Origin of the sequence: Albidovulum litorale (assembly GCF_025751495.1) — a bacterium.
GTDB classification, from domain to species: domain Bacteria; phylum Pseudomonadota; class Alphaproteobacteria; order Rhodobacterales; family Rhodobacteraceae; genus Albidovulum; species Albidovulum litorale.
Genome location: NZ_JAOWKZ010000004.1, coordinates 56,273 through 170,023, shown reverse-complemented (window position 1 = coordinate 170,023; position 113,751 = coordinate 56,273). Strand labels below are relative to the sequence as shown.

The 113,751-nt window shown below is 61.2% G+C and carries 108 protein-coding genes and 1 pseudogene (1 of these 109 running past the window's edge); 43 read left to right on the top strand and 66 right to left on the bottom strand.

The annotated features are described in order from the left end of the window. Positions 1-92: 92 nt before the first annotated feature. A complete protein-coding gene (gene ggt, locus OEZ71_RS16050; protein WP_263741038.1) occupies positions 93-1,673 on the top strand; it encodes a gamma-glutamyltransferase in 1,581 nt (526 codons plus the stop codon). A gap of 4 nt (positions 1,674-1,677) precedes the next feature. Here ggt and hspQ read toward each other — a convergent pair whose 3' ends face one another. Continuing rightward, positions 1,678-2,004 carry a heat shock protein HspQ gene (hspQ, locus tag OEZ71_RS16045; protein ID WP_263741037.1) on the bottom strand — a complete coding sequence of 109 codons (327 nt, stop codon included), beginning with the start codon at positions 2,002-2,004 and terminating at the stop codon, positions 1,678-1,680. Positions 2,005-2,184: 180 nt separating this feature from the next. Here hspQ and OEZ71_RS16040 point away from each other — a divergent pair, with 180 nt between their 5' ends. Continuing rightward, complete coding sequence (locus OEZ71_RS16040; protein WP_263741036.1) at positions 2,185-2,766, top strand: transglycosylase SLT domain-containing protein; 582 nt, start codon at positions 2,185-2,187, stop codon at positions 2,764-2,766. An 89-nt stretch (positions 2,767-2,855) separates the two neighbouring features. On the opposite strand, the gene OEZ71_RS16035 is transcribed toward OEZ71_RS16040, so the two are convergent. The 7 genes from OEZ71_RS16035 to dapD all read right to left on the bottom strand — a co-directional run bounded on the left by OEZ71_RS16035 (position 2,856) and on the right by dapD (position 7,894). Then, positions 2,856-3,467, bottom strand: coding sequence for a LolA family protein (locus OEZ71_RS16035; protein ID WP_263741035.1), 612 nt, complete (start codon positions 3,465-3,467; stop codon positions 2,856-2,858). Positions 3,468-3,580: 113 nt separating this feature from the next. Beyond that, on the bottom strand, positions 3,581-4,807 hold the full coding sequence (locus OEZ71_RS16030) for an FAD-dependent monooxygenase (protein ID WP_263741034.1): 1,227 nt from the start codon (positions 4,805-4,807) through the stop codon (positions 3,581-3,583). Between the two features lie 93 nt (positions 4,808-4,900). Further along, complete coding sequence (locus OEZ71_RS16025; protein ID WP_263741033.1) at positions 4,901-5,086, bottom strand: Trm112 family protein; 186 nt, start codon at positions 5,084-5,086, stop codon at positions 4,901-4,903. Continuing rightward, on the bottom strand, positions 5,083-5,721 hold the full coding sequence (locus tag OEZ71_RS16020; protein WP_263741031.1) for an LON peptidase substrate-binding domain-containing protein: 639 nt from the start codon (positions 5,719-5,721) through the stop codon (positions 5,083-5,085). Before OEZ71_RS16020 ends, OEZ71_RS16025 begins: the two co-directional genes overlap by 4 nt. Before the next feature lie 26 nt (positions 5,722-5,747). Continuing rightward, a complete protein-coding gene (gene trxA / locus OEZ71_RS16015; RefSeq protein ID WP_263741030.1) occupies positions 5,748-6,656 on the bottom strand; it encodes a thioredoxin in 909 nt (302 codons plus the stop codon). A 70-nt stretch (positions 6,657-6,726) separates the two neighbouring features. Then, positions 6,727-7,074, bottom strand: a complete 348-nt coding sequence (locus OEZ71_RS16010) for a hypothetical protein (RefSeq protein ID WP_263741029.1) — start codon at positions 7,072-7,074, stop codon at positions 6,727-6,729. Further along, the gene (gene dapD, locus OEZ71_RS16005) at positions 7,067-7,894 is read right to left on the bottom strand and encodes a 2,3,4,5-tetrahydropyridine-2,6-dicarboxylate N-succinyltransferase (RefSeq protein ID WP_263741028.1); all 828 of its coding nucleotides are present in this window, start codon (positions 7,892-7,894) and stop codon (positions 7,067-7,069) included. The genes OEZ71_RS16010 and dapD overlap by 8 nt, the downstream gene beginning before the upstream one ends. 168 nt (positions 7,895-8,062) lie before the next feature. On the opposite strand from dapD, the gene OEZ71_RS16000 reads away from it, so the two are divergent. Further along, a complete protein-coding gene (locus OEZ71_RS16000) occupies positions 8,063-8,884 on the top strand; it encodes an LOG family protein (RefSeq protein WP_263741027.1) in 822 nt (273 codons plus the stop codon). A 62-nt stretch (positions 8,885-8,946) separates the two neighbouring features. On the opposite strand, the gene OEZ71_RS15995 is transcribed toward OEZ71_RS16000, so the two are convergent. The 8 genes from OEZ71_RS15995 to pncA all read right to left on the bottom strand — a co-directional run bounded on the left by OEZ71_RS15995 (position 8,947) and on the right by pncA (position 17,989). Next, positions 8,947-10,527: a 5-guanidino-2-oxopentanoate decarboxylase gene (locus OEZ71_RS15995; protein WP_263741026.1), complete on the bottom strand. Its 1,581-nt coding sequence runs from the start codon at positions 10,525-10,527 to the stop codon at positions 8,947-8,949. Then, positions 10,524-11,708 (bottom strand): pyridoxal phosphate-dependent aminotransferase, encoded by a 1,185-nt coding sequence (locus OEZ71_RS15990; protein ID WP_263741025.1) that lies wholly within the window; start codon positions 11,706-11,708, stop codon positions 10,524-10,526. The genes OEZ71_RS15995 and OEZ71_RS15990 overlap by 4 nt, the downstream gene beginning before the upstream one ends. Next, positions 11,705-12,343: a TetR/AcrR family transcriptional regulator gene (locus tag OEZ71_RS15985; protein WP_263741024.1), complete on the bottom strand. Its 639-nt coding sequence runs from the start codon at positions 12,341-12,343 to the stop codon at positions 11,705-11,707. The genes OEZ71_RS15990 and OEZ71_RS15985 overlap by 4 nt, the downstream gene beginning before the upstream one ends. Before the next feature lie 114 nt (positions 12,344-12,457). Next, positions 12,458-13,672: a glycosyltransferase family 4 protein gene (locus OEZ71_RS15980; protein WP_263741023.1), complete on the bottom strand. Its 1,215-nt coding sequence runs from the start codon at positions 13,670-13,672 to the stop codon at positions 12,458-12,460. Then, positions 13,656-14,969, bottom strand: coding sequence for a nucleotide sugar dehydrogenase (locus OEZ71_RS15975; protein ID WP_263741022.1), 1,314 nt, complete (start codon positions 14,967-14,969; stop codon positions 13,656-13,658). The genes OEZ71_RS15980 and OEZ71_RS15975 overlap by 17 nt, the downstream gene beginning before the upstream one ends. A 190-nt stretch (positions 14,970-15,159) precedes the next feature. Further along, a complete protein-coding gene (locus OEZ71_RS15970) occupies positions 15,160-15,993 on the bottom strand; it encodes an esterase-like activity of phytase family protein (RefSeq protein WP_263741021.1) in 834 nt (277 codons plus the stop codon). 94 nt (positions 15,994-16,087) lie between these two features. Further along, the gene (gene pncB / locus OEZ71_RS15965; RefSeq protein ID WP_263741020.1) at positions 16,088-17,380 is read right to left on the bottom strand and encodes a nicotinate phosphoribosyltransferase; all 1,293 of its coding nucleotides are present in this window, start codon (positions 17,378-17,380) and stop codon (positions 16,088-16,090) included. Then, complete coding sequence (gene pncA / locus OEZ71_RS15960) at positions 17,381-17,989, bottom strand: bifunctional nicotinamidase/pyrazinamidase (RefSeq protein ID WP_263741019.1); 609 nt, start codon at positions 17,987-17,989, stop codon at positions 17,381-17,383. It abuts the gene before it with no gap. Between the two features lie 98 nt (positions 17,990-18,087). On the opposite strand from pncA, the gene OEZ71_RS15955 reads away from it, so the two are divergent. The 3 genes from OEZ71_RS15955 to trhO are packed head-to-tail and all read left to right on the top strand — an operon-like array spanning position 18,088 to position 19,697. After that, positions 18,088-18,336 (top strand): hypothetical protein, encoded by a 249-nt coding sequence (locus OEZ71_RS15955; RefSeq protein ID WP_263741018.1) that lies wholly within the window; start codon positions 18,088-18,090, stop codon positions 18,334-18,336. After that, on the top strand, positions 18,333-18,743 hold the full coding sequence (locus OEZ71_RS15950; protein ID WP_263741017.1) for a hypothetical protein: 411 nt from the start codon (positions 18,333-18,335) through the stop codon (positions 18,741-18,743). The genes OEZ71_RS15955 and OEZ71_RS15950 overlap by 4 nt, the downstream gene beginning before the upstream one ends. Before the next feature lie 36 nt (positions 18,744-18,779). Beyond that, positions 18,780-19,697, top strand: a complete 918-nt coding sequence (trhO, locus tag OEZ71_RS15945) for an oxygen-dependent tRNA uridine(34) hydroxylase TrhO (RefSeq protein WP_263741016.1) — start codon at positions 18,780-18,782, stop codon at positions 19,695-19,697. Between the two features lie 15 nt (positions 19,698-19,712). On the opposite strand, the gene OEZ71_RS15940 is transcribed toward trhO, so the two are convergent. The 3 genes from OEZ71_RS15940 to OEZ71_RS15930 all read right to left on the bottom strand — a co-directional run bounded on the left by OEZ71_RS15940 (position 19,713) and on the right by OEZ71_RS15930 (position 23,663). Further along, positions 19,713-20,831 (bottom strand): glycosyltransferase family 4 protein, encoded by a 1,119-nt coding sequence (locus tag OEZ71_RS15940; protein WP_263741015.1) that lies wholly within the window; start codon positions 20,829-20,831, stop codon positions 19,713-19,715. Between the two features lie 233 nt (positions 20,832-21,064). Next, positions 21,065-22,546, bottom strand: coding sequence for an O-antigen ligase family protein (locus tag OEZ71_RS15935; protein ID WP_263741014.1), 1,482 nt, complete (start codon positions 22,544-22,546; stop codon positions 21,065-21,067). Positions 22,547-22,667: 121 nt separating this feature from the next. After that, positions 22,668-23,663, bottom strand: coding sequence for a glycosyltransferase family 2 protein (locus OEZ71_RS15930; protein ID WP_263741013.1), 996 nt, complete (start codon positions 23,661-23,663; stop codon positions 22,668-22,670). Between the two features lie 159 nt (positions 23,664-23,822). On the opposite strand from OEZ71_RS15930, the gene OEZ71_RS20250 reads away from it, so the two are divergent. From OEZ71_RS20250 to OEZ71_RS15915, 3 genes are all read left to right on the top strand, one after another. Beyond that, positions 23,823-24,407: an acyltransferase gene (locus tag OEZ71_RS20250; protein ID WP_318527853.1), complete on the top strand. Its 585-nt coding sequence runs from the start codon at positions 23,823-23,825 to the stop codon at positions 24,405-24,407. Positions 24,408-24,446: 39 nt separating this feature from the next. Next, positions 24,447-25,115, top strand: coding sequence for an SGNH/GDSL hydrolase family protein (locus tag OEZ71_RS15920; RefSeq protein WP_263741012.1), 669 nt, complete (start codon positions 24,447-24,449; stop codon positions 25,113-25,115). 225 nt (positions 25,116-25,340) lie between these two features. Beyond that, positions 25,341-27,581 (top strand): LamG-like jellyroll fold domain-containing protein, encoded by a 2,241-nt coding sequence (locus OEZ71_RS15915; RefSeq protein WP_263741011.1) that lies wholly within the window; start codon positions 25,341-25,343, stop codon positions 27,579-27,581. Positions 27,582-27,684: 103 nt separating this feature from the next. Here the strand turns inward: OEZ71_RS15915 and OEZ71_RS15910 are convergent, their stop codons facing one another. Beyond that, complete coding sequence (locus tag OEZ71_RS15910) at positions 27,685-27,945, bottom strand: spike base protein, RCAP_Rcc01079 family (RefSeq protein WP_263741010.1); 261 nt, start codon at positions 27,943-27,945, stop codon at positions 27,685-27,687. Positions 27,946-28,336: 391 nt separating this feature from the next. On the opposite strand from OEZ71_RS15910, the gene OEZ71_RS15905 reads away from it, so the two are divergent. After that, the gene (locus OEZ71_RS15905; protein ID WP_263741009.1) at positions 28,337-30,274 is read left to right on the top strand and encodes a right-handed parallel beta-helix repeat-containing protein; all 1,938 of its coding nucleotides are present in this window, start codon (positions 28,337-28,339) and stop codon (positions 30,272-30,274) included. A 53-nt stretch (positions 30,275-30,327) separates the two neighbouring features. Here OEZ71_RS15905 and OEZ71_RS15900 read toward each other — a convergent pair whose 3' ends face one another. After that, on the bottom strand, positions 30,328-31,221 hold the full coding sequence (locus OEZ71_RS15900; RefSeq protein WP_412175642.1) for a glycosyltransferase family 2 protein: 894 nt from the start codon (positions 31,219-31,221) through the stop codon (positions 30,328-30,330). A gap of 401 nt (positions 31,222-31,622) precedes the next feature. On the opposite strand from OEZ71_RS15900, the gene OEZ71_RS15895 reads away from it, so the two are divergent. Beyond that, positions 31,623-32,243, top strand: a complete 621-nt coding sequence (locus OEZ71_RS15895; protein WP_263741008.1) for a VPLPA-CTERM sorting domain-containing protein — start codon at positions 31,623-31,625, stop codon at positions 32,241-32,243. Between the two features lie 92 nt (positions 32,244-32,335). On the opposite strand, the gene OEZ71_RS15890 is transcribed toward OEZ71_RS15895, so the two are convergent. Genes OEZ71_RS15890 through OEZ71_RS15880 form a run of 3 tightly spaced genes read right to left on the bottom strand, consistent with a single transcriptional unit; the run spans position 32,336 to position 35,601 of the window. Continuing rightward, positions 32,336-33,157 (bottom strand): tyrosine-protein kinase family protein, encoded by an 822-nt coding sequence (locus tag OEZ71_RS15890; protein ID WP_263741007.1) that lies wholly within the window; start codon positions 33,155-33,157, stop codon positions 32,336-32,338. Between the two features lie 30 nt (positions 33,158-33,187). Next, positions 33,188-34,720 carry a GumC family protein gene (locus OEZ71_RS15885; RefSeq protein ID WP_263741006.1) on the bottom strand — a complete coding sequence of 511 codons (1,533 nt, stop codon included), beginning with the start codon at positions 34,718-34,720 and terminating at the stop codon, positions 33,188-33,190. After that, a complete protein-coding gene (locus OEZ71_RS15880) occupies positions 34,717-35,601 on the bottom strand; it encodes an ExeA family protein (RefSeq protein WP_263741005.1) in 885 nt (294 codons plus the stop codon). Before OEZ71_RS15880 ends, OEZ71_RS15885 begins: the two co-directional genes overlap by 4 nt. 502 nt (positions 35,602-36,103) lie before the next feature. Between OEZ71_RS15880 and OEZ71_RS15875 the strand changes: the two genes are divergently transcribed. The 7 genes from OEZ71_RS15875 to OEZ71_RS15845 all read left to right on the top strand — a co-directional run bounded on the left by OEZ71_RS15875 (position 36,104) and on the right by OEZ71_RS15845 (position 44,557). Continuing rightward, the gene (locus OEZ71_RS15875; RefSeq protein ID WP_263741419.1) at positions 36,104-36,754 is read left to right on the top strand and encodes a sugar transferase; all 651 of its coding nucleotides are present in this window, start codon (positions 36,104-36,106) and stop codon (positions 36,752-36,754) included. Positions 36,755-36,813: 59 nt separating this feature from the next. Next, a complete protein-coding gene (locus OEZ71_RS15870) occupies positions 36,814-39,264 on the top strand; it encodes a tetratricopeptide repeat protein (protein ID WP_263741004.1) in 2,451 nt (816 codons plus the stop codon). 136 nt (positions 39,265-39,400) lie between these two features. Then, on the top strand, positions 39,401-40,036 hold the full coding sequence (locus OEZ71_RS15865) for a polysaccharide biosynthesis/export family protein (protein WP_263741003.1): 636 nt from the start codon (positions 39,401-39,403) through the stop codon (positions 40,034-40,036). A gap of 27 nt (positions 40,037-40,063) precedes the next feature. Next, positions 40,064-41,488 carry a hypothetical protein gene (locus OEZ71_RS15860; RefSeq protein WP_263741002.1) on the top strand — a complete coding sequence of 475 codons (1,425 nt, stop codon included), beginning with the start codon at positions 40,064-40,066 and terminating at the stop codon, positions 41,486-41,488. A 145-nt stretch (positions 41,489-41,633) separates the two neighbouring features. Next, positions 41,634-43,232, top strand: coding sequence for a VPLPA-CTERM-specific exosortase XrtD (gene xrtD / locus OEZ71_RS15855; RefSeq protein WP_263741001.1), 1,599 nt, complete (start codon positions 41,634-41,636; stop codon positions 43,230-43,232). Positions 43,233-43,273: 41 nt separating this feature from the next. Beyond that, a complete protein-coding gene (locus tag OEZ71_RS15850; RefSeq protein ID WP_263741000.1) occupies positions 43,274-43,915 on the top strand; it encodes a rhomboid family intramembrane serine protease in 642 nt (213 codons plus the stop codon). A gap of 60 nt (positions 43,916-43,975) precedes the next feature. Further along, positions 43,976-44,557: an acyltransferase gene (locus tag OEZ71_RS15845; RefSeq protein ID WP_263740999.1), complete on the top strand. Its 582-nt coding sequence runs from the start codon at positions 43,976-43,978 to the stop codon at positions 44,555-44,557. 18 nt (positions 44,558-44,575) lie between these two features. Here OEZ71_RS15845 and OEZ71_RS15840 read toward each other — a convergent pair whose 3' ends face one another. From OEZ71_RS15840 to OEZ71_RS15825, 4 genes are all read right to left on the bottom strand, one after another. Next, a complete protein-coding gene (locus OEZ71_RS15840; protein WP_263740998.1) occupies positions 44,576-45,994 on the bottom strand; it encodes an oligosaccharide flippase family protein in 1,419 nt (472 codons plus the stop codon). A 119-nt stretch (positions 45,995-46,113) separates the two neighbouring features. Further along, positions 46,114-46,533 (bottom strand): alternative ribosome rescue aminoacyl-tRNA hydrolase ArfB, encoded by a 420-nt coding sequence (gene arfB, locus OEZ71_RS15835; RefSeq protein ID WP_263740997.1) that lies wholly within the window; start codon positions 46,531-46,533, stop codon positions 46,114-46,116. A gap of 94 nt (positions 46,534-46,627) precedes the next feature. After that, positions 46,628-48,223, bottom strand: coding sequence for a phosphoglycerate dehydrogenase (gene serA / locus OEZ71_RS15830; protein ID WP_263740996.1), 1,596 nt, complete (start codon positions 48,221-48,223; stop codon positions 46,628-46,630). A 77-nt stretch (positions 48,224-48,300) separates the two neighbouring features. Next, positions 48,301-49,458, bottom strand: coding sequence for a phosphoserine transaminase (locus OEZ71_RS15825; protein ID WP_263740995.1), 1,158 nt, complete (start codon positions 49,456-49,458; stop codon positions 48,301-48,303). Between the two features lie 153 nt (positions 49,459-49,611). Between OEZ71_RS15825 and serB the strand changes: the two genes are divergently transcribed. Further along, the gene (gene serB, locus OEZ71_RS15820; protein WP_263740994.1) at positions 49,612-50,484 is read left to right on the top strand and encodes a phosphoserine phosphatase SerB; all 873 of its coding nucleotides are present in this window, start codon (positions 49,612-49,614) and stop codon (positions 50,482-50,484) included. 61 nt (positions 50,485-50,545) lie between these two features. On the opposite strand, the gene OEZ71_RS15815 is transcribed toward serB, so the two are convergent. Then, complete coding sequence (locus OEZ71_RS15815; protein WP_263740993.1) at positions 50,546-51,541, bottom strand: asparaginase; 996 nt, start codon at positions 51,539-51,541, stop codon at positions 50,546-50,548. Positions 51,542-51,701: 160 nt separating this feature from the next. Here OEZ71_RS15815 and OEZ71_RS15810 point away from each other — a divergent pair, with 160 nt between their 5' ends. After that, positions 51,702-52,235: an invasion associated locus B family protein gene (locus OEZ71_RS15810; RefSeq protein WP_412175641.1), complete on the top strand. Its 534-nt coding sequence runs from the start codon at positions 51,702-51,704 to the stop codon at positions 52,233-52,235. A 42-nt stretch (positions 52,236-52,277) separates the two neighbouring features. Here the strand turns inward: OEZ71_RS15810 and OEZ71_RS15805 are convergent, their stop codons facing one another. Further along, positions 52,278-53,651, bottom strand: coding sequence for an ArnT family glycosyltransferase (locus OEZ71_RS15805; RefSeq protein ID WP_263740992.1), 1,374 nt, complete (start codon positions 53,649-53,651; stop codon positions 52,278-52,280). A gap of 160 nt (positions 53,652-53,811) precedes the next feature. On the opposite strand from OEZ71_RS15805, the gene OEZ71_RS15800 reads away from it, so the two are divergent. Continuing rightward, complete coding sequence (locus OEZ71_RS15800) at positions 53,812-54,471, top strand: class II aldolase/adducin family protein (RefSeq protein ID WP_263740991.1); 660 nt, start codon at positions 53,812-53,814, stop codon at positions 54,469-54,471. Between the two features lie 11 nt (positions 54,472-54,482). Here the strand turns inward: OEZ71_RS15800 and OEZ71_RS15795 are convergent, their stop codons facing one another. From OEZ71_RS15795 to OEZ71_RS15785, 3 genes are all read right to left on the bottom strand, one after another. Further along, on the bottom strand, positions 54,483-55,136 hold the full coding sequence (locus OEZ71_RS15795; RefSeq protein WP_263740990.1) for a YggS family pyridoxal phosphate-dependent enzyme: 654 nt from the start codon (positions 55,134-55,136) through the stop codon (positions 54,483-54,485). Beyond that, positions 55,123-57,294, bottom strand: a complete 2,172-nt coding sequence (locus tag OEZ71_RS15790; protein ID WP_263740989.1) for a tetratricopeptide repeat-containing sulfotransferase family protein — start codon at positions 57,292-57,294, stop codon at positions 55,123-55,125. Before OEZ71_RS15790 ends, OEZ71_RS15795 begins: the two co-directional genes overlap by 14 nt. A gap of 132 nt (positions 57,295-57,426) precedes the next feature. Further along, positions 57,427-58,437, bottom strand: coding sequence for a porin (locus OEZ71_RS15785; RefSeq protein ID WP_263740988.1), 1,011 nt, complete (start codon positions 58,435-58,437; stop codon positions 57,427-57,429). Between the two features lie 256 nt (positions 58,438-58,693). On the opposite strand from OEZ71_RS15785, the gene OEZ71_RS15780 reads away from it, so the two are divergent. The 4 genes from OEZ71_RS15780 to holA all read left to right on the top strand — a co-directional run bounded on the left by OEZ71_RS15780 (position 58,694) and on the right by holA (position 63,439). Further along, positions 58,694-59,275: a DUF3576 domain-containing protein gene (locus OEZ71_RS15780; RefSeq protein WP_263740987.1), complete on the top strand. Its 582-nt coding sequence runs from the start codon at positions 58,694-58,696 to the stop codon at positions 59,273-59,275. 102 nt (positions 59,276-59,377) lie between these two features. Further along, entirely contained in the window at positions 59,378-61,936 is a 2,559-nt protein-coding gene (gene leuS, locus OEZ71_RS15775) for a leucine--tRNA ligase (protein ID WP_263740986.1), read from the top strand. Then, positions 61,923-62,420 carry an LPS assembly lipoprotein LptE gene (gene lptE / locus OEZ71_RS15770; protein ID WP_263740985.1) on the top strand — a complete coding sequence of 166 codons (498 nt, stop codon included), beginning with the start codon at positions 61,923-61,925 and terminating at the stop codon, positions 62,418-62,420. Before leuS ends, lptE begins: the two co-directional genes overlap by 14 nt. Beyond that, positions 62,417-63,439 (top strand): DNA polymerase III subunit delta, encoded by a 1,023-nt coding sequence (holA, locus tag OEZ71_RS15765; protein WP_263740984.1) that lies wholly within the window; start codon positions 62,417-62,419, stop codon positions 63,437-63,439. The genes lptE and holA overlap by 4 nt, the downstream gene beginning before the upstream one ends. Before the next feature lie 45 nt (positions 63,440-63,484). On the opposite strand, the gene OEZ71_RS15760 is transcribed toward holA, so the two are convergent. From OEZ71_RS15760 to mbfA, 6 genes are read right to left on the bottom strand one after another with little or no spacing between them, the layout of a single operon-like run. Then, positions 63,485-63,928 carry a YaiI/YqxD family protein gene (locus OEZ71_RS15760; protein WP_263740983.1) on the bottom strand — a complete coding sequence of 148 codons (444 nt, stop codon included), beginning with the start codon at positions 63,926-63,928 and terminating at the stop codon, positions 63,485-63,487. Further along, positions 63,925-65,349, bottom strand: coding sequence for a Si-specific NAD(P)(+) transhydrogenase (gene sthA / locus OEZ71_RS15755; protein ID WP_263740982.1), 1,425 nt, complete (start codon positions 65,347-65,349; stop codon positions 63,925-63,927). The genes OEZ71_RS15760 and sthA overlap by 4 nt, the downstream gene beginning before the upstream one ends. A 3-nt stretch (positions 65,350-65,352) precedes the next feature. Continuing rightward, a complete protein-coding gene (fghA, locus tag OEZ71_RS15750) occupies positions 65,353-66,186 on the bottom strand; it encodes an S-formylglutathione hydrolase (RefSeq protein WP_263740981.1) in 834 nt (277 codons plus the stop codon). A 14-nt stretch (positions 66,187-66,200) separates the two neighbouring features. Next, positions 66,201-67,130, bottom strand: coding sequence for an AEC family transporter (locus tag OEZ71_RS15745; protein WP_263740980.1), 930 nt, complete (start codon positions 67,128-67,130; stop codon positions 66,201-66,203). A 41-nt stretch (positions 67,131-67,171) separates the two neighbouring features. Then, positions 67,172-67,867 carry a nitroreductase family protein gene (locus OEZ71_RS15740; protein ID WP_263740979.1) on the bottom strand — a complete coding sequence of 232 codons (696 nt, stop codon included), beginning with the start codon at positions 67,865-67,867 and terminating at the stop codon, positions 67,172-67,174. A gap of 30 nt (positions 67,868-67,897) precedes the next feature. Beyond that, positions 67,898-68,875, bottom strand: a complete 978-nt coding sequence (gene mbfA, locus OEZ71_RS15735) for an iron exporter MbfA (protein WP_263740978.1) — start codon at positions 68,873-68,875, stop codon at positions 67,898-67,900. A 167-nt stretch (positions 68,876-69,042) separates the two neighbouring features. Between mbfA and OEZ71_RS15730 the strand changes: the two genes are divergently transcribed. Next, positions 69,043-69,219 carry a hypothetical protein gene (locus tag OEZ71_RS15730; RefSeq protein ID WP_263740977.1) on the top strand — a complete coding sequence of 59 codons (177 nt, stop codon included), beginning with the start codon at positions 69,043-69,045 and terminating at the stop codon, positions 69,217-69,219. 117 nt (positions 69,220-69,336) lie between these two features. Next, entirely contained in the window at positions 69,337-69,963 is a 627-nt protein-coding gene (locus OEZ71_RS15725; protein WP_263740976.1) for a TetR/AcrR family transcriptional regulator, read from the top strand. 69 nt (positions 69,964-70,032) lie between these two features. Here the strand turns inward: OEZ71_RS15725 and OEZ71_RS15720 are convergent, their stop codons facing one another. The 4 genes from OEZ71_RS15720 to OEZ71_RS15705 are packed head-to-tail and all read right to left on the bottom strand — an operon-like array spanning position 70,033 to position 72,421. After that, the gene (locus tag OEZ71_RS15720; RefSeq protein WP_263740975.1) at positions 70,033-70,746 is read right to left on the bottom strand and encodes an NYN domain-containing protein; all 714 of its coding nucleotides are present in this window, start codon (positions 70,744-70,746) and stop codon (positions 70,033-70,035) included. A 42-nt stretch (positions 70,747-70,788) separates the two neighbouring features. Next, a complete protein-coding gene (locus tag OEZ71_RS15715) occupies positions 70,789-71,271 on the bottom strand; it encodes a GNAT family N-acetyltransferase (RefSeq protein ID WP_263740974.1) in 483 nt (160 codons plus the stop codon). A 54-nt stretch (positions 71,272-71,325) separates the two neighbouring features. Next, on the bottom strand, positions 71,326-72,111 hold the full coding sequence (locus tag OEZ71_RS15710) for a formate/nitrite transporter family protein (protein WP_263740973.1): 786 nt from the start codon (positions 72,109-72,111) through the stop codon (positions 71,326-71,328). Positions 72,112-72,166: 55 nt separating this feature from the next. Further along, positions 72,167-72,421, bottom strand: coding sequence for a hypothetical protein (locus tag OEZ71_RS15705; protein WP_263740972.1), 255 nt, complete (start codon positions 72,419-72,421; stop codon positions 72,167-72,169). Positions 72,422-72,571: 150 nt separating this feature from the next. Here OEZ71_RS15705 and OEZ71_RS15700 point away from each other — a divergent pair, with 150 nt between their 5' ends. Next, entirely contained in the window at positions 72,572-72,961 is a 390-nt protein-coding gene (locus OEZ71_RS15700) for an excalibur calcium-binding domain-containing protein (protein ID WP_263740971.1), read from the top strand. A 106-nt stretch (positions 72,962-73,067) separates the two neighbouring features. Here OEZ71_RS15700 and OEZ71_RS15695 read toward each other — a convergent pair whose 3' ends face one another. The 9 genes from OEZ71_RS15695 to OEZ71_RS15655 all read right to left on the bottom strand — a co-directional run bounded on the left by OEZ71_RS15695 (position 73,068) and on the right by OEZ71_RS15655 (position 83,798). Continuing rightward, entirely contained in the window at positions 73,068-73,784 is a 717-nt protein-coding gene (locus OEZ71_RS15695) for a YjbF family lipoprotein (RefSeq protein WP_263740970.1), read from the bottom strand. Continuing rightward, the gene (locus tag OEZ71_RS15690; RefSeq protein WP_263740969.1) at positions 73,763-75,871 is read right to left on the bottom strand and encodes a YjbH domain-containing protein; all 2,109 of its coding nucleotides are present in this window, start codon (positions 75,869-75,871) and stop codon (positions 73,763-73,765) included. The genes OEZ71_RS15695 and OEZ71_RS15690 overlap by 22 nt, the downstream gene beginning before the upstream one ends. A gap of 204 nt (positions 75,872-76,075) precedes the next feature. Then, positions 76,076-77,224 carry an iron-containing alcohol dehydrogenase gene (locus OEZ71_RS15685; RefSeq protein WP_263740968.1) on the bottom strand — a complete coding sequence of 383 codons (1,149 nt, stop codon included), beginning with the start codon at positions 77,222-77,224 and terminating at the stop codon, positions 76,076-76,078. Next, the gene (locus OEZ71_RS15680; RefSeq protein WP_263740967.1) at positions 77,221-78,609 is read right to left on the bottom strand and encodes an aldehyde dehydrogenase family protein; all 1,389 of its coding nucleotides are present in this window, start codon (positions 78,607-78,609) and stop codon (positions 77,221-77,223) included. The genes OEZ71_RS15685 and OEZ71_RS15680 overlap by 4 nt, the downstream gene beginning before the upstream one ends. 37 nt (positions 78,610-78,646) lie before the next feature. Continuing rightward, positions 78,647-80,011 (bottom strand): glutamine synthetase family protein, encoded by a 1,365-nt coding sequence (locus OEZ71_RS15675; protein WP_263740966.1) that lies wholly within the window; start codon positions 80,009-80,011, stop codon positions 78,647-78,649. A gap of 150 nt (positions 80,012-80,161) precedes the next feature. Continuing rightward, positions 80,162-81,196, bottom strand: coding sequence for a TRAP transporter substrate-binding protein (locus tag OEZ71_RS15670; RefSeq protein WP_263740965.1), 1,035 nt, complete (start codon positions 81,194-81,196; stop codon positions 80,162-80,164). Between the two features lie 49 nt (positions 81,197-81,245). Further along, on the bottom strand, positions 81,246-82,574 hold the full coding sequence (locus tag OEZ71_RS15665; RefSeq protein WP_263740964.1) for a TRAP transporter large permease: 1,329 nt from the start codon (positions 82,572-82,574) through the stop codon (positions 81,246-81,248). Further along, positions 82,571-83,080 carry a TRAP transporter small permease subunit gene (locus OEZ71_RS15660; RefSeq protein ID WP_263740963.1) on the bottom strand — a complete coding sequence of 170 codons (510 nt, stop codon included), beginning with the start codon at positions 83,078-83,080 and terminating at the stop codon, positions 82,571-82,573. The genes OEZ71_RS15665 and OEZ71_RS15660 overlap by 4 nt, the downstream gene beginning before the upstream one ends. A gap of 19 nt (positions 83,081-83,099) precedes the next feature. Continuing rightward, positions 83,100-83,798 (bottom strand): N-formylglutamate amidohydrolase, encoded by a 699-nt coding sequence (locus OEZ71_RS15655; protein WP_263741417.1) that lies wholly within the window; start codon positions 83,796-83,798, stop codon positions 83,100-83,102. Between the two features lie 209 nt (positions 83,799-84,007). On the opposite strand from OEZ71_RS15655, the gene OEZ71_RS15650 reads away from it, so the two are divergent. Continuing rightward, positions 84,008-84,880 carry a MurR/RpiR family transcriptional regulator gene (locus OEZ71_RS15650; protein WP_263740962.1) on the top strand — a complete coding sequence of 291 codons (873 nt, stop codon included), beginning with the start codon at positions 84,008-84,010 and terminating at the stop codon, positions 84,878-84,880. A 41-nt stretch (positions 84,881-84,921) separates the two neighbouring features. Here the strand turns inward: OEZ71_RS15650 and OEZ71_RS15645 are convergent, their stop codons facing one another. The 4 genes from OEZ71_RS15645 to OEZ71_RS15630 form a co-directional block, all read right to left on the bottom strand. Next, on the bottom strand, positions 84,922-86,097 hold the full coding sequence (locus OEZ71_RS15645) for a M24 family metallopeptidase (protein ID WP_263740961.1): 1,176 nt from the start codon (positions 86,095-86,097) through the stop codon (positions 84,922-84,924). Then, positions 86,087-87,280 (bottom strand): diaminopropionate ammonia-lyase, encoded by a 1,194-nt coding sequence (locus OEZ71_RS15640; protein ID WP_263740960.1) that lies wholly within the window; start codon positions 87,278-87,280, stop codon positions 86,087-86,089. Before OEZ71_RS15640 ends, OEZ71_RS15645 begins: the two co-directional genes overlap by 11 nt. A gap of 3 nt (positions 87,281-87,283) precedes the next feature. After that, positions 87,284-88,429 carry an amidohydrolase gene (locus OEZ71_RS15635; protein WP_263740959.1) on the bottom strand — a complete coding sequence of 382 codons (1,146 nt, stop codon included), beginning with the start codon at positions 88,427-88,429 and terminating at the stop codon, positions 87,284-87,286. A gap of 388 nt (positions 88,430-88,817) precedes the next feature. Beyond that, positions 88,818-89,276: an Lrp/AsnC family transcriptional regulator gene (locus OEZ71_RS15630; protein ID WP_263740958.1), complete on the bottom strand. Its 459-nt coding sequence runs from the start codon at positions 89,274-89,276 to the stop codon at positions 88,818-88,820. 114 nt (positions 89,277-89,390) lie between these two features. On the opposite strand from OEZ71_RS15630, the gene OEZ71_RS15625 reads away from it, so the two are divergent. Together OEZ71_RS15625 and OEZ71_RS15620 are read left to right on the top strand one after the other, a co-directional pair. After that, positions 89,391-90,593, top strand: coding sequence for a methionine gamma-lyase (locus OEZ71_RS15625; protein ID WP_263740957.1), 1,203 nt, complete (start codon positions 89,391-89,393; stop codon positions 90,591-90,593). A gap of 10 nt (positions 90,594-90,603) precedes the next feature. After that, positions 90,604-93,000: a 1-deoxy-D-xylulose-5-phosphate synthase N-terminal domain-containing protein gene (locus tag OEZ71_RS15620; RefSeq protein ID WP_263740956.1), complete on the top strand. Its 2,397-nt coding sequence runs from the start codon at positions 90,604-90,606 to the stop codon at positions 92,998-93,000. A gap of 30 nt (positions 93,001-93,030) precedes the next feature. Here OEZ71_RS15620 and OEZ71_RS15615 read toward each other — a convergent pair whose 3' ends face one another. Then, positions 93,031-94,533 (bottom strand): hypothetical protein, encoded by a 1,503-nt coding sequence (locus OEZ71_RS15615; protein WP_263740955.1) that lies wholly within the window; start codon positions 94,531-94,533, stop codon positions 93,031-93,033. A 297-nt stretch (positions 94,534-94,830) separates the two neighbouring features. On the opposite strand from OEZ71_RS15615, the gene OEZ71_RS15610 reads away from it, so the two are divergent. Continuing rightward, positions 94,831-95,148 carry a hypothetical protein gene (locus tag OEZ71_RS15610; protein WP_263740954.1) on the top strand — a complete coding sequence of 106 codons (318 nt, stop codon included), beginning with the start codon at positions 94,831-94,833 and terminating at the stop codon, positions 95,146-95,148. Positions 95,149-95,213: 65 nt separating this feature from the next. Here the strand turns inward: OEZ71_RS15610 and OEZ71_RS15605 are convergent, their stop codons facing one another. Next, the gene (locus OEZ71_RS15605; protein WP_263740953.1) at positions 95,214-95,777 is read right to left on the bottom strand and encodes an HlyD family efflux transporter periplasmic adaptor subunit; all 564 of its coding nucleotides are present in this window, start codon (positions 95,775-95,777) and stop codon (positions 95,214-95,216) included. Between the two features lie 64 nt (positions 95,778-95,841). On the opposite strand from OEZ71_RS15605, the pseudogene OEZ71_RS15600 reads away from it, so the two are divergent. Then, a pseudogene (locus OEZ71_RS15600) lies at positions 95,842-97,193 on the top strand (IS3 family transposase). A gap of 176 nt (positions 97,194-97,369) precedes the next feature. Here OEZ71_RS15600 and OEZ71_RS15595 read toward each other — a convergent pair. From OEZ71_RS15595 to OEZ71_RS15575, 5 genes are all read right to left on the bottom strand, one after another. Then, positions 97,370-98,773 (bottom strand): phenylacetate--CoA ligase family protein, encoded by a 1,404-nt coding sequence (locus OEZ71_RS15595; RefSeq protein WP_263740952.1) that lies wholly within the window; start codon positions 98,771-98,773, stop codon positions 97,370-97,372. A gap of 23 nt (positions 98,774-98,796) precedes the next feature. Beyond that, entirely contained in the window at positions 98,797-99,666 is an 870-nt protein-coding gene (locus OEZ71_RS15590; protein WP_263740951.1) for a sulfurtransferase, read from the bottom strand. Between the two features lie 117 nt (positions 99,667-99,783). Then, positions 99,784-99,975 (bottom strand): hypothetical protein, encoded by a 192-nt coding sequence (locus tag OEZ71_RS15585; RefSeq protein WP_263740950.1) that lies wholly within the window; start codon positions 99,973-99,975, stop codon positions 99,784-99,786. Positions 99,976-99,993: 18 nt separating this feature from the next. Beyond that, on the bottom strand, positions 99,994-100,452 hold the full coding sequence (locus OEZ71_RS15580) for a hypothetical protein (protein WP_263740949.1): 459 nt from the start codon (positions 100,450-100,452) through the stop codon (positions 99,994-99,996). Beyond that, positions 100,449-100,907, bottom strand: a complete 459-nt coding sequence (locus OEZ71_RS15575) for a hypothetical protein (protein WP_263740948.1) — start codon at positions 100,905-100,907, stop codon at positions 100,449-100,451. Before OEZ71_RS15575 ends, OEZ71_RS15580 begins: the two co-directional genes overlap by 4 nt. A gap of 507 nt (positions 100,908-101,414) precedes the next feature. Here OEZ71_RS15575 and OEZ71_RS15570 point away from each other — a divergent pair. Further along, on the top strand, positions 101,415-102,596 hold the full coding sequence (locus OEZ71_RS15570; RefSeq protein WP_263740947.1) for a site-2 protease family protein: 1,182 nt from the start codon (positions 101,415-101,417) through the stop codon (positions 102,594-102,596). A gap of 57 nt (positions 102,597-102,653) precedes the next feature. Next, a complete protein-coding gene (locus tag OEZ71_RS15565; RefSeq protein ID WP_263740946.1) occupies positions 102,654-104,189 on the top strand; it encodes a PAS domain S-box protein in 1,536 nt (511 codons plus the stop codon). A gap of 85 nt (positions 104,190-104,274) precedes the next feature. On the opposite strand, the gene OEZ71_RS15560 is transcribed toward OEZ71_RS15565, so the two are convergent. Beyond that, positions 104,275-105,012 (bottom strand): response regulator, encoded by a 738-nt coding sequence (locus OEZ71_RS15560; RefSeq protein WP_263740945.1) that lies wholly within the window; start codon positions 105,010-105,012, stop codon positions 104,275-104,277. Positions 105,013-105,178: 166 nt separating this feature from the next. On the opposite strand from OEZ71_RS15560, the gene OEZ71_RS15555 reads away from it, so the two are divergent. Beyond that, the gene (locus OEZ71_RS15555; RefSeq protein ID WP_263740944.1) at positions 105,179-105,859 is read left to right on the top strand and encodes a helix-turn-helix domain-containing protein; all 681 of its coding nucleotides are present in this window, start codon (positions 105,179-105,181) and stop codon (positions 105,857-105,859) included. 322 nt (positions 105,860-106,181) lie between these two features. Here the strand turns inward: OEZ71_RS15555 and OEZ71_RS15550 are convergent, their stop codons facing one another. Next, complete coding sequence (locus tag OEZ71_RS15550; protein WP_263740943.1) at positions 106,182-107,378, bottom strand: DUF2807 domain-containing protein; 1,197 nt, start codon at positions 107,376-107,378, stop codon at positions 106,182-106,184. 147 nt (positions 107,379-107,525) lie between these two features. Between OEZ71_RS15550 and OEZ71_RS15545 the strand changes: the two genes are divergently transcribed. Beyond that, a complete protein-coding gene (locus OEZ71_RS15545; protein WP_263740942.1) occupies positions 107,526-108,011 on the top strand; it encodes an Hsp20/alpha crystallin family protein in 486 nt (161 codons plus the stop codon). Positions 108,012-108,398: 387 nt separating this feature from the next. On the opposite strand, the gene OEZ71_RS15540 is transcribed toward OEZ71_RS15545, so the two are convergent. Then, entirely contained in the window at positions 108,399-109,481 is a 1,083-nt protein-coding gene (locus tag OEZ71_RS15540) for a polyheme membrane-associated cytochrome C (RefSeq protein ID WP_263740941.1), read from the bottom strand. Between the two features lie 154 nt (positions 109,482-109,635). On the opposite strand from OEZ71_RS15540, the gene OEZ71_RS15535 reads away from it, so the two are divergent. The 6 genes in view from OEZ71_RS15535 to nqrF are tightly spaced (at most 1 nt apart) and all read left to right on the top strand, a layout consistent with a single transcriptional unit that may run on beyond the window. Next, the gene (locus tag OEZ71_RS15535) at positions 109,636-110,874 is read left to right on the top strand and encodes a hypothetical protein (RefSeq protein WP_263740940.1); all 1,239 of its coding nucleotides are present in this window, start codon (positions 109,636-109,638) and stop codon (positions 110,872-110,874) included. Further along, entirely contained in the window at positions 110,871-111,638 is a 768-nt protein-coding gene (locus OEZ71_RS15530) for an RnfABCDGE type electron transport complex subunit D (protein ID WP_263740939.1), read from the top strand. The genes OEZ71_RS15535 and OEZ71_RS15530 overlap by 4 nt, the downstream gene beginning before the upstream one ends. After that, positions 111,631-112,428, top strand: coding sequence for an NADH:ubiquinone reductase (Na(+)-transporting) subunit C (nqrC, locus tag OEZ71_RS15525; protein WP_263740938.1), 798 nt, complete (start codon positions 111,631-111,633; stop codon positions 112,426-112,428). The genes OEZ71_RS15530 and nqrC overlap by 8 nt, the downstream gene beginning before the upstream one ends. Position 112,429: 1 nt before the next feature. After that, a complete protein-coding gene (locus OEZ71_RS15520; RefSeq protein WP_263740937.1) occupies positions 112,430-113,080 on the top strand; it encodes an NADH:ubiquinone reductase (Na(+)-transporting) subunit D in 651 nt (216 codons plus the stop codon). Continuing rightward, on the top strand, positions 113,077-113,679 hold the full coding sequence (gene nqrE, locus OEZ71_RS15515; protein ID WP_263740936.1) for an NADH:ubiquinone reductase (Na(+)-transporting) subunit E: 603 nt from the start codon (positions 113,077-113,079) through the stop codon (positions 113,677-113,679). The genes OEZ71_RS15520 and nqrE overlap by 4 nt, the downstream gene beginning before the upstream one ends. Further along, a protein-coding gene (nqrF, locus tag OEZ71_RS15510) for an NADH:ubiquinone reductase (Na(+)-transporting) subunit F (RefSeq protein WP_263740935.1) crosses the window boundary here: on the top strand, positions 113,676-113,751 show its beginning. Its footprint extends 1,145 nt past the window's final position; only the first 76 of its 1,221 coding nucleotides appear in the window; its start codon is at positions 113,676-113,678; its stop codon lies beyond the right edge, outside the window. Before nqrE ends, nqrF begins: the two co-directional genes overlap by 4 nt.

Sequence of the window (113,751 nt, the reverse complement as noted above, 5' to 3'; positions counted from 1 at the left end):
CCGCGTTCAACAGCCCCCACCCATTGCGCGGCGTCGAGGTCTTTCCTTCCCTCCTGAAGCAACCTAGCCTGCCCCCGATTGCGGAGGTGCAGATGCGCGATTTTCAACTTCCCGGACGGTCCCCTGTCATGGCCACGAACGCGCTTTGCGCGACGTCCCATCCATTGGCCGCTAAAGTCGCGCTCGATATCCTTCAGGCAGGTGGCAACGCCGTTGATGCGGCTATCGCCGGGGCCGTTCTTCTTGGCATTGCCGAACCACAAAGCTGCGGCATCGGCGGCGATTGCTTCGTTCTGGTCAAACCTGCCGGCACTGACCGTATCCATGCCCTGAATGGGTCCGGCAGGTCGCCAACCGGCCTGACGGCCGACAGGCTCAGAACAGAAGGTTTGGCGCACGTTGGCACCGAGAGTGTGCATTCTGTTACGATCCCAGGCGCCATCGATGCCTTTTGCCGGTTGTCGGAGGAATGGGGGCGTCTTGGGCTGGCCGATCTGCTCGCTCCCGCGATCCGCTATGCTGAAGAAGGTATTCCAGTCGCGCCGCGCGTCGCTTTCGACTGGGCCGCGGAGGGCTCGCGTCTGGCCGGTGCCGCCCAAGGGTTCTACCTGAAAAACAGTCTTCCCCTGCGTACGGGTGACATCTTCCGCTCACCCGGGCAGGCAGAGGTTTTAAGACGCATCGCGAAGGCAGGACGTGCGGCGTTCTACGAAGGTGAGGTGGCAGACGACATGATTGCCGCACTTCAGGCGCTCGGCGGCACCCAACGGCATGAGGATTTTGCCGCGACCTCCTCTGTCTGGTCCGATCCGATCACCGGCCACTACCGGGGCCATGAATTGATCGAGCACGCGCCGAACGGACAGGGGGCAACGGCAATCTTGATGCTGAACATCCTGTCGCGGTTCGATCTGTCGGGCCTCGACCCAAATGGTGCGGAGCGGGCGCATCTTGAGGCCGAGGCGGCCAAGCTGGCCTATGATGCGCGCGACCGGTTCATTGCCGATCCGGATTTTGTCACGCGGCTTGACCATATGATGTCGGATGATACGGCCGCCCGTCTTGCACGATTGATCGATCCTGATCGCGCCATGGACACTCCGCCAAAAGCGGCCGAGACCGTCCACCGCGACACGGTCTATCTGACGGTCGTCGACCGCGACCGGATGGCGGTGTCGCTGATATATTCGACTTACTGGAGTTTCGGGTCGGGCATCGCCTCGCCGAAATTCGGCATTCTCTTTCACAACCGGGGAGCAGATTTCAACCTCAAAGCGGGGCACCCGAACGAGGTTGGTCCAGGCAAGAGACCGCTGCACACGATCATTCCGGCAATGCTGGCGCGTGAAGGCAAGGTGATCATGCCCTTCGGGGTGATGGGGGGCGCCTATCAACCGAGCGGCCATGCCCGCGTCGTGAGCAACCTTCTGGACTATGGAATGGATCTGCAGGAAACGCTGGATGCGCCGCGAAGCTTTGCAACGGAGGGGGTATTGCGGCTGGAACGCGGCTATTCCGACACGACCCTACGAGAACTTGAAACCAAGGGGCATCGGGTCGCAATTCGGGACAAACCGCTCGGCGGTGGTCAGGCGATCATGATTGACGCAGAACGCGGGATTCTGATCGGCGCCTCTGACCCGCGCAAGGACGGATGCGCGCTCGGCTACTGATGTCTCAGTTCAGGTTGAAGTGCAGCGGATAGCGGCCGTCTTCGAAATCACCGAAAAGATCATGCAGATCGGGATGGCCCACCGGTTCACCGGAATAGTCCGCAACAAGGTTCTGTTCCGAGACATAGGCGACGTAGTAGCTTTCGTCATTCTCGGCCAGAAGATGGTAGAAGGGCTGCTCTTTCGCGGGCCTGCTGTCCTCAGGGATCGCGGCGTACCACTCGTCGGTATTCGAGAACATTGCATCGACGTCAAAGACAACACCACGGAATGGGTGCTTGCGATGCCGCACCACTTGTCCCAGATGATATTTTGCACATGTCTTCAACATAACGCACTCGCCCCCGGTGATAAATTAACGCGTCCTGTGGAAAAGGTCCATGTTCTGCACTGCGAATCACGGAAACAGTCTGTGGACGCTGAGGGCACAGTGATTCTGATCGGCGCTTTGTGATTTCCATCGCCGCCAAATACTCGTAAACTTAATCAAAACAAGATCGAGCGAGGCGGTATGAGCAGATTTCTCCGGATGGGAGTCCTGTTGCTGTTGGTGTCCTGCGGCGGTGGTAACAATTCCGCGCCACGCAATCTGGACAACGCCTGCTCCATTCTCGACCAGCGTCCGCGATATCTTTCGGCGATGCAAAAGGCCGAGAGGCGGTGGGGCGTGCCGGTCCATGTGCAGATGGCCACGATCTATCAGGAAAGCAAATTCATCAGTAACGCCAAGACGCCGCATAAGTTCGCGCTTGGCGTCATCCCGATGGGGCGGCAAAGCTCGGCCTATGGCTATAGCCAAGCGCTTGATGGGACCTGGGAGGACTATCAGCGAGCAACACGCAGCCACAGCGCCCGGCGCAACAAGATCACCGACGCGACGGATTTCATGGGCTGGTACATGGATCAGTCTGAACAGAAGCTCGGCATTTCGAAATGGGACGCAACCAGCCAGTATCTGGCCTATCATGAAGGCCAGACCGGCTATGCAAGAGGCAGCCATATGCAGAAGGCCTGGCTCTTGCGCGTTGCGGCCGAAGTCGGGCAGCGGGCTGAGACGTATCAGCGCCAGCTGATCGCCTGCGGAAAGCTCTGATATCCGCACTTCCGACGGGAACGGGAACGCGATCCTCGCCGGTCACGTTCCTGTCGTGGGAAACCAACTGAGATCCAGATAACGCCTCGTCAGTTCCGGCGCGGTTTGTTCCGCTGGATTTCGGAATTGATGGAGAACAGCGACGACGGGTAACTTTCGCCGGTTTTCATGGCGCCAAGTTTCACCGTCGTCTGGCTTCCGGTCTCGTCGGTCACGATCCATTGCCGCAACGCCACGGGATTGGACGAGAACGCCATCTGGATCGTGCCGAGTTCGGGGTGTTCCGGGTCCTGCGCGGTAACGATCGTCAGGCCGTTCGCCTCGCCATGCCCCACCACCATCTTCGCCCGCGCCAGATCGACGCGCTGCTCAAGGATCAGGTTCAGCGGCGTTTTCTTCAGCGGATACTGTTCCGGCGGCTGGTTCGACTTCGTGTCGAAAATGGCCACTTGCCCCCCGGAAGCCAGAACCAGCGTCCGTTCGGGTGGACCGTATTCGAACCGCATCCGGCCGGGGCGGTAGATGATCAGGCGGCCCGCAGCAGTCGAGCCATCCGAATTGATTTGCTGGAAGTCGGTTTCAGCCGTCTTCAAGCCATTGAAATAGGCCGAAATCGCGCTGAGCGGGAGTTTTTCGGCAAGGGCCGGGCTGACACTCAGGACAAGCGCCAGCGGGGCGAGGATATGGCGAAGCTGTTTCATCATTCTGCCTATCTAGGGCCTTGCCGCTTGTTATGCCATAACGCCGAAACGCTGTCGTATACCGATGCGCATGAGTTCGCTGGGTGCAGGGTTCGGGACCATCCTTTTCCGTTCTAAAGCGTCTGTCCCCGCAAGAGTTTCGGTGGTTTTCCCGCTATCCCGGCGGCCTGCCGGATAAAGGCGCGGCGCAGGCCAGGCATGGCACCGACAACTCCCATTCCGATATCCCGCGCCGCCCGCAGAACCGGGTTGTCGTTGGAAAAGAGCCGGTTCACGCCATCCATGCCCAAGGCCAGCGTGGTCGAATCGAAGCGTCGCCATGTCTGGTATCGGTCCAATACATCGGACGCACCGATATCCTCGCCGCGTCTGTGGGCGTCGACCAGAACTTCCGCCAATGCTCCGACATCGCGGAAGCCGAGGTTCAAGCCCTGCCCTGCGATCGGATGCACCCCATGCGCCGCGTCCCCGACCAGCGCAACGCGGTCAGCTGTGTAGGAATTGGCGAGGGTCAAGTTCAGTGGATAGGTGAAACGCCCGCCCGCCAGTTCCACCTTGCCGAGGAAATCGCCGAACCGGGGGCGCAGCACTTCCAGAAATTCCTCGTCGCCCAGCGCGGCAATCGCCTGCGCCGTCGCTTCGGTCTCGCTCCAGACGATGGAGGAACGGTTGCCCTTGAGTGGCAGAATTGCCAGCGGCCCGGAGGGCATGAAAAACTGATGCGCGATCCCGTTATGCGGACGGTCATGCGCGACGGCGCAGACCAGCGCGGTCTGGCCATAGCCCCAACCGGTCCGCGTGATCCCAGCCCGCTCTGCGGTGCCCGAGCTTCGCCCGTCACAGCCCAGAAGAACGCGGCCGTTGAGGGTCCGCCCGTCTGACAAGGTCACGCTGATGCCCGCCGCTCCGGCTTCTTGCGCGACAACAGTGGTCGCGGACAGGTGGGTCAGGTTCGGCTCGGCCTCCATCGCGGCAAGAAAGGCCGCATAAAGGTGCCGGTCCTCGACCATGAAGCCCATCGGGCCGTCCTCGATCTCTCCCGCCTCAAAGTGCAGGAAGAACGGGGCCGGGCCTTCCCCCGGCCGCCCATCCGTCGTCTTGATTTGCAACATCGGCTGGGCATCGCCCGCAACGCGGTTCCAGACACCGATCGCGGTCAGGAGCCGTTTCGACGCAATGGCAAGCGCATAGGCCCGCCCGTCGAAATTCGCACTCGCCCGGGCACGGGCCGGCTGGGCGTCGATCACAGTGACGGAGAGCCCCGCCTGCGCCAGGGCGAGGCCCAAGGCAGGACCGTTCAGCCCGCCGCCGGTGATGATGATATCCGTGTCATAGGTCATGGCCCAACTATCCCCGGGGCTGCACGATTGTCCATGCGTGATGGAGTCGCTGCGGCGGGCAATGCCCAACTGGCGGCTGATGGGCCTATGCCGTCAGCCGTCAAGCTGGCGCGCCTCGCTGACCAGCATGATCGGAATACCGCCCCGGATCGGAAACGCGAGCCGGGCGGGTTTAGAGATCAGTTCCTGCGCCTCGGCGTCATAGCTCAGCGGTGATTGCGTCAGGGGGCACACCAATGCTTCCAGCATCCGCCGGTCGAACCTGTTTTCATCAGTCATTGCACGATCTCCTCGCCACCGCCCCGCAGGGCGTATTCCATCAACGTGACCAAGGTCTCTCTGCGGTCTCTGAGCGACGGGGCTTCAAGCAGCGCCTGCTTGTCCTCTGGTTCAAACGGGCACAGCATCGCGAGTGAGTTGATCAGAAGCTCATCCTCCGCCTCTTTCAGGCTATCCCAGTCGGTCGAAAGCTGCTCAGCCTCGAAGTAGCGCCGGAGAAGCGCCACGAAGGACGGTCGGGCAAAACCCGGATCGTGCTCGCTCGGCCCCTGATCGCGACTGAACTCATTCCACTCCACCTCGCCCGACAGAAACGGCGCGAAGCCTGAAATCTCGCGCTTCAGCCGATAGCGGGAGATGCCGGTCAGGGTAATCATGTAGCGGCCGTCGTCGGTCTCGGAAAATGCCGTCACCCGACCAGCGCAGCCAATCGCGGCAAGTCTCGGCTGGCCTTGCGGGCCGGGGCGCGGCTGGATCATACCGATAAGCCGATGCGAGGTTTTCAGCACCTCGTCGAGCATCGCCAGATAGCGGGGCTCGAATATCTGCAAAGGAAGGCGCGCGCGCGGCAAGAGAAGGGCCCCCGGAAGGGGGAAAAGCGGGATCTTATCCGGCAGGTCGCCGTGCAGCTTCATGGCCCGATCCTAACGGGTCACGGGCATTACGCAAAGATCATAGACGAGAGCTTGCGCCGCCCTTTGAGGACGATGGGATCGGTGGGCTTCAGCGCCTCGAAGATGGTGAAGAGCTGGGCCTTCGCCGCACCGTCGTTCCAGTCGCGGTCGCGGCGGAAGAGTTCCAGCAATTCCTCGACCGCGCCTTCGACCTTGCCCGCCGCATGCAGCGCCTGCGCGAGGTCGAACCGGGCCTGATGGTCGTCGGGATGCGACAGGACGCGGTCCAGAAGCTCGGCCACCGGCCCCGCATTCGCCGCCTGTTTCAGAAGCGCAAGCTGGGCGCGGCCCGCTTCCACTTCCGCAGATTGAGCAATAGGAGCGGGGGCTGAGTTGATCAGTCCGTCGGCTTGATCCTCGTTACCCATCGCCAGATGCGCCCGGATCAGGCCGCCATAAGCGGCGGCATTCTCGGGCTCTTCACCAAGAATGGCAGCAAAGGTTTCTGCGGCATCGACGGCGGCACCATCGGCCAACATCGCTTCGGCTGCCTCCAACGCCTCGCCCAGTCCGCCATCGCCGGCAAGACCGGCAAGCTTGTCGACAAAGGCCTTTATCTCGGACCCGGCCACTGCGCCCTGAAACCCATCCACGGGCTTGCCCTGCCAGAAGGCATAGACGGTCGGGATCGACTGGATGCGCAACTGCGCCGCGATCATCTGGTTTTCGTCCACATTGACCTTGGCCATGCGGACCTTGCCCTTGGCGGCCGTCACCGCCGCTTCCAGTGCGGGGCCAAGCGTCTTGCAGGGGCCGCACCAGGGTGCCCAGAAGTCGACGATGACGGGGACCTCAGCGCTCGCCTCGATCACCTCTTTCATAAATTCCGCTTCGGTAACGTCGCGGATCAGATCGCCCGCCGGTGCGGTATTCTGCTTCTGGCCGAATTCGAGCATGTCTGCCCCCGTTATTCCGTGTCGCCCCCTATATGAGCGCGTGACGCCAAAAGGCCAAGGGGGGGCGCACTCAGGCCTTGTCGAAAAACGGCGTTACCTGCGCGACGATCACCGAGTTTTCGGCCAAGGCACGGTCCATCAGTTCGCGTTCGTCATCCTCGATCTCATGGCCCTGTGCGACGCGTTCGTCGGCCGTGCCGTATCCGGTGACGTCGAGAGGCGCCATGTCGGCCTGTTTCAGGATCGCAACCGTCTCGCGCACAGCCTCATCCTCGTCTACACCACTGGCATAGATCATCAGCGCTGCCCCGGTCGCGCCCTTGGGCAGCCCGTCGCCGGTCTTGCGGCCAACCTCGACGACGAGCGTATAGACCTGCTGCGGGCGCTTGGATTTGGCCTGTTTGTCGGTATCAGTCACGCAACAACTCGTTGATCGAGGTCTTGGCGCGGGTTTTCGCATCGACCTTCTTCACGATCACCGCACAGTAGAGGCTGATGCCGCCTTTCGAGGGCATGGAGCCCGCAACCACGACCGAACCGGCCGGCACTTCGCCATACATCACGTCCCCGGTCTCGCGGTCGACGATCTTCGTCGACTGGCCGATAAAGACGCCCATGCCGAGGACCGAGCCCTCGCGCACGATGCAGCCTTCGACGACCTCGGAACGAGCGCCGATGAAGCAGTTGTCCTCGATAATCGTTGGTCCGGCCTGCATCGGTTCCAGCACGCCGCCGATGCCGACGCCGCCTGAGAGGTGCACGTTCTTGCCGATCTGCGCGCAGGAGCCGACCGTGGCCCAGCCATCGACCATGGAGCCCTCATCGACATAGGCGCCGATATTGACGAAGGAGGGCATCAGCACCACGCCCTTGCCGATGAAGGCCGAGCGGCGGACGATGGAGCCGGGTACGGCACGGAAGCCTGCCGCGCGCCACTGGTTCTCGCCCCAGCCCTGCCATTTGGAGGGGACCTTGTCCCACCAGTTCGACCCACCGTTGGAGCCGGAAATCTCATGCATGTCGGTCAGGCGGAAGGACAGGAGCACCGCCTTCTTGGCCCATTGGTTCACATGCCATTTGCCGTCCGCCTGCCGCTCGGCCACGCGAAGCTTGCCGCTGTCGAGTGCGGTCAGCGTATCCTCGATCGCCTCGCGGGTTTCGCCCTTCGTGGCTGGCGTGATCGTTTCGCGCGCCTCCCAGGCGGCTTCGATGGCGGTCTCAAGTGCGGCATTGGACATTGGCGTTCCCCCGGATTCTGGCGTCGCGTGACGATGCCCTATAGGGCGTGGGTGACGCATAGGCAATGCGACCATGCGCGTCACAGTTGCGCCATCCTGATCAGCCATGCTGGCAAGCCAAGGCCAAACCGGCTAGGTCTGGGCGGAACAGGACCCGAGAGGACGCGCATGAAAGACGACGGTCGCAACCATCCGTTCCGCGACAGCCAACAGGATGTCGCGGCAACTCACCGCATTCCCGACACACCGCAGACCCGCGCGCCTGCCTATCGGCTGGCTTTCACCGATGACGACTTCATGTGCCGCGAGGAACTGCGCCCCGTGAGGTTGCAGCTGGAGCTTCTGAAACCGCAGATGATCCTCGATGAACGTGGGATCGAGTCGACCATCGTGATGTTCGGCGGCTCGCGCATTCCCGAGCCTGCCAAGAAAGACACGGCGCGGACGAAGACGCTCGCCGAGCTTTCATCTTTCTACGATGAAGCGCGCAAGTTCGCCCGGCTGATGACCGAACGCAGCATGGAAAGCTACGGACGCGAGGATGTCATCGTCACCGGAGGCGGGCCGGGTGTCATGGAGGCGGGCAACCGGGGGGCGGCGGATGCCGGTGGCAGCTCCATCGGGCTGAATATCGTTCTGCCGCATGAGCAGGCACCCAACGAATATGTGACGCCCGACCTCTGCTTCAACTTCCACTATTTCGCGATCCGAAAGATGCATTTCCTGATGCGGGCCAAGGCGGTCTGCATCTTCCCGGGCGGGTTCGGCACGCTTGACGAGATGTTCGAAAGCCTGACCCTGATCCAGACCGGCCGCATGCGTCGCGTGCCGTTCCTGCTTTTCGGCCGGGCTTTCTGGGAAAAGATCATCAATTGGGAGGTGCTTGCCGAGGCTGGCACGATTTCGGCCGAGGATCTCGATCTCTTCCAGTATGTCGAAACCGCCGAGGAGGCGGTGAAGATCATCGGCGACTGGGATCATGGCTGTTGATTTGGGGCACGATTTTTCTTGAAGAAAAATCTGACGAATTTTGAAAATTCGTCGCCCTGTCGTCAGTTCGGCATGGTGATCTCAATCATCGCCGGTCCTGCTGCGGGTTGTAGGTCCAGCAAAGCGCCGACAACTGCCCCGGTTTTCATGGCAACCCTTCGGAACGGCATGCCGCAGGCGCGGGCGACGTGTTCGAAATCGGGCGGCGTTGGATGACAGCCCACAACCTCGACACCGGCCGCTTCCATAGAACTGGCGATTTCGCCATAGGCGCGGTTGTTCCAGACGAGGAAACGGATCGGCAGCTTTTCGTCGACCGCCGTCATCAGTTCGGGCAGGGTAAACTGCGCCCCGCCATCGCCGCAGAGACACAGAATGGCTACGTCAGGACAGGCGAAAGCCGCACCGATGGCTGCGGGGATGGAAAAGCCGAGCGCGCCGTAGCCGGTCGCGGCATTAAACCAGCCAGCTGGGCGGTCGTGATCGTAGTAAAGGTTCCCCGCATAGATGACTTGCGTCGAATCCCCGACCATGATCGCCCCGGGAACCGCATCGCGAAGCGCTTCGAGTATTTCCAGTTGGGCGGTCATCGCAGGATCGAGTTCGGCGCGGGCGGCCTTGCGCGTCGCCTCCGCCCGGGTCGCCCCGTTTTTTTGGACTTCTGCTGCGGGTAGCTGCGACAGCAACGCGTCCAGAACCGGTCCAGATCGGCCACGAAGTGGCAGGTCGACCGGGTGGCGCGCCATCTGTTCCGGGTCGACCTCGATCCGGATAAGGTGTTTCGGCCAGGGCGCCCCGCCCCTTCCGTACATGTCGTAGTCAGTCGGGCCGAATTCCGTGCCGACCGCCAGAACAACATCCGCCTGCTCGATCAGGCGGCGGACAGCCTCCAGGCTGGGGCTGGCGGGAACCGAAAGCGGATCGCCGTGCATCAGACCGCGCGCATTGACAGTCTGCACGACGGGCGCATCGATCCGGTTGGCCAGCGTCTTGAGCGCCGCATCGGCAAAGCGCGCGCCGCCGCCGGCAAGGATCAGTGGAGCGGTCGCGTCGGCGAGCGCCGCGGCGGCGCGGGCAATGTCAGCGGCCGGGGGAAGGACGGACTCGATAACTGGCGAGGATGTGATCGGCGACCCGTCAAGCGGCATCACGTCCAGCGGCACTTCGACCTGGCGCGGCCCGGGGCGTTCGGCAGCGAAGCCGCTCCAAACACGATCGAGGACCGGCGCAAGGTCTTCGGCCGTCATCACCCGCTCGGCCGACAACGCCACCAGCGAAGCAACGCCAAGCTGATCGGGCATTTCGTGAAGATGGCCCAGGCCTTTGCCTAGCGTGTCGCGCCGGTTCACGCCGGAGATGACGAGCATCGGAATGCTGTCGGCGCGGGCCTGCGCCATCGGCGTGATCGTGTTCATGAGCCCCGGCCCGGTAATGACGAAAGCTACGCCCGGGCGACCACTGACCCGCGCGTAACCATCAGCCATGAACCCCGCCCCCTGTTCATGACGCGGCGTCACATGGCGAATACCCGAGCCCGCAAGCCCCCGGTAAAGTTCAACCGTATGCACGCCCGGAATGCCAAAGACGGTATCAACACCCTGTGCTTCCAGCGCCTTGACGAGCGCCTCTCCGACGGTCGTCATGCCGATTTCCTTCCCTTGTGCGCCGCGTGATCGACGATCCTCTCCACCGCTCTTGCGAATGTTTCGTCATCGACCGTGAGCGCGAGCCGCACCCAGCCGGAAAGCGTCGGACCAAAGGCGGTGCCGGGCATCACTGCGACACCTGCGTCGAGCAGACTGTAGGCATAGTCGTTGTCGTTCATCCCGGTTGCACCGATCTCGATCAACGCGAACATGCCCGCCTCGGGCCGATGCACCCGCAGGCCGGTGTTACGCCCGAGTTGGTCGGCGAGGTAATTCGCCCGCCGTGCGAAGCGGGCGCGCATTCCCTTTGCGGTTTCGGACGGCGCTGAGACGGCCTGCGCGGTCATGTCGGCGATAAAGGGCTGGTTGCCGAAGAGCATCGTCTCGGAGAGCGGTAAAAGCCGGTTGCAAAACGCCTCGGACCCGATGCACCAACCCGAGCGGAAGCCCGGTGCGGCATGGGATTTTGAGATTGATGAGACGACGACCGTCCGGTCCGCCAGTTCGGCTTGATCGAAGGGCGAGAGAAAAGTGGCGCCGTCAAAGATCATCTCCTCATAGACCTCGTCCGAGACGATCCAGAGATCATGGGCCTTTGCGAGTTTCCCAATCGCGGCAATATCTTCGGCGCGCAGTACCGCGCCGGTCGGATTGTGCGGGGTGTTGAGAAGGATCACACGGGACCGGTCGGTGATGCGGGCGGCGATGTCGTCGACCGCGATGCGAAAGCCGTTCGCTGCGCGGAGCGGCACCGGCACGGCGGTGGCACCGCTGGCAGCAATGACGCCTTCATAGGTCGCGTACATCGGGTCGCCGACCAGCACTTCGGTACCCAGCCCGGCAAGCCCCATCATGACGGCATAAAGCGCGGTCTGCGTGCCCGGAAAGCACAGAACCTGATCAGGCGTCACCTTTCGTCCCGACCGCTCGGAATAGCGCCGGGCGAGCGCCTTGCGCAGTGTGTCTTCGCCGCGTCCGTTGGAATACTCCGTCCGCCCGGCCCGCATCGCTGCGGCGGCGGCTTCGATCAGATCGCTGGGGGTTGAAACATCGGGATTGCCGATTGTGAGATCGATTATGTCCTGCCCGGCGGATCGGCGGGCGCGGGCATTGAAATGCACCTCCCACTTCGCGCCACCGAGATTTGCCAGACGGTCAAGCACCGGGGAAAAGTTCATGTCGCCTCACATTCCAGAGTTAAGCCGAGGATCGCGCTGACAGAGGTCATCCCGATCTGCTCCAGTTCGCGCGGGGCAAACGCCTCGGGCAGCGCGCCGCCTTCCAGCCAGAGACCATCGAGCACCGCGTTACAGGCAATGGCGAGGCGCCGGGCCTCGACTTTGCTGACGGGCCGTCCGGAATCGGCACAGGCCGCAACGATCAGCGATTCCAGCAGGTCGCGAAAGCGCAGGTAGTTCCGTTCGTGCGTCGCCCGCATGGCCGGGTCGCGGCGGATCATGTGGATGAAGGCCGCCCAGAGCGAGAGCGTGCGCGGGTCAGAGACGGGCGGCGTCAGCGAAACCGTAATGATGCGGGCAAGGCGCGCCATTGCGGTGCCACATGCGGGTAGAGACGCGCGCGTCGCGGTTAGCTGCGCCTCCATATGCGCCTGATAGGCCGCGTTGATCAGTTCTTCCTTCGTCGAGAAGTAGTGCCGGATCATGCCTTGCGAAAGCCCTGCCGCATCGGCGATTGCCCGCACTGTCGCCGCCTGCGGACCATCTTCGGCCATGAGGTCAAGCACCGCCGCGATCAGCGCAGCGCGCCGTGTTTCGGGGTCGTCCCGCGTGAAGCTGCGGCGTGGCGCGGACATGGATGCTCCGAGAAACTATACAAGCGTATGATTAGCGGTTCGGCGATGCCGACGCAAGCGGAACATCACCCGATCCGCACTGTTTCTCATGTCCGTCAAAATGGGGCTTCCGGGCTAACGCCCCATCTTGGCAAAAGCCCGGTCATAGGCCGCTAAAAGGTGCGGCACCGAATGCGCCCAGCTGAGGTTGGCCTCGATCCGTTCGCGCCCGATCCGGCCCATGCGGTCGCGTGCTTCGGGGTCGTCCATCAGCTGGGTTATTTTTTCGGCAAAGTCCTTCGGATCGTTCGGCTTCGCATAAAGCGACGCCTCGGCGGCGGAGGCCCGTCCCTCCTTCAACTCAAACTGAACGATGGGTTTGCCGAGCGTCATGTATTCCATGATTTTGTTCATGGTGCTGAGGTCGTTCATCGGCGTCACCCGGTCGGGGTTCACGCAGATATCGGCGGTGTTGAGCATGTCGAGCAGCAGATCATCCGGCGCGCGGCCGGTGAAGGTGAAATAGCTTTCCAGCCCTTTCGCCCGCACATCCGCCTGCACCTCGTCGAGTGCGGGCCCGCCACCGACGATACCGAAATGCACGTCCGTGCGCCCCATCGGTCCGGTCAGGTGCTGCGCGGTCTCCACCAGCAGGTCCAACCCCTCCTGCTGGCCGATCACGCCGACATAGCCGATGAGAAAACGAGCACCCTTCTTCAGCTCCGCCTTGGGCGGGCGCACCTCCAGCTTTTCGATCTTGGGGCCGGAGCGGACGACGAACACATCCTCTGCCGCCATTCCGCCGCGCCGCCGGGCAATCTCGGCATAGCTTTCATTGGTGGCGATGGAGACGAGCGCGGTCTTGAAGGTCAGCCATTCAAAGAACACCATCGCGCGCCAGAGGATGCCGCGCTTGCCGAACTTCACCTCGTAAAGCTCCGGGCAGATGTCGTGGTGGTCGAAGAGGTACCGCACCCCGAAAAGTCGCATCACCCAGGCGACCAGGAAGATCAGGTCGGGCGGGTTACAGCCATGAAGGATGTCAACGCCCCGTTCGCGCTTCACCTTCAGCGCCAGCCGCAGTTCGTTCCAGAGGGCGGAGCCGTATTCGCGCAGGTAGCCGACAGCCGAATTGCCCTCGGGCGGCAGCTTGTGGCGATAGACATGGACGCCGTCGAGGAATTCGTATTCCGCCTCAAACCCCTTGCCGGTGGGCGAGATGACCGAGACGGTATAGCCAGCCGCAGCCAGCGTTGTCGCCTCGGCCCAGACCCGGCGGTCGAACGGGACGGGCAGGTTTTCAACGACGATGAGAACGCGGCGGCCCGCGCCCTTACCAGTTGATGCCACGATACCGCTCCCCCAGCTCCGGCCCAAGGCCCGGGATGCGCGCGAGGTCGAGCACCTTCTGATCTGCGCGCAGCTTCGCCCCGATGAACTTGAACTCGGGCGCCGGGTTGCCGACGATCACCAGATCGCCGTGGCCAAGGACCGCGTCGAGGTCATCCGACAGGATCTCGGCGATATGCGGGATCGCGCCTTCGATATAGGCGCGGTTGGCCCCCAGAAGCCGCGACAGATGCACGTTGCGGTCATAGATCTTCAGGTTGAAGCCCTTGCCGATCAGGCGTTCCACAAGCGTCACCAAGGGGCTTTCGCGCAGGTCATCCGTGCCTGCCTTGAAGCTGATCCCCATGAAGGAAATATTGCGCAACCCATAGTCGGCAACCATCTCGATCGCGCGCTCTACCTGTTCCGCATTGGTCGCCAGAACCGAATTCAGCAGCGGCAGGTCAAGGTCCAGATCGCGGCCCTTGAACGTCAGCGCCCGCACATCCTTGGGCAGGCACGACCCGCCAAAGGCAAAGCCCGGCCTCATGTAATAGGGCGAGATATTCAGCTTGGTGTCCTGGCAGAAGATGTCCATCACATCCCAGCTGTCGACGCCCACGGCCTGCGCGATGTTCCCGATCTCATTCGCGAAGGACACTTTGACCGCGTGCCAGGCGTTGTCGGCGTATTTCACCATCTCGCCGATTTCGAGTTTGGTCGCGATCTTCGGCCCCGGCAGGTCGGCGTAAAGCGACAGGACCGCGTCGGCCACGGCGGGATCGTCCGACCCGACGACCGTCTTCGGCGGGTTGTCGTAATCGTAGACAGCGGTCGATTCGCGCAGGAATTCGGGGTTGTTCGCGACCTTAAGGTGCTTTGCCCCCGCGCCCGCCGCCCGCGTCAGCGCCGGGATCACCACACCCCGCATCGTGCCGGGAAGGATGGTGGAGCGGATCACGACAAGGTGGTCGCGGCCCTTGGCCCCCACCGCCGCGCCGATCTCTTCGCAGACCCGCTCCACCGCGCCGGTTTCCAAGGAACCGTTCTTGCGGGACGGCGTACCAACGCAGACAAGGCTCAGATCGGCGAATTCAACTGCGTCTGCGGCCGACGTAGTGGCGCGCAGCGCGCCAGATTTCACCGCCTCGGAAACCAGTTCACCGACATTCTTCTCAATAATCGGCGGATGGCCGCCATTGACCAGATCGACCTTGGTTTGCTGGGGATCCACACCGACGACATGATGGCCATCCCGCGCCAAACACGCGGCCGAGACGATGCCCACGTAACCAAGTCCAAATACCGCAATCTTCACAAAGGGCCCCGCGCTCGCTTCGGCTGCACCCGCCGCCCCGGCAAATCGCCGCGCGGCGTTCAAATCATCTCGCCGAGCCCCTTTAGGGGCTCTCGAAATCATGGCCAGTTCTTAGCGGAGGTGTCCGGACTTGGCAAAAGCAAACTGGCCGGACCGCAATCCGCCATGCGCGAACCGGCGACAATGCTGCTCACTCAACAAGATCGTATTCGACAATGATCGTATTCTGGATCGGCAGGAAATTGTCGTCGGAAATCAGACTGATGACGGTTTCACCGGTGAGATCGGCCCAAATGCTGATCCCTTCCATGTTGTCAAGCTCGCCTCGTGCCGTCTGTAACAGAACCTCGCCCGGGCCGAACGCACCACTGGCGTAGGGAAACCGGCGGATGCGGGTTTCGTAACCGGTCAGGTAGCCAAAGCGGCGCTCAAGAAGATAGAGCCGCCCATCCGGACCAAAGGCTGCGTCAGAAGCGGAAAAGCCGTCGCTGTCAGGCAAAGATGGCCCGGGCCGCCAGTTTTTGCCTTTGCCAATGAGCGTCGGGAACCCAGCCCCCAGTCGGGCCGGTTGCTCCAGAACCGCGAGCAATCCGCCATCGGGCATGATCGCCAGCCCCTCAATCCCCGCGTTGCCCCAAAGGCCGCGAAAGCGGTCCCATTCGTGCATCGGTTTCGGCATCATGCCGGGCAGGTAAAAGGCCGATATGCGGGCATAGCCTTCGAAGCCGACAAAGACGGCACCTTCGCGCACCATGGCAAGCGCCTCGGCGTCAGAGGTAAAGCCCTCCACCGGCCTGCCTTTGTTATCGAGAAGCCGGTCATGCCAATCGCTCGCAATGTTGCTGATCTGCCCGCCCGCATCTCGAACTACCGAGGCATGCCAGAGTGTTCCCTTGTCGCTCACAGCCATGAACGCGCTGCCGTCGCGCATCATCGCGAGGCCGGAGAAGCCGCCGAAATCGGGTGATTCCTCGCTCCATTCGTAGCTGCCGCGCAGTGTGAGTTCGGCTGCTTGACCGGGCACAGCGGGTGAGACTGCGAAAAGTAAGATGGCGGCGCTCAGGCATGTTGCAAGCGACTTCGGCAACGCCACAACGCCGGGCGCCTTTCGTGCCTTGTCAGACAATGACGGCCATTTCCTTTTGCGTACCCACACCGAAGATCCGCTTGTAGCGCTCGATCTGATCGGCCGGGCCCATTGCCTTGTTTGGGTTATCGGAAAGCTTCACCGTTGGACGGCCATTCGCCGCCACTGCCTTGCAGACGAGACTGAACGGCGCGAGCGCGTCGTCCTTCACGAAACCCCGGAAATCGTTGGTCAGAAGAGTGCCCCAGCCGAAGGAGACCTTGACCCGGCTCGCAAACTGGCTGTGCAATTCGGCGATCTTGTCCACATCGAGCCCGTCGGAGAAGATGACGAGTTTCTGCGTCGGGTCCTCGCCCCTCTCCTTCCACCAGCGGATCGCGGTTTCCGCCCCGATCGCGGGGTCGCCCGAGTCGATGCGGATGCCAGTCCAGCCTGCCAGCCAGTCCGGCGCGCGTTTCAGGAAGCCTTGGGTGCCGTAGGTGTCGGGCAGGATGATGCGCAGGTTGCCCGAATGCTCCTCATGCCAGTCGGCGAGGACCTTGTAGGGTGCCTCGGCCAGTTCCGCGTCGGTTTCGGCCAAAGCGGAATAGACCATGGGCAGTTCATGGGCATTGGTGCCGATCGCCTCGATATCGCGGCGCATGGCGATGCGGCAGTTGGAGGTACCGACGAAAGCGTCGCCCAGCCCCTCGATCATCGCCTGCACACACCAGTCCTGCCACAGGAAGCTGTGACGCCTGCGGCTGCCAAAATCGGCGATCCTCAGCCCGTCGATCTGACGCAGGCTTTCGATCTTTTCCCAAAGCCGGGTCATGGCGCGGGCATAGAGGACCTGAAGCTCAAACTTGCCCATCGTGGCCAGCACCGCGCGGGAGCGAAGCTCCATCAGGATCGCAAGCGCGGGGATTTCCCAAAGCATTACTTCGGGCCATTTGCCTTCAAAGGTCAGTTCGTATTGGTCGCCCTTGCGTTCAAGTTCGTACGGCGGGAGGCGGAGGTTTTCGAACCATTCCATGAAGGAGGGCGAGAACATCTGCCGCTTGCCGTAGAAGGTATTGCCACGCAGCCAGGTGCTTTCACCGCGCGAGAGCGACAGCGAACGTACGTGGTCGAGCTGTTCGCGCAGCTCGCCTTCGTCGATGAGGTTGGCCAGCGGAATGCGGGTGGTGCGGTTGATCAACGAGAAGCGGACGATGGTGTCGGGTTTGTTGCGAAGCACCGACTGGCACATCAAGAGCTTGTAGAAATCGGTGTCGATCAGCGACCGGACGATCGGGTCGATCTTGAAATTGTGGTTGTAGACGCGCGTTGCGATATCCACCATTCATGCCTCCAGCCGCACGCCGGCGGCACGCATGTCGTCGCGCGCCTTGGCGAGCGAACCGTCAAGGTCGATGGCCCGGCAGGCGCCTTCAAGGACCGTAACGGCAAAGCCCAGCTTCGCCGCGTCGATGGCCGAATAGGCGACACAGAAATCGGTGGCGAGGCCGACAAGCGTCAGGTCAGTGACGCCGCGCGTCTTCAGATAGCCCTCAAGGCCCGTGGGCGTCTGGTGGTCGTTCTCGAAAAACGCCGAATAGCTGTCGATGGCGGCGCGGAAGCCCTTGCGGATGATCAGGTCGGCCGGATCGGTGCGAAGATCCTTGTGAAAGGCCGCGCCGTCGGTGCCCTGCACGCAATGCGTGGGCCAGAGGACCTGCGGCCCGTACGGCATCTCGGTCAGGCTGAAAGGTGCCGCGCCCTTATGGTTCGCCGCGAAAGAGGCGTGATCGGCCGGGTGCCAGTCCTGCGTCAGGACTTTCACCGCGAATTCGTCCATCAGCGCATTGATCCGAGGGATGATGGCATCGCCTTCGGTGACGGCAAGCGCGCCGCCCGGGCAGAAATCGTTCTGCACGTCGATGACGATCAGGGCATGGCTCGTGTCACGCATGGGGCCTCCGCTCTTGCCTGATCCGATGCGTAAGCAGCGGCGCGGGGCGCGTCAACCGGCGGGTTGACATTATGGTACCAAGGTACCAAAATGTGAGCATGAAGAAAGTTGAACGCGTTCAGACGGGCCTGAGACTGGAAAAGCGGCTTCTCAAGGTGATGAAGGGGCTGGCCGAGCATCTGGAGATGCCGGTGGCGGAACTGGTCGAGGGCATGACCCTGCATGCTTTCGAGGGCAAGGCGCCGTTTTCGGAGGAAACATTGCAGAAGATCGCTCGGCTGAAGGAGGTCTATGAGCTGGACCTGACGGCGGCCGACAGCCATCGTCTGACGGAGGATCCGGCATGAGCCCAGCCAAAACCCTTGCTGCCCTTGAGGCAGGGACACTGGATGCCGCGCGGTTCACGCATCGCGACCATGTCCTGACGGCCTGGGAAGTGCTGCGGCAGGATGAATTCTTTGCCGCCGCCCACCGTTATGCCTCGGCGATCCGGCGGCTTGCAGTCAGCGCCGGTGTGCCCGGGAAATTTTCCGCGACGGTCACATTCGCCTTTCTCAGCCTGATCGCAGAGCGCATGGCGACCTCCCCCGACAGCGCTAAAGAATTTCTGGCCGACAATCCCGACCTGCTCTGGCCAGATGTCCTGACGCAACTTTATTCCGCAGAGCGGCTGGAAACTGATCTGGGCAGGCGCGTGGCGCTATTGCCCGATCGCGCGAGCACGGGGACTGCACCTGCGGCCCATTCCAGCTGACTTGCCTGTTTCTTCGTGCCACCGTATCACGCGGCCATGTTTACCGTCGCCGCGCTCTACAAGTTCACGGTCTTCCCCGACCCCACCGCTTTGCGTGGGCCATTGCTGGCTGCGTGTGAGGCCAACGGAGTGCGCGGCACGCTGTTGCTGGCGCGCGAGGGCATTAACGGGACGATTGCGGGTGATCGGGCCGGAATAGACACTGTTCTTTCCCACATTCGTGGGCTTCCGGGATGTGCGGAGATCGAGTGGAAGGAAAGCGCGGCGGCCGAGATGCCGTTCGGACGCATGAAGGTGCGTCTGAAGCGCGAGATCGTGACGATGGGCGTACCCGATGTCGATCCCATGGTGGGGACCGGGCATTATGTCGAACCGTCGGAGTGGAACGATCTGATTTCGGCCCACGATGTCGTCGTGATCGACACGCGCAATGATTATGAAGTCGCCATCGGCACCTTCGACGGCGCCGTTGATCCGGGCACGAAGAGCTTTCGCGAGTTTCCGGCGTGGTGGCGAGAAAACGCCCAGCGCTTTGGCAACAAGCGCGTGGCAATGTTTTGCACCGGCGGCATTCGCTGCGAGAAGTCGACGAACTTCCTTCTGAACGAGGGCGTCAGCGAGGTCTACCACCTGAGGGGCGGCATCCTAAAATACCTAGAAGATGTGCCCGCCGCGCAGAGCCTGTGGAACGGTGAATGCTTTGTCTTCGACCAACGTGTCAGTGTCGGCCACGGCCTTCGACAAGGTCAGTATAGTCTCTGCCATGCCTGCCGCAGACCGCTCTCACCCACCGACCTATCCCATCCCGACTATGAGGACGGGGTTTGCTGTCCGGCATGTGTCGATGAATACTCCGATACCCAGCGCGAACGGTTCCGCGAGCGTCAACGTCAAGTCGATCTGGCCGAAAAACGGGGCGACCTGCACATCGGGGCCCGGCACGGCAGAAACTAGCCGCCTGCAGGCGCATCAGTCGCCGGCTTGCTGATCCAGAAAATCGTAGAGGCGCCGAATGTTGTTCGGCGCGACCGTGTTCCAGTCATAGGCAAGAGATGCATTGCGCGCGGCAGCGCCCCAGTTCTGACGCAGATCCCTGGAGGCGGCGAATTCTGAAATCCGGTCGCGAAGGCACTCAGCATCCAAGTGATCGACGATGTTGATGGCCCCGGTCTCTGACGCGATACGGCCGCCGCCGGCAGTGGAAGCGATGATCGGAACGCCATGCGCCGCAGCTTCATAGGTTGCGATCGGATCGCCTTCTTCGAGTGACGGAAGCACCGCGACATCCGCCCTCTCATATTCCAGCGCGACGTTGTGCATGAAACCGGCACAGGACACATTCGGCGCGTCGAGCACATCGGCGAAAAGCTTCCGCATCGCCGGTTCAATCTCTCCCACGATCCGCAGAACCGCACCTTTCGGCGCATTGCGCCAAGCCTCGAGCAGAAAATGCGCACCCTTGCGGACACAAAGACGACCCACAAAGAGAAAAACCACCGGTGCGCCACCGAAGCGCTCTGGCCGCGGCTTCAGGACTTTGGGCACCCAAGTTCCATAACTGGTCGGGACAATCCTCGGCGCATAGGCAGAGTCTACAAATGAACTCTCGACTGCCGGGCTAGGTGCAATAATCGCCGTAGACAATCCGTGCCGGGCGTTCTGTTCGTCGATCCTGGCAGCGGTGATGCCGTGCGCGGGCTCAAGACCAAGCCCTTCATATGCTGAATCCAACAAAGGCTTGGCGACAGCCATACGGGTATTGACCATCTCGGAGACGATAGTGACACCCCTTGCGGCAAGAGCCTCATAAACACTCAGCGCGGTCGATGGCCAGAGATAGGCAATCTCGTCGTCTCCGATTGCTTCCAGGAACTTCCGTCGCAACCGCGATGAGGTCAGGTGGCGAGAAATGCTGTACGGCAAGATCTTCAGAAAGTCCGGCAAAACAGAATGGATGTACAGACCGGCCGGTTTCTCTCCGTCGATATAAGAGGTGAAGAGATCGACCGGCGTCCCGGCATTCGCTGCCCCCAGCAACAGCGACCGGCAGGTCATCCCAACACCGACAAGGTTGCCGGGCATCTCCATCAAGGCCCTGATGGCCGGTCCTTGGGATAGGTCCACATGCATCCGGCGCGCGCCCGTCACAAAATCATCAACTCGATACACTGTATCACCACGGATAACTGCGTTTTGCGCAATCCGGTTGCTGGCTCAGATTTCCGGCGATGCGCATAGTAATATGGAAGGACGTCTATCGTAAGAACACCGGATGGTGAATACCGATCGGCCTCCATATCCGCCATCCGATCTCCGTTGCCTCAGTTACCGTCTTTTCGCCGCCTGTCAATTTCGGATTGAGCACCAGCAAACCGCGTATATCGCGCCAAACGCGTTTCGTCTTCCAACTTTTCGCGCTCAGTTTTTCTCGCGAATCCCACTTCATCCCGATCTCTACCACGCTCGGGATGAGATCTGGACCACGTAAGGTTGTCTCGCGTAATCGTGTTCGCAGTCGTCGCGCCGTCGGTGACCGCCACATCAGTGGCGCTGACTATCCACATGCCGGATCCCACTAGGAAAAACACGAACGAATGCAGCGGGCCCCAGATGTGAACCGTGGCCAATGCGAATGCCAAACCGATGCACATAAACATCCAGCCGAGACGCAGATTGGAAATGAATGATCCGGGCGTGAGCTTTCGACGTCCGACCCTGATCATCGCATCGAGATACCCACCGGCCACCATTGCAAAGCCCGGAATGCCAAATTTTACTGCCATAACAAGCCAGTAATTGTCGATGCTGCCCGAACGCATGAAACTTGGTCTGATCCAATTCCGCAATCCAAGCCCGAAAATTGGATTGTCCCAGACGTTCTTCAGGCCCCACTCAAAGATGATCCCACGCCAAAAGGCGTTATGGGCCGAGAAGGTCGCGTAACTCATAAAAACGCGGATCGGTGTCCTGTTCGATAGAAGGTCGACTAAAACATAACCAAACGCGAATATCCCGGCGAGCAACAGCCAGCGCCGGGACACTCTACGAAACACATAATTCCAGACAATCAATCCACCCTGCATGAGTGCGGCCAGCAATGCACCACTCGACAGGGACAAAAAAACAGCGGCGCCGACGGCAGCGACCGCAAGGTAGCGCAGGGTGTTGGTCAGGACACCCTTCATTCCAATCCATGTCAAAGCCAGGACTGCTGTGCAGAACAGACCGTAATGTATTGGATGCTGGAACGAGACTTGCGAACGGTGAAGCCCCAAACGCGGCGGCATGGAGAGCTGTTTCACCGTGTCTACACCCGGGATTTTTTCGATGAGGCTCAGCACGAGTGACTCATCCGTCAGGGATTCGAAGATTGCCAGCGGCAATGAAAGGACCGTGAACACGAGTACGGCACGGATCAATCTGTAGAATGCCTGTGGTGTTCGTATACAGGCCCGCGCGAGCACATAGGCGCCAAAAAACTCGATATTATAGATACCGGCGGCTTCGACAACGCGCACCGGATTGTTCAGGGCAATGCTCAGCAAAACCCAGAAACCGTGAAGGGCGAAGAGAATATCGACGAGATATATCCTGCCAAACCGACCAGTGAACAGGCCGATCGTCGTTGGTATGATCGTAATCAATAGTATCAGACGCGGAAGGGAAAGGGCCAACGTTCCGACCCGGAATTCAACCGGGATCACCAGCGCAATGACAAATAGGAAAACGACGATGGCGCCCCGCCCGTCATCCGGCGGAACGGCAATCGCGCCGTCAGACTGAGCGCTCTGCCTATGGATCACACGGGTGTAGATGTCGAACCTCTCCCAAGACTCGCCGGACGTATCGCGCGTGCGGCGGTTCTGCGTGGCTTTCGGCCACTATACCATTCCTGCCCGCCATTTCATCACGGACTCGCGAACATCAGTAGCCTTTCAACCAGTCATGACGCGCGTGCCAGGTTTCGGACCAGGCCGCAGCCTTCGCCCGAACCTTTTCCCCTCCTGCCAGCGCGAGGCATTGGAACGCCGCGGCGCGGATCGCTGCCCATGACCACATCATTGCCATGCCAAAGGGCACCCAGGCAGGTGCCCAATGGTCGCGGATCAGGGTCGAACGGGCCTTGGCGAGAAGGACAAGTTTTCTGCCCAGCGTTTTTGATGCTGCGCCGACGATGTGCATGATTTCGGCGTCCGGTGTGATCACCGGCCGGCAACCGATGCGTGCCGCCCGCAGGCACAGATCGCTTTCCTCGCCATACATGAAGTACCGCAGATCGAACCCGCCTAACCGGTTCCAGAGCTCACGGCGGATCAGGAATAGGCACCCGACGACGATGTCGACCTCGCGCACCGTATCCCGCTGCCAACCGCCCATCGCCTCGGGATTGAAGAATTCGGATCTGGGCGCCAACGCGGTCAACCCGAATGCCATGCAAAAGACGCTCCATGGTGTCATCCGCATCCAGCAGGAGGCAATGTTGAGTGAACCGTCCGGAAAGACCGTGCGACCGCCATAGATCCCGGCATCCGGATGGGCTCGGGCGAAGGCCATGAGCTTGTCGATGGCCCGATCGTGAACCTCGGTATCGGGGTTTAGGAGCAAAAGCCATTCGGTTTCGGCGGCGGCTGCCACGATATTGTTCGCGCGCGCGAAGCCGACATTCTCTTCGCTTCGGATAAGCTCGACCTCGGGAAAGTCTTCCGCGATGGCATCAGCTGAACCATCAGAAGAGGCATTGTCGAATACGACAACCTTGAACGGCGTGTCCTGCGTTTGCGCGAAAAGGGTGCGCAGGGCGGCGAGCGTCAGCGCACATGTATTGTAGCTGACGACAATCACAGTCAGGTCACTTTTCGCACTCGTCATTTCGTCCTGCATCACGCCCCGGATGTGCAACTTCTGAGCAAGGTCAAACATTTGACCACCCCTTACACCGAATGGGCACGCGATGCGATTCTGTTTCGGCAGCCGCTAGACCCCTCACCAACCGCATTTGCATTTCGTTAACTTTATTGACGTTTTCTAAACAGGACTTAGCTGGCCCGCCCCCGGCACCTTCCCAAAGAGGAGAATCCCATGCTTCTCGACCCCGCAACCGCCGTTCCGGCAACATTCGCACCCACGACTTCGTTTTGTCGCCCGTCTCGCGACACTGTCCTCACCAGTGCGACCAATCCCCAATTCAAAGCCCGTCGCCGCGGCCTGAACCGGCTTTCGGGCGTAAGAAACCTGCTGGTCAATCTGAAACGTATGATCCTGCGCAGGGTCTGGGGAATGGACATCCACCCCACTGCACAGTTTTCGCTTTCGACCAAATTCGATCGGACGTTCCCAATCGGCGTACATGTCGGGCCGCATTCCTATGTCGCATTCGAGGCCCGTATTCTGACCCACGACAGGACACGTGGTCTCTATCTTCACACCAGGATTGGCTCCAACTGTTTCATCGGCGGACGCAGCCTGATCCTGCCCGGGATCGAAATCGGCGACAATTGCGTCATCGGGGCCGGTTCGGTGGTCACCAAGTCGGTGCCTGCCGGATCGGTGGTTGCAGGAAATCCGGCCCGCGTCATCCGGACCGGGATTGACGTCGGGCATTACGGGCGCTTCGCTGCGGCCGACGCGACCGAAAGCGCGCTTGCCGAACGCGGGCTCGCCTAATCATTGGCAATCCGGTTCGCTCTCGCTGCGTGCCTGCTCGTGGCCAGCGCCGCGGCTATGCAGTTCGAACCGGCAAAGTCCGTCGAGCGCAATGACCGGATCATAGTTGTCGGCTTTCCTGCGCATGAGACTAGGTCTATCCGGATCGGCGCGCACGGAACCAGCCTGACCCGTCGCGCCCTCTGGACCACTCAGCTTGGCGACCGATTGACCGACTGTAGCCCTAACGGTGTCTCGGCAACTGTAACGGGTCTGACCGGAGCGAACTCGTCGCAAGGATTGCAGGCGATCACCGCAGCCCGAGTTAATGGTTTCGACGTTGTGCTGATCGAATACGCAATTAATGACGCAGACCTTCTGGACGGCATTGCCCTTTCTGAGAGCCTGACGAATCACCGCCATATGATCTCGTGGCTGCGCAAGGCGAATCCCGGCATCTCGATCATACTTCTCGCCACCAACCCGGTTCGCGGTATCCAAAAACTGAAGCGCCCCCAGTTGGAAACCTATTACACCGCGCTCGCTGACCTGGCCGACGAGGAAAGCGTGAGTTACTTCGACGGAACCTCAAGGTGGACTGGCCGCTATCTTACCAGCCAGAGCCTTCCCGACGGGCTTCATCCCGACCCCAAGGTTGAGGCTGAGTTATACAGTCGGCCGCTTGCACGGATGGTCGCAGGTTCTTTGGGCCTGTCTTGCCGGATCTGAACAAATAACCAATCCCTGCTGTGGCGAACGCCACGACAACCGGTCACGCAACGCCCGTATCCTAAATGTTATCCAGCGCGGCGATGCGTCGCCACCGGACCTGGCGATCCGCCGGGTACAGGGGCGGAGCGTTCCCGGTCGGTGACGACCAACCGGACGAGCGCCATCGATATCCGGGACCTCTCTGTCCGGCCGGTGCGCCGTCCCGCAAGACGGGAACTCAGAATGATATCACTTTCCTCGCTCTCTTTTCGTGGCAGCCGACCTGGCACATCCGGACCAGCCCCCCAACCGGTCAACGTCACGCTGGCCGCCTTCAGCCGGGACCGCACGATCTTCGACAGCGGCGCGGGTATTGGCCTCGCGGTCGCGGATGTACCGCTTTCGGGCACCGGCACGCCGGGCCAAACAGTCGAGGCGCGGGCAATATCACTTGACGACGGCGGTGCAGAAACAACGGCCTGGACCGACATGTCAGCTGTCGACGGGGCCGGTCACTGGAGCGGCCTGCTGGCGGTGCCGCGCGCGAACACCTGGTACCGGCCAGAGGTCAGATTGAAGGCACAGCCGGGCGTGACAGCGCAGGGCGCCATGCGGTTTGGCGTCGGTCATGTCATCGCAATCTGGGGGCAGTCGGAACCGGACCGTATCTTGTCCGCGTTTCACGACAACACCATGCCGCCCGCCGTTTCGGACCCCGACGCGGTCCAGATATTCCATGGCGCTTCGGACGGGCCCGTGCGCCATTTCATCACCGATTCCCAGCCCCTGACCGCAGGCGCGGCCGCCATGGCCGCAACGCTCATCGAAGCGCGGCCGGGCGAAAAATTCGCTGTGATCTTCCACACGGTTCCCAGTTCGGACCCGCGCGGGCTTGTCAACGATTCCGACCCGGGCCGCGAATGGGCAAACGACCGGGCCTTGCATGACTTTGCGACGGCCGACGGGCAGAAGGTCGGGCTGGCCGCCATGTCATGGTTCGCGGCCCCTGGCAGCCTGGGCTCAGACTACGGAGAGGCCCTGTTTCCGCTGTTTTCGGGCAGGCGGATGGATGGTTCGCCCGTCACCTTTCCGGCGACCATCACCCATGGCGCAAGCGGCAGCTATCATGCCGATCACTGGTTCGGGGAGCTCTACGACTATTCCCATACCCGCTGGGTTCCCTATGGTCCGCACCGTTTCGACATCGACGCCGACCTGCAGGACGCAACGCATTACTTAGGCGGTGGGCTGCAATTCAACCTTGTCAACAAGCAAGCCGCACGGGTCAGCTGGCGGGCCATGCTGGCCCTGCCAGATGCGACGATGTTCCTGCCTTTAGGACTGGAGCCTACTAACTACGTGAACGGCTTTAGCGACGGTGCGGGCGGATGGGCTGACTTCTCCCACCCGTCGGGCGATACGGCTGACGGCTTGCAGGCATGGGCACGGCTGACGGCGCTGGCAATCCTTCAGTCGGCAGGTCTGACCAACTGGCCGGTTCCGGAGTTTGATCAATGTCTCTGGGACCCTTCGGGGGCCTGGGTAGAGGTCTGGTCCTCTGCAGGCCCTATCACCACGACGCGCCGGGCACGGAATGAGCCTGCCCTCGGGACAACACAACCGCACTGGACCGAAGTCATGGGCTTCCAGATCAACGGAACGCCTGCAGCGACAACCCAGATCATCAATGGGAAGGTCCGTATCATGCCTAATAGCGGGCCCTTCACCTATGTCGATTCGATCCAATACGGCGAAGGCGGCGCCAGCGGCATGATCGCCTATCCGGACGATTATATCGCCGAGACCTGGAAGAACCTGCCAATCGTCAACATCGGGGGCACAGGTCTGAACGGCATACCCGTGCGTCCGCTTGCCGATCCCGGTGTTCTGGCGAACACGCTTCCCGTCGGTGCGCCGAGCTTCCTGACTTCTGCCACGGGTCCCTACTTTCTCGATCCCGCCAACGTTCCCGCCGGAACGAGTGCGATCACTCATGCGGCGCGAATTCGCTTTGACGCCCTGCCCGGTTCGACCGCCATCCTCTTCGCGCAGTCGAGTACCGGGTTCGATGTCGAATTGATGAATACCGGGGCGCTGAGGGTTACGGTTGAGGATGGTACCGGCCTGAGGACCCTGAATGCCGTGACGGTCCCGACGGCTCTTTCATCTGGTGTCTGGTATGACATCGTCTGTTCGGCCAATCAGGTGGAGAAAGCCTTTCGGGTGGCGATCGACGGACAACTGGTGGCGACCGTGCCGTTTACAGCGAGCGGTAATGGACTGTTCCAAAGTAACCGGTCGTTGAGCTATCTGGCGCGGAATTCTGGGGCCCCGCAATTCGTGGGCCAGATCGAGTATCTCAGGACCTGGTTCAGCACGATACCCAACGGGTTGGCCCCCGCCGGAACGCCGTACAAATCGATCACCGGCCCGGCAAGTTCGGCCAACGCGGACAGTTGGAAACTGGGCGCAAACGCCACCTGAAAGGGGATCATAAGAACTGAAAACGGCGCGCGGCCATTATGGCAAGCGCGCCGTTTTTATGCTTCGGACCTGCGCCCGGTGCAAACCGGACGATAGCATCAGCCTACCAAAGCGCCACGATCCCTGCGGCCGTGGTGCCCACCGCATTGATCCCGCTTGCACGCACCGGCAGCAGGGTCCCGGCCGGAACATTCTGGAACAGCACTGCCTGCCCTCCTGCAAGCCGGACGGAGAGATTTCCGGCCTGACCCACGTAAAGAGCGCGCGGCAGAATCGTCAGGTCGTTCACGTCGTCGGGTGTCACCGTCGCACCATCCCGCGCAGGGGCGGTGAGACTTGTGGGATAGTCTGAGAACTTGTCCATATCTTTCATCCTGTCGCCCGCTGCTTAAGAACCATCATGGCCTCTGTCCTACACAGAGTGTCGAGACCCGCGCCGGGCATGTTGCGTAAGCTTCTTCGAACGGGACCGCCGCAAAGCTGGACCCATACACGGTCTAATCCTGCCTTGGTTAAGAACGCGGCAAACGGGCGTTCGGGCCGACTGTTTCCAGATGAACCACCGCGAATGCGGTCAAATCGGCGGAAATACGCCCGTTTACTTAACGTATAGTGCACAATAAGCGCCGAATTCGCGATTGCGGTCACATCGAGACTACATTTGCGCCCAATCTTTGCCACGTTGCGACGCATTGTTCGTGCTGGGGATACACTCACGCTGGCGCGCGCCTCTCGCGCAACGAAGGGACAGAAAGATGAAACGTTTTTGCTCGCCGGTCATCATGGGGGTGACAGCAGCATTGTGGAGTTCCGCCGCATATTCGGCCGACTTTTACGTCCGGCCACTGGCAGCCGGACCCGTAACCGGCACGGCGCTTTCAGTTGTCACGCTTCAATCGCTCGAAACCACTGCACCTTCCGAAGAAGAGGAAGTTGCGCCGGGAACTTTTATTGGTGGATTCGAGACTGAAAAGCAGTCGGATGAAACCTCTGCAGACGACACTGCCGGTGGTAGCGACGCAACCGAGAGCAAGTTCCTTTCGACTGCTTCAACCGATGGTGCGACGATCACCAAAGGTGCCAAGTGGGTCAGCGCCCCCAAGGATATTAAGGGATCGAGAGGCAAAGGGAAAACGAGCGGTTCGACCCAGACCGACACTGCGGACACGGGCGGCAGTGAGGTATCCGACGGGGGGACGTCAGGCGGTTCCGGGTCGAGTGAAACCACCTCTTCTGGCAGCACCACAACCGAAGGCGGATCTGAGGGGACGTCATCGTCAGGCACGACTTCGACAGGCGGCGCATCTGAAGGAACGACGACGGCGGGAACCTCCGCGGACACCGAAGGTGGTTCGACCACAACCAGCGATTCGACGACTACAACTGGTTCGACGACCACCGGTGGCACTACAACAACTTCCGGCACGACCACAACGACAGGAGGAACCACAACCACTTCGGGCGGACCGACGACGACCACGAGCGGCACAACAAGCGGTGGAACAACTACGCCATCTCAGACTTGGGCGTCGGTTTCGGATGTTTTCTCGTCCGGCCAGTTGCAGGCGGGTGACCGGATTTTCCTGATGGCCGGCTATCACGGTCGCCTGTCGATCACCGGACAGAAGTTTACCAGCCCGGTCGTGATCGCACCCGCACCGGGAGAAGTCGCCCATGTCAGTTCGATCATGATCCGCGATTCAAGAAATTTCGTCATTCAGGGGCTCAAGGTCTGGGCAACATCGTCGAATGCCGGAACGGGTGCGATGATCAGAAGTTATTCCGACTCTTCAGACCTCGCCTTTATGGACCTCGATATCCGATCAGTGTCATCGGCCGGTAATTATCTGCAATGGACCGCGACCGATTGGGACAACAACAAACGCAACGGTATGCTGATTGCGGGTGATCGTGTCACGATTGCGCGCAACCGCGTGACAGGCATCTACCACGGGATCTTCGCTGGTGCGTCGAATTCACTGATGGAGCAAAATATAGTCGACGGATTCGCGGGCGATGGGATGCGGTCGAACGGCGACAACTCCATCGTGCGACGCAACAAGGTCCAGAACTGTGTCAAGATCGACGGCAACCACTCGGATGGCTTCCAGGCTTTTTCGATTGGTGCAAACGGCCCAGGAACAGGCACGATCAAGAACCTGACGATTGAGGACAACAAGATCTTCGAGTGGGTGTCCGCGGCAACGAGCCCGATCAGGTGCAAATTGCAAGGCATCGGTATGTTTGATGGGATGTATGATGGCACGGTCATCCGCAACAATGTTATCGCCGTGTCCAACTACCATGGCCTTACCGTTGCAGGAGCCGTGAACTCAGTGATTGCCAACAACACGGTCGTCCATCCCGACGGCATCGCCGGTAACCGCCCATGGATCAAAATCTCGAATCACAAAAACGGTACTCCCCCTAGCAATGTGACCATCGCCAACAACCTTGCAACCAACTATCACGTTTCGTCGGATCCCAGCCGTAACATCCTGGGTACAAACAATGTGGTCGTGAGCAATGCGACCAACGAATTCGTATCCTTTGCTACGCAGGATTTCACACTCAAATCGACGGCCCTAGGCGTCGATGCCGGTCTCTCCAGTTATGCCCCGGCAGATGATATCGTCGGAACGGCGCGCCCGAAAGGCAAAGCTCCCGACGCGGGTGCCTACGAAAACTTCTGAAGCGCGCACCCGAATTCATACTCCGCCCGGACGCAGCCGGGCGGAGGATGAATTCAGATCGTTCCGCCGAATGCCTGTCTCAGCATCCATACCGCCCTCTTCATTCGTAGTCGGATGAGCGTCATCGCGCCGCGGAGCCTTTCACCGGGTGAGGCGAGTTTGGAACTGAAGACCAGGCGTGGAAGGTGGGCAAGCGCACTAGCTGGCATCGCCAGCGCCCTTAGCCCCCATATAAATCTGGCACCAAGACCGTTTCGCGTGAGGTGCAGTTCAAACATTTCGCGCGTCAGACGACGCCATTTGCGTTCCAACGCGGCCCAGTCCGAGCGTGTCGGGTGTGAAACGCGCATGTCCTCATCCAAAGCCAGCTGGAATCCTTTCCGACGCGCTCTCCAACACCATTCCTCATCTTCAGACACGCCGTCGATGAATGGCCCCACTGCCTCGAAGACGCGTCGAGAGGTGACCAGATTGGCGGTAACGGAAAAACCCTTCTTTTCAGCGTAATACCGATAGTTGAAGGCGAACACTGTCTCAAAGGCCTGTGCCCCGGTACGCGGCGGTGGAGTTTCGTCGAAGACGTCGATTCCTCCGCCGACAATGTCTGATTTGTCGGCAGCTGACTCAGCGGCGGCAAGCCAACCGGGTGCGGGAATACAATCGGCATCCAGAAAGGCGAACGCTTCAGCGTCTGTTTCGCGAACACCGCGATTGCGTGCAGAGGCGGCACCCTTCGTATCCTCGGTGACAAAACGCACGAACGGAAAGTCTGCTTTTATGTTGTCGAGCGGTTCTGGAGTGCCGTTATCGACGACGACCACATCAACACCGCTGGTTGCGTCGAGCATGAGAGCACCCAGACACCGCCTGAGGCGCGTCATGTCGTTGTAGTGTGGAATGATGACCGCGAATTTCAGGCGTGTGACCTTTCCGTTCCGATACGCCACGATTCGCGTAGTGATGCAGTTTTGTCCAGCCCACCGAGCCTTTCGCCAAGCAGAGGCCGTTCGCGAGACAGCCGACAAAGGCTTCACCGTCCGTTCCGCAGAAACGATTTCCGCAGCATCGGAGAACTGTTTCCCGTCCGGCGAAACGCGCCGTTCCCAAATCGGAAACAGTGGGCACAAATTCTTAGGCTAAGTTTCTGATTCGAAAGTTTACTCAACCTAAAGCTGAAGACACTCCCTGTATTCCGAAAAGAAGCTCAATTATGGCATTTCGGTGTTACAAATCGTTCAGAATGTGGTACAAAATACGTGGGATATCACGTGCCGCTGACCGGCGACACATGGGTGGAAGGAAATTCGAAATGAATTGGTGCTTTAGCGCTCTTGCAGGATTGGTCTTTATGGCCGGCGCTTCCACAGCGAGCGCGAATGTTATTGACTTTACGGATGCCAGCACAGGCACGTCCGGTTCTATTCTTAACGGAACGGTCACCTGGACTATGGATGCCAGCGGTTATCTGAATAACTCGCAATCGTTTGACGGAAATTCTACGCCTTCCGGGACGGGCTTGTCTTTCGAAACCGACGGTTACGGCGTCGGAATGCGTGATGACGAAATCACAACTGTGAGCACCAACAACTTCGAGTGGATCCGTGTGACGTTCAGCGCGCCAGTGTTGGTCGATGCGATCTATTTCCTGGATCTTTTCCAAGCGAGAGACGGTTCGTCTCAGGAAATTGGCATTGCCTCCATCAACGGCGGTCATCCGATCATTTCGCTCTACGCGAGTGATATTGCCGGTTCCGGCGCAGCGGGTTTCGTCGGCGCGTCTTTCGCTGCGATCGCAGTGACAGAAATCTTCTTCACCGTCCTCAGCAGCAACGACAACCTCGGCTTTGCCGACGGCGCACTGGCGGGTATCAGCTTTGTGGCGCCGATTCCGCTACCGGCCGCAGGGTTCATGCTTCTTGGCGGTCTCGGTGGGCTGGCTGCGGTTCGGCGTCGGCGCAAGGCAGCCTGAATTCGCTTCACTCGCTTCGGTGGAGTTGGACAGGCCGGGCAATGCCCGGCCTTTTCGTTTTAATCCGATAGCGCTTGTTAACGCTCCCGGGACTATGAGTAGGAATCGTAGCTGTATCCGACGAGTTTGTCGGCATAGCGACACTTGTTGAGTACGATACCCAGAACATTCGTTAACTGTGCGAGTTCCTTCTCGCAGACATCGATGTTTGGAAGGGTAGTCCGTTCTGCCGCCACGATCAGAAGGGCGCAGTCCACGTTCCCAAGGAACCCGACATTGTCGTCGCTGGCAAGCATCGGAGACATGTCAAACAGCATCACGTCCGGCTGCCACCGCCGCTCGATCTCATCCAATACCTCGCCCGTCCCGCTCGCCTGCAACAGCTCAGAGGGATTCCGGCACGCTGTCGCGTTCATTGCCAGAATCAGGTTCTCTCCAATCCGCACGGCCTGGTCTTCGAAGGCAATCCTGCCATCCAGAACCTCGTGGAACGAATGCTTAGGCGTCAGGCCGGCCACCTTGTGCAGTGCTGGCCTCCGCAGATCGAGGTCAAATAGCATGACACGAAGGTCTTTTTGCCGGGACAGGCTGAGTGCAAGATTGAGGGCTACGGTTGTTTTGCCGCAGGCAGGCCCGGGCGACGTCACGGCGAGACGGCTCCATTCCTTCTCGCGCATCAGACGGATCGTACGCGAACGGAGCATGTCATAGGGGGTTGCGTCCTTGCCCCCTAAAATTGCGGTGATCCTGTTTCGTTGCAGACGCGCCGGCGTCAGCTTGAATTCCGGCAAACTCAACCAGTCACCCGCCGCCATAACCTTCGGCGAAACCGGTTCACGGTCGACCCTGGGCGTACCGAGGGTACTCTTGCGCATCTCTCGGGCTTTGGCCAGTGCAGCTTCGAGTTTTTCCATACTACGCGTAATCCTCGCCCTTAAAACAGATCACAACCGAACGCCGATCTTTGCGGCAAGCTTCCCGACGATGCTATCGAGCGGTGCATAGTAAACGTGCACCGCATAGACCATGGCCGGGATGCCCACGACCGCGACAAGCAGGATTGCGGCAAATGCGGTCCGCCGCATCATCGTTTCACCTGGCGTGCGCATATAAGGAATTGTCGCGATCGGCATGATGCCAAACGTCCGGACCAGATCAGTGGGCCGCCTGACCGCACGGTTCAAAACCTCGATCAATACAATAAAGGCAGCACCGAGAAACGCACCAGCCGCGACACCACCGCCCGCGATCATTACTCGATTTGGGCGCGAGGGTTTTGCGGGCACGGTGGCGGGTTCAACCACAGAAATACGCTCACCCTTTGATCTGACCTCGATTTGTTCGCCCGCGGAAGCCGCAGCCAGTTTGCCTACAGCCGAGTTGTATTGCTGCTGTATGTTGCTGTAGTCGCGTTGCAACGCATCCAACGCAATTTGGTTCGCCGGTGTCCGATCGATTGAGCCTTTGAGCGATTCCAACTCAGCGATCAAATTGACCCGCTCTTCTTCCAGAATCTCGATCTGCGTATCCAGATCGGCAAGTTGGACATCCAGCAGCGTCGCGGCTGGATTGCCGGACGGGTCGGACGGCAGTTGCGATTTAACGACTTCTTCAAGCTGGGCGATCTGCTGCTTGATCAAAACGACCTTGGGGTTGGTTTCGGTAAAGACCGCCAACATGCCATTCAACTGGGTTCGGAGCTGGTCGAGTTGCCGCTGCTCGGGCGTCTGGTTGGCAGAGGCCCCGCTGATCTGACCGGTCGACTCGAAGATCGCGACCATCCGCGCCTTCTGATCCTTCAGGGAAGCAATGTTACGCTCGGCGTTCGCAAGGCGCGTTTGCAGGATCTGCTGCTGATTGAGCCGATAGTTCAGCGTGTTTGGCAACGCATCAGAATTCTTGTTCTGGAAATCGAGGATTTTTGCGCTCTGAATGTCCAGTTCCCCTGACAGTCTGGCAACTTCCTGCCGAAAAAATTCGACCGTATCCTCGGCATTGCCGGTTCGCAGCTCAAGATCAGCCTGAAGGATAAGCGTGACATATTCATTGACGACACCCGCAGCAGCTTCGGCGGTTTCGGCCTCGAAGGCGATGCCCATAATTGTTGCTTGGCCACGGCCGGCGTTCTTGTTGATCTGGGTAGAGCTGCGCATCGACTGAACGATATCGTCGGGCGACATTTTATCCATATCCGGGAACACTTTAAGATCCTGTGCGATCCTCAAGAGATTGGTCCGGGTCATGAGGTATTTTTCGATTGTCTGCAGCTTTTCCAAAGCCTGCGCCTGCACCGTTGGCGCAGAGAGCGCACCCGGAATCGATGACGCCTCGACCAAAAGGATGGAATTGGCTGAATAGACCGCAGGCAGCAGAAAAGCGGCGGCGATCGAAGCCGCCGAGACGAGTGCGAAAATGATGATGAAATAATGCAGCCGCCTCAGGAAGACCGCGAAATAGAATGACAGATCCAGATTCATTTATGCTTCTCTTCCTCCGCCGCGATCTGCGCCGCAAAGAACACACCGTCGTCGATTACCGATTGTACCACCGAACCGTCGACATGAGGGTTGTCCATGCTCCACCCATAGAGCAATGCCATGTCGCAAAGCTGGTTGACCAGACGGGGCACGCCATGGGTCACCTTGTATATCATCCGCGCAGCTTGGGGCGTTATCTCCTCGCCGCTGCCACCGGCTGCCTTTAGCCGGTATGAAATAAGTTCGATCACCGATTGCTCGTCGAGCGGCAAGAGGTGAAAGCTCGCCGCAATTCTCTGGGCAAGCTGCCGCAGGGACGGGTGCAACACCATGTCCCGCAACTCGGGTTGACCGACCAGAACCAGTTGGATCACTTCGTCTTTTCCCGAATTGATATTGGTCAGCATCCGGAGTTCTTCAAGGCTTTCGGCGGAGAGGTTCTGGGCTTCATCAAAGATCAGAACGACACGCCGGCCAGCGGCGTATTCCTCGATCAGATAATCCTGAAGCTTCTGGAACAACGGCACATAACCTGCCCCAGCGTCGAACGGAACGCCAAGCGAGTTCAGTACCCACTGGATCAATTCGCCCCGACCGCCCTGAGCGTTCGAGATCAGGCCGACGGTCACTCGCGATCCGAACTGGCGCAGGAGTTCACGCAACAGCGTCGTCTTGCCGCAGCCGACACCGCCTGTAACGAGCGTGATGGGCGCACGGCTCAGAATTCCGAATTCGAGCACGGAATAGGCACGACGATGCTGAGCCGACCAGAACAGGAAGTCCGGATCCGGAACAAGCGTGAACGGGCGTTCCCGGAACCCATAGAATTCCATGTAAAAGCCAACGCTGTCGTTCGTATCGGTCTCCACGACCTTGTTCATCCGCAATCCAACTCACTCAATACCGTGTGCTCGAACCATGGGCAGATCCGGCCACGGTGTCCACCGCCGACGGGTAGACCAGAAAGCAGGGATCATACAAGTTCGGCGACTTAATGGCGCTGACTCATCCAGACCTGACTTCACCCAGTATACGCAGTTTGATTCGATGTCTTCCAGATCTGCGTCAACCCCGCCATCGCAGCGCACAATCATAATACTAACCCACACTGTACACGGTACGGAAACGGTTCCGCCAGCCACGATACGCAACACCCGGGCTAAAGCCCAATCTGGTGGCCCCGCGCCGCGAATCTGCCCTGGTTTCCTAATTGTTGATTCCGTGCCCGATTCAAAGATGCTAAGACTTATGCGCCCTTACCTAGGGGGGCAGGAATCGTGGTAGTAAACGTTCGGGCGGTTGTATACGGCCGCGCATTGGTGCCTATTCGGTGTGATCGCACACATGACGCTTCAGATTAATGACCTTTCTGATCAAATCGGGATGTCGAGCGCATCGGCGGGCTCTGTGAATATTCGACGGCAATCTGGTCTGTACCGCAACGTTTTTAAGCGCGCCCTCGACGTTCTCGCGGTGCTTCTATCCGGCATGGTCGTGCTGCCCGTGGTGTTCATACTGTCCGTGGCCGTAGCCCTAGACGGTTCTTCACCCTTCTACTGGAACGAACGTGTCGGACGCGGCGGACGAACCTTCCGGATGCTGAAACTTCGCACGATGGTTCCGGATGCCGATCGAATGCTGGAGGAGTACCTGTCAAAAAATGCCGAGGCCCGGCTTGAATGGAACTCCACTCAAAAGCTCAAATCGGACCCCCGCATCACCCGGATTGGCAGGTTGCTGCGCAAGACCTCAATGGATGAATTGCCCCAGCTCTGGAATGTGCTGGTCGGCGATATGTCTCTAGTCGGGCCACGCCCGATGATGCCCAGCCAGCGGTCGCTTTATTCCGGAACGGCATATTATTCTCTCCGGCCCGGCATCACCGGGCCGTGGCAGGTATCCGTTCGCAATGAAAGCGAGTTTTCCCAGCGCGTGGCATTTGACACGGCATACTATCAGGAACTTTCACTCATGACCGATATCAAACTGCTTCTTGCGACCGTCCGCGTGGTAATAAGGGGAACGGGTTATTGATTTGACCGTTTCACGCGTTTGTGACGTCATGCCATGAAATCATGCAACAAGGTCTCCGAATGGGTCTTTCCAAGGCAATTGCCGTTCTAACCCTGACTGCCGGACTTACGGTCCTGGCGGCCTGCGATTCCTCCGAAGAACGCGCGGAAAAGCACTACCAATCGGGCCTTGCCTATCTTCAGGCCGGCGATGTCGACCGCGCGCTGGTCGAGTTCCGCAATGTTTTTGACCTAAACGGCAATCATGCAGAAGCGCGTCGCACCTATGCCGAGGTCGAACGCAACCGTGGAAATCTGCGCCAGGCGTTTGCGCAGTACCTTCGGCTCATCGAACAGCACCCCGAGGATATGGACGCAGCCCGCGCCCTCGCCGAAATCGCGGCCGAAGGCAATGACTGGGAAACGGCAGCGCGTTTCTCCGGGAAAGCGCTGGAAAAGGTGCCCGGCGACGTTGAGTTGACGGCAATCCGGATTGCGGCAGATTACGGGCGTGCAATTGTCGACAACAACATCACGATATTGATCAAGGCGGCGGCCGAAGCCCGGGATCTGCGCAAAACGATACCGGACAACCTGCTTTTGCGGCGGGTCGTCATCGATGACCTGATGCGGGCACAGGATTATCACGATGCTTTGGAGGAAATCGACCTCGCCCTTGAAGTCGCGCCGGATGACCGGCCGCTCAGGGCACAGCGCCTGCAGGCACTGGCGGCGGTTGGCGACGATGCCGGGGTGGAAGCTGAGTTGCGCGGCCTCGTCGAACGTTTCCCGGACGCGCCTGAAATGGCGACCACGCTCGTGCGCTGGTTTTCCTCACGCAATGAGCTGGACCAAGCCGAAGAATTCTTGCGCAGCCGTATCGATCCTGCCGACCCCGATCAGGAGCGTGTCCTGAACCTCGTCCAGTTCCTTGCAGAACAGCGTGGACAAGAGGCGGCAGTCGAAGAGCTTGAAAAGATCATCGCGGGCGACAATGCGGCCCCCGCATATCGCGCGACGCATGCGGCGTTCATCTTCGATCTCGGACGCCGGGACGAAGCAATTGCGAATATGCAGGAATTGCTCGTGAACGCATCCCCCTCCGTCGAAACACGACGCACCAAGATCGGTCTGGCGAAGATGCTGCTCATCACCGGCAACCCGGTAGGCGCGCGCGCGCTGGTCGAAGATGTTCTGACCGAAGACGCCGGTGATATCGAAGCGCTGAAGCTCAAGGCCGGGTGGTTGATCCTTGACGATGCGGTCGGGGAGGCGATCGCGATTCTCCGCAAGGCCGTCGACGAGAACCCGCGCGATGCGGCCGTCCTCACGCTGATGGCGCAGGCCTATGAACGCGATGGGAACCGGGAACTGGTGCGTGAAAGCCTTTCCCGGGCCGTTGAGGTGGCCAACCGTGGGCCAGACGAATCGCTGCGATACGCGCAATTTCTGGCCAACGAAGGCAAACTGCTTCCGGCCGAGAGCGTTCTGATCGACGCTTTGCGCCTGTCGCCGGGCAATACCAACCTGCTCATTGCCTTGGGCGAGGTCTACCTGCGTGTTCAGGACTGGCCGCGCGCGACCGCTGTCGTAAACGCGCTGATGTCGCTTGAACCGCGCGAGGCTCATTTGGCAGCGCAGAACATTCAAACGTCTATACTCGCCGGCCAGGATAATACGGACAAGGCGGTCGCATATCTGGAAAAACTGGTGGAGGACGGAACCGGCGGGCTGCCCGCGCGGGTGGCGATCCTGCGGGCCCATCTCGACAATGGCGACAACGCCAAGGCACGCGCCTATTCCGCCAAGCTTCTGGAAAGCGATCCGGAGAACCGGAACCTGCGGTTTATCGATGCTTCAGTACGCACCTTGACTGGGGATTCCGAGGGGGCCGAAGCAATCCTGCGCGATCTGCTCGATGCGGATAAGCAGCTCATGCCGGCCTGGCTGGCCCTCATTCGCATCGTCGCTGCAGATGACACGCGTGTTACCGAAGCGTCCGATTTGATTGGCGAAGCTCTTGAAATCGCACCGGATTCCAGCGACCTGAAGTGGGCGAAAGCGGGGCTTCTGGAAAGACAGGGGAATATCCCTGAGGCCATCGCGATCTATGAAGAGATGTACAAGGATAATAGCGCCAATCCGGTCATCGCCAATAACCTCGCCAGCCTATTGTCGAACCACTATTCCGACCCCGACAACATCCAGCGGGCCGAGGTAATCGCCCGCCGTCTGCGTGATAGTACTGTTCCTGCATATCAAGACACTTATGGCTGGATCGCCCACCTCCGAGGCAATCATGACGAAGCGCTGCGGGATCTAGAAAAGGCCGCTGCTGCCCTGCCCGACGACCCGACTGTTCAGTACCATTTGGCGGTTGTTTATGAAGCGACGGGTCGCGCATCCGATGCCCTTCGGCGGTTCCGCCGCGCTGTGGACCTAATTGGTCCGGATCAGAAGAACCCCGTTGCCGCCAAAGCGAGGGAGGAGATCAAGAGGCTTGAAGCCAACGGCATAACAGTGGGCAATTAACAGAGAGCATTGTTGCCCTAGAGGCACTTTTTGAGCAACTCAAAGGGCGGCGTGCCCCCGATTCACAAGTTAACAGTTTGATTCACAACCCATCAGTCTTAAGCTGGCATGGAATCGGGAATTATTGGGTGTCGACATGTTCAGAATGCTGCTCGGCTTTGTCTTGGCCGTTCTAATGGTTCCGGCTGCGTTCGCGCAGAGCGGATACCGTATTCAGACCGGTGACGTACTTCAGATGGAAGTTCTTGAAGACCCGAGCCTGAACCGAAGCCTTCTCGTCCTGCCGGATGGAACGGTCAGCCTTCCGCTTGTCGGAACCGTCAAGGCGTCCGGACGTAGCCTCGACAGCATGCGAGGTGCAATTGCAGCAGCCCTGGAGCCGAACTTCGCTGCTCCTCCGACGGTGTTCCTGACTGTCGGTCAATTGAATCCCGTCACCAGCGCGGTGAACAACGCAGCTGCGCAAGCAGCTGCATCGCAGGTGCGACCCTACGGTACGATCGCGGTTTATGCAGTTGGCGAAGTCAATGCGCCTGGTCGGATGGATGTCGAGACAGGCACAACCTTGTTGCAGTTTCTGGCGGAAAGCGGCGGCATGACAAAATTCGCGGCAACAAAGCGTATCCAGTTGCGCCGAGCTGATCGTAAAACCGGAACTGAGACGGTCTATCGCTACAACTACAAAGCCGTTCAGGCTGGGGCGAAGTCGCCGGTAATCGTCCTTCGAGAAGGCGATGTGATCGTAATCCCGGAACGACGGCTATTCGAATGACGTTCGAACGATAAGAAGGCAGAGACGGTGGGCACGAGCAGAAACAAGATCGCGGCAATCGCGGCGCTGACTACCATTCTTCCAATCGCGGCGCTCTCTCAGCAAGGGGGCGCTGCCGGTGGTTTTGAGGTGGATATCGGCGTCAATTCACGACTGACAGTAGACGATAACTTCCAGTTGCGCCCGGGTTCGGCCGGTACGTCGACAGTATTCGACAATACGCTGACATTCGGTATCAGTAGCGACACGGGAACACAGCAGTTCCGGCTTAACGGATCGGGCATATTCCGCTATGCCGACATACCCGGACGAACGATATCGGGATTTGAGGATCCCAATCTGCGCCTGAGATACCGGATCGAAAATTCTAACAGCCGGCTCACGGTGTCCGGCAACTACCGGAGCGTTGATCGCGAATTCCTGGATCCATTTGAGGTCGCGCAGGAAGAGGAAGCGTTCAACGCCATCAACAGCCTGATCAATCCCGGCGCGCCCGAACTTGATACCGACGGCGGGACAAGGACGACCCGGAACGCGGCGATCAGATACGAGACCGGCTTGAACGCGCCTTTGGGATTCAGCATAGGCTTGTCGCGTGCTGAGCAGGACTACTCGAATCTCGTCATTGCCAATCCGCGCCTTTTCGACACCAGGACGGACCGGATCAACGCGGCCGTAACAGCCAAGCTGTCTCCCGTCACAACCCTCGATTTCGATGTCGCCCTTTCGGAGTATGAAGCAGACGACACGGTTCAAACCGAACGCCGAACAGTCAGCTATTCAGTTGGTTTGTCTCAAGACATCAATCCCGTCCTTGTTCTTGACGCGCGCATCGGATGGACCGAAGTCGATACCGACACAACCGGCGGAAGCAGCACCCGCAGCGGCACAAACGGTTCTTTGAAACTGTCAAAAACTCTTCCGCGCGGATCGATCTTCGCCTCACTTGATTCCAAACTGAACCAGAACGGAACACGCACCTCATTGCGCTTCGGACGCGATCTTCAGCTTCCAAACGGGAGCCTGTCGGCCTCACTTGGCTTGACCCGAACACCGCAAGGCAACACCAATTATAATGCGGCGGTGTCATACGGCCACACTTTGAAATCGAGCAATATCACCGTTGCTCTCAACCGGGACGTATCAACCAACAACATTAACGAAGAGATCCTCGATACGCGTCTCACGGTCGGCTATGGCTACCAGATCGATGCGATCTCCAGCCTTAATTTTTCGATGAATTATGGTCGTACCGAAAGCGCCGATGCCCTAAGCGGCACCCCCACCCGAACCCGTGCGACATTGAGTGCAGCCTATTCGCGGGCATTGACGCAGGATTGGAACATGACTGGCGGTGTCACTTGGCGTCGCAAGACCGAAGACAACGTCGCAGATGCGACGTCCAATTCGGTGTTCCTGAGCCTCGACAGGAACTTCAGTTTCCGGCCGTGACTCAATAGGCACGGTTGCGGAGCGTCGTCGACGTTCTATTCACTATGGGACCGGCTGACGCCAAGTTGACCGGTTCAATTCCGAATCCAGTCGTGTTGCCGGAAAATTTCGCTTAGGTTGCAAGCTATTGTAGCCGAGACAGGACATGACACATTCAACCCGCCCGGACCGGCCATTTGAGACCGACAGTCTGAGTGTGAGCCCGATCGGATTCACGCTTTTCGTGCTGCTCCTCGCGGTATCGGTGCCGATCTTCTGGATCGGATTTGTTTCGCTTGCCGATGCCTGGTCGACCGCGGAATACAGTCACGGACCGCTCATTCCGCTAGTCTCCCTGTACCTTTTCTTGCGCGAATTGCGCCGGATGCCGAGGCCGACGATAAGCCCCGTGGTTCGGTGGCCGGGCGTTCTGGTGATCGCGCTCGGTCTTGCAGTCGCGACCCTCGGCAATCTGATGCGGGTGCCGGATATCGTCACCTATGCGATGATTATCTGGGTGGGCGGCGTGGTCCTGACCGTCTTTGGCTGGGATCGCGGCCGACGGCACCAGCTTCCGGTAATTCATCTCGTCTTCATGCTGCCGCTGCCGCAGATCCTCTACTGGAAACTCACGATTTTCCTGCAATGGGTGTCTTCGGCCATCGGCGTCTGGTTCGTGAGCCTGATGGGCGTCGCGGTCTATCTCGAAGGCAATGTGATCGACCTCGGCGTGTACAAGCTTCAGGTTGCCGAGGCCTGCTCGGGCTTACGTTACCTTTTCCCGATCCTCAGCTTTTCATATCTTTTTGCGATCCTCTACCGTGGTCCGCTCTGGCACAAACTCGTGCTGTTGCTCTCGGCGGCACCCTTAACGGTGCTGATGAATTCCTTCCGCATTGGCGTAATCGGGGTTCTTGTCGACCGTTACGGGATCGAGCAGGCAGAAGGTTTTCTGCATTTCTTCGAGGGCTGGGTCATCTTCATTCTCTGCATCGGAATCCTGTTCCTGATGGCCATCGGCTTGCAACGCTTGACACCCAATCCGATGCCGCTTGCAGATGCGATCGATCTCGACTTCCAGGGGTTCGGAGGAATATTCGCACGCATCTTCGCGATACGGTATTCAACGGGTCTTCTGCTCGGCATGCTCTTGACCGGTGCAGCTTCGCTGGCATGGCACACTTTGCCCGCACCGCCTGCCACCCCTGCAGCGCGCGACCCTTTGGTACTCTTCCCGCGCCAGATCGACGATTGGCAAAGTTATACGGTGGCGCTGGAACCAGAGATCGCCGGTGTGTTGGGAGCCGACGACTACCTGAACGCTTTCTATCAGCGGCCAGGCGACGACCTAGTCAGCATGTTTGTCGCCTATTACTCCAAGCAGACAGAAGGGCAGGGCATCCATTCGCCCGAGGTTTGCCTGCCAACCGGTGGTTGGGAAGTCTATTCCTTTGAGGAAGTGCCGGTGGATATGACCGAGGCCGGATATGGCCGCTTTACCGCCGTGCGGGCGGTCATCCAGAAGGGACTGGCCCGGCAGATCGTTTATTACTGGTTTGAAGGCCGGGGCAAACGGGTGTCTAATGATGTGCGGGCCAAGCTCAGCGTCCTGACCGATAGCCTCACCCTCGGCCGCACCGATGGCGCGCTCGTACGCTTCGTCACGCCGATTGGTGGGGATGAAACCGAAAGCCAGGCTGAGGAACGTCTACTCGGCTTCATGCGGGAAAGCCTGCCGACCCTGCCCCGCTTCGTGCCCTTCTGATAGCGCGGGACCCGGGCCTTGTCTAAGCCGGGATCAGTTACATGAGTCACAAGACCCAGCATTCAAGAGGTCCAGGCATTCGGATTCCTGCCGGCGTCTGGATGCTGACCGCGCTTATCGTCATCCCCGAACTGCTGTTGACCGGCGCGGACCTTGGCCTGTGGTGGAGCCCCTATTCGCGGTTGAACGCCTTTCAGTACGGGGGTTTTTGGGCAGGACTGCTGTACGACTGGCTGCCGAACTATCGCGGCCAAGCTGTTGTGATGTTCGTGACCTACGGATTTCTGCATGCGGGTTTCTTGCATCTGGCTATGAACCTGATGGCCTTGCTTTCGCTCGCTCCGGATCTCTATGCACGATACGGCGCGCGGCGGTTTCTTCTTCTCTATGCGCTATCGCAATTCGGCGGTGCGCTGGGTTTCGGCCTGCTCGGACCTGTGGATGTCCCCATGATCGGTGCGTCCGGGGCTCTTTTCGGTTTGGCCGGTGCCTATGTAGCAAACGGTTATATCCGTCGCAGACGTTCCGGATTATCGCTTCGGCCGATATTGCAGGTTCTGCTATTGCTACTGGTGATCAACTTCTTGCTCTGGTGGGCGCTCGACGGTCAACTCGCTTGGGAAACTCATCTCGGTGGTTTCGTCGTTGGCTGGGTCTATGCTGTGGCTGTATTCAGGCGGTGATGCATTGACCGCCCGACACAGCCGTTTACCTTTCAGGCAGTGCCGCGAGAAAGGACGAAAATGACGAGTGGAAAGATCGCCAAGCCAAAGACCACCCGTTTCCAGCGTTTCCTGCGCCTGATCCGCTCGGTTCTCGATCCACGGGCCTATGCGCATGGGCTGAAAGTTCTGAACTACTATAACTATTCCCACGTCGCGGAGTTGCGTCAGACGAAGCGTACCGGAACCCAACGCATCAGCCCGACGGCGAGTTTCGCCAATGGCCGCAACATCTCACTTGGGCACGGCGTGACTATCGGCGCCAATACAAGCATCTGGGCCGGCCCCGGCACGGGCCGCATCGTGATCGAAGCGGATGTCCTGATCGCGCCGTCCGTCATGATCACAGCCGCGACCTATCGCTATAACGACGGCAGCCCGGTTACCGAACAGGCAATGGATGAGGCCGACATCACGATCGGCCGCGACGTCTGGCTAGGCTATGGTGCAGTCGTTCTGGCAGGCGTGACTATCGGCGAATACGCGATCGTAGGCGCGGGTGCAGTGGTGCGTAGGGATGTTCCGGCCTTTGCCATCGTGGCAGGCAATCCGGCGAAAGTCGTCGGACAGCGGCGGATTCCCGAAGCCGGCACGGGCCACTAGCCGTGTGTTACGGCGAGCTTACCGCTCGCGGCGAAGCAGGGTACGTATCAGATAGCCGCGCAGATTGGACATCAGTGCCAGCGAGGTAAGCCCGCAGGCAACGACCAGCCACATCGACCCGTGCTGCAGATGTGGGCCGAGATGAGGCTCTGGCGGATAGTTCCAGTCGCTCACAAGTGCAGCAATGCAGGTCAGGGCGGCCACAACAGAAGGGACGATCAGCGGTGACAAGGTCAGTTCCGTTCGCTTGACGACCAGATAGACTGAAACGAGGTATCCCAAAACCTCGGCTGCCATGGCGATGTAAATCACCATCATGACCTCTCCGGTCTGGATGAGCGCGACCCAGGACACCGGCAACGAGATCACGCGGAACAGGTTTGAAACTGCCGAGTTGCCGGACATCTTCTTGGCAAGCGCCACAGTCGAACTGCCCGATTTCATCACGCGGATCGCCTGAACGACCGCAATCGGGACAAGGATATTCAGTATCGGCAGGTACTTGTCCCCGAGTAGCAGATGGACCAGCGGCCCGCCTAAAAGTACAACACCCAAAATCAGAAGAAGGCCGATGGCAAGCCCTGCCTCGATCGAGGCAACACCGAGCCAGCGGAATGATCCCGGTTTGTCGAGCGCCCCGGAAAGCTGCGGCAGAAACAGCGACTGGCATGCCCCCGCCAGCACCAGCGTCGGTGTCAGGGTAAGGGTCATGGCCATGGAAAAGATTGCAAGCTGGCCCATCCCGAGTTCCCGGCCAACAATCAGTCTTTCTCCGTTGAAGACGCCGAAAAGAAGGATACCGTTCAGAAGCAGCGGCCAGCCGAACTTTGTCGCGCTGCGCATGATCGCGATGTCGAATTGAAGCCGGTAGCGCCGTTCGGCAGTCAGGTGGGACAATGCAACCAAGGCGACCGCCTGAACCAGGAGTGCCACAAGCATGATCCTGTAGTCATCGAAGATCAGCGCCAGCGGCCAGAGCGCGAGCACCGAAACCAACGGCGGAACGGCCTGCGCAATGACAGATGGTCCAAACTTCAGATGCCGCTTCAGGCGGTGCATATCGTAATGCTGAAGCCCGCTGATCAGCGGAATCAATGCGATGACTTGATAGGCCCAGGCGACGTGTTCGATATCCAGAAATCGCGCATAGGGCACGGCGATCAGGAACAGGACCGTGCTGGAAAATATCCCGCGCAGAAGCTGAAATCCCTGCAATGCATTCTGCATGTGTTCATCGTCGCCATCCTTGTCGACAACGATCATCTGGTTCAGACCGAGATAAGACAGCATCTCGACCAGCGACATTGAAATCGCGAATGTTGCGGCGATACCGTAGTCTTCGGGGCTGATCAGGCGCGCGACGATCAGATTGCGCAAAAGAAGAAGCGCCGACCCGAAGGCATTGCCCGAAACGAGCATGAGGGCTTTCTTCAACATCTCAAACGTACTTGTCCCAATAAGCGCCTATAAGCATCGTTGTCAGCGCTATTCCGCTAAACCGCAAGTATTCTCATCGCACCAGACCGCTTTGATCCACAAAGGGCGGCCAAAACCGCTTATTCGTCTTCGATCTTGCCACGCAGCGCCTTCACCTGACCACGCGCTGTCTTCGCAGCAAGCCGCCGCCTCTGGCTTCCCAATGTCGGCTTAGTCGCGATCCGTCTTTTAGGTGCAACCAGAGCCTCGCGCACCAGTTCGACCAGTCGCTCACGCGCGATTTCACGGTTGCGGGCCTGGCTGCGCGTCTCCTCCGCGCGGATCACGATCGCGCCGTCCAGTGTCCAACGCCGCCCGGCGAGACGTTTCAGCCGTTTCTTCACCGCGTCGGTCAGATTGGGGCTGCGCTCTGCCTCAAATCTCAGCTCAACAGCGGTCTCGACTTTGTTCACGTTCTGCCCGCCGGGCCCGGAAGAGCGCGAGAAGCTCTCGGTCAGTTCCCAGTCAGCCAGAACGATATCGTCAATGATGCGTAGCATGGTTCCGGTCATAAGCCGGAGGACCGCGGCTGTCCATTTCTGCATGGCCCCAGCGGATCATTCGGGGCCGGATCGCGGCCCCGAACGGCTGTTGTCACGCTACGTCGAACACCAGCGGTTTGACCTGGCTGAACTTGCCGGTGGCCTCTAGCGCGCGCAGCACCTCCACCTTCGGTGCTTCGTCGAGATAGAGAAGCGCGATCGCGTCGCCACCCTGCCCTGCACGACCAAGGGTAAAGTTCGCGATATTCACCCCGGCATCGCCGAGCGTATGGCCCAGCGTGCCGATGATGCCCGGCACATCCTCGTTCGTCGTATAGAGCATATGCGCCCCGATCTCGGCGTCGATATTGATGCCCTTGATCTGGATGAAACGCGGCTTGCCGTCGCTGAAAACGGTGCCCGCGATGGAGCGTTCGCGCTTGCCCGTCACCACGGTCAGCTTCATGTAGCCGTCAAAGACACCGCCCTTTTCCTGATGCGTGGTCGAGATCTGAATGCCGCGTTCCCGCGCCACGACTGGGGCCGAGACCATGTTCACGTCCGGGTTCGTGGCTTTCATGATGCCCGCGATGGCGCCGCAATTCAGCGCCTCCAGGTTCATCTTCGCGACCGTTCCGTCATAGAGGATATTGATCGCCTTGACCGGCTCGTCCGTCATCTGGCCCGCGAAGGCGCCCAGATGCTGGGCCAGCTTCAGCCACGGGCCCATCACGGCTGCTTCCTCGGCGGTGACCGAGGGCATGTTGAGCGCGTTCTGCACCGCCCCGGTCAACAGGTAGTCCGACATCTGCTCGGCCACCTGAAGGGCCACGTTTTCCTGAGCCTCGGTCGTGGCGGCACCGAGATGCGGGGTGACGACGACATTCGGCAGGTGGAAAAGCGGCGAGGCGGTTGCCGGTTCCGTCTCAAACACGTCAAAGGCCGCGCCCGCAACATGGCCCGATTTCAGCGCCTCGGCCAGAGCCGCCTCATCGACCAGACCGCCACGCGCGCAGTTGATGATGCGCACGCCCCTCTTCGCCTTGGCGATGTTGTCGGCCGACAGGATGTTGCGGGTCTTGTCGGTCAGGGGCACGTGGAGCGTGATGAAATCGGCCCGCGCCAGCAGTTCGTCCAGTTCGACTTTGGTCACACCCATCGCCTTGGCCCGCTCCTCGCTCAGGAACGGGTCATAGGCGATGACCTTCATGTGCAGGCCAAGCGCCCGGTCGCAGACGATGCCGCCGATATTGCCCGCGCCGATCACGCCGAGCGTCTTGTTGAACAGTTCCACCCCCATGAAGCGGTTCTTTTCCCATTTGCCGTCATGGGTGGAGGTGCTTGCCTCCGGCAGTTGCCGCGCGACCGCGAACATCATCGCGATGGCATGTTCGGCGGTGGTGACGGAATTTCCGAACGGCGTGTTCATCACGATCACGCCCTTCTTCGACGCGGCCGGGATATCGACATTGTCGACCCCGATCCCGGCGCGGCCGATGACTTTCAGATTGTCGGCGGCGGCGAGGATTTTTTCGGTGACTTTGGTCGCCGAGCGGATGGCGAGGCCGTCATATTGGCCGATCACCTCCAGCAGGCGATCCTTATCCTTGCCGAGGCCCGGCTCAAAATCTACCTCGACCCCCCGATCGCGGAAGATCTGCACGGCGGTTTCGCTGAGCTTGTCGGAAACGAGTACTTTGGGTGCCATTTTTGCTATCCTGTCATGCCCGCACAGGCGGGTATCGGTGTAAGGCCCCCGCTTGTGCGGGGGTGACAATTCAGGGGTCAGGCCGCGACGGATTGCGCGGCGATCTCGGTCTCAAACGCCCATTCGATCCAGGGCATCAGCGCCTGAACGTCCGAGGTCTCGACCGTAGAGCCGCACCAGATGCGCAGGCCCGGAGGTGCATCGCGATAGGCGCCGGCATCGAGGGCGACACCCTCTTTTTCCAAGCGTTTGGCGACCGCCTTGGCGAATGCCGCACCATCCACGATGCGCGGATCGGTGAATTTCAGGCAGACCGAAGTGGTCGAGGCGGTCGCCGGATCGACGGCCAGATCGGCAATCCAGCCCTTGCCCGCGATGAAATCCCGCACCGCTTTCGCATTGGCATCGGCACGTGCGATCAGCCCCTTGCGGCCGCCGATCGACTGCGCCCATTTCAGCGCGACAAGGTAATCCTCCACACACAGCATCGACGGCGTATTGATCGTCTCGCCCTTGAAAATGCCCTCGATCAGCTTGCCGCCCTTGGTCATGCGGAAGATTTTCGGCAGGGGCCATGCCGGGGCGTAGCTCTCCAGCCGCTCGACCGCGCGGGGGGAAAGGATCAGCACGCCATGCGCGCCTTCGCCGCCCAGAACCTTCTGCCAGCTGAATGTCACCACATCGAGTTTCTCGAACGGCAGATCCATCGCAAAGGCGGCCGAGGTCGCGTCGCAGATGGTCAGGCCCTGACGATCCGCCGGGATCGCGTCGCCATTCGGCAGCCGCACTCCGCTGGTCGTGCCATTCCAGGTGAAGACAACATCCTTGTCGAAATCGACGGTTCCGAAATCCACGATCTCTCCATAGGGGGCTTTCTTCACGACCGCATCGAGCTTGAGCTGCTTGACCACATCCGTGACCCAGCCTTCACCGAAGCTTTCCCAGGCCAGCATCTCGACTGGACGGGCGCCGAGAAGCGACCAGAGCGCCATCTCGACAGCGCCGGTATCCGAGGCGGGCACGATGCCAATGCGGTAATCCGCGGGCACGTCAAGCACTGCACGGGTAAGGTCGATGGCCTCCGCCAGCTTGGCCTTGCCAATGGCGGCGCGGTGCGACCGGCCCAAAGGCGCATCGGCAAGCATATCGAGGGTGAAGCCGGGGATCTTCGTGCAGGGGCCCGAAGAGAAGCGCGGATTGACCGGCCGCGCGGCCGGGATAGTCAGATCGCTCATGGTATCCTTCCAGATAAGCGCCCCTCGTTGGGGAGGGGTGTCCCGCCGCCAGCGATAGAGCGGGCCGAGGGCTGGCACAAGCGGGAAAAGTGGTCTAGTGCGGCGCTTGAGTGACTAAAACCGACGCCAGCCGTCCACTATCGGAAACTTGCCATGTTCATCGCCACACTTCTGGCCAACCCCGCACGGGCCGACCTTGACCGGACGGCGGTCGAATCTCTTCGTGATGCCTGGGGCGGGGGCGAGGCGCTTTGGCTTAACCCCGGGGTGGCCGCGGAGTTTTCCATGACCGGGGTTCCCGTGAACCGCTGGGACGTCTGGCAGGGGCTGCAGGGGATCGGCGTCGATCTGGTGGTGCAGCGGGCCGAAGGGCGGCGGAAGGTGATGCTGCTGGCCGATATGGATTCGACCATGATCGGGCAGGAATGCATCGACGAACTGGCCAATATGGCCGGCGTCGGTGCCCGGGTCGCCGATATCACGGCGCGAGCGATGAATGGCGAATTGGATTTCGAAGGTGCCCTGCTGGAACGTGTCGGCCTTTTGAAAGGGCTTCCGGAAGAGGTCATCGGGCAGGTTCTGGCGGAGCGGATCACCTATACGCCGGGCGGGCGCGAGTTGATCGCAACGATGAAGGCCAATGGTGGTTACGCGGCTTTGGTCTCGGGCGGGTTCACGGCGTTTACTTCTGCCGTTGCAGCCCATCTCGGCTTTGACGAAGACCGTGCCAATACGCTTCTGACCGAGGATGGCCGCCTGACCGGGGATGTCGGTCGCCCCATTGTCGGCCGTGAGGCCAAGGTTGCCGCGCTGAAGGATATCTCCGAACGGCTGGGCATCAGCCATGACGCGGTGATGGCGGTTGGGGACGGTGCCAATGATCTGGGCATGCTCTCGCTTGCCGGGGCCGGGGTCGCGTTGCACGCCAAGCCATCCGTCGCGGCGCAATGTGACATCCGCATCAATCACGGCGACCTGACCGCCCTGCTCTATATTCAGGGTTACGCGGTCGGGGATTTCGTCTGATTTGGCTGAGTGTCCAGAAGCAGGTCTGTTCTTAGGGGGATGTTGTGCATGACCGCCAGTCTCAGCTCGTAAATCCGGGCGCGAGCCTCATCTCGGCGGCGGCAATCCCGCGACGGTTGAGAACAGGCCCGGTCAGATAGCGTTCGACAACCGGATGGTTGCGGTCGAGCGCGCCGACCCGGATCAGCAGCGCCGTGATCACCGCCTCGGACGCGCGGTCAGCACCATCCATGATCTTGACCGCGATGCCGCGCTTCAGGTCGGGCAGGATTGCGGTGAACACCGCCTCGGCCCCGGTCTTTACCGCGACACGTCCCCCCATCGCCCGCATCAGATTGGTGCAGGCGCGTCCCTCGCCGGCGACAAGTTCGGGATAGGCCATCATCGCGCCGACGAGCCGCGTGGCAGCCCGGTCCCGCAGGCCATCCCGGCCATGTGCCGTGGCAAAGAACGCCATCGCGCGCGCGAGCCCGTGCATCGTCGTCGCGAAGTTTGGTGCCGAACAGCCATCGATGCCGAAGCCGGGAGACGGCAGGTCTGTGACCTCCTCGAATACCGCACGCACTGCGCGCTGCACTGGATGATCCGGGTCGATATATTCGGGACCGCCGTTCAGATGCTTGTTCAGCGTCAGAAAGCCCGTGTGTTTCCCAGAGCAATTGTTATGCAACTGGCACGGCTTGGTGTCGGAACAGATCAGCCCCTTGCGCGCATCGCGGTCATCGGGCATCTGCGGCCCGCAGCGAAGGTCGGCTTCGCCCAGCCCAAGATCGGCCAGCCAACGCACGACCGGACCGGTATGAATCGCTGCGCCGTTATGGCTGGCACAGGCAAGCGCGAGTTGGGCGTCACTCAAGCCATATGCCGCTGCCGCGCCGCTTTCGATCAACGGCAGAGCCTGGACCATCTTGCAGGAAGACCGCGGGAAGATGACGGCTTCAGGGTCTCCCCACGCCTCGACGATCCCGCCTTTGTCATCGCAGATCACTGCATGACCGGCATGCATGCTCTCCAGAATACCGCCGCGCCAAAGCTCGACCATCGGAACCGCAGCCATCTTCCTCACCCTTGCGCGATTTTATGCCACCGGGGCTTTCCCAGCCCTTTGTATTTGGGCTAAGACGTCCATATCGAGTTGACGGATGCCCTGCCATTGGAAAACGCCGCGAAGGCAGAACGGCGGACCCCGTGAGAGGCACCAGCAGGAGGCTGCGGAGATGAATTCACCGATGCTGCGCGCCACGGGCGCGGTTCTTTTGACACTGGCACTGGCACCAGCTGTGCAGGCGCAGGTTTCGACCAACAGGGTCGCGGCGGAAACCGCATGGAGCGTCTTTGTCGACGAGAACCCGAAGGAATGCTGGGCGGTTTCGGCACCGACCGAGACGGTCAACACCAAGGACGGTAACCCGGTTTCGGTGCGCCGCGGCGATATCCTGCTCTTCGTGACCTATCGTCCCGGCAATCCGGTCGAACTTTCCTTCACCGGCGGGTATCCCTTCGCCGAAGGCTCGACTGTTTCGGTCGATATCGGCGGCACGAAGTTCGAACTCTCGACCTTTACCGACAGCCCGGAATGGGCGTGGTCCGGCTCGCCAGACGAAGACGCCAAGATCGTCGCGGCGCTGAAGGCTGGCGCATCGGCAGTCCTGACAGCCCGTTCGTCGCGCGGCACGCAGACAAAGGACACGTTCTCCCTCATCGGCGTCAGTTCGGCGCTTGATCAGGCCGAGAAACGCTGCGCGGGCTGAGCGCGTCAGGGTCCTTTCAGCCGCGAGATCTTATCGGTCCGTCTAATCTATGACCGCGTATTCGAATACGCGGCTCAGTTTGGCGGGTCCGAGATCGAGCGGTGCCACGGTAACGTCCTGTCCGTAGCCGAGATCGCGGGTTAACTGGGCCATTCCGCCCACCGGCGCAATCAGAATGGCCTCTCCAGTCGGGATGTCATCATCCGAAACCATATAAACTGGCCGGTCCGGCGCGATCATAGCGAGATTGCCAAGCACCCAGGTTTGCGCGCAGATGATCGGCAGGTTTTCGGGCAATTGGGTATAGGCCATTCTGAAGTCAGCGTCCCGATAGCTTGTCACCATTGTCAGGGCTGCCATCACTACCAGCCAGAGCGCGCCGAAACTGACGGTCAGGTACTGCCGACCGCGCGCCGAGAGAAGCGGCCAGAGGGCAACAACAAACAGCGGAACCGCCGGCCACAGAAGCGGCATGATCCAGCGGCCCCGGATGTTCGTGACGCCACCCACGACGACCAGCAGCAGCACTATGATAAAGGCGCTGACAACCACACGGCAGAGAAATCGGGCTTGGTCGGAACTCTCAGGACGGAGATGTTTGCGCTTCAGAATGACGGCGGGCGCCAGCCAAAGGATCGCCAATGCGAAGAACCCGACGAGCATGCTGACCAGATCGGCGATCCCCTGCAAGCGCGCTGCGAAAAACCCAAAATCGGTCAGGCCGAGCTTCTGCACGCTCCCCGTGGCACGCTCCGGATGGCCAATCACCCAGTAAACGTAGGGAAGCACCATCAGAACTGCGATCGCGGCGGACAGCAAAAGGCGCGGCCAGTTCATCGCCGCCCGCATCCGGCGATCGGTGACCACCGCCAGAGCGATCGCGACCCACAGAAGATGGTAGTTGTGCTTCGACAACATACCGAAGCCGAGAGTCAAACCGAGCAGAACGCAACTCCCCCAACGCCCGTCCTCCATCGCTCGCCGCACGGCGAGCAGGGTCAAAGCGGACATAAGAAGCACTAGCGCCGAATGCGTCAGGGCGCGCTGCGCCTCCCACGAAATTTCGGGCAACAGCCCGAGCGAAAGGGCCGCCGCCCCGGCGATGGCGGGGGGAACGAACGGGCGAAACACCGCGAAAACCGCCACTGAGGTCGCAGCCAGAATGAGGTTTTTCAGCACCGTCAGACCGATGACCGACTGGCCGAATAACTCAAAGGCGATCCATTGAAGCCAGAAATAAAGAGGAGGCTGCGCGCCATAACCAAGTGCAAGGTCCCGCGAAAACCAGAACGCCTCGGCTTCGTCCAGTTCCAGCGCCGGACCGAGAACCGAGATGCGCAGAATTGCCTGAACCGCGAAATAGGCGCAGAAAATTCCGAACCACAGGCCGGTGGTAATTGTCCCATCGCGCTGCATACGCTGATTGTCCTCGACTGCCTCTGCACCATGCTATCAGGACTGACCCACCACGACACGCAACAAAGAACGAAACCGTCCCTATTGTGGGATATCAATCGGAACGCACCCGGCTTACCGTTCGGTTGGTGATCGTAGGGATATAAAACAAGAGGTAACGATGGACAGCGAAGAATACGAAAAACGCGCCGCCATCATATCGAGCTGCCTGGAAATGAACCGCACCGGGATCAATCAGGGCACATCCGGCAATATCTCGGTCCGACATGGCGACGGCCTTCTGATCACGCCCACGAGCATGCCCTATGACAGGCTTGAACCTGAGGATATCGTCTTTCTCGCCCCGGACGGCACGCCGCAGGGCCGTAACCGCCCGTCAAGCGAGTGGCGCTTTCATCGCGATATTCTGGCCAGCCGCACCGATTTGAATGCCGTGGTCCACGCCCATCCGACCTATTGCACGACGCTCGCCATCCTTGGGAAAAAGATCCCTCCACTGCACTACATGGTCGCAGTATGCGGCGGTTCGGACATCCGCTGCGCGCCTTACGCTCTCTTCGGTTCGGCGGAACTTTCGGCCCATGCCCTGACCGCGCTTGAGGATCGCACGGCCTGCCTTTTGAAGCATCACGGTGTGATCGTTGTCGGCTCGTCGCTGGCCACAGCCATGTGGCGCATGGTCGAGGTCGAGACGCTGGCGCGGCAATACCACGCCTGCCTTGCAACCGGTACCGAGCCGCCGCTGCTCAGTGACAACCAGATCGAAGAAGTTCTTGCCAAGTTCAATGGCTACGGGTTGGGGCAACAGCACGACGCCTGACGCGGCCACGCTCAGCGATAGTCGCGGGCTCCGAATATTGCCGATCCGACGCGCACATGCGTGGCCCCCGCCGCAACGGCCGCCGCGAAATCGGCGCTCATCCCCATGGACAGGCCGGCAAGACCGTTCCGTTCGGCTATGTCGGCCAGCATCGCGAAATGCGGCGTGCTGTCGGCGTCTTCCGGTGGAATGCACATCAGACCCGAGAGCGGCAGGCCAAGGCCACGGCAATCGGCGATGAACCCGTCCACATCACCGGGCAAGACGCCGGCCTTCTGCGGCTCGGACCCGGTATTGACCTGAATGAAAAGCTCAGGACAGGTGCCGCGGGCGTCCGCAAGACGTGCGAGTTTCTGGGCCAGCGACGGTCTGTCCAGCGTGTGGATCGCGTCGAACAGTTCGACGGCGGCTTTTGCCTTGTTGGTCTGCAAGGGCCCGATCATGTGAACCGACACTCCGGCGAACCGCTCCTTCAATTCCGGCCACTTGCCCGCCGCTTCCTGCACATAGTTCTCGCCAAAGACCCGGTGCCCCTCCGCCAGCACCGCCTCGACCCGCTCAAGCGGCTGCACCTTGGACACGGCAATCAGCGTCACGGAGCCTTCCGCCCGACCCGCCGCACGTTCGGCAGCGTTCAGCCGCCCGACGATATCAGCCAGGGACATGCCCGCCTTCCTTCAACGCATCGAGCATCGGCTTGAGGTCCTTTTCATAGCGCTGCCAGAGCGCCACGGACGCCTTTGAGATCGGCTGACGCGCCTGATAGACCGACAAGGTTTCAATCTTGCGCTTGTTTTCATGGAAATTGAGACAGGCATCCTCCCATTCGAGCCCGCAAGCCGCGATCAGCTTGCGCGTCTCTTCCTCAGGATTGGCGACAAGCTCCTCATACTGAACCTCATAGAACCAATCCGGCACCCTTTCGCGCCAGAAATCGATCATATCCACGAATGTATCGTAGTAGAGACCAAGGTCACGCTGGTCGTATGCGTAAAGATGCGTATCGTCCGGGAATTTGTTCTTGTAGATCGACAGAAGATTGTCGCGCGGGTCCCGGCGCACAACGACGAACCGCGCCTTCGGCATTGCAAGCTTAAGCGCACCAAGGCTCATATAGCTCTGGATCGACTTATCTGTGATCTGCTGCGCTTCCGGGAAGCGCGAGTGGATAAACGCCTCATAATCATGTCCAAGTTTTGCGATTTCCTCGTGGGGCACGTCCGACATCTGCCGATTTCTGCCATGCACGATGACCATGGCATGTGCATTGCCAGCGGCTTCTCCGACCTCGCCGGCGCCCGTCACGTTCGAGTGACTGGAGATGATTTGCTCGATGAGTGTCGTTCCAGATCGCGGCATGCCAGTAACGAAGATTGGCGCAAAGTCGGTCGTTCCCTCAACCTTCGCTCCATACCAGTCGAAGTCACCGAATGCCTTCTGCACGAGTTCAACATCCTTGCGACGACGGGAAACGTCGTACGGGAAGGCTTTGCGCATTAGCGCGTTTGCTTCGTCCAGATACCGGAAAACTTCAGGATAATCTTTGATGTCCTCCAATGACTTGGCAATCGCGAAACCTAGATTCATCCTGTCTGAATCGCCCAGCGCCGGATCTTCGTATTTCTTGCGCATCATTCCGATAAAAGGATCGCCCGCTTTCGCCTTGTACGATGCGGAAAAGAGCCGATAGTTTTCGCCATTGTTGGGATCGATTTCAAAGCCCTTTTCAAACAGATCCTTTGCATCGTCGAATCTGCCGAGCGTCTGCAGTAACTGTGCTTTTCCGCTAACCGCCAAGGGAGCGTCCGGATTGAGGTCAAGGGCTCGATCGAACAGGCCAAGAGCATCTTCATCCTTGCCCAGCCTGGCTTTCGATTGCGCGAGAAGGGCAACCATGTCAGCCGACACTGGTCCGGAATGGAGGTCGACTGCCTTTTGAAGAGCCTGTTCGGCAGCTTCGTATTTACGCAGACGACTCAGCGCGTTACCCAAAGCGCGATAGATATCTGCCGAGTTGCTGTCGATCTCGATTGCCCTCTCCAAAAGGGGCAAAGCGGCTGCGGCGTGGCCCAGTTTGGTTTGCAGACTGGCCAATCCCCCAAGCGCGGACAAAAGCCCGGGTGCAAGAATAACGGCCCTGCGGAAATACTCGCCTGCCTCGTCATCACGTCCGGCTTCCATACATAAGCGTCCGTAGTACTCGTAAGCTTCGGCATAATTCGGATCCAAGCGAACCGCCGCCTTGAATGCCGCCCCCGCTTGCTGGGTCTTTCCGAGTATCATGCTGGCTGCACCGAGAATATTGAACGCCACGGCCGATTTCGGAAACTTTTTTACTGCCAAGGCCGCTGCGCGTTCTACGTCCGCGAATCGTCCCAAGCTCATCTGGCCTAACAGTCTGTGGATATCGTCGATAGGCATGCCACCGGTCGCGGGACGCGAGGCTGCACGCAGCGATCCGAAACGATCTTGCAGGCGCAGTTTTGCTTCGGGTGGAATGCGGGATTGTTTCAGATCGCGGAGGAACTCCGCTTCCTGGGCGCGCGTTCCGCCCAAGGCGATACCTTCGGCCAAAGCTTCCCAGACCGCCCGCTCATTTGGACGCAGTTCCACCGCTTTCCGAAGATGCGGCAAAGCTCTTATCGCCGCGTCGGTCTGGCACAGTATCCGACCAATCTGATAGTGCGCTTCGGCGATATCGGGATTGCTCTTCAGGATACGCCCATATGTCTGCAAGGCGGCCTTGAAATCTTTTTCAGTTTGCAGCTTCAGTGCCTTGGCGTATGTTGCCTGGATTTTGCTCGCGCTCAACACGGCCATCATTGGCTTTCCGATTGTCTATTGAATTGCGCCCGACCATAGACGTGGCATCCGCCGAAGTCGAGTTGGAGCGGCGCATCAAAAAAGAAAAGAGCGGACAATATGCCCGCTCTTTCCATAGTCAGGATCGTTCGATCAGAACGACAGGCCGAGACCCAGCGAGAAGGTGTCTTCGCCGTTACCGTTGAACGACACGCCCTTGTTGCTCGAACCGTAGCCGGCCATCGCAACCGCGCCGCCGCCGAGGTCGTAGTTGGCGACGAGACCGAAGCCGCTTGGGTCGTTGGAGGTCCCCAAGTCATAGGCGCCGTAGTTCGCGCCGACTGTCAGTGCCGGCATGGTCGTCGGGGTGTAGGCAACGCCGATGCCCCACCAGCTGGAATCGTTGCTGCCGAACGAGAAATCGGCATAGCCCAGAGCTACCGACATGCCGTTCGAGAAGCCAGCAGAACCGCTCAGACCCCAAGTGTCAGCGTTTTCGCCGGACTGGTAACCGACACCAGCCGAAAGGTCGACGCCGTTCATGTTGCCGGACCACTTACCACCGATCGACCAGATCGTGTCGAGCGTCGGACGGCCGGAGTTGAAGATCGTGCGGATGGTCGTGACCGGCACGCCGCTGATCGTCGCGCTCGATGCGGTGACGGTGCGGCCATCGTCCTGCTCGGCCGAGATCGCAACCGCGAAGTCACCGAACGAGTACTCGTAGCGGATGATCTGGTTGTCATAGGCGCCGTCGAGGCCGGTAAACCAGTACGCACCAGCGTGGGTGGAGTGGTCATCGAAGATGCTGGTGCCGGTGTAGATTTCCGAGAGAGCCCAGTCGTAGGCGCCATCGGTTTCACCGAGCGTGACTTTACCGAACGCGCCCGAAACCCAGAAGGCCTCGTCGTCGATCGACAGGCCGCCATTGGTGGACGACGGGCTGTTGTTTTCTTCGATCTGGACCTTACCGCCAAACTCAAGGCCGTTGTCCGTGGTGCCGGAGAAGTTGAAGTTGACCTGCCAGTCATTGTGGAACTGGGTTTCAACGTCGTCACCGCCGAAGATACCGATTTCGGCGTAGCCCGACAGGGTGATTTCAGCAGCCGACGCGGCGCCGGCGAAGCCGACGATCGCGGTGGATGCGAGAAGGATCTTTTTCATTTCGTATTCCCTCGTTGATCATAAGGTAGGCCCAACTCAGGGGAATCCGAATTGGGTATGCTTCTATTTCCGCCCTGCGCCCCCGCAATGCAACGGAAAGGACCCAAGGGCGGGGAAGACTCGTGAATGATGGTGCAGACTTGCCACAGTTCCCGGCAGCCGAGGTAGATTCCCGGCGAAACCCCTGACCTGAAAAGCCTTGTTCACGTCCAGTGGCTCGGTTAGACAGCGTGAAACGACAGTCGCGGGGTGGGTCATGAAGGTCCTCAACATCATGCGCGGGGCGATTCTGACGGGGCTGATCGCCAGCCTTGGCGCCTGCAATGGAATCGGTTCCGGCGATAGCGGCCTCTTTCGTCGCAGCACCCCAGCCCCGCTAACCGCAGAAGACATTGCGGAGCGCGAGGCCGCTGCCGAGAGGCAGCGTGGCGTGAACGAAGGCCTTTCCACCAAGTCGAAATCCCGAACCGAAAGCGCGCGAGCAAACCAGAAGCGCGGGGGGCTGTTCGACCTGTTCGGGAATAAAGCCGATCCGAACAACACGGTCGAGGTAAACTCGTATCTCTGGCAAGCCTCGCTTGAAATCCTTGATTTCCTGCCGATCCAGACCGTCGATCCCTTTTCGGGCGTGATCGTCACCGGCTACGGCACGCCGCCGGGTGGCGGACGTGCCTATCGCGCGACGATCTATGTGCAGGATCCGGCACTCGACGCCCGCTCTCTGAAAGTGGCGCTGGCGACGCAGTCCGGCCCGGTCGATCCGGCGACCCAGCGTGCGGTCGAGGATGCGATTCTGACCCGGGCGCGGCAGTTGCGCATTCAGGACAGCAAGCTTTAAGGTTTTTTCCGACGCCTGAACGCGCTTAGGGACAGAGGGAAACTCTGGACCTTGCCCACGGCGCTTGTATAACCGGCGCGGACCAAGCGCCGAGGATAAAGCATGTCGCGTTACGACCCCGCCCAGATCGAACCGAAATGGCAGAAGGCCTGGGAAGAGGCCGGATGCTTCACCGCGCGGCGCGATCCGGCCAAGCCGAAATACTATGTGCTGGAGATGTTTCCCTATCCGTCGGGGCGCATCCATATCGGCCATGTGCGCAACTACACGATGGGTGATGTCGTGGCGCGCTACAAATCCTCTTGCGGCTTTTCGGTCTTGCACCCGATGGGTTGGGACGCTTTCGGCATGCCCGCCGAGAACGCGGCGATGGAACGGGGCGGCCATCCCAAAGACTGGACCTACGGCAATATCGCGCAGATGCGCGGCCAGATGAAGCCCTTGGGCCTTTCCATCGACTGGTCCCGCGAATTCGCCACCTGCGACCCGGAGTACTACGGCCAGCAGCAGTCGATGTTCATCGACTTCATGGAAAAAGGGTTGGTCTATCGCAAGAACGCGGTGGTGAATTGGGACCCGGTCGACATGACCGTTCTGGCGAACGAACAGGTGATCGACGGCAAGGGCTGGCGTTCGGGTGCCGAGGTGGAGCGGCGCGAGCTGACGCAGTGGTTCTTCCGCATCTCGGATTTTTCCGGTGAACTCTTGGACGCCATCGACGGGCTGAAGGACTGGCCCGAGAAGGTGCGGCTGATGCAGGCCAACTGGATCGGCAAGTCACGCGGGCTGCAATTCGCGTTCTCCACCGTCGATGCGCCTGAGGGCTTTGACCGGCTGGAGGTCTATACGACCCGGCCCGACACGCTGATGGGGGCGAGTTTCGCGGCGATCTCGCCCGATCATCCGCTGGCCAAGCATCTGGAACGCCACGATCCTAAGATCGCCGAATTTGTCGCCGAATGCCGCCGCATCGGCACGTCGGAAGAGGCGCTGGAAAAGGCCGAGAAGAAGGGGCTGGATACCGGTATCCATGTCCGTCATCCTTTTGACGAGGCTTGGGAAATGCCGGTCTATATCGCCAATTTCATCCTCATGGACTATGGCACCGGCGCGATCTTCGGCTGCCCGGCGCATGACCAGCGCGACTTCGATTTTGCCACGAAGTACGGCCTGCCGATCCCGCCGGTTTTCGTGGCCGAGGGGGCAGAGGAAGCGGACTTGTCCGAGGCCTATGTGCCGATGAAATCCGAACGCGTCCGCTATGTCCGCGGCTTTGCGGGGGATGAGGTACAGACCGGCGAAGCGGCCGTCGATGCCGCAATCGCTTTCTGCGAAGGCAAGGGCGTCGGCCGGGGTGTCACCAATTACCGCCTGCGCGACTGGGGTGTCAGCCGCCAGCGCTACTGGGGCTGCCCGATCCCGGTCGTGCATTGCGAGGCCTGCGGCGTGGTCGCGGAGAAGAAGGAAAACCTGCCGGTCGAACTGCCCTATGACGTCAGCTTCGACCAGCCGGGCAATCCCTTGGACCGTCACCCGACCTGGCGGGACTGCGCCTGCCCGAAATGCGGGGCGCCCGCGAAGCGCGAAACCGACACGATGGACACCTTCGTCGATTCGTCCTGGTACTACGCCCGCTTCACCGCGCCGCACGCGAACACGCCAACCGTGGCCGAGGATGCCGATTACTGGATGAATGTGGACCAATATATCGGCGGGATCGAACACGCGATCCTGCACCTTCTCTATTCGAGGTTCTTCGCCCGGGCGATGCATATCTGCGGCCACCTGCCGAAAAAGGCGGTCGAGCCGTTCAATGCGCTCTTCACCCAAGGGATGGTGACGCACGAGACCTATTCGACCAAAGGCAAGGACGGCCGCCCGGTCTGGCATACGCCGGATGACGTGACCCGCACTGCCGATGGCGCGACGCTCGCCGATGGAACGCCGGTCGATATCGGGCCGGTCATCAAGATGTCGAAGTCAAAGAAGAACGTCGTCGACCCGATGGACATCATTGCCCGTTACGGCGCCGATACCGCACGCTGGTTCGTCATGTCCGACAGCCCCCCGGAACGCGACGTCGAATGGACCGCCGCCGGGGCCGAGGCGGCGCAGAAGCACCTGACGCGGGTCTGGACGCTCTCAGACCGGATCGGGTCGCTGCCCGACGGCAAGCCGGGCACGGGGGACGAGGATCTGGCCCGCGCCATGCACCGGGCGATCCATGACGTGACGCAGACGATCGAGGGCTTCGCCTTCAACAAGGCCATCGCCAAGCTTTACGAATTCGCCAATGCGATCCAGAAATCCGACGCCTCAAAGCCGGTCCAGCGGCAGGCGATCATGGTGCTGGCGCAGCTCATGTCGCCCATGACTCCGCATCTGGCCGAGGATATCTGGGCCCATCAGGGCGGCGAAGGGCTGATCGCGCAAGCGCCCTGGCCAAAGGCCGATCCGGCGATGCTGGTCGACGACAACGTTACCCTGCCCATCCAGATCAACGGCAAACGCCGCGCGGAAATCAGCGTTCCGAAGGAAATGCCCGCATCCGAGGTTGAAAAGATCGTGCTGGCCGACGAAGCTGTCATCCGGGCGCTGAATGGCGGCGCGCCGAAAAAGCTCATCGTCGTGCCGGGGCGCATCGTCAATGTTGTCATCTGACCGCAGAACCTTTCTGATACTGGCGGCAGCGCTGCCGCTCTCGGCCTGCGGCTTTGCGCCGGCCTACGGGCCGGGCGGTCAAGCTACGGGTCTTCTGGACCGGGTTACGGTGGATGCCCCTGAAAACAAGGACGATTTCGACCTTGTCGAGCGGCTTGAGGAACGGCTGGGTCGGCCCGCTGCCGCCGCTTTCCGCCTGTCCTACCGGGTGGAGGTAGAGGTCGAAGGCCAAGCCATCGCGCAGGACAACCGCATCAATCGTTATCAGGTGATCGGCAAAGTGGCCTACACGCTCCACGACGCAGGAACGGACGAGGCGTTGAGTTCGGGCAAGGTGTCCTCCTTCACCGCCTATTCGGCCTTTGGTACCTCGGTCGCCGCAGCGGCATCCGAATCGGATGCCCGGACAAGGCTCATGCGTATTCTCGCCGACAGGATCGTGACCCAGCTCATCGCCACCTCGGCGGAGTGGAACCGGCCGTGAAACTGTCCGGCGCCGCAGCGACCCGGTTTTTTGCGCAGCCTGAACACGACCGTGCGGGTCTGCTGATTTTCGGGGCTGACGCGATGCGGGTGGCACTGAAGCGGCAGGAGGTCATCGCCGCCCTGATCGGACCGGAGGGAGAGGCCGAGATGCGGCTGACCCGTATCCCGGGAAGTGATCTGCGCAAGGACCCGGCGCTGGTCGCCGATGCGCTAAAGGCGCAGGGGTTCTTTCCCGGCCAGCGTGTCGCCTTTGTCGAGGACGCGACCGACGGGCTCGCCCCAGTCCTGAAAGCGGCCCTTGCCGACTGGCAGAAGGGCGACGCGATGCTGGTCGTGACCGCCGGAACGCTGACCAAGGCCTCGGCGCTGAAAAAGGCGTTCGAGGAACATCCGAACGCCTATGCTGCGGGCATCTACGACGATCCACCGAGCCGCGAGGAAATCGAGGCGGTACTGGCCAAGGCAGGACTGAAGGATATCGGGCGCGAGGCAATGACCGATCTGCTGGCGCTCGCCCGCGACCTCGATCCCGGCGATTTCCGCCAGACTGTTGAGAAGGTCGCGCTGTACAAGTTCGGCGATGCGACTCCGCTGACGCCCGCCGACGTCGCTGCCTGCGCGCCCGCGACGATCGAGGCCGAAGTTGACGATATCCTGCATGCCGCCGCCGAGGCGCGGGCGGGCGATATCGGCCCCCTGATGCGGCGGCTTGAAGGGCAGGGCGTGAACCCGGTCACACTCTCCATCGCAGCGATGCGCCATTTCCGCACGCTGCATGTTGCCGCGTCCGCCCCCGGCGGCGCAGCCGAGGGCATCGCCCGCATGCGCCCTCCCGTTTTCGGCCCGCGCCGCGAGCGGATGCTCAGACAGGCGCAGAACTGGGGCATGCACCGGCTGGAAACCGCGCTGGGGTTGTTGACCGATACCGACCTGACGCTTCGGTCCACCTCCCGCGCGCCTGCCATGGCGGTAATGGAGCGCGCGCTGATCCGCCTTGCGATGCTGAACAGGCGGTAAAGACCCACAGAAAGTGTTGGTTGACGGGACTTGGTGGCGAACCGACTACGCAGCCGCCCTCAGCGCCCGATCAAGCGCGGAGGAGAACCGCGCGCGGTCCTGTTTGGAAAACGGCCGTCCGCCGCCCTTTCGGAACGGATCGGCAGACCGCAGATCGGCCATCAGGTCGCGAGTGGCGAGCGCGTTGCCGATATTGGCCTCGGTCAGCGCCTCGCCATTGTGTTTCAGCACAAGCGCCCCGGCCTCCACGCATTTCGCGGCCAGAGGGATGTCGCCGGTGATCACTACATCACCCTTGCCTGCGCGTTCGGCGATCCACTTGTCCGCCTCGTCCGGGCCTTCGGTGACAAAGACTGTCTCGACCAGTGGATGTGGTGACGGCCTGATGCCACCATTGCAGACCATCTTGACCGGCACGCGCAACCGGTCGGCGGCTCGGATGCATTCCTCCTTCACCGGGCAGGCATCGGCATCGACGTAAAGCGTCATGCCTTGCCCTTGCGCTTGACCTTGAACTCCTCGGGGATCGGCATGCGGTTGAAGGCATCAAGCCCGGCAATGCGGTAAGCTTCGGCGAGCGTCGGATAGTTGAACGTGTTCTCGACGAAATAATCGACCGTGCCTTTCAGGTTCAGCACCGCCTGCGCGATATGGATCAGTTCCGTCGCGCCCTCGCCCACGATCTGCACGCCCAGCAGCCGCCGGGTCTTGAGGCTGACGAGCATCTTCAGCATGCCATGCTCCAGCCCCATGATATGCCCGCGCGAGGTTTCACGGAAGCGGGCGATGCCGACCTCATAGGGAATGCCCCTGCCCTGCGCCTCTTCCTCGGACATGCCGCAGGTGGAAATCTCCGGCACCGAATAGATGCCGTAGGGAAACCAAGGGCTTTCCTTCAGTGTGGGCGTGTCGAGCGCGTGGCAGGCCGCAACACGGCCCTGTTGCAGCGAGGTGGAGGCAAGCGAGGGGTGGCCGATCACGTCACCCGCCGCGTAGATATGCGGCACCTTGGTCTGGTAGGTCTTGCGGTCGACCTCCAGCCGCCCGCGATGGTCGGTTTCCAGCCCCACGGATTTGAGATTCAGCGCATCCGTCGCCCCCATGCGGCCGGCGGCGTAGAGCAGCATCTCGGTCCGGACATGGCGGCCATTTTCCAGTGTCACCTCAACATGGGTCTTCGCATCCTCGATCTTATCGATCTTCGATCCAAGCCGGAGGTCGAGGCCGTTTTCCCGCACCTGATGGGTAAACTCGCTGATCGTGTAGCGGTCGATGAAATCGAGAAAGCTCTCACGCGGTTCGATCAGGGTCACGCGCACGTCGAGGGCGGTGAACATGGTGGCATATTCGACGCCGATCACCCCCGCGCCGACGACGCAGAGCGAGCGCGGCAACTGCCCGAGTTCGAGGAAGTCGTCGCTGTCGACCACGGTCTTCCCATTGAAGGGCACGTCCTTTGGCCGGTAGGTCTTGGTCCCGGTGGCGATCAGGAATTTGTCGGCGGTCATCTGCACCGTCTCGCCCGCCTGCGTCGCCACTTCCACCTCGTTCGGGCCGGTGAACTTCGCCGCGCCCAGAAGCGTCTCGACATGGTTGCGGTTGAACTGGTGCTCCAGCACGTCGACCTCGTAATCCAAGGTCTTGTGCAGCCGGTTCTTCAGGTCGTCGGAACTGATGTCCTCCTTGACCCGGTAGGAGCGGCCATAGAACGACCGCTCGCGCCAGCCGGAAAGGTTCAGCACCGTCTCACGCAGGGTCTTCGACGGGATCGTGCCAGTATGGACGGAGACGCCGCCCAGCCGGTCCTTGCGGTCGATGACCAGCACCCTGCGCTTGAGCTTGCCCGCCTGAATCGCGGCGGCTTTGCCTGACGGGCCGGAGCCGATGATGATCAGGTCATAATGGCTCATGTCTTACCCCGCATAGAGCGCTTCGGCATGGAAGGCGATGTGGTCGCGCATGAAGGAGGAGACGAAGAAATAGCTGTGGTCGTATCCGGGTTGCATGCGGAACTGGCCGTTCTGACGCCGCTCCATCATCGCCTGCGCCAGCGCCTCGGGCTTCAAGAGGTCGAGGAACTGGTCCTTGGAGCCCTGGTCGATGAGTATGGGCCCATCGAAGCCGAGACGGCGCATCAGAAGCGTGGAATCGTGCGGCGCCCAGAGGTTTTCGTCAGAACCGAGGTAAGCGCCAAGCTGTTTCCTGCCCCAGTCCGACTGGCTGGGATGCGCAATCGGCGCAAAGGCCGAGACGGAGCGGAACCGTCCCGGAAGCCGCATTGCCATGGTCAGCGCCCCGTGCCCGCCCATCGAATGGCCGGTGATCGCCTGCCGGTCCTCAGCCACAGCGAAGTTGGCGGTGACGATGGCGGGCAATTCCTCGGCCACGTAATCCCACATCCGGAAATGCGGGGCCCACGGCTTCTCGGTCGCGTTGACGTAAAAGCCCGCGCCCTGGCCGAGATCGTAAGCCTCGTCATTGGCCACGCCCTCGCCGCGCGGAGAGGTGTCGGGGAAGACGAGCGCAATGCCCGCCTCGGCCGCCCAAGCCTGGGCACCTGCCTTCACCATCGCATTCTCATGCGTGCAGGTCAGGCCCGACAGATACCACAGCACCGGCACGGGACCGTCCGTGGCCTCTTCCGGAAGGAAAAGCCCGAAGGTCATATCGCAGCCGCAGGCATCCGAGGCATGGCTGTAAACCCCCTGAATACCGCCAAAGCATTTGTTTTCGGAAAGCGTCTGCATGGGTCTTCCTTTCTTCAGGCTCCGGTGATCCAGGCGACCACCAGGGATACGGTCACGATGCTGACCATCGTGGAAATCAGGATTGAGGCCGACACGCGCTGTGGCGCGACCCCGTAATTGCGGGCGAGGATATAGACATTCCCCGCCACCGGTAAGGCTGCCGCCGCGATCATCACGCCCGCCGCGAAGGGTTCGACCTTGAAAACCACCAGCGCTGCAATGGCAACCGCCAAGGGATGAAGTGCCAGCTTGGCGAAGGAAAGCCAGAGCGCGACCGACAATCTTTCGGCCGTTTTCGACGCGAGCGAGGCACCGATGGCAAAAAGCGCGCCGGGCGTGGCCGCAGCACCTAGAATCATCAGGAATTCATCGACCGGGGCAGGCAGCGTCAGGTTGGCGGAAGAGACCGCAAGGCCAAGCACCATCGCCACGATCATCGGATTCTTTAGAAGGCCAAGCGCCAGCGTCTTGAAGATGCGGGGCGAAAGGTGTCCCTCCCGTGCGCCGGTGATGATGAGGGTGATGAGGCTGGAAAAGACGATGAGGTCGATGGCCAGCAGCATCAGCACAGGCCCTGCAGCTTCGGGACCCAAAAGTGCGGTCAGGAGCGGCACCCCGAGAAAGCCGGTGTTGCCAATCACGGCGCATTGCGCCTCCACTGCCATTTCGGTGGCGGGAATGCCGCGCAGCCGGGCCACGATTGCCGCCAGAATGTAGACCGCGAGGCAGCCGGTCAGATAGGCAGCGGCGAACCGCGCGTCAAAGATCTCCGCCAGCGACAGCTTGGCGGCGAAGCGAAAGAGCATCGCCGAGAGCGCGAAGTAGAAGACGAAGCGGGTGAGATACTCAGTCGCGGCTTCGGGGAAGAAACGGATACGGCCTGCGAACCAGCCGAGGCCGATCAGCGCGAAGAAGGGAAGTGTTTTCAGGAAGATCGCCAGCATCGCTCCCCGCCTAGCACGGTGCCATTGCCGGGACCAGCGCCTCAGCCCTTCCGAACCGTCAAAATCTGTGACAGTGGTTTCTTGATCTTCGCAACCGCAGGCACCGTCGCTCCGGCCGCCGCACGGCCCACGGCGATGATCATCACCGGCTTTTCACTGTCCGGGCGATCGCAGAGACCGTTGAGGAACTTCATCGGATTGGGCGTGTGGGTCAGCGTTGAAAGCCCGGCATGGTGCAAGGCCGCGATCAGGAAGCCGGTGGCGATGCCGACGCTTTCGGGCACGTAGTAGTTCTTGTAGCGCTCGCCGTCATGGGTCACGCCGTAACGCTGCGCGAAGACGACGATCAGCCAGGGCGCGATATCGAGATGGGGTTTGTAGACACCTGTCCCGATCGGCTCCAGCGCCTTCAGCCATTCCTCGCCCGCGCCGCCTGCATAGAAATTCTCCTCCTCCTTCTCGGCGGCAGCGCGGATTTCGGCCTTCATCGCTGCATCCGAAATCGCCACGAAATGCCAAGGCTGATGATTGGCTCCCGAAGGCGCGGTGCCGGCAGCGGCGACGCAGGCTGCGATCACCTCATCCGGCACCGGTTCGGGGCTGAAGTCGCGCACAGTATGGCGTTTCTTCATGTAGTCGCGGAATGCCTCGGCTGCTTTCAAGGCCTCCGCATCGCCCAAAGCCACCCAGTCAGGCAGGGGGACCGGCTGATAGCTGACCTTGTCCTTGAAATACATGGATCACTCCCCGGCAGTTTGCCGGGGATACTACCCGCCCCCGATCAGAACGCCAGCCGCAAAGACCAGCGCGCCGCCCAGAACGACCTGAAAGGTCGCACGTAGGAACGGGGTCTCCATGTAGCGGTTCTGGATCCAGACGATGGCCCATAGTTCGACAAAGACGATGGCGATGGCGATGACTGTCGCGGTCCAGAAATCCGGGATCAGATAGGGCAGTGCGTGGCCGAGCCCGCCCAAAGTCGTCATCACACCGGCCGAAATACCCCTCTTCATGGGTGAGCCGCGGCCCGAGAGCACACCGTCATCGGACGCAACTTCGGTAAAGCCCATCGAGATGCCCGCGCCGACGGCGGCGGCAAGACCAACGAGGAAGGTCGTCCAGGTATCCTGCGTCGCAAAGGCTGTGGCAAAGATCGGTGCGAGGGTGGAAACCGAACCGTCCATCAGCCCGGCCAGACCCGGCTGAACCCAAGTCAGCACGAACTGGCGGTGGGCGGCCCGGTCTTCCTCCCCCTTTGCCGCTTCGTCCAGATGCGCCTCGGCCAGATCGCCCGCCTTTTTCTCGTGCTTGGCCTCGGCGGCAGCCAGATCGCCAAGAAGCTTCCGCGTCTCGGCATCCTTGGTCGCGGCGGCGGCGCGGCGGTAAAAGGCCTCAGCCTCGCGCTCCATAGCCTCGGCCTCGCCCCGCATCCGGTCAAGGCCGAGATTTTCCACCAGCCAGACGGGTCGGCGGGCGTAAAATCCGGCGACATGTTCGCGGCGGATCAGCGGAATCACATCCCCGAACCGCGCCTTGTGGCGTTCGATCAGCCAATGGCGATGGGTGTCCTCTTCCTTCGCCATCGCCTCAAAAACGGCGGCGGATGAAGGAAAGTCGGCGCGCAACCGTTCGGCATAGGTCCGGTAGATGCGGGCGTCATCCTCCTCGGACGAAATCGCAAGCGCGAGCACTTCTTGCTCGCTCAGGTCCGAGAAACGGCGGCGGCTGGCAAAGCCGGGGATCATGGCGGTCTCCAGTTTGGAACGATTCCAAACTAGGGGGCCGGAGGCGGTGCGGCAAGAGCGGAAAGCGACCAATTCTGAACTAATGAGTTCAGTTTGGTCTTGAAATTCTGAACTGATCGGTTTAGATCGAAATTACTAAACGAAACAGTTCAGAACGGATGTCTCCCATGACACGGATTCGCACCCTTATCACCGCAATCGCCCTTGGACTGACCGCAGCCCCGGCCCTTGCAGGCGGCGTGACGTTTGACCTTCCCCGACTTCAGTTTCCGACCGATGGTGCCGGCGCCACCCGGGGCTGCCACAGCGTGACCACACAGGTCTGCGCACCGAAAGGTCAGTGACGACCCCTGCCTCATCCCGGCGGGATCCTCGGGCGGGCTCAGGCCTGCCCGTTTTTTCGTGTCCGCGCTTGTCGTCCGCGATGCAGGCGGTCTATCCTTTCTGCGGGGAGTGACCGAATGACAGCAAACGCCGCCATTGCGACCATCAAAAGGGGCCGCAAGTTCGATCAGGTGCTGGAAGGGGCCCGGACCGTGTTTCTGCGGGACGGGTTCGAGGGCGCGAGCGTTGACGATATCGCAGCCGAGGCGGGCGTCTCCAAAGCCACGCTATATGCCTATTTCCCCGACAAGCGCATGCTGTTCATCGAGGTCGCCAAGGGCGAATGCCAGCGCCAGGCGGACGAGGCCGAGGCGCTTGTCACGCTCACAGCGCCGCCGCAGATGGTCCTTCCCGTGGCGGCCCGCAAGATCGTCGACTTCTTCCTGAGCGATTTCGGCCGCTCAACCTTCCGCATCTGCGTAGCCGAGGCTGAACGGTTCCCGGAGCTTGGACAGGAATTCTACGCGACCGGGCCGGGGCTTCTGAACGAACGTATCTCGGCCTACCTGACCGGGGCAGTGGAACGCGGCGAACTGGTGATCGAAGACATTCCCCTTGCCGCCGCGCAGTTCGCGGAACTGTGCAAGGCCGACATCTTTCCCTGCGTCTGCTTCGGCATCAAACGCGAGTTTTCGGTGGACGACCGGAACCGCGTGGCCATGGGCGCGGTCGAGATGTTTCTGGCACGATATGGGGTGAAGTGAGCCTTCAGCCCCAAGGAATGCGCAGTTCTAAAGCCCCATTATCTTGGGTTTCAGACAATCCGAGCCGCGTCAGTCTATCCTGCGGACAAAGACATGATTACCCTCGCGCTTGGTCTCGAAACGCTTGAGTTCACCTACAAGATCGCTCAGCTTGCGCTTCCCGTAGGTCCTGGTGTCGAAATCGGGATTGTCGGCCACGATCCTTTGCCCGATGAGGCCGAGAAGATACCATTCATCTTCCTGATCTATCTTGGCCATTGCCCGGATGATCAGATCGACCGCTTCTTTAGGCGACCGCTTCGCCCCGGATCTGGCTGCCGCACCTTTGGTGGGTTCCGGATCCTCAACTATGTTCTCGATAAAGACGAATCGGTTGCAGACATTGCGCAGGGCTTCGGGTGTCTTTGCCTCGCCGATGCCGATCACCTCCAGTCCCTCCTCGCGGATACGGCTTGCAAGTCGGGTGAAGTCGCTGTCTGACGAGATCAATACGAATCCGTCGAATTTGCCGGCATGCAGAATGTCCATCGCGTCGATCACGAGGCCGATATCGCTGGCGTTTTTGCCCTTGGTATTGGCCGATTCCTGATGCGTCACGAGGCCAAGCTGGCGTGCTTTTTCCTTCCAGCCATTAAGCTGGGGGTTAGACCAGTCGCCGTAGACCCGTCGCAAAGCGGGTTCTCCGTAAGCCGTGATTTCCTTCAGGATCGCCTCTGCATTTCGGGAAACGACATTGTCGGCGTCAATCAGAACGGCAAGCAGGGGAATGTCGGCGCGGGCCATCATCGATTACTTTCTGTGCGGGAGGGCGTAACCACCACCCTGTCACAGCGCACGGTACATGACCAGCGCGTCGACGTAACCCTCCCGCGGATGCAGAAAGGCCCCGGGCAAGCGGCCGATGGTGTTGAAGCCATGGCTTTCCCAGATCGCGATCGCCCTAGTATTCGTCGCAACCACGAAGTTGAACTGCATCGCGCGGTAACCGGCGGCCTTCGCGGCATGGAGCGCGTGGCTCAGCAGGTGCCGGGCCACGCCCCTGCCCGTCGTCCCGGTGGCCGTGACAAACCCGCAATTGCAGACATGCGCCCCGCCACCCTTCTGATTGGGGGTCAGGAAATAGGTGCCTAGGAGGATGCCGTTTTCCTCGGCCACAAAGACCCGATGCGGTGCGCCGGACCAATAGTCGAGCGCCTCGTCACGGCTTACGTCACGCGGAATGCAATAGGTTTCGCCCGCGCGGAAGACGGGCTCCAGCATGGCCCAGATGCTGTCGTCATCTGCCTCGGTCGCCGGACGTATCTGCATACTTGCTCCAATTAGATGCGGTGATGGGATCGGGTGACAGGCGGTTCGGTCGCATCACCTGCCTGCCGGTCCCAGATAGGCGTAACGGTAGGCCAGCGCCACGCCGCCCGCACCACCAAGGATGTTTCCGAGCGTTACCCAGAGAAGATTGGTCACCGCACCCGTCAGGTCCACTTCGCCTCCCGCGGCCCAGCCCTGCGGGAAGAAATACATGTTGGCCACCGAATGTTCGAGGCCAAGCAGCACGAAACCGGTTATTGGCCAGAGAATGGCTAGGATCTTGCCCGCCGCCGTCCGCGCGGCAAAGGTCAGCCAGACCGCAAGGCAGACCAGCGCGTTGCAGAGCGCGCCACGCACGAAGGCCTCCACCGGTGGCAGGTTGGACTTGGCCAGGGCGATCTGCGCTGCCGTCCCGCCCATCTTTCCGTCAAGAAGGCCGGACAGGCCGAAGGCCACCGCAAGTCCGACCGCGCCCACCAGATTGCCGAGATAGACAACAGCCCAGTTGCGAAAGAGCTGTTGTGGCGTGATCCGCCCGTCAACTGCCGCCATGACCATCAGGGCATTGCCGGTAAAAAGCTCCGCTCCGCCGACCACAACAAGGATCAGCCCGAGCGAGAAGACCAAACCGCCGAGCATCCGCGCCGGGCCATAGCCCATGTCGGTGCCTGTCATGACCATCGTATAGGCCGCCGCCCCGAAACCGATGAAGGCCCCGGCGAGCATGGCAAGCACGAACATCTGCACCAGCGGCAGCGCAGCCTTGGCCACGCCCGCGCCTTCTATAAGCCGGGCGATCTCGGCAGGTTTGAAGGCGTCTGGATGCGGTGTGTCGTTCATGTACGGAGAGGATAGCGGATATGTTACTGCCGTCCACTCTGTCCGCGAAACACCGTCAGCCTTCGACCCTCAAGATGCTGGTGATCGAGGCGACGCCTGCATCACCTCCACCGACATAGTCGATCTTGACCATGTCCCCGGCGACGAGGTCGGGAGAGATTTCGGTCGTGTCGGCCAGCGGCCAGATGGTCTTGTCGTCAAGCACGATGACATTCGCCACGCGGTCGAAGGCGAGGATCTTGCCCGTGGTTTCGTCAGCGATGGCGGGGGTGGAAAGAACGAGAGTCAGGGCAAGCAAAAGCGCGCGCATGGGCGTCACTCCAAAGGGGTTGCGGGCGCACGCTATCACCGGGCGGATGAGTCGGGCAGTGGGATTTTTGCGTATCACAGAGTGGTGAGGCCGACTGCTCCCGACCGCGCCTGCCATGATCAGGTCATAGTGTTCGGATAGCCAGCGTTCATGACCGCAAGACCACATTTGCAGGAACGAACGTCCGGCCGCCGTGACCGGAACAGACCGGGTTTGGGACGAATTCTGTCCTCGACCCTCGCCAAGCTAATGGCCATTCCGGTTATCGCAGTGGCGACGGCGGTTTCGATCTATATCCGCACCAGCCCCTATCCCCCGGCTGAGGCGCTTGCCCATCTCATTGCGCGTGCCGGTTGCCCGGCTGCGGCGGCGATCGGGCTCGCGGGGGCGCGGATGGGCGAGCTTGGCTATCACGACCGGAACGACCCGGACGGCGACGGGATCGCCTGTGCGCCCGCCACGGCCGCCGACGGTCAGGTCACGGTGACGAAGGCGGGCGGGGCGAAATTCGTGCGACCGAAACCGGCGGGCGATGGCTGACGGGGGCTGGCGGCAAAACGTATGGCAGGTTTCGGCAAAGCGTACGGCAACGGTCGGTCATCACCGCTGCATTCAACAGAAGGATGCCGGAGGTATTCCCCACCCGTCAGGGGCGGACAAGCTGCACGGTGACATGGCCCAGCGCCGGGCCGATCCATTGCCGTGAGAGTGCGATCGTGCCGTTGCCGGTCACCCAGTAGCTGTTCGTCACCGTCAGTGACTGACCCTTCGCCTGACAGGTCTCGTCGATCTGAACCGTGGCATAGCTCGTTCCGGCGAAGCTGAGCGTCCTTGCCGCGCCGGAGCTGTAGGTACAGGTCATCGGCAAGGGCCGCTCGCGCCACTCGCCGTCGAGATAGCGATACGAGCGGTCGCTGGTCCCCGACCGCCGCCCGGTGATCAGCGCGACCGCGTTCCCGGTGTCGGATGACATGAGGTCAAACCCAAGCCCGCGCGAGGCGATCAGCACGCCGCCGCGAAACGAAAGTGTCTGTTTGTTCGGTGTCGAATAGGTGCGCACCGACCCATTGCGGCCATATTCGCCCAGGGCCGTCATCAGCCCGGTGTTCTCGATCTCGGCGAGGATCAGCGGGCCCTCGAACGAGGCCTTCGCAGTCGCCGCCATCTGTTCGGGATCGGGCGATTGGGCGGGCGCCTTGCCCGCGCGCATCTTGGCCGCGATGGCCTTCGCCGCGCCCAAAGCGGCGCGGCCGCCATCGGTCTGCGACCGGTCGCTGCCGCAGGCCGCCAAAAGCACAACAAGCGATGCGAGCAAGGCCGACCTTGCCGGATTACGCCGGATCACCGCCAGAACCTCCCCCACTGGATCTGCATGTCGCCCTGGTGGGTGTCGCGGATCGTCTGATACAACCGGCCGTCTACATCGAGCCGCGCGCCGCCGTCGCGGTTCAGCGGCTTGATCACGGTCGAAACCTTGGTGCGCGTGGACTGGCCGGTGACCCAGGCGACGGGGATCGTCAGCCGGATACCCTTGTCGAACGAGCCCTCACCAAACTCAGCCGAGGAGAGATCGGTGACGGTCGCATAGGCGCCGACCTTCCAGCCATTGGCAAATTCGCGGTCCAGCGTGAACGTCGCGCCCCAGTCGCCGACCAGATAGCGCCCGGCGTCGATCTGACCGTGGAAGCCATTGCCGAAATCGTAATAGGCCGAGACATGGCCGGTCGTCGTCTCATAGTCGCGGAAGGTGAAGAGCGTGTCGAAGTCGCGCTGCTTGACCCGGTTCACCTCGACCCCGAGGGCAAAGGGGCTGTCGACGCGCTTCCACAGAAGCTCGCCGGAAATGCCGCCATACATGCGTTCCAGAAGACCGACGGTGACGCGCCCGTAAAGGTTCGGGGCGGGCCGCGAATACCAGGCGAAGGTCAGGTTGTGGAGCGCGGGATCGCCCTCTTTCTGGTATTCGACAAGGTCAGACCGGACGTGGTGCACGATCGAATCCGAAACCCGGGTCGACTGGTCGAGATTGCCGACGAGTTTCTTGCGAACCTTGCCCGACAGGACCAGGCCGGGAGCGAATTCATAGCGGCCCTTGAGCTGAAGCCCGGCATCGGCGCGTACCGGATCGTCGGGGTCGAAGACCGACATTTCGGCATAGGGCGTCAGCGCCCAGCTGAAGCGGGGATGGACGCCCGGCGTCTGGACAAGGCCCTCGTCCGGGCCGTTCAGGGGATCGCTGAACTCCGCCGTGCGCAGCATCTTGAAGGCGGCATCGCTTTCCAGCGCTTCAATATCACTGCGCCGGAGTGTGACCGACGAGGCGGGGATGCCGCTTGCGACCGAGGTGATGACGAAGATCTCCACCGAGGACGGCAGCGCGCGGGTCAGTATGCGGGCGGTGCGTCCCACCGCCTGCGGCTGGGACAGGTGGCGTTCGTTGCGCACGCGCACTTCGGCCCGCGTCGTCGAGAGTGACATGCTTTCAAGGACCTGACCGTCATTCTCAAGCGCCATGGCAATCGCTACCTGAACGCCCGGATGCACCTCGGGGTCGTTGACCCAGTCGGACCCCCAGCCCTCTGGATCAGCGGCGCGGGTTGGCCGTGGCCGGACCGGGAGCGGTGCGGTTTCCAGACCGCTCGGCGCCACCGGTCGGCGCGGATCTATGGCGAGGTTGAACTGAAGCCCGACCTCGGACCCGTAAAGGTAGTAGCCCGACAGGCTGGCCGTCCGGTTGATCGCGTAATTGAAGCCGAGATTGAGCGAACTGTCGCGGTTGAAGGTCCCGGCGGCGGTTTCCGTATCATAGGCGTCGGACGAGTATTCCGCCTTGAGGCTCAGCTTGTCGGTGGCCTGCCAGGCAAGGCCAAAGAAAGGTGCGGCCGGGCCGCGGAACCACTGGTCGGTATTGGCCTTGCCGCCCTCGCCGAAATCCAGGGGCGGGCGGTCGCCGAAGGGACTGCCGATATCGCCATTGCTGCCAAGCCGACCCCAGCCAAGTCCCGCCGTCGCCTTGAGGCGCGGGGTGATGGTCTTGGTGGCGACGAGGTATTCGCCCGAATAGATGCCGGTTCCCACGAAGTCGCGCAGACCGACAGCAACTGCGGGACGCCAGCCCTTTTCATCGAGAATCCGGTAGTGAAGGTCGAAGGACCGGTCATAAAGGTCCGATCCGCCCGTGAAGACGTCCGGCACTCGGGAATAGCGGAATGCACCCGACAGACGGTCGGTGACCTGGAAGGTCGCCGTCATCCTGAGACCGCCCTCGAACCGGAACAACGTCGCGCCGAGCGTGCCTTCCGGCGCGCTTTCGGCGGTCGGCATGTCGATCAGGCCCGGAAGGCCAAATGTGCCCGGTGTCTGCTGCAAGATCGGATCGGCATAGGCCATCACCGCGCCGAATGTCGCGGCCCCCGCCAGTGCCAGTCTTGCGCTATGCTGCCCCCGCAACCTGCTCTCCATTCTTAGTTGGGGGGCACTATACATGCTTGGCGGAGCGCCTCCAGAGGCAAGCTTACCCTGGCGTGTCTTTCGGGCGGTCCGCCGCCAGTGCCTTTGCAAAAATGCAACTATAGCCACGCATGGCAGGCGGGCGTTTTTTGTATGTTATCCGTACAGCCTCCGTCCCGACAGGTGTCGGGACGGAGGCTGTGTTTACATACAGGCCTGATAGAGCGCGCGGGTATTGTCGCGCGTCATCTCGACCGGGTTGCCGCCACAGGACGGGTCTTCGAGCGCCATCTCGGTCAGCTCGTCGAGCCGCGATGCCTCGACCCCCATCGCGGTGAGGTTTTCGGGGATGGAAAGCTCAGACCGCAGGTCCATGACCTGTGCCCGGAAGCCGTCAAAGCCGCCCTTGATGCCCAAATAGGCGGCGGCCTGTTCGATGCGCCCATCGATGGCGTGGCGGTTGAAGTCCAGAACCATCGGCATCACCACAGCGTTCGTGGTGCCGTGATGGGTGCCGTAGACCGCGCCGACGGGGTGCGACAGCGAATGGATCGCACCAAGCCCCTTCTGGAAGGCCACCGCCCCCATGGCGGCGGCGCTCATCATATGGGCGCGGGCCTCAAGGTCGGTCGGGTTGGCATAGACCTTAGGCAGATTTTCGAACACCAGCCGCATGCCTTCCAGCGCGATGCCCTGCGACATCGGGTGGTAGAAGGGGCTGGAATAGGCCTCAAGGCAATGGGCGAGTGCATCCATGCCGGTACCGGCCGTGATGAACTTCGGCATGCCCACGGTCAGTTCGGGGTCACAGATCGTGACGGCGGGCAGGAGTTTCGGGTGGAAGATGATCTTCTTCTTATGGGTCGCGGAATTGGTCAGGACGCCAGCGCGGCCGACTTCCGATCCGGTTCCCGCCGTGGTCGGCACGGCGATGATCGGAGCGATGGTGGCGGGGTTGGCGCGAGTCCACCAGTCGCCGATATCCTCAAGCTCCCAGACGGACACTTTCTGGTCGACCATCAGCGCGACCATCTTGCCAAGATCGAGCGCCGAGCCACCGCCGAAACAGACGACGCCGTCATGGCCCCCGGCGCGGTAGACCTTCAGCCCGGCCTCCATGTTCATCTCATTGGGGTTCGGGTCGACCTCGGAAAAGACTGCGCGACCGAGCCCGGCAGCGTCGAGAATGTCGAGCGCCTGCGCGGTGATCGGCAGCGCGGCAAGCGCCTTGTCGGTTACAAGAAGGGGCTTCTTCATGCCCACGGCCTTGCAGTGATCGGCAAGTTCCCTGATGCGGCCGGGGCCGAATTTGACGGCGGTCGGATAGGACCAGTTGGCGGTAGGCGCGGTCATGCTTTCACCTTGCGGAAGTGGTAGGAACGGGGACGGGTGACGGACTGGTAGCCGAGCTTGGAAAGACCGACGCCACGGCCGGTATCCTTGCAGCCGGTCCAGCAGATCGCCGGGTCGAGATAGTCGGCGCGGTTCATGAAGACGGTGCCCGTGTCGATCTTGCGCGCGATGTTCCACGCGCGGTCCTGATCCTGAGTCCAGAGGCTGGCGGTCAGGCCATAGGGGCTGTCGTTCATGAGGGCGAGCGCTTCCTCGTCGGACTTCACCGGCATGATACCGACGACGGGGCCGAACGACTCCTCGGTCATCACCCGCATGGAGTGATCGACATTCACCAGAACCTGCGGCATCAGGTACGCCCCACCATCGTCGGCCGGGAAGTTTTGCCGTTCGATCAGGGTCTTGGCACCTGCGGCCACGGCCTCTTCGGTCTGGGCGCGGACAGTGGCGGCAAAGCGTTTGTTGGCCATCGGACCAAGGGTGGTTTCGGCGTCGAACGGGTTGCCGAGTTTCAGCGTATTGACCCATCTCACCGCCTTTTCGACGAAATCGTCAAAAAGCTTGTGATTGACGTAGATGCGCTCGATCCCGCAGCAGCACTGGCCTGCATTGTACATCGCGCCATCCATCAGCGTGTCGACGGCCCAGTCGAGATCGGCATCCTCCATCACGTAACCGGGATCCTTGCCGCCGAGTTCGAGGCCAAGCGCGGTGAAGGTGCCCGCCGCCGCGCGTTCGATGGCCTGCCCGCCACCGACGGAGCCTGTGAAGTTCACGAAGCCGAAGCTGCGGTCGGCGATCAGCTTTTCCGTCCCTGAATGGTCGAGGACGATATTCTGGAACACATCCTCGGGCACGCCCGCCTTGTGCAGCGCCTCGGCGATGCGGTCGCCGACGACGAGGGTCTGGCTCGCATGTTTCAGGATGACCGCATTCCCGGCGATGAGCGCCGGAACGATGGTGTTCATCGCGGTCATGTAGGGATAGTTCCAGGGCGCCACGACGAAGACGACGCCATGGGGGGCGAATTCGATGCGGCGGGCGAAGGTGCCACTGTCCTCAACCACCATCGGCGCAAGCGCCTCAGCCGCGATCCCGGCCATGAAGTTCGACCGTTCGTTCAGCCCGCCGAATTCACCGCCGAAGCGGGTCGGGCGGCCCATCTGCCAGGCCAGTTCCTCGACGATGCGGTCCTTGTCGGCGTTGAGGTTGGCGACACCGGCCTGCACCAGCCTGATGCGCTCCTCAAGCGGGCGGGCGGCCCATGCGCCCTGCGCGGCCTTGGCTCGCGCCACTGAGGCTGCCGCCGCCTCCGGCGACAGGGGCGCGCGTTCGGCATAGACCCGCCCGTCCACGGGCGAGATACATTGGATCATCTTGGTCATTTGGTCCTCACTCGGCGCCCGGTGGCGCCCGTTATCCTCAGAGCCGTTCAAAGCCCCGCTTCAATTCCCAGTCGGTCACGACGCGGTTCTGTTCGTGAATCTCCCACTCCGCCGCATGGACGTAGTGATCCACCACGTCGTCGCCGAACGCGGCGCGCAGCATCTTGGACTTGTTCATCAGGCTCGCCGCCTCGCCCAAAGTATGCGGGATCTCGCGCACGCGCTTGGCGTGGTAGATGTCGCCGGTGATCGCCGGTTCCAGTTCCAGTTTCTGTTCGATCCCGGCCAGACCCGCCGCCAGCAGACCGGCACAGGCGATATAGGGGTTGAGGTCGGCCCCGCCGATCCGGCATTCGACGCGGATCGCCTTGGTGTTCTCGCCACAGACGCGGAAACCGGCGGTGCGGTTGTCGAAGCTCCAGACCGCCTTCGTGGGCGCGAACATGCCGACGACGAAGCGCTTGTAGCTGTTGATATAGGGCGCGAGGCAGAGGGTGAATTCACGCGCATAGGTCAGTTGCCCGGCCACGTAATGGCGCATGAGGTCGGACATGCCATGCGGGTCCTTTTCATCGCGGAAGGCGGGCTTGCCGTTCTTCCACAGGGACTGGTGCACATGGCTGGAAGAGCCTGCCTTTTCATGGCTGTACTTGGCCATGAAGGTCACGGCGCGGCCCTTTTGGAAGGCGATTTCCTTGACGCCGTTCTTGATGATGGCGTGCATGTCGGCGGTGTCCATCGCGTCGGAGTACTTCGCGTTGATCTCTTCCTGCCCGACTTCCGCCTCTCCCTTGGAGTTTTCGATCGGTATGCCTGCGCCCCAAAGCCCGTTGCGGATGGCGCGCATCACGCTTTCTTCCTTGGTCGTGCCGAAGATCGAATAGTCGATATTGTGGCGGCCAAGGGCCTGAAGGTTGCTGTAGCCGCGATCGTTCAGGTCGTCGAAGCTGTCCTGAAAGAGGAAAAACTCCAGCTCCGTCGCCATCATCGCGTCGAAGCCCATTTCCTTGGCGCGGGCGATCTGCCGTTTCAGGATCGCGCGGGGGGAGACGGCGACTTCCTCATGCGTGTGATGGTCAAGAAGATCGCAAAGCACCATCGCGGTGCCCTCGAGCCAAGGGACATGGCGCAGGGTCGAGAGGTCGGGCTTCAGCACATAGTCGCCGTAACCCTTCGACCAGCTTGCCGACTTGTAGCCGGGCACCGTGTACATCTCGACATCAACGGCCAAGAGGTAGTTGCAGCAATGCGTCTCTTCCCATGCGCCGTCGACGAAATGCTTCGCGACGAAGCGCTTGCCCATCAGCCGCCCCTGCATGTCGGGGAAACAGGCGAGGACGGTATCGATTTCCCCGGCGGAGACGGCTTTCTTAAGCGCGTCGAATGTCAGATTGGCGGGCATTGAGCCACTCCCTTGTATCAGTCCCTGTCGCGCGGATTTCTTATCCGCTTGGCTCCTGCAGATATCATTTGATCAAATTATTGAACAGCGGGATTCGTACAGTTTCAGAAGGTGCCGGGCGGCGGGCTGGCCGCCGCCCGGCGGATGTGATCAGGCGTAACGGTAGGGCCGGCCGGCCTTGTCCATCGCCTCGTTATAGGCCTTGAAGATACCGACGATCTTGGCCTTGGTCTCGCTTTCCGCTGCGATCTCTTCCCAGAAATCGCGCGCGGCGGCTTCGACCTGTGCCCATTCCTCGTCGGGGATGGAGGTCAGCTGCATCTTGGTGCCTTCGACCCGCAGGCGCGCCTCGCCCGCCCAGTACCAGTGCTGGCGGTAGTAGTGGCTCGAGTCGAAGCAGACCCGCACCAGTTCCTGAAGGTTCGCGGGCAGTTCGTTCCAGCGGTCCATGTTCGAGAAGAAATGGCCGACCCATGCGCCCGAGATGTTGTTGGTCAGGAAGTAGTTGGTCACGTCGGCCCAGCCGACCGTGTAGTCCTCGGTGATGCCCGACCACGCAACGCCGTCCAATTCGCCGGTCTGCACGGCGACCTCGATATCTTCCCACGGCAGCGTGACCGGGACGACGCCGAATTTCGACAGGAACCGGCCTGCGGTCGGGAAGGTGAAGACGCGCTTGCCCTGAAGATCGGCAAGGCTGTTGATCGGGTCCTTGGTTGCGAAGTTGCAGGGGTCCCACGATCCGGCCGAGATGTGCTTGACGCCGACCTTCTCGTATTCCGAGGCCCAGATTTCGTTGAGGCCCCAATTGTGGAAGAGTGCGGGCACGTCGAGCGAATAGCGCGAGCCGAAGGGGAAGTAGCCGCCGAACACGGTCACCTCGGTCGGCGAGGCCATGGAGTCGTCATCCGACTGCACCGCGTCGATCGTGCCGCGCTGCATCGCCTGGAACAGTTCGCCCGTCGGCACAAGCTGGTCGGCGAAGTAAAGCTCGATCTCCATCTGGCCTTCGGCGATCTTGTTGAAGCTGTCGATGGCGGGCTTGATCACGTGTTCGCCCAAGGCAGCACCGGCATAGGTCTGAAGCCGCCATTTGATGACGGACTGGCCGTGTACAGCAGGCGCGGCGAGGCCAGCGGCCCCCACTGCGGCGCCAGTGGTCAGGAACTTGCGTCTCGTGGTCATCGGTCTTTCCTCCTTGTTGCAGTTCGGGTTCATCGGCGGTTGACCCGCCTTATTGTTTGTAAAGCGTCTCAGGCAGCCAGAGCGCGATCTGCGGGAACATGATGACGAGCGCCAGGGCAAGGATCATCACGGCCACGAAGGGTATGATCGAGCGGTAGATGTCAGAGAGCGTGATCTCGGGCGGGGCCATAGCCCGCATGAGGAAGAGGTTATAGCCAAAGGGCGGCGTCATGTAGGCGACCTGCGTGGTGATGGTGTAGAGGACACCGTACCAGATCAGATCGAAGCCCAGCGCGTCGACCAAGGGCACATAGAGCGGCGCGACGATGACCAGCATCGCCGTGTCGTCGAGGAAGGTGCCCATCAGAAGGAACGTCAGCTGCATGATGATCAGAACGGTCCAACGGTTCAGGTGCAGGTCCTCAAGGAACAGCCCCTTCAGCGCGTCGACCGCGCGGAGCCCGTCGAAGATCGCGCCGAAGGCGAGGGCGGCAAGGATGATCCAGAGAAACATGCAGGAAATCGCCAGCGTGTGACGGGCCGAGGTCTCGAACACTGTCCAGGTCATGCGGCCCTTGACGACCGCCGCCAGAACCGCGGCCAGCGCACCGATGACCGAGCTTTCGACGAGGCGGACATAGCCGGTGACGAAGGGCACCATCATCGCAAGGAAGATGCCGAAGGGCAGAAGCCCCGCGCGCAGGAGGCGGATCTTTTCGGCGCGGCTGACCTGCGCGCGCTCCTCGGCCGACAGGACGGGCCCGAGCGAGGGCGTGATCTTGCAGCGGATCCAGATGTAGATGATGAACATCGCCGCCATCATCAGGCCGGGCAACACACCGGCGAGCCAGAGCTTGCCGACCGGCTGGCGCGCGATCATCGCGTAAAGCACCAGAACGACCGAAGGCGGGATCAGGATGCCGAGCGACGATCCGGCCTGAATCACGCCCGTCACCATCAGCTTGTCGTAGTTGCGCCGCAGAAGTTCCGGCAGCGCGATCGTGGCCCCGATGGCCATGCCCGCCACGGACAGCCCGTTCATCGCCGAGATCAGCACCATCAGGAAGATCGTGCCGATGGCGAGGCCTCCGGGCACCGGGCCGAACCAGACGTGGAACATTCGGTAGAGGTCGTCGGCGAGCCTGCTTTCGCTGAGGACATAGCCCATGAAGATGAACATCGGCAGCGTCATCAGGGGGAACCAGCTCATCAGCTTGATGGACTGGGCGAAGGCGATGTCATAACCGCCGCGATCACCCCAGAGCCAGAGTGCCGCCACCACGGCGACAAAGCCGATCATGCCGAACATCCGCTGGCCCGAGAACAGAAGGACCAGCATCGCGCCGAACATCGACATGGCGATGAGGTTGGGGGTCATGACAGGTCCTCACCGCGGAGTGTCGCAAGGTCTTTGAAGAAGATCGAGGTGCATTGCAGGATCATCATCACGATGCCCACGCACATCACCACCTTGATCGGCCACATATAGGGCTGCCAGAGCCCGCGGCGCTTTTCGCCGTATTCGATCGCGTAAGCGGTGCTTTCGACCGCGCCGTAGAGAAGCACCCCAAGGTAAAAGATCAGCGCAAGGATGGTGACGACATCGACGATCGCCTTGGTCCGGTCGCTCCAGCGGCTGTAGAAGAGGTCCATCCTGACCGCGCTGTCGAGTTGCAGCGAATAGGCGCCGCCCAGCATGAAATAGCCCAGAAGCAGGAACTGGCCGGTCTCATCCGTCCAGATCGCCGGGGTCAGTGCCGAGCGTGCGAAGGACGACCAGAGCATGACCCCCATCAGCACGAAGAGAAGGTACATGGCAAAGCGCCCGATGCGGTAGTTCACGGCATCGACATAGTGCACGAAAGTTCGGGTCCAGTTCGGCATTTCAGGCGGTTGCCTTTCTTTAGGTTGTTCCGATCCGGGTCAGGGCGGCGGTCAGGACGGGGGCGAGCCCGTCGGCCATCGATGCAATGGCCAGATCGTCGGCCAGAAGATCGTTGCGTAACTCAAGCATGACGTGATGCAGGCCATAGGGTGTGGCCTGAAGGCGGAGCGTATGGGTGACACCATCGGCGGCTGAGTAGGGCTCGTTCAGGCGGCAGGTTAGGCCGGTGAGGGATTGCGCCTCGGCCAGAACCGCCTCTGCGAAAGTCGGGTCGGCATCGTGGATGATGCCAAGTTCCACCTCGCGGTGCTGGCCGTAATAGACCGGCGTGAAACTGTGCACGGTCACGATGACCGGCGGACGACCCTTCGCCAGAAGCCGGGCGATTTCGGCGTGAAGGGCGGCGTGGAAGGGCAGATAGATCAGCTCAGTGCGCCGCTGGCGATCCGCTGGCGACAGGCCGACATTGCCCGGCACCTCAAAGACCTCACTTTTCGCGGCCATCGCGCCCGGGGCATGGGGCGGGCGATTCAGATCATAGACGAGGCGCGAGATGCCGGCGGAAACCAGCGGGGCGTCGAGTGCCTTTGACAGCCCCCGCGCCAAACCCAGCGCGCCGGGATCCCAGGCGATATGCGCCTTGCGGGTTTCCGCATCGAGGCCGAGCGTGCCAAATGCAGGGGGGAAGTGGTTCGATGCATGTTCGCAGACGATCATGAACGGCCCGCTGCCATCGCGGTTCTCGGTCGTCACGACCGGAAGGGTCTTGTCGCTGGCCCCCGCCATTTGCCCGGAATCCTCCCCGATTCACTCCCTCAAGGCTCCTCCGTCACCCACATTTCTGTCAAGATGTTTTCTTAACAAAAAATTCTGTTACAATCTTTACGTAGAGGGTTCCGGGGGTGCCCGGCAGAGGGAGAAGCGGAATGCCTGGCGCCACGCGGACCATCGAGCAGCAGATCAAGGCGCATTTCGACGCGTTGACGCGGACAGAGCGGCAGTTGGCCTCCTACATCACGCGGCATTATCCGGTGGCGGTTCTGGGCTCCATCACAGCGCTGGCGAAGGCGGCGGAGGTGTCGACGCCGACCGTGGTGCGGCTGGTGCAGAAGCTCGGCTACAAGGGGTATCCGGATTTTCAGACCGTGGTCAGGTCCGAGGTTGAGGAGCGCCTGATTTCCCCCATCACGAAGCATGACCGCTGGGCGGGCGGCGTGCCGGACACGCATATTCTCAACCGTTTTGCGGATGCGGTCGTGGGGAATTTGCAGTCCACCTTGGGCCAGATCGACCATGCCGAGTTCGACGCGGTAGCGCGGCTGATGGCCGACAAGGAGCGCAAGATCTTTGCCATGGGCGGGCGGATCACCCATGCGATGGCGGATTATTTCGTGACCCATATGAAGGTCATCCGTCCGAACGTGACCCTCATTTCCGACATGTCCAACGCCTGGCCCCCTGCCCTGATCGACATGGGCAAAGGCGATGTCGTTCTGGCCTTTGACATAAGACGCTATGAAAACAATGTGTTATCTCTGGTCGAGATGGCCGCCGATCAGCGGGCGGAGGTGGTGCTGATCACCGACCAATGGGTCTCGCCCGCCGCCGAGCGGGCGCGGTACCGGCTGTCGGCGCATATCGAGGTGCCCTCGGCCTGGGACTCGACTGTGGCCATTCAGGTGCTGGTCGAAACGCTGATGGCGGCGGTGCAGAGCCTGACTTGGGAGGACACGCAGGCGCGGATGAAGCGGCTGGAGGAGCTGTATTCCCGGGCCCGGTTTTTCCGCCGGTCGAAGTAACGCGGCGAGCGGCGCATCCCGGGGGATACGCCGCTCAGTCCTCAGGCGCCGATCAGCGGCAGTTCCTGCGGCGCGCGGGTCGAGAGGAGTTCAGCCCCGCCGGATCGGACGACGATGTTTTCCTCGTGCACCATCATCAGGCCACTGCCATAGCCGAGCGAGGGTTCAAGCGTCAGCGCCATGCCCTCTTCCAGAACGGTTTCGTCAAACGCGGCATGCGAGGGCTGTTCGGTCAACTGGGTGCCAAGTCCATGGCCGAGCCGCCCGATATCGCCGCCCGACTTGTCCATTTCGGCGATCACGGCCGACATGGCGCGGAAGAGGTCGCGGCAGGTATTTCCCGGTTTCGCCGCCGCCAGCCCGGCTTCGGTCGCGCGCCAGAGTGTGTCGTGGGCGCGTCGCGCCATGTCATCTGCACGGCCAATGGCCCAGTTACGGTCGAAGTCGCAGTAGTAGCCGTCCCAAACACAGCCTGTATCGAGCATCACCACATCGCCGGACTGAAGCGGGCGACGCGAAGGGGGAGAGATGACATCTGCATAACCGCCGGGCTCTGCCGCACCGACGACATAGGGCGCGTCGTCCGCGCCCTGCGCCAGCGCCTCACGGCGGAACGTGCGGAACACCTCTTCGAGCGGCATCCCTTCGGCGATGATCTCTGGCACCCGGGCGAAGGAGGCAGACCCGATGGCGCAGATATGGCGGAGCTTTTCAATCTCGGCGGGGGATTTCACCATGCGCAGGCCCTGCACCAGCCGGGTGGCGTCGGCTATGTGCAGGCCTGGCAGGTTGGTAATCAGGCGTTCCCAATCGCCAAGCGGCATACGGAGCGCGGTTTCGTGGCCCTTCATCACGCCGATCGTCCCGCCCGCCTTGGCAAGCGGCGCGAGCAGGTCGGTCAGAAGGCTGATCCCGTCATCCTCCGGGCGGGGCGCGGACCATGTGCGGACATCGTCAAGCCATGATCGCCGCATCAGAACGCCGCCGATTTCCGGGATGACCGCGACGGGCTTGCCGGATGCAGGCACGAAAAGGAACCATGGCCGGGTCGGGCTTTGCCAGAAGAGCGTCTGGAAGCCCGAGAAATAACGCACATCCGGTTCCGTCATCAGAAGGAGCCCGGCGAGCCCCTGCTTGGCCATCCGTGCCTGTGCCTTGGCCGTGCGGGCGGCGAACTCCGCCTCGGGGAAACCGCGTTCGGGGGCGTCAGGCCGCATCGCGCCCCTCCATGATCATCCGGAAGATCGCCGGGTCGGTCACGCCCTCCGAGCCGATCAACAGCACGCGCGAGTCGGCATCGAGCCCGAGTTTCGACGAAAGCCCCGTATCGGCCCGCGCCGCGATCAGCGCCGCCAGCCCCGCGACCGCGCTTTCGCCAGCCTCGATGGCCGGGTCGCCCGGCAGCGACCGCGCGAGAAGCCGCACGGTCGGCGCGACGACGCTTTCGGGAATGGTCACGAAGTCGGATGCCTCTTCGGCGAGAATTTCCCAGGCAAGCGGGGACGGTTCGCCGCAGGAAAGGCCCGCCATGAGGGTCTCTTCCTCAATGAGGACGGAGGTGGGGGTTCCGGCCTTGGCGCTTTCAAAAAGACAGGCGGCCAGTTCCGGTTCCACGATCACCACGCGCGGGGCCTTGTCGCCCCAGTGCTGGCGCAGCCCGGCGGCGACACCGGCGGCAAGGCCGCCAACGCCGCCCTGCAGGAAGACATGGGTGGGGGCATCGCCCATTGCCTCGCAGATCTCGCGGGTCATCACGCCATAGCCCGCCATCACGTCCCGCGGCGGCTGGGAATAGCCCGGCCAGGAGGTGTCGGAGACGACGAACCAGCCATTGGCCGCAGCCTCGCTCTTCGCAAGGTCGACCGAGTCGTCATAGTCGCCGTCGATCCGGATCACCTCGGCGCCCAGATCGCGCATCGCCTCGGCCCGGCCTTCGCTGACCTCGGCATGGATGTAGATGCGGCAGGGCGCGCCGAAACGCTGGCAGCCCCAGGCAAGCGAACGGCCGTGATTGCCGTCAGTCGCGGAGACCAGCGTGATCCCGGCCGCCTCGTCGCGATATTTGCCCGCGCGGATATCGGCGAGGCTGACCTCTTGGCCAACGCGCTTCGAGATTTCGCGCTGGAGTACACGCAGGGCCGCATAGGACCCGCCGAGCGCCTTGAAACTGCCGAGCCCGAAACGCGGGCCCTCATGCTTGTAAAGGACCGCCTCAACGCCGATCCGTTGCGCAAGTGCCTTGAGCGAGACAAGCGGTGTTGGCTCGTAGCCGTCCCATTCCATGATCTCGGCCTGAGCCGTCGCGAAATCCTCGGGCGTCAGAACCCGGTGCGCGGCGTCGCCGGTCTTGCGCGTCACGGCGACATGGCCAAGGCGGGCGGGAGGCAAAAGGTCGGTCATCGGTCAGTCCTTTCGGGCAGGAAGACGGTCCCGCACCAGTTCCGCCCAGAAGGCAGCACCGATGGGCAGGAGCGCATCATTGAAATCATAATCGGCGGCATGAAGCGGCTGGCCTTGCGGGCCTTCGGTGCCGTTCCCCATGAGAAGGAAACAGCCCGGCACGGCGGCGGAGAAATGGGCGAAATCCTCTGAGAAACTCATCGGCGGGCGATTGCCGTCGGCCTCCAGCCCCGCTGCGCGAGCGGCACGGACGACGGCCTCGACCGGGCCGGTTGCGTTGATCGTTTCGATGAATTCGGTGTTGAAGCTCATCTCAGCGGTCACGCCATGGGTCGCGGCGACGCCGGCCACGATCTGGCGCATGAAGCGTTCTACCGCCTTGCGATCCTCGGGCAGACGGGCGCGGACATCGCCCTTGAGTGTCGCGTGACCGGGCAGCACGTTCCTTTGTCCGTCGGTCAGGAACTCCGTCACCGACACGACGACTCCTGCGCCCGGTGCAAGCTTGCGCGAGACGATGGTCTGCAGGGCCAGCACCATCTCGGCCCCGACGGTGATCGCATCGACGCCGACATGAGGCATCGAGGCATGGCCGCCCTTGCCGGTAATCGCGATCTCAAAGAGGCTTTCAGAGGCGCAGATCTGGCCAGGCCGGGTGGAGACCTGCCCAACAGGCGCGCCCGGCAGGTTGTGGATGGCATAGACCTCTTCGACGGGGAACCGCTCCAGCACGCCCGCATCTATCATTGCGCGTGCGCCCAGCCCGTGTTCCTCGTTCGGCTGGAAGAGGAACACGACGGTGCCGTCAAAATCCTTTTCGTGGGCCAGGGTTTCCGCCGCACCAAGCAGCATGGTCATATGGCCGTCATGACCGCAGGCATGCATGACGCCCGGATTCTCCGAGAGGTAGCCATGGGTGCTCTTCTCGGTGATCGGCAAGGCATCCATATCGGCCCGGAGACCGATGGCGCGGTTGCCGGACCCGGCCTTTAGGACACCGACGACGCCCACGCCTTCATGAACCTCGATGCCAAGCCCCCGCAGATGCGCCGCGACCCTGGCTTTGGTTCGCTGTTCCTGAAAGCCCAGCTCAGGATCGCGATGAAACGCGTGCCTGAGCGTGGTCAGGTTCTGATGACGCTCGTCCATAAGGGTGCTCCCACGGGTCGCTGCGCCGAGACTAGTCCTTGAGAGGGATTTTTGGCGTCGAATTCTCGCGTTTGGGCGATCAAATACATCGGAGAGAGACTGCTTCGTGACGGAATTGAAAGCTAATTTCAATCAGGCGACCGCGCCTTCGCGCGGAATACATATAGTTCTCCGGTCCAGTCGTTTGAGTCGCATCGTCGTCCAGTGCTGAGCAGGCCGCTGCGAACTGCACAAGATTGCCCATCCAATGTCGACATACGGCTGGATACCGGCAGCTCGGTCGGGACACCATCGCTATATAACAGCGACTCAAACCTTTGAAGGTCACGCTCTCATCCGCCGAAAACGCGGTGAATTGGGCAGCGGCGGGACTGACTGAAGGCGTAATTCACCGGGCCAGTGGAAATACCGCGGTTCTTTTGACTGTCCCGTATACGAAGCTCGTATCAATCGATGCGATGCCTCCGATCGGGTGTATCCGGTTGCGTATGAAATCCTCATAGGCTTTCAGGTCCGGCACCAACACGCGCAACTGATAGTCCATCGCGCCTGTCATCACGTGGCATTCGAGCACTTCGTCGATCATGCGAATGCGTTTCTCGAAGTTCTGTACATCCGCCTGATTGTGTCGTTCCAGTTTGACGCGGACAAAGACGGTGATGGCGAGGCCGTAAGCGGCAGCATCCACATCAGCGCTATATCCCTGAATGACGCCTTCAGCCTCAAGGTTCCGGACTCGGCGCAGGCAGGGAGACGGTGACAGGTTCACGGCCTCGGCCAGATCCTGATTGGTGAGGCGCCCGTTTTTCTGAAGAGCCCGGATGATCTGCTTGTCCTTGTCGTCCATATTGGCCTCAGATTGGCATAATCTGCCAATATTTAAACACTTTGAGGCATAATTGGCAATCTAATGCCTTTGAAATTGACTCATCATGGCGTCAACGCAATGCAGGAGTTCGCCATGACCAAAACCGGCGGTTTTGCCACCCGAGCCATTCATCTGGGCTACGACCCCCTTAAAAACAACGGGGCGCTGACCCCGCCGCTGCATCTGACCTCGACCTTTACGTTCGAGACCGCGGAAGCCGGGGGCGAGATGTTCGCCGGCGAGCGCGAGGGCCACATCTACAGCCGGATTTCAAACCCGACCTGCGACCTCTTGGAGCGTCGCATCGCGAGCCTGGAGGGCGCCGAGGCGGGGCTGGCCTTGTCAAGTGGGATGGGGGCAATCACGGCTGTCTTGTGGACCCTGCTGTCACCGGGTGACGAGGTCATTGTCGACAAGACGCTTTACGGCTGCACCTTCGCCTTTATGCGGCACGGGCTGGCGAAATGGGGCGTCACGATCACCCATGTGGACATGACAGAGCCTGAAAACCTGCGCAATGCGGTGTCGGACAAGACCCGGGTCGTCTATTTCGAAACGCCCGCCAATCCGAACATGCGGCTGGTGGATATCGCGGCAGTGTCGGAGATCGCCCACTCTGCAGGTGCGACCATGGTTGTCGACAACACCTATGCCACGCCCTACCTCACCCGCCCGATCGAACATGGGGCCGACATCGTTCTGCATTCCGCCACCAAGTATCTGGGAGGGCATGGGGATGTGATCGCCGGACTGGTCGTCGGCACGCGGGACCAGATTTCCGAAATCCGCCTTGTCGGCATGAAGGACATGACCGGCGCGGTCATGGCGCCGTTCAATGCCATGCTGATCCTGCGCGGGCTGAAAACGCTGGCGCTGCGGATGGACCGGCATTGTGCCTCGGCCAGAGTGGTGGCCGACTATCTGGAAGCGCATCCGGGCGTTGGCACGGTTTATTTCCCCGGGCTTGAGAGCTTTCCCCAGCACGCATTGGCGGGGAAGCAGATGGAACAGCCCGGCGCAATGATTGCGTTCGAGATCGAAGGCGGGATGAGCGCGGGCATCCGGTTCATGAACAAACTGAAAATGATCCAGCGCGCGGTCTCACTCGGCGATGCGGAAACGCTGATCCAGCACCCGGCCTCGATGACCCATTCGACCTATACGCCCGAAGAGCGTGCCGCACACGATATCAGCGACGGGCTGATCCGGTTGTCGGTGGGGCTGGAAGAGGTGGCAGATATTCTGGGCGATCTGGAGCAGGCCCTGCCGATGCGCACCAGGTACGCGGCTGAGTGAGGACAAAGCGATGCCCGCCGATCTGACCCAACTGAAGGCCGTTGAGCAGCGCCTGCTGTGGCTCTCGCATTGGATGATCCATCACGCCAATCACGTCCGGCCCAAGATCGACGGGATCAAGGTTGGCGGCCATCAGGCATCCTCAGCGTCGATGGTGTCGATCATGACCGCGCTCTACTTCTCTGCGCTGCGTCCCGAGGACCGTGTGGCGGTTAAACCGCATGCCTCGCCGGTCTTTCACGCGATCCAGTATATGATGGGCAACCAAACCCGCGAGAAGATGGAGAATTTCCGCGGCTTTGGCGGGGTGCAAAGCTATCCCAGCCGAACCAAGGATACCTGCGACGTCGATTTCTCCACCGGATCGGTGGGGCTTGGCGTGGCAATTACCTCGTTCGCGTCGATTATTCAGGACTACATCCATGCCAAATCCTGGGGTGCGAATGCACCCATGGGCCGGATGGTCGCACTGGTCGGCGATGCTGAACTCGACGAGGGCAATATCTACGAAGCCTTGCAGGAAGGATGGAAGAACGACCTGCGCAACACCTGGTGGATCGTCGACTACAACCGGCAGTCGCTGGACGGGATCGTGCGTGAAGGGTTGTTCGGGCGGATCGAAAAGATCTTTGACGCCTTCGGCTGGGATGTGGTGCGGGTGAAATATGGCGCGCTGCAACGGGCCGCGTTCGAGGAGCCGGGCGGCGAGGCGCTGCGCGACTGGATCGATGCCTGTCCGAACCAGGAATACTCGGCGCTGACCTTCATGGGCGGGGCGGTCTGGCGCAAACGCCTGATGGACGATCTGGGGGATCAGGGCGATGTGACGGCGCTTTTGGAGCGGCGCAGCGATGACGAACTGGCAGAACTGATGGAAAACCTCGGCGGTAACTGCGTCGCGACCATGGCGGATACATTCGCTGCCATAGATCACGACCGTCCGACCTGTTTTCTTGCCTACACGATCAAGGGCTGGGGCACGCCGATCGCCGGGCATAAGGACAACCACGGCGGTTTGATGAACTCGAGCCAGTTCACCGACTGGCAGACTCATATGGGGATCGGCACGGGCGAGGAATGGGAACCTTTCGCGGGGGTTGAAGACCCCGTGGCGCTGAGAGATTTCCTGTCGCGCGTACCATTCTTCGCCCGAGGCACACGGCGCTTCCGCGATAACAGGCTGTCTGTACCCGCGATTGCCATCGACAGCGCCCGTGAGACGTCAACCCAGATGGCATTCGGCAAAATTCTGGACGATCTGAGCAAAGGAAACAGCGGTCTGGCTGCGCGGATCGTCACGACCTCCCCCGATGTCACGGGAACGACGAACCTTGGCCCTTGGGGCAACCGGCGCAAGTTGTTCGCCCGGACCGCGCAAGCGGATGCATTCATCGACCACCGCATTCCCTCGACCGCGAAATGGGAATTCACGCCCGAGGGCCAGCATATCGAACTGGGCATTGCCGAGATGAACCTGATGCTGCTGCTTGGGGCTGCAGGGCTGTCGCATTCGCTCTTCGGCAAACGGCTGATCCCGATCGGCACGGTCTATGACCCTTTCGTGGCGCGTGGCCTCGATGCGCTCAACTATGCCTGCTATCAGGATGCGCGGTTCCTTCTGGTGGGCACGCCGTCGGGCGTGACGCTGGCGCCGGAGGGCGGGGCGCATCAATCGGTCGGCACGCCGCTGATCGGGATAAGCCAGGACGGGCTGGCGGCGTTTGAACCGGCTTTTGCGGACGAACTTGCCGTCATTATGGAATGGGCTTTCGACTATCTTCAGCGCGACGGTGAGGGCGATCCGGATGAACGCACATGGCTGAGGGACGAAACCGGCGGGTCGGTCTATCTGCGGCTGACCACCAACCCGATCGAACAGCCCGGCAAACGGGTCGATGACAGCTTTCGGCAGGGCGCGATTGACGGTGCCTACTGGCTGCGCAAGCCCGGCCCTAATTGCGACGTCGTGATCGCCTATCAGGGGGCGGTTGCGCCGGAAGCGATCCGGGCCGCTGGCTTGATCGGCGAAAACCGCCGAGACGTCGGTGTCCTTGCCGTGACCTCGGCGGATCGGCTGAACGCGGGTTGGACAGCCGCGCAACGTGCGCGGTCCCGGGGACATGCCGGTGCCAGGTCACATGCCGAGGCGCTCCTGTCCGGTCTGCCGCCACATTGCCGGATCATCACGGTCATCGACGGTCACCCGGCCACGTTATCTTGGCTGGGGTCCATCGCAGGGCACCAGACCATCCCACTCGGGGTCGAACATTTCGGGCAAACCGGTACCATCGGCGACCTGTACCGCCACCACGGCATCGACGCGGAGGCGATTGTCGAGAAGGTGAACGGCCTGACGCATGGAAAAGATGTAAGCCACAGAATTCTGGCCCCGATCCCCGGCCACTGAATATTGCCGCCGCCGACCCGCAGCTTTCATTCACAATTTGATCCCGGCAAGTTCGAAACCACGCCGCCAGTTCTCGCGATCATTGTCCTTGTGACAGGTAAAACATTGCGCTCTGGCATAGCTTTCCAGGCTAAAATGTTCCGGCTTTTCCCGCTCCAGCTTGGCCAGGCAGGCTTTGGCCTCGTCTATCCTGCCCAACTGAGCCAGTGACGCCGCAAAAACCGGAACGAAAGCCGGCGGCGCCTCTGCCCAGCCTTTGAAACTGTCAAGCGCAGCAGCGTAGTCACCATTCATGTAAAGTGTGTCGGCGTAACAGGCGGAGATCATGTAACCGCCCAATGGGTTGAGCGCGCCGGCTTTCTTCAGAAGCGCAAGCGCCTCTTCGGTTCGGCCGGCAAAGGCCAGATTCCACGCATGGAACAGCATGATCTCGCAATCATGCGGGTTGAGATTTCCAGCGATCTCGGCGTGTTTCAGGCCGCGTTCCCTGAACCCGAGCGGCGAGAACGCAAACCCCATGGCGACATAGGCATGAATGATGGGGTCGGTATCATCTATCGAAAGTGCGGCCTCGGCATGAAACTGGCATTTGCGCCCGATCTCATCCAGAGACAAACCCATGGCGCCGCTGTAGAACTGATAGGCGTTCTGCAGCGAGAAATAGGCGTGCGCCACCGCCGATGCTGTATCGGCCTCGACCGCTTTGGCCGCCAGTTGATAGGCTTCGCTGTCATTGCCGTGCCACCACGCCGAACGCGACCGAAGAAGCAGATCGTAAGCGCTCAGGTTCTTGTGTGGTCTGTTACGTGCCAGTGCCGTTTCCCGGCTGTCGAGGCTCAGGCTCAGCTTTGTCACGACGGCAGCCGCGATTTCATCCTGAACCGCGAAAACGTCTTCCATCATGCGATCGTAGCGTTCGGCCCAGATACGCATCCCGCTTGTCGCTTCGACCAGTTGCGCCGTGACACGCAAGCGTTCTCCCGCCTTGCGTACACTTCCCTCGACAACATAGCCCACGCCCAGCTGTCGGCCCGCATCCTTGATATCGGGATCCATGTCCGCGAATGCGAATGACGAGCTGCGACCGATGACCCAAAGCGATTGGAACCGCGCCAGTTCGGTAATGATATCTTCGGTGATGCCGTCGGCGAAATACTGTTGTTCCGGATCTTCGGAGAGATTGGCAAACGGCAGAACGGCCACAACGGGCTTTTCGTGCATCGTGCCTGCGTTGTGTGGTTTTGGTTGCGCATCATGGTCTTCGTCGCGCAGCCGCGTGTCACGCAGCCATTCGTCGAAGGAAGGGTCGTTCACCTGAAGACCTGACAGGAATTCGCCTTCGTCGGCCGAACCCAATGCGACCCTACCGGGCGCCAGACCTACCCAATCCGCCTCGATGCGCAGGATCTCGTCACCCCGCTCGCCCAGTTCCTTTCGCAACCCATGCAGGACCTGACGCAGCGAGGCCCGCGCCTGTGCCTCTCCCCGGTTCGACCAGAGCAATGCCATTATCTCTACGCGGCTTCGACGCATGCCCGGCGATTGCGACAGATATGCCAACAACGCCTTGGCCCGTGCGGATGTCAAAGGAACATCAACCCCATCCGGATCGGTCAGGGAAAACGCGCCGAAGAGGTTCATTCGATACATGTCAGCGCCTCGTCGGTCGAAATAACGCCTGTGCCGAAATTATTAACGGCAAAATGACGTACCGCAATGCGTGAGCAGGCCTGCGTTCAGGTCCCGAATAACGGTCGAAGGACGGGTGCCGACTACTGTTGTTCCCATCGGGCTAGCGCCCCGCCCTTTCGAAACCATGGGAGCAAGACAATGCACAAGGTTTACGGTGATCTCTATAGCACGCTCACATTTGGTGGCACACAAAAGCCGGTATCGCGCGGTGCGCGTGACGAACGCATGCGCCAGCGGGCCGAAAAGATGCACCTTTCGGAGGCGGAAGGTACCTTTGCCGGAACGCAGAACAGCCGGGCACGCGTCTGGGCGGCGAGGCTGGTTCTGGTTCCCGTCGCACTGGCAACCGGAGTAATCGCGATTTCTTCGGCCATCGGGGAAGCTGCTTCGAAACTCTATGTCGAACCCTTCGCGCGCAAAGAGAGCTCTCGGCATGATACCGGCGACCGGCGGTGACCGGGAGGAATGTCTTCAACGCGTTGCTGGCGGTGGCGGATCGCATGCCACACCGAGAGCGTGAATCAGTTCTCCCGGAAGCTTCTCCACAGGGACTCGCTCAGTGGCTGCGCGAGGTATTCGAACAACGTCCGGTCCCCCGTCAGGATCATGACATCCGCCGGCATTCCGGCGTTAAGCCTTACGTCCGACAGACTTGTGAGTTCAGCCGGATCGACAACGATCTTGGCGAGGAAATAGGCTTCTCCGGTGCGTGAATCGGTAAACCGATCGGCCGAGACCGAGCGCAACTGGCCATGGATCTGGGGCATGCTCCGTTGGCGATAGGCCGTCAACAGCACACGCGCCTGCATTCCCGGCTGAACGTCATCAATATCTGTCGGCCTGATTTTCGCATCGATCACGAGATCCGCGTCGTTCGGAACGATATCCAGAATTGGCTGACCCGGTTCGATCACGCCAGTCACCGTGGTGACGCGCATGTTCATGACCGTTCCGGCGATCTGCGACCTTACAATCGTGCGTTCCAGAATATCCCTGCGCGACGGCAGCTCGCTCTGGACCTCGCCCAATGCCCGGCGAACTTCGGTCAGCTGTTCGCTCGCCTTTTGTCTGACGTCAGCACCCACCGGACAGTTTCAGGGGTTTGCGTAACGGAGGGTTCTGGTTCATCGAAGCCATTATGGAGCGCAGATGAAACAGAAACCCGGAACATCGAAGGATGCCGCTGACAAGTTGGTCAGGGGCATCAAGCGGAAGACCCGCAAGCATTACTCGGCCGAGGAGAAGATCAGGATCGTCCTGGCCGGCTTGCGTGGCGAGGAGAGTATCGCCGCGCTGTGTCGCCGCGAGGGCATCGCCGAGAGCCTGTATTATTCCTGGTCGAAGGAGTTTCTTGAAGCTGGGAAGAACCGCCTGGCGGGTGACACGGCCCGTCAGGCGACAGCGCCTGAGGTCAAAGAATTGCGATCTGAAGCATTGGCCCTGAAGGAGGTCGTGGCCGAGCTGACGCTTGAGAACCGTCTGCTCAAAAAAAGCATGATCGGGGATGGGGAGGACGACGAATGAGATACCCAGCCTCAGAGAAGCTCGAGATCATCCGCACTGTCGAGGCGTCGCATCTGCCGACTCGGCAAACGCTGAAGATGCTCGGCATCCCCAGCAGCACCTACTACGACTGGTATGCCCGTTGGTGCGATGGTGGCATCGATGCGCTTGCCGATCGATCTCCCCGGCCCGGATCGGTCTGGAACCGCATCCCGGACACGGTTCGTGACGATGTTGTCGATTTTGCTCTGGAGCACGAGGACCTGACGCCCCGGGAACTTGCGGTCAAATACACCGACGAGAAGCGCTACTTCGTGTCGGAATCCTCGGTGTATCGCATTCTCAGTGCCGAGGACCTGATCACTGCGCCAGCCCATGTGGTGATAAAGGCTGCGGACGAGTTCCGGGACAAAACCAGCTGACCAAACGAGCTCTGGCAGACGGACTTCACGTATCTAAAGGTGATCGGCTGGGGCTGGTTCTATCTCAGCACGATCCTTGACGACTACAGCCGCTACATCATTGCCTGGAAGCTCTGCACGACGATGAAGGCCGCAGATGTAACCGACACGCTGGACCTGGCGTTGGACGCGTCTGGGTGCGATCAGGCCATGGTCGTGCACAAGCCAAGGCTGCTCAGCGATAACGGCTCGTCCTACGTCGCCGCCGACCTGGCTGACTATCTCGATGACAAGGGCATGGATCACGTTCGCGGTGCGCCGCACCATCCCCAGACACAGGGCAAGATCGAGCGCTGGCACCAGACCATGAAGAACCGGGTTCTGCTGGAAAACTACTTCCTGCCCGGCGATCTCGAGCGGCAGATCGGCGCCTTCGTCGACCATTACAACAACCATCGCTACCACGAGAGCCTGGCCAACCTGACGCCGGCCGATGTCTACCACGGCCGAAGTGCGAAGATCCTGAAGATGAGAGAGGAGATCAAGACACAGACAATCAGAAAACGACGGTTGCAGAACCAAGCCGCTGCTGCCTAAACTTGAACAGAAACTGAACCAGAGCCTCCGTTACTAAACAGCCCAAGATGTCCGGAAAACTCTGACGACGGACATGGATTTGCACACAGGGCCGCCATTCGCCCGCTCCGATACGTCGGCGAATATGTGAAACCCGGAGACGAGAATACGTAGTCGTCACACTCAGATACCACTTGTCAGAAATTCGATGGCTTGGAGAACCGGAGCTCGGCGCCGTGCAAAGGAACGACTTCGTGGAATTTGCCGCTCGCGGTGAATTCGGGGAGAGCTTCGCTCGCGTTAATCGTCACATTTCCTAGCCCATTGTCGTGAAATACCCGTTCCACCGACTCGATGACGGCGTCAAACACCGGCCCTTCGGCCACGCCTTCGACCAGTTGGATACGCACCTCGAAGGCTCTCTGTCCGGTCTGTACCAGTTGGACACGTCGGGCCTGTTCGTGTTCCAGATCGAAGACGAGCGGCGACAGCGAGACGTTGCCGACCCGCACGAGTGTCGCCTGTCGCCCTTCCACATCGAAACTGCGAAACGGTGAGCCGCAGGGGCAGGTGTCAGTGTGGAACCGCACGCAGTCGCCAAGATCGTAGCGGATGAACGGTTGAACCTCGTTGGCGAGGACTGTCAGCAGGACCGTGTCCGACAAGGTGCCGTCGGCAACGGGTTGCATCGCCTCATCGACCGCTTCGAGGATCACCCAGTCCTCGTTCAGATGCTTCCGGCCCTGGCTGCAGGTGAACGAGAGAGCGAGGCATTCGGTGCAGCCGTAGAAATCGGCAATGCCGTATGTGAGAGAGGGAAAGGTCCGCAGGGCGCGCGCTTGGAGATCACTTGTGAGGGTTTCGCCCCCCGTGCTGAAGAGTGCTGGTTCGATCCTGAGCCGCCCGGCCTCCTTTTCTTGCACGAGGATATTCAGCATACTGGGATAAGTGACGATCCACGCGACGTCAGGGATCGCATTCAGTTTTTCGACAAGTCGATCGATTGGCTGCTCGGCCTCGACGAACGTCAGGCCGAGGCCCCTAGCCAGTCGCGGATTCACGTTCTGTACGAGCCTGTTAAACCCATTGCCCGCGAAATGACCGTTTCCACCGGTGATCGTCACCCGCACGCCGCGGTTTCTGAGGTCGCGGATCATCGCCCAGTGGTAGCGCTCGAAGCGCGCCATCATGATGCCGAAGTAGTACTCCACAAATGCCGGGGACAGGACGATGACCGCGGGTTCGCCCGATGTTCCCGAGGTCTGAAATACGGCGACATCGCCGACCGGCACGCCGACATTATCCATATCGCTCAGATGCGCGCGGGCCTTTTCGAGCGAAAGCGACCGGATTGTCAGCCAGTCATCGAACCCGTCCATAAGATCGGGTTTACGGGTGACTGGCAGATCGGCGAAGTCGATCTTGTCCGACGCGGGCAGGTCGGCGTAGAGACTCCCGAACAGGGGCGAGTCGCGTCGCGCCCTCTCCACCAGACGCCGCAGGCGGCTGACTTGCCGGGCTTCAATCCGTCTGCGCCCGCCCCAATGCGTCCAAAGCCCATCGGCCGCGTAGGTGAACGCTTTGAGCAGGCTGATCCGCATGGTAGCTGGCGCGCCTGCTCCTGTCATATCGAGTCAGACGACGACGGCGTCATCGGATTGGCGGGATTAGCGGCCCATTCCTGCAGCGAGGCCGTATAGACCGCGACGTCCTTGAAGCCGAGGCGCGTCAAGGCGAAGGCCTCCGATGAGGCCGCGATTCCGCCTCCGCAATAGGTGATGATCCGCTGGTCCCGGTCGAGCTCATGCATCGCCGCGAGCTGCACAAGCGGCTTGTAGCGACCGGTTTCGTCGATCAGGTCCAGTGCCGAGATGTTGATAGCCGACGGGATGTGGCCAGCGCGGTCGGCGTAGAGGGCGACCTCTCCGCGATAACTCTCTGCCGGCAAGGTGTCGATCAGTTGCGCCCCGGGGCTGTCAATGGCTGCGCGCACCTCGTCCTCGCCGACGATCAACTCCGGCCTTGGACGCGGCGTCAATTCACGGGGAGGATGCATAGCCGGTTCCGTCGAGATCGAGCGGCCTTCGGCTTTCCAGGCATTTAAGCCACCATCGAGGATCGCGGCGTGATCAAAGCCAACCCAACGCAGCATCCACCACACCCGTGCCGCCCAGGCAGAAAACATGGAATCGTAGAGCACGACGCGCGACGCGTCGCCAACGCCGAGCCTGCCCATCGCGGCGCAGAACGCATCCGGACTCGGTGGCGCAAATTCGATCGGGCTGGACTGGTCCGAGAGGTCGCCCTTCAGATCGGCAAATCCGGCCGTCGGAATGTGGCCAAGGAGGTAATCGTCAAGGCCGCTGCGGTTGATAAACCCTTCCGGCGTCTCGTCAATGTGCACAGTGCAGTCGAGCACCACGAGATCGGGATCGCTGAGATGCCTGTTCAGCCAGTCTGTCGATATCAGCCCGTCCATAGTTGGAGGATGCACGTCGGAGTGACAGGTCTCATTGATGGATATCAATCATTTGCGATCCGGCCAGAGCATCGACCGTGGCAAGCGCCCCGACGGATCCCAACTGCGCCGAACGCCTGCCCTGAAGCCATCTCAATTCCTCGCCGCCAGCAAGTGCGTTCCGGGCGCGCCACCCCCGAAGACTATGGCACTCACCGAGAAGAGGCCGACGAGAATAACGGAAGGCCAGCCCAGCCAGTCGCCGAAGCGGGCGTAGACCGTGCGCACGCCTTCGGTCGGCACATCGATGCACATGATGTCGGCCTCTCCCACGCCGCGGTTCATCTGGCCGAGGATGCGACCCTAGGGGTCCACCGCGTACGAGATGCCATCATAGGTGGTCCGGACATGTGTGAAGCCGTTCTCGACCGCCAGGCCGGGTGTGCCGAACACGAGGGCAAGCGCGGCCGCCGTGATCGCAGTTGGACGTACGGCAAGTCCGCGTTCCCAGACATGGTTGATCGAGGCCGCGAGCCAGGACCACAGGGCACGGCTGAATCGCAGGATCAGGATGGGCGCGACGATGATCATCCAGGGCACGCAGGGCAGGAAATCGCTCCGCCGGCAGAGCATGAAAAGGCCGAAGCCAAAGATGAAGAGCGCAGCCGCGGCGATGACGGGTGGGTTTTCAGCGTTGGGGTCAGATACACGTTCTATTGGTGTTCCCCCCATAATCTCGGCGGGACGGCCATAGACGGGTGGGTCGCGGCGCGCGAACCCGATCCCGTTGGCGAAATGTTCCGGATCATGCGGACACTTCATGCGGCGGATGCTGCCGCGCCGACTTCGCGATAGAGCCAGGCACCGGCAAGTGCTGCCAGAGGCACCTCGAACAGCCCCCAGATCGCCGATATGACGGCGACCCGTGGCGTCACCACACCCGAGAGCGTCAGCGACACCCCCATAAGCGCCCAGGCGATCAGCCAGAGTGTGAAGCCCGCAATGACCGCCGTAGTCGGTCCCGGACCGAAACGCGGACGGATTGCGGCATAAAGCCAGATCAGCACGAATCCGTTGAGCACAACAACACCTACGAGAGCCAGGGAAAGCAATGTGCCATAGGCCATCGCGTCGGGGTCGACGGCCGTCGCGTCCCATTCGTCGCTGAGCACGACCGTGGCGAGGACCGACTCGCCTGCGGCCAGCAGGAGCCCGGCAACAAGACCGCCGAGACATACACGGGCGTAGTTGATGCCTTGCCCTCTCAGAGTCACCATCTCTCGCCTCCCTGTCGGGTCGGCCGTTGCTACGAGTCACAGGGCGCCAGGCTCACGACCCTGACCTCGCGACTTCAGGGGCGCGAGGAAGTTCGGGCTACTGCAGACAACCCGCGCCGTGCTGACTACAACCGGCAGGTTCCTTGAAGTCTCGCACGGAGAACGGATCGGCGCGTTGACGGATATCAATCGCTTTCGCGTCGTGTGGTCTGAAAGACAGGACCATCCGTGGAACGATCATCCGATGCACACTGAACCCATGTGTTCCTGGGCCGTTTCAATCCACTCACCGCTACATGGGATTAATAGCCGAAAAGAGGTGCAGTCCGCCAAAGACGCTCATGCCGATGATTGGAGGCGAGGAACTCACACTGTCGAGCATGAAGCGCGCATGAGTACGAAAGATGCAGACAAACGTGGTACCGGGGCGGGCGCTTTGATCGGGATCAGCCCAATCCTATTTTCCAGGGCTAAACTTGCTGTTGCTCATGGTCCGGAGGCTTTGGGATGTTTTCGCGTACGGTTCGGTTGGTCGAGATTTTCGGCTTTCAGGTTAAGGTCGACGCCAGTTGGTTCTTTATCGCTTTTCTGGTCGTGTGGTCGCTGATGTCGGGCTATTTTCCCGCCCAAGTCCCGGGATTGAGAACGGGCGACTACCTCGTCCTTGCGATCATCGCCATGGTCGCTCTCTTTGCCGGGCTGATCCTGCACGAACTGGCCCATTCGCTCGTGGCACGGCGGTTCGGGCTTGGTATCGGCGGGATCACTCTGTTCATCTTTGGCGGCGTTGCGGAGCTTGACGAGGAACCGGTCGATCCCCGTTCGGAGTTCTGGATTGCGATTGCAGGCCCAATCATGTCCTTCGCACTGGCGGGGCTCGCTTATCTGGCACTCCTTCTTTCGAAAGCCACCGGTATTTCCGAACCTCTGCAGGCAGTTCTGGAATACCTTGCCCTGATCAACTTCGTCCTTGCTCTGTTCAACCTGCTTCCAGCTTTCCCGCTTGATGGCGGGCGGGTCTTGCGGGCGGCTCTCTGGCGCTGGTCGGGCGATCTCGTCAAGGCGACGCGCAGCGCGACGGCCGCGTCTGCAATCCTTGCCTACGCATTGATTGCATTCGGCTTCGTCTCACTCTTTTCCGGTGCGGTCATCGGTGGCTTCTGGCAGGCGCTGATTGGGCTTTTCCTATTGACGGCCGCCCGCGGAACCTATCAGCAGCTGATGGTCAAGACGGCGCTCAGAGACAAGAGCGTCGCGACAATGATGAGCCGAAGCATACATACTGCAACGCCCGACGACACGCTCGGTGATGTGGTTAACCGTATCATGCTGCGCCATTCAGTGAGCTTCGTACCGGTAACGGAGGGCGATCACCTTCTTGGATATGTTGACACGGCGCTCTTGCAGAAGATCGATCGCGAGAACTGGGGCGACACGCACGTCGGCGATATTTACGTCCGCAGCGATCCCACGAACACGATCACGCCGGATGTGGCGACGGATGCATTGATGACGCGGATCGCCTCGGGCGGGCGCCGCAAGTTCCTGGTCGCCGAAGGCGGGCGGTTACTCGGCGTCATCACTCTATCTGACCTCATGGCCTATCTGGCGGTTCTGCAAGAGCTTGGACCGATACGTTCGACGGGAACCGCAGGACGGCGGTCTGGACAACTCGGTCCCGCAGATTGACGGACGGTGCTCCGCCGGACAAAGGTGGGACCGGAAGACGAAGGAAGCCACCCGGTCATGACGCAGGCGAGTGACAGTTCTAATCTGCTCGATACCCTTTTCGATGCGGCAGTCGACGCGATCATCGTAGCCGATATCGAAGGCCGGATGATCAGGGTCAATCGGGCAGCCGCGACCATGTTCGGCTATGCGCCGGGTGACATGGAGGGCGATTCCATCGATGTGCTGGTGCCGAATACGGAGGAGGTCGGCCACAGCAGCAAGATTGCCGCCTATCTTGCCACCGGCAAGGCCCACATCATCGGGGTCGGTCGCGATGTCGAAGCGGTTCGCAAGGATGGCAGCATCTTCCCGGCTCATCTAAGTGTCGGGCACGGCACCATGGGCGACCAGCCGGTTTTTGTCGGCTTTCTGCATGACCTGACGGATCGCCACCAGGCGCAGCAGGCGGTCGAGGCGGCTCAGCGAATGGAGGCGCTTGCCCGGCTGACAGGCGGCATCGCCCATGACTTCAACAATCTCCTTACGATCATCATTGGCAATCTCGAACTGCTCGAAGCAAAACTTGTCGATGACAATCAGAAGGCGCTGCTAAACGAGGCGCTGACGGCAGCCGAACTCGGCTCGAAGGTCATCGACAAGCTGATGGTCCATGGCCGTCGAGGCCCGCTTCAGCCCATCCGGCTGGATGTGAACGCGGTCATCGAAGAGGTGACCACGCTCCTGTCCCGCACCCTCTCGCCCCACGTTAAGCTCAGCACGGCGCTTGGTGACAATGTGCTGCAAATCGACGCCGACCCGGCACAGTTGCAGAATGCGCTGATCAATCTTGTCGTCAATGCGCGGGACGCGATGCCCAACGGTGGAGAGATTGTCATCAGTTCATCAAATGTCGAAGCGGATACGTTCGTTGCCGCAGAAACCGGCGCAACTCCGGGCCGCTACGCACGCATTTCGGTAACGGACAATGGTCAGGGCATGGCCCCGGACGTAAGACGGCGGGCGTTCGAGCCCTTCTTTACCACAAAGGCCCCAGGGAAGGGGACCGGTCTTGGTCTTGCCACCGTCTACGGTTTCATGCGTCAGTCGGGTGGGCACGTGACGCTTTACAGCGAGGTCGGGTTGGGCACGACCATTGGCCTGCACTTTCCCGCGGCTGTGGGCGCATCGGTTTCGCCGGATGCCCAATGGCCCGAACCGGAAGGCACGCCAGATACCGGTCAGACCATTCTGGTCGTTGAGGATGAAGAAGCCATCCTGCGCCTTTCGGTAAGTCGGATCGAGGCGCTTGGCTACCGAGCCTTGCCTGCGTCGAACGCGAATGAGGCGCTGACGCTGCTTGCCTCTAATCCCGCGATCGACGCGCTTTTTACTGATATCGTGATGCCAGGCGGGATGAACGGGCTGGACCTTGCCCGCAAAGTCCGGGCGGAACGACCCGACATCGCGATCCTGCTCACCTCAGGCTTTTCCGGCGACCTGATCCATCCAGGCAACGGGTTTTCGACGAATTTTCAGTTGCTGTCCAAACCCTACCGACAGGGAGAGCTTGCAACCCGCCTCAGAATCCTGCTGTCAGGCCGGGCGACCTAAAGCGCTTCGTGTTTTTGATGAGATACCAAGCATCAGATTTCGACAGAAAAAGGCTCGAATTCTGATTCAACGAAAAGCCGAAACGCTACAGGCGGCCCGACGCGGCGACCTCGGCAGCAAATGTATAACCAACACCACGCACCGTCTTGATCAGCTTCGGCGCCCCCGGCTCGCGCTCGATCTTCTTGCGCAGGCGCGCGACCTGATTGTCGATGGTGCGGTCAAGAGGCGACCAGCCGGTACCGTTCACCAGATCCATGATCTGTTCACGCGACAGAACCCGGCGCGGTCTTTCGAGAAAGACCTTAAGCAACCGATAATCGCCGCCCGTCAATTCGATCAGTTCACCTTGAGGGTTAAAAAGCTCCAGCCGATCCGGAATGGCCCGAAACCCGGCGAATACATATTCTGGGCAGGCTTCATTGGCGCCGCGCTCCGACGCAGGGTGCGTTTCGCCCCCGCTTCGCCTCAGGACGCTGTGGATGCGCGCCAGAACCTCACGCACATGGAATGGTTTCGTGATGTAGTCATCGGCGCCAATCTCCAACCCGACGATCCGGTCGATCACGTCGCCGCGTCCGGTCACCATGACGATCGGCACGTCCGAGAACTTTCGCACCGCCTGAGCCACGTCGAGTCCGTTCTGGCCATTGAGATTGAGGTCGAGCGTCATGAGGTCGATGCTGCCATCGCGAACTGCCGCCATGGCGTCATCGACACCGGCGGCCTCGGCTACCTCATATCCGTCGCTTTCCAGACAGCGCCGCAACAAGCCACGCACCGCCTTGTCGTCGTCGACGACGAGAATTCGGCAGTCTGTCATTGTCCCCCCAATATGGCACATCATCATGCCACGCCTAGAATGTAATATTCACAGTTCGGAATTCAATCTCTTGTAGTATTCCGCCCCCGATACACTTTGATACAAATCCACCGACACGGCTGCGACATGACGCGTTCACCTTGTTCCTGCATTCATGGGGGCGATCATGTTAACAGCACCGACTCGCGACATTCATTCCGTTCAGCAGACCTTGCGCGTCATTCCAAACGGTTCCCGACCAGTGGTGGAAAGACTGTCGCGGCAGCTCAGCGAGGGGCAGCATCTCTACTTTGAATCGGACCCCGCACGGTTCGTTTACGAAGTTGTCTCCGGTGTCGTCCGCCTTACCCGCCTACACAAGGATGGTCGGCGTCAGGTGATTGCCTTCGGTTTTCCGGGCGATCTGGTCGGCCTGCCCAACGACGGACGACATTCGACGGAATGCGATGCCGTGACCCAGACTGAGATCGTCGCGCATCGCTGCGACCCTCTTGTGCTGCCCGACGGCGATCCCTCGTTTCATTCGGTGATCATGGCAGCCGCGCTGGACGAAATCAGCATGCTTCAGGATCATTTCCTGATGCTTGGCCGACGGCTGGCCAGCGAGAAAGTCGCGGCTTTCCTGTGTCTGCTGCTCGACCGGATCGGTGAGCCGCTCGGCGCTTACCGGCTGATCCACCTGCCGATGAACCGTTCCGACATCGCAGACTATCTCGGCCTGACGCCTGAAACGATCAGCCGGTCTATTACCCAGTTTCGCGAGCAGAAGATCATCGCACTTGAAGATGCGCACACGATGATCGTGCTCGACGCATCACGGCTGCGGGCCATGGCGGAAGGATCGTGACTCCCGCGACCTCGCGCTCGATATGCCCTGCGCAATCCTCAACATTCCGATCCGTCAGGGGTGGTGATGAGGGTTTCCAGCCCTCGTAATAGATACCTGGTATCAGGATCGGCATCTGCGCGGCGAACTGGGCTGTAGCGTCATGCCGAGACGATCGCGTAGCGCTGGGATCGTCACCCGGAACACCAGCAGCACATCACGCGCGCTGGCCCGTTGCAGGCGCTCCTGAAGTTCATTGAACCATTCATCCGTCGATTGTACCGTGTGATCTATGACTTTGAGTCCCTTGGCAGGCATCCGTCTTTCTCGTTCAAAAGCCAGATCACGCGCCGTCGCGTTCGTCCGGAATCGGTTCCAACGCGGCGTCGCGCACAGGCCCGGCCGATCCAATCATCCGTTCAAAAATGACGCTGGCAATCGCGCCGGTTCCGAAAAGAACGAGGCCGAAATTGAGCACCCATCCGAGCACCGGGATGAAGTTGAGAACCGCAGCTGCGGTCAGTGTCACCGCGAGAAGGCCAAGCTCGCCGATCCGCCCCGGCGAATCCCCGGGCCCGAAAGCGCCAGTCAACCGCATCGTCACCACATAGGCGCCGAGAACATATCCCAGCACCCAGATCGCGATGATGGTCAGGATGACGATCGGCACCATTGGCAAGCCGATCACAGTCAGCGCACTGACCGGGACGAGACCGAAGAGGATAGAAAGTCCGATAAGGCCAGTCAGCAGGGTCGTGCCCGGCCGGTTATCCGCGCTCCTTTTCAGATGCGCGACCTGTCGCGGCAGGAAGGTCAGGCAGATCGCGGCAAGCCCGAGGAAGAAGGCGAGCATCAGGATGAACCCGGCGAAGAACGACATGAAGCCGGGCAAGGCCGGGTATTCACGCGACCCCCAGGCATCGCGGGCCTCTTCGAACATCTGCATCCGGTCGAGCGGCCGGTAGGTGATCCGGTCTGCGTCGATAACGCCGGGCGGGATGATGATCTCGGAGGGGGTGGAATAGATCAGCTTGCCGCCGATCTTAGCGGCATCGCCCAAGGTGAGGTTGTGTGCGGTCAACCAGACATCGCCTGCGACCGGCGCATCGAATATGATCTCGGCGCCCGTCGCCACCAGCGCGCCCCTGACGGGCCCCTCGATCGTCAGCGTCCCGCCCGCCAGTCGCGCATTGCCGCCGGTTTCAGCTGCCGGCGCCGTGCGCAGGGAAAAACCCGCAGCGCTCAGATCGCCGCCTGTCGCGGCGCGGATCGTCACCGCGCCACCCGCCGCGTAAAGGTCTCCGGCGGTCTGCGCATCGACATCAACGTCGAAACCGCTGACATGCAGATCCTCGGCGACCCTGCCGTCGATGACCAGCGAGGCACCGCCTGCGAAGACATCTCGTTCAGCCTCCAGCGACCGCGCCGTCCCCGAGCCGCCGATGAAAAGATCGCCGCCCAGCGCTTGAATCTCGGGTCCGGCCCCGGCCGGCGATGCCACGGCTGTCAGAAGGGCAAAGATTGCTGCGCGAAACGTCATGACTGCTCCTCCGGGCTTGCGGGGTTTGACCATAAGCCATGCCGATACCCGCCCGACTGATCGAAATCAGGTCTTTCCGGCTAGTCCGCCCTAGACTCACGCATGCCCCCGAGTCGGGCGGAGCCGAATACCGTCAGGAGAGCCGTCATGAAACATAGAGCCCTTCCCAGCCGCATCGAGCCAGCGCAAGACAGTCCCTTTTTCAAGTCCCTGCATGACGAAATCGAACGTGTTTTCGATCGCTTCGGCACCGGTTGGCCAATGTCGGCCCGCGATCTCTGGGACCGCAGCGAAGACAGTCTCATGCCGGCGCTCGATATCGCCGAAACCGACACGGCCATCGACATCTCGGCTGAAATCCCCGGTGTCGCGGAAAAGGACATCGATGTGTCAATTACCGATGGCGTTCTGACGCTGAAGGGCGAGAAGTCGAGCGATCACGAGGAGAAGGAGGAAAACTACCACGTTGTCGAACGCCGCTATGGCAGTTTCCGCCGCTCGGTGTCGCTCGGCTTTACGCCGGACGAAGGCAAGGTGCAGGCACGTTTCAAGGACGGCGTGCTGAAGCTGCACATCGACAAGCCCGAAGGGGCTGCATCCAGAACACGCAAGATCAAGATCGGCAAAAGCTGAACGCACCTGTCCCCGGTGCGCCTGCTAGGGCCGTTGCCGGCCGCGGATCACTCCCGCGGCCGGCTCTTTTTCCCGCATCGTCGCGATTCCGGGCCACCGTACCGTTTAGCCCGTGCATAAACCGGGCGCGCCGTGTCAGGTGACGCGTGCCGGGCAGCATCCGGTTTTGGTCGATCTCTCCCACAGATACTATGACTTTGGCACCGCCGAAGGTGGCACTGCCCCGGTAACCGGTACCGGCAATTCTCCAAGAGAGGCACTCAACTTTGACCGGCGTGACAGCGTCGTCTCGATTGGTGTCCGAATCCCGCTGCAGCGGTACTGAACGTCATCTTCGCCTGACAGGATCGCGACAGGCACGGGGCGGGCTTGCATCCCTCAAGCAGGCTACGGTCTGATCCAGGCACCTGTATCAAGGCCGGTCGCCTTTCCAAGATCGTCGAGACTGTCGATCATAAGCTGTATCGCGTAGCTGGGATTGTGGGCGTAGATGCCGGGATCCTTCGCGACGAACTGGTAATTGTAAGCGGCCCTCAGAAGGCGCGGCGTCCAGCTTTGATAGCGGTTGGGATAGGCCGCCTCGTCCGCATCCACCGATCCGTTCCCGTTGAGGTCCACGAAGAAATACGGATAGGCGTCTGGCGCGTAGACAACCGGTTTTCCGGCCACCTCGGCAGCATAGGCCATGATCGCGTGGCCAAGTGCGTCGTGAAGGCCGGTGATTTCGAAAGCCACCCCTTCGCCGGTATTGCCGTCACCGTCCGCATCCGCGGGCCGCGTCCGGATCGCGGTCAGATTGGCGGTCTTGTGGCATTCGGCGCAAGGTTCGGCCCGCACCTCAAGCGCATGCGGTTCGTGGCAGGAGGTACAGGTGTTGAAGTTCGGAACATGGGCAAACCGTCCGGCATAGGTCTTGCCCGGATATTCAAAGCCGCCGCGCACCTCGGTTCCGAGAAGACTCGCCGCCGCGGCCCGGTAGTGCACGTTGACGAAACCAAGCTCCGGCGCCACCGCGTCGTCGTCAAGCCCGGCCGTCGTGGCATTGACGCCGTCTCCGGATGTCCGCCCCTGATGGCAGACCATGCAGGTTGCCGACGGGCCGAACCCGCCGATGGCTACGCCACTCGGGAAGGTCACCTGATCCAGCGCAGCTGCAGCCGCCGAATGACAGGTGGTACAGTCGATCAGCGCTCCCAGGGCGGTAGGATGATCCACCTGCCCCGGTGTGCTGCCGTCGCCGCCGAGGAAGTCGCGCATGCCGATGCTTGAATGACAGGTCGCGCATTGCGGTGGGATCTCTCCGTCCTCGTCCCAGTGCGTGAAGGACTCCGACCCGCGTCGGGCATGGGGTGAGTTCAGCCACGCCTCCACCGCACCCGAAAGCGTAGCGGCATCCTCCTGAGCATAAACGGAAGCGGCACCTCCACACGCAAGAAGAAGTGAAATGATGAGGATACGGGGGGCGATCATCGGTAGGGACTCCTGCCTTGGCTGGCCGATTACGACCATGGACTGAATGTCAGGCCATTCTGCGGCTTCCCCGACGCCAGTCATTGATGTGTGTCAGGGTGCGCACGGACAGAACCGACCATCCTGCATCCACAAGATGCCTGGAGTGTCCCGGATGTTCCTTACCCCTTTCATCAAAGGTCGTCCCGTGCGGGCTGTCGGTGGTGCCGTCGAACCGCCGGTGCGCCTGCATTCGGTCGCGCTGCTCGGCGCGGACTATCCCGGCCTGCGGGCAGATTTGCGGGTGAAGGAAGGGGACGCCGTTGTCGCGGGTCAGGTTCTGTTCACCGACCGCAAGCACCCCGACATTGCCTTCGTCGCCCCGGCATCAGGCCGGGTCGCGTCCGTCACCTTCGCCGCAGGGCGGCGACTTTCGGCACTGATCGTCGAGCTTGACGGCGATAAGGCTGAGAAGGCGGCATCCGCGCCCATCCGCGTCGGAACCGCTGGCGATGCGCGCGCGCTCCTCCTGTCGCGGGGCCTGTGGCCAGCCTTTCGCAGCCGGCCCTTCGGGCGCATCCCCCCGCCCGATGCCCGCGCGGACGCCATCTTTGTCCACGCCATGGCCGGGTTCGACGGCGCACCCGACCCGGCCGCATTGCTTCCCGGGGTTGCGGAAGAATTCGCCGCCGGTCTCAGGCTTCTGACGCTTCTGACCGAGGGTGCCGTGCTTACCTGCTTTCCCGAAGGACTCGAGCTGCCTGAGATCGAAACTCCGGGCATTCGCCGCGCGTTTTTTGCGCCGCACCCGATGACATCAATGACGAGCCATCATGTTGCTCAGCTGCACGGTCAGGTCCGGGACCGGCCGGTCTGGACCATTGGCTGGCAGGACGTCGTCGCCATCGGTCAGCTTCTGCGCACCGGGCAATTCCCCGGCGAACGGATCGTCGCGATCACGGATGCGCATTCCGGCAGGCCGGTCCTGAAACGGGCGCTTCTGGGCGTGAGCCTTCATGACCTTTTCGTTGGTTCCAGCCCCCCGGCCGCCAACCTGATTTCCGGCCCTGCAATCAGCGGGAACGAAGCGCTCTGGCTAAGCCGCTACGATACGTCTGCCGCGCGAATCGTGCCGCCGCAAACGTCAAACCTGTGGAAGGCGCTGACCTCGTCAAGTGGTGCACTCCGGCCGATCCTGCCCCACGCCGGCCTCGATACCGCGCTGCCCGTCGGCATTCCGGCGGTCCCGTTCCTGAGGGCACTGACGGTCGGCGATGCCGAAAGTGTCGAGAAGCTGGGCGGGCGTGCCCTTGTCGAGGAGGACATGTTACGGGCAAGCCACCGGTGCACCAGCGGCACCGACTACGCCGCGAAATTGCGGACCGTGCTCGACCGGATGGAGGCGGAAGGATGATCGCGATCCGCCAGCCCTGGCAGGTTACATTTGCGGTGACACTGGCCCTGCTGCCCCCTGTTCTAACCATGCTGGACCGGAACGGCAACGCGGCGCTGCGCGTCCTCGTCACGGCGCTGGTCGTCAGCCTGATCTGGGAGCTGATCTTCACCCGCGCGCGGCGCCAGCCACCGTCGTGGCACGGCATTGCCACCGCGCTGATCGTGAGCGTGATGGCGCCAACGGATCTGCCACTCTGGCACCTCGCATTGGCCCTGAGCTTCGGCATCGTGATCGGCGAACAGGTCTTCGGCGGGCGCGGCTTCGGCTTTCTCAACGCAGCCGCAGTTTCGCTGGCCTTCCTGATCTTCGCCTTTCCCGGCACCGTCCTGCCAGAGCCGGGTCCCGACCTCGGCTATGCAACGCTGCCGGGCCTCGCCCTGCTGCTGGCCCTCGGGCTCGTCTTCTGGCGGGTTCTGGTCGCGCTTGCCATCGGGCTCATCGCCGGCTTCGCCGTGGTGAACGGGACTGCACCCGAACCCGAGACATTCCTCGCTGCGCTCTTCGCGGCGACCTTCCTCGTCGCGGACCCCGTTGCCTCGGCAGCGACGCAGGCGGGGCGATGGCTCTATGGAATTGTCGCTGGGCTTCTCGCCGCGTTTTTCAGTGCAACGGGTCTGGCGTCGGCGGTCGTCTTTGCAGCACTTCTCGCGGGGCTCGTCGCGCCGCTGATCGACGACATCGTGATCCGCGCCCGAACCGGCAGGAGGTCCGCCCGTGGCTGAAACCCCTGTCCCCTGGTGGCGGCTGTTCGCCATGGCGAACGACGATCCGCGCAAGGCCGTGGGCATGACCGTTCTTGTGGCCTTCGTCGCGGCACTCGGGGTTTCGACCGCCGCGACCGTGCTGAAACCCTACCAGCAGGTCCATGTAGAACGCGAACGTCAGGCGCGCCTCGACGCCATGCTGAACACACTGCCGGGTCTCAGAGGCCTGATGGTCGAGGCCGGGATCGACACGCTGGAAACCCGCATCGTCGATCTGCAGTCCGGGCAGTATGACCCCGCAATCGACCCGGCCAGCTTCGACCCGGACGAAGCCGCGAAAGGCCCGGCCACCAGCCGCGACCTGCCGCCGGGAGCCGACCCCGCCGGACTGAAGCGCATCGCCACCCATGCGCCGGTTTACCTGCTGGAACGGGACGGCAGACTGCACCTCGTCGTCCTTCCCGTCTCGGGCATGGGCTATCAGTCGCTGATCCGCGCCTATCTCGCGCTGGAGCCCGATCTGAACACGGTTGCGGCGCTGACCATTGTCGAGCAGGCCGAAACCCCCGGCATCGGCGCCCGGATCGCCGAACCGGACTGGCAGGCGCTCTGGCCCGGACACCGGATCACGGACGACGACGGCCGGATCATGATCCGCGTCACGCAGGGGGCAGCCGGGCCCTATGAGGTCGACGGCATTTCCGGCGCAACCCGCACCGGCAACGGCATCACCGCGATGCTTACCTTCTGGCTGGGCGATCAGGGCTTCGGGCCCTTCCTCGACCGGCTGCGCGAGAGGGGCTTCTGACATGACCGGATTGCCCGACCGCCTGACCCGCCCCCTGATCGACGAAAACCCGATCACGCTGCAGATCCTCGGCATCTGCTCGGCGCTTGCAGTGACGACGACCCTTGCCACCGCATTGACCATGTCGCTGGCGCTGACCGTGGTGATCAGCCTCTCGGCCACGCTCATCAGCATGATCCGTAACCACATTCCCCATTCCGTGCGGCTGATCATCCAGATCACCATCATCTCGGCCCTCGTCATCGTCATGGACGGGCTGCTGCGCGCCTTCGCCTATGAGATGAGCCAGCGCCTGTCGGTCTTCGTCGGCCTCATCGTCACCAACTGCCTCGTCATGGGCCGGGCCGAGGCCTTTGCCATGCGTCATCCGCCGGGGGAGAGCTTTCTCGACGCGCTCGGCAACGGGCTGGGCTACAGTCTTATCCTGATCGTCGTCGGAACGCTGCGTGAAGGGCTTGGCCTGGGGACAATCCTCGGTGTGCCGCTGGCACCGATGCTCGGACTTGACGGGTTCACGACCCTTGCCCTGATGCAGCGCGCGCCCGCGGCCTTCTTCATCCTCGGCCTTCTGATCTGGGCGATCCGCGCATGGCGTCCCGCGCAGGTAGAAAGGCCGGAATACCAACTCAGTAGCGAAGAGGAGGACGCATGAGCGACCTCTTCCTCACCGCGATGATCGGCGAGAACCTTGCGCTGTCGTTCTTCCTCGGCATGTGCACCTTTCTTGCCGTGTCGCGGCGAGTGGAAACAGCGGCGGGGCTCGGACTGGCCCTGATCGTTGTGCAGGTAATTACCGTGCCCGCGAACAACCTGATCCATACCTACCTCTTGAGCGAGGGCGCATGGGCCTGGGCGGGACTGCCAGATCTCGACCTGACCTATCTCAGGCTCATCGCCTTCATCGGCGTCATAGCGGCAATGGTGCAGATCCTTGAAATGACCCTCGATCGCTTCGCGCCGGGGCTTTACCGGGCGCTTGGCATCTTCCTGCCGCTCATCACCGTGAACTGCGCCATTCTGGGTGCCAGCCTTTTCATGGTCGAACGCCGCTACAGCTTCGCCGAATCCGTGGTCTACGGCCTTGGCACTGGGATCGGCTGGGCGCTTGCCATCGTCACCTTCGCAGCGATCCGCGAACGGCTGAGATACAGCCTGATCCCAGCAGGGCTTCAGGGCCTCGGTTCGGCGTTTCTGGTCACCGGCCTCATGTCGCTTGGCCTCTCTGCCGTCGCAGGATGGGGGGCGCCATGACCGCGATCCTCCTTGGCACCGTGCTTCTGACCGCCCTGCTTCTGCTACTGGCGCTCGCTGTCATGGGGGCGC

Bases quoted from the DNA above. Each gene is read 5' to 3' on its own strand.
- ggt (WP_263741038.1), top strand. From the start codon at position 93: ATGCGCGATTTTCAACTTCCCGGACGGTCCCCTGTCATGGCCACGAAC.
- hspQ (WP_263741037.1), bottom strand. From the start codon at position 2,004: ATGTTGAAGACATGTGCAAAATATCATCTGGGACAAGTGGTGCGGCAT.
- OEZ71_RS16040 (WP_263741036.1), top strand. From the start codon at position 2,185: ATGAGCAGATTTCTCCGGATGGGAGTCCTGTTGCTGTTGGTGTCCTGC.
- OEZ71_RS16035 (WP_263741035.1), bottom strand. From the start codon at position 3,467: ATGAAACAGCTTCGCCATATCCTCGCCCCGCTGGCGCTTGTCCTGAGT.
- OEZ71_RS16030 (WP_263741034.1), bottom strand. From the start codon at position 4,807: ATGACCTATGACACGGATATCATCATCACCGGCGGCGGGCTGAACGGT.
- OEZ71_RS16025 (WP_263741033.1), bottom strand. From the start codon at position 5,086: ATGACTGATGAAAACAGGTTCGACCGGCGGATGCTGGAAGCATTGGTG.
- OEZ71_RS16020 (WP_263741031.1), bottom strand. From the start codon at position 5,721: ATGAAGCTGCACGGCGACCTGCCGGATAAGATCCCGCTTTTCCCCCTT.
- trxA (WP_263741030.1), bottom strand. From the start codon at position 6,656: ATGCTCGAATTCGGCCAGAAGCAGAATACCGCACCGGCGGGCGATCTG.
- dapD (WP_263741028.1), bottom strand. From the start codon at position 7,894: ATGTCCAATGCCGCACTTGAGACCGCCATCGAAGCCGCCTGGGAGGCG.
- OEZ71_RS16000 (WP_263741027.1), top strand. From the start codon at position 8,063: ATGAAAGACGACGGTCGCAACCATCCGTTCCGCGACAGCCAACAGGAT.
- OEZ71_RS15995 (WP_263741026.1), bottom strand. From the start codon at position 10,527: ATGACGACCGTCGGAGAGGCGCTCGTCAAGGCGCTGGAAGCACAGGGT.
- OEZ71_RS15990 (WP_263741025.1), bottom strand. From the start codon at position 11,708: ATGAACTTTTCCCCGGTGCTTGACCGTCTGGCAAATCTCGGTGGCGCG.
- OEZ71_RS15985 (WP_263741024.1), bottom strand. From the start codon at position 12,343: ATGTCCGCGCCACGCCGCAGCTTCACGCGGGACGACCCCGAAACACGG.
- pncB (WP_263741020.1), bottom strand. From the start codon at position 17,380: ATGGTGGATATCGCAACGCGCGTCTACAACCACAATTTCAAGATCGAC.
- pncA (WP_263741019.1), bottom strand. From the start codon at position 17,989: ATGCGTGACACGAGCCATGCCCTGATCGTCATCGACGTGCAGAACGAT.
- OEZ71_RS15955 (WP_263741018.1), top strand. From the start codon at position 18,088: ATGAAGAAAGTTGAACGCGTTCAGACGGGCCTGAGACTGGAAAAGCGG.
- OEZ71_RS15950 (WP_263741017.1), top strand. From the start codon at position 18,333: ATGAGCCCAGCCAAAACCCTTGCTGCCCTTGAGGCAGGGACACTGGAT.
- trhO (WP_263741016.1), top strand. From the start codon at position 18,780: ATGTTTACCGTCGCCGCGCTCTACAAGTTCACGGTCTTCCCCGACCCC.
- OEZ71_RS15940 (WP_263741015.1), bottom strand. From the start codon at position 20,831: ATGGAGATGCCCGGCAACCTTGTCGGTGTTGGGATGACCTGCCGGTCG.
- OEZ71_RS15930 (WP_263741013.1), bottom strand. From the start codon at position 23,663: ATGTTTGACCTTGCTCAGAAGTTGCACATCCGGGGCGTGATGCAGGAC.
- OEZ71_RS20250 (WP_318527853.1), top strand. From the start codon at position 23,823: ATGCTTCTCGACCCCGCAACCGCCGTTCCGGCAACATTCGCACCCACG.
- OEZ71_RS15915 (WP_263741011.1), top strand. From the start codon at position 25,341: ATGATATCACTTTCCTCGCTCTCTTTTCGTGGCAGCCGACCTGGCACA.
- OEZ71_RS15910 (WP_263741010.1), bottom strand. From the start codon at position 27,945: ATGGACAAGTTCTCAGACTATCCCACAAGTCTCACCGCCCCTGCGCGG.
- OEZ71_RS15905 (WP_263741009.1), top strand. From the start codon at position 28,337: ATGAAACGTTTTTGCTCGCCGGTCATCATGGGGGTGACAGCAGCATTG.
- OEZ71_RS15895 (WP_263741008.1), top strand. From the start codon at position 31,623: ATGGCCGGCGCTTCCACAGCGAGCGCGAATGTTATTGACTTTACGGAT.
- OEZ71_RS15890 (WP_263741007.1), bottom strand. From the start codon at position 33,157: ATGGAAAAACTCGAAGCTGCACTGGCCAAAGCCCGAGAGATGCGCAAG.
- OEZ71_RS15885 (WP_263741006.1), bottom strand. From the start codon at position 34,720: ATGAATCTGGATCTGTCATTCTATTTCGCGGTCTTCCTGAGGCGGCTG.
- OEZ71_RS15880 (WP_263741005.1), bottom strand. From the start codon at position 35,601: ATGAACAAGGTCGTGGAGACCGATACGAACGACAGCGTTGGCTTTTAC.
- OEZ71_RS15875 (WP_263741419.1), top strand. From the start codon at position 36,104: ATGTCGAGCGCATCGGCGGGCTCTGTGAATATTCGACGGCAATCTGGT.
- OEZ71_RS15870 (WP_263741004.1), top strand. From the start codon at position 36,814: ATGGGTCTTTCCAAGGCAATTGCCGTTCTAACCCTGACTGCCGGACTT.
- OEZ71_RS15865 (WP_263741003.1), top strand. From the start codon at position 39,401: ATGTTCAGAATGCTGCTCGGCTTTGTCTTGGCCGTTCTAATGGTTCCG.
- xrtD (WP_263741001.1), top strand. From the start codon at position 41,634: ATGACACATTCAACCCGCCCGGACCGGCCATTTGAGACCGACAGTCTG.
- OEZ71_RS15850 (WP_263741000.1), top strand. From the start codon at position 43,274: ATGAGTCACAAGACCCAGCATTCAAGAGGTCCAGGCATTCGGATTCCT.
- OEZ71_RS15845 (WP_263740999.1), top strand. From the start codon at position 43,976: ATGACGAGTGGAAAGATCGCCAAGCCAAAGACCACCCGTTTCCAGCGT.
- OEZ71_RS15840 (WP_263740998.1), bottom strand. From the start codon at position 45,994: ATGTTGAAGAAAGCCCTCATGCTCGTTTCGGGCAATGCCTTCGGGTCG.
- arfB (WP_263740997.1), bottom strand. From the start codon at position 46,533: ATGCTACGCATCATTGACGATATCGTTCTGGCTGACTGGGAACTGACC.
- serA (WP_263740996.1), bottom strand. From the start codon at position 48,223: ATGGCACCCAAAGTACTCGTTTCCGACAAGCTCAGCGAAACCGCCGTG.
- OEZ71_RS15825 (WP_263740995.1), bottom strand. From the start codon at position 49,458: ATGAGCGATCTGACTATCCCGGCCGCGCGGCCGGTCAATCCGCGCTTC.
- serB (WP_263740994.1), top strand. From the start codon at position 49,612: ATGTTCATCGCCACACTTCTGGCCAACCCCGCACGGGCCGACCTTGAC.
- OEZ71_RS15815 (WP_263740993.1), bottom strand. From the start codon at position 51,541: ATGGCTGCGGTTCCGATGGTCGAGCTTTGGCGCGGCGGTATTCTGGAG.
- OEZ71_RS15810 (WP_412175641.1), top strand. From the start codon at position 51,702: ATGAATTCACCGATGCTGCGCGCCACGGGCGCGGTTCTTTTGACACTG.
- OEZ71_RS15805 (WP_263740992.1), bottom strand. From the start codon at position 53,651: ATGCAGCGCGATGGGACAATTACCACCGGCCTGTGGTTCGGAATTTTC.
- OEZ71_RS15800 (WP_263740991.1), top strand. From the start codon at position 53,812: ATGGACAGCGAAGAATACGAAAAACGCGCCGCCATCATATCGAGCTGC.
- OEZ71_RS15795 (WP_263740990.1), bottom strand. From the start codon at position 55,136: ATGTCCCTGGCTGATATCGTCGGGCGGCTGAACGCTGCCGAACGTGCG.
- OEZ71_RS15790 (WP_263740989.1), bottom strand. From the start codon at position 57,294: ATGATGGCCGTGTTGAGCGCGAGCAAAATCCAGGCAACATACGCCAAG.
- OEZ71_RS15785 (WP_263740988.1), bottom strand. From the start codon at position 58,437: ATGAAAAAGATCCTTCTCGCATCCACCGCGATCGTCGGCTTCGCCGGC.
- OEZ71_RS15780 (WP_263740987.1), top strand. From the start codon at position 58,694: ATGAAGGTCCTCAACATCATGCGCGGGGCGATTCTGACGGGGCTGATC.
- leuS (WP_263740986.1), top strand. From the start codon at position 59,378: ATGTCGCGTTACGACCCCGCCCAGATCGAACCGAAATGGCAGAAGGCC.
- lptE (WP_263740985.1), top strand. From the start codon at position 61,923: ATGTTGTCATCTGACCGCAGAACCTTTCTGATACTGGCGGCAGCGCTG.
- OEZ71_RS15760 (WP_263740983.1), bottom strand. From the start codon at position 63,928: ATGACGCTTTACGTCGATGCCGATGCCTGCCCGGTGAAGGAGGAATGC.
- sthA (WP_263740982.1), bottom strand. From the start codon at position 65,349: ATGAGCCATTATGACCTGATCATCATCGGCTCCGGCCCGTCAGGCAAA.
- fghA (WP_263740981.1), bottom strand. From the start codon at position 66,186: ATGCAGACGCTTTCCGAAAACAAATGCTTTGGCGGTATTCAGGGGGTT.
- OEZ71_RS15745 (WP_263740980.1), bottom strand. From the start codon at position 67,130: ATGCTGGCGATCTTCCTGAAAACACTTCCCTTCTTCGCGCTGATCGGC.
- OEZ71_RS15740 (WP_263740979.1), bottom strand. From the start codon at position 67,867: ATGTATTTCAAGGACAAGGTCAGCTATCAGCCGGTCCCCCTGCCTGAC.
- mbfA (WP_263740978.1), bottom strand. From the start codon at position 68,875: ATGATCCCCGGCTTTGCCAGCCGCCGCCGTTTCTCGGACCTGAGCGAG.
- OEZ71_RS15730 (WP_263740977.1), top strand. From the start codon at position 69,043: ATGACACGGATTCGCACCCTTATCACCGCAATCGCCCTTGGACTGACC.
- OEZ71_RS15725 (WP_263740976.1), top strand. From the start codon at position 69,337: ATGACAGCAAACGCCGCCATTGCGACCATCAAAAGGGGCCGCAAGTTC.
- OEZ71_RS15720 (WP_263740975.1), bottom strand. From the start codon at position 70,746: ATGGCCCGCGCCGACATTCCCCTGCTTGCCGTTCTGATTGACGCCGAC.
- OEZ71_RS15715 (WP_263740974.1), bottom strand. From the start codon at position 71,271: ATGCAGATACGTCCGGCGACCGAGGCAGATGACGACAGCATCTGGGCC.
- OEZ71_RS15710 (WP_263740973.1), bottom strand. From the start codon at position 72,111: ATGAACGACACACCGCATCCAGACGCCTTCAAACCTGCCGAGATCGCC.
- OEZ71_RS15705 (WP_263740972.1), bottom strand. From the start codon at position 72,421: ATGCGCGCGCTTTTGCTTGCCCTGACTCTCGTTCTTTCCACCCCCGCC.
- OEZ71_RS15700 (WP_263740971.1), top strand. From the start codon at position 72,572: ATGACCGCAAGACCACATTTGCAGGAACGAACGTCCGGCCGCCGTGAC.
- OEZ71_RS15685 (WP_263740968.1), bottom strand. From the start codon at position 77,224: ATGACCGCGCCTACCGCCAACTGGTCCTATCCGACCGCCGTCAAATTC.
- OEZ71_RS15680 (WP_263740967.1), bottom strand. From the start codon at position 78,609: ATGACCAAGATGATCCAATGTATCTCGCCCGTGGACGGGCGGGTCTAT.
- OEZ71_RS15675 (WP_263740966.1), bottom strand. From the start codon at position 80,011: ATGCCCGCCAATCTGACATTCGACGCGCTTAAGAAAGCCGTCTCCGCC.
- OEZ71_RS15670 (WP_263740965.1), bottom strand. From the start codon at position 81,196: ATGACCACGAGACGCAAGTTCCTGACCACTGGCGCCGCAGTGGGGGCC.
- OEZ71_RS15665 (WP_263740964.1), bottom strand. From the start codon at position 82,574: ATGACCCCCAACCTCATCGCCATGTCGATGTTCGGCGCGATGCTGGTC.
- OEZ71_RS15660 (WP_263740963.1), bottom strand. From the start codon at position 83,080: ATGCCGAACTGGACCCGAACTTTCGTGCACTATGTCGATGCCGTGAAC.
- OEZ71_RS15655 (WP_263741417.1), bottom strand. From the start codon at position 83,798: ATGATCGTCTGCGAACATGCATCGAACCACTTCCCCCCTGCATTTGGC.
- OEZ71_RS15650 (WP_263740962.1), top strand. From the start codon at position 84,008: ATGCCTGGCGCCACGCGGACCATCGAGCAGCAGATCAAGGCGCATTTC.
- OEZ71_RS15645 (WP_263740961.1), bottom strand. From the start codon at position 86,097: ATGCGGCCTGACGCCCCCGAACGCGGTTTCCCCGAGGCGGAGTTCGCC.
- OEZ71_RS15640 (WP_263740960.1), bottom strand. From the start codon at position 87,280: ATGACCGACCTTTTGCCTCCCGCCCGCCTTGGCCATGTCGCCGTGACG.
- OEZ71_RS15635 (WP_263740959.1), bottom strand. From the start codon at position 88,429: ATGGACGAGCGTCATCAGAACCTGACCACGCTCAGGCACGCGTTTCAT.
- OEZ71_RS15630 (WP_263740958.1), bottom strand. From the start codon at position 89,276: ATGGACGACAAGGACAAGCAGATCATCCGGGCTCTTCAGAAAAACGGG.
- OEZ71_RS15625 (WP_263740957.1), top strand. From the start codon at position 89,391: ATGACCAAAACCGGCGGTTTTGCCACCCGAGCCATTCATCTGGGCTAC.
- OEZ71_RS15620 (WP_263740956.1), top strand. From the start codon at position 90,604: ATGCCCGCCGATCTGACCCAACTGAAGGCCGTTGAGCAGCGCCTGCTG.
- OEZ71_RS15615 (WP_263740955.1), bottom strand. From the start codon at position 94,533: ATGCGTCGAAGCCGCGTAGAGATAATGGCATTGCTCTGGTCGAACCGG.
- OEZ71_RS15610 (WP_263740954.1), top strand. From the start codon at position 94,831: ATGCACAAGGTTTACGGTGATCTCTATAGCACGCTCACATTTGGTGGC.
- OEZ71_RS15595 (WP_263740952.1), bottom strand. From the start codon at position 98,773: ATGCGGATCAGCCTGCTCAAAGCGTTCACCTACGCGGCCGATGGGCTT.
- OEZ71_RS15585 (WP_263740950.1), bottom strand. From the start codon at position 99,975: ATGAACCGCGGCGTGGGAGAGGCCGACATCATGTGCATCGATGTGCCG.
- OEZ71_RS15580 (WP_263740949.1), bottom strand. From the start codon at position 100,452: ATGAAGTGTCCGCATGATCCGGAACATTTCGCCAACGGGATCGGGTTC.
- OEZ71_RS15575 (WP_263740948.1), bottom strand. From the start codon at position 100,907: ATGGTGACTCTGAGAGGGCAAGGCATCAACTACGCCCGTGTATGTCTC.
- OEZ71_RS15570 (WP_263740947.1), top strand. From the start codon at position 101,415: ATGTTTTCGCGTACGGTTCGGTTGGTCGAGATTTTCGGCTTTCAGGTT.
- OEZ71_RS15565 (WP_263740946.1), top strand. From the start codon at position 102,654: ATGACGCAGGCGAGTGACAGTTCTAATCTGCTCGATACCCTTTTCGAT.
- OEZ71_RS15560 (WP_263740945.1), bottom strand. From the start codon at position 105,012: ATGACAGACTGCCGAATTCTCGTCGTCGACGACGACAAGGCGGTGCGT.
- OEZ71_RS15555 (WP_263740944.1), top strand. From the start codon at position 105,179: ATGTTAACAGCACCGACTCGCGACATTCATTCCGTTCAGCAGACCTTG.
- OEZ71_RS15550 (WP_263740943.1), bottom strand. From the start codon at position 107,378: ATGACGTTTCGCGCAGCAATCTTTGCCCTTCTGACAGCCGTGGCATCG.
- OEZ71_RS15545 (WP_263740942.1), top strand. From the start codon at position 107,526: ATGAAACATAGAGCCCTTCCCAGCCGCATCGAGCCAGCGCAAGACAGT.
- OEZ71_RS15540 (WP_263740941.1), bottom strand. From the start codon at position 109,481: ATGATCGCCCCCCGTATCCTCATCATTTCACTTCTTCTTGCGTGTGGA.
- OEZ71_RS15535 (WP_263740940.1), top strand. From the start codon at position 109,636: ATGTTCCTTACCCCTTTCATCAAAGGTCGTCCCGTGCGGGCTGTCGGT.
- OEZ71_RS15530 (WP_263740939.1), top strand. From the start codon at position 110,871: ATGATCGCGATCCGCCAGCCCTGGCAGGTTACATTTGCGGTGACACTG.
- OEZ71_RS15520 (WP_263740937.1), top strand. From the start codon at position 112,430: ATGACCGGATTGCCCGACCGCCTGACCCGCCCCCTGATCGACGAAAAC.
- nqrE (WP_263740936.1), top strand. From the start codon at position 113,077: ATGAGCGACCTCTTCCTCACCGCGATGATCGGCGAGAACCTTGCGCTG.